Below are 90,262 nucleotides of genomic sequence, written 5' to 3'. Positions count from 1 at the left end.
CGACAGGGCTCGCAACGTCGGTCGAAAACCTCAGTTCAGGTCGACCAGGGCGACCTTCGCCGCGCCCACGGACTCGGCGATGACCTTTCGTACGTCGGCCGGGACGTCCTTGTTGACGCGCAGCATGACCGTCGCACCCTCCTGGTCGACGTCCTGGCTCAGCTGGGCGGCCTGGATGTCGATCTCGGCCTCGCCCAGCTTGGTGCCGATCTTGCCCAGGGCGCCGGGGCGATCGTCGTAATTGAGGACGGCCAGGTTGAGGCCCTCGGCGCGCATGTCGTAGTTGCGGCCGTTGATGTTGACGATCTTCTGGACCTGCTGCGGCTCGGTCAGGGCGCCGGAGACGTTGAGGGTGCGGCCGTCGCCGAAGACGGCGCGCAGGTCGACCAGGCTGCGGTGCGAGGGGCTCTCCGACACCGTGGTGACGGTGGCCTCGATGCCGCGGTCCTTGGCCAGCGCGGGCGCGTTGACGAAGGTGACCGGATCCTCGATGAGCGCGGAGAAGATGCCGCGCAACGCCGAAAGCTCCAGCACCGCAACGTCTTCCGAGGACAGCTCGCCGCGCACCTGCACCTCCAGGCTGACCGGCAGCTCATCGGCCAGCGCGCCCAGCAGCACGCCCTGCTTACGCACGATCTCGAGCCACGGCGCGACCTCCTCGCCCACCGCGCCACCGGTCACGTTCACCGCACCCGGCACGAATTCCCCTGCCAGCGCGAGCAATACGGACTTGGCTACATCGGTGCCCGCGCGGTCCTGCGCCTCGGCGGTGGATGCGCCCAGATGCGGGGTCACCACGACCTGCGGCAGCTCGAACAGCGGGCTGTCGGTGCACGGCTCGGTCTCGAACACGTCGATACCGGCGGCCCGCACATGCCCGGACTTGATGGCCTCGGCGAGCGCGCCCTCGTCGATCAGCCCGCCGCGCGCGGCGTTGACGATGATGACACCCTTCTTGGTGAGCGCCAGCTTCTCCTTGCTCAGCAGCCCCTTGGTCTCCGGCGTCTTGGGCAGATGCACCGAGATCAGATCCGCCCGCTGCAACAGCTCGTCCAGCGACAGCAGCTCGATACCCAACTGCGCGGCGCGCGCGGGCGAGACGTAGGGGTCGTAGGCGACGATCTTGGTCTCGAACGCGGCCAGCCGCGCCGCGAACAACTGACCGATCCGGCCCAGGCCGATCACGCCGACGGTCTTGCCGAAGATCTCCACACCATTGAACTTGCTGCGCGCCCAGGTGTGTTCGCGCAGGGTGGCGTCGGCGGCCGGAATCTGGCGCGCCGCCGCCAGCAGCAGCGTCACCGCGTGCTCGGCGGCGGTGTGGATATTGGAGGTCGGCGCGTTGACGACCATGACGCCGCGCTCGGTGGCCGCGGGCACATCGACATTGTCGAGGCCGACGCCGGCACGGGCGACGATCTTGAGGTTCTTACCCGCCTCGAGCACCTCGGCGTCGACGGTGGTCGCCGACCGCACCAGCAGCGCGTCCGCCTCGGGCACCGCGGCCAGCAGCTCGGGTCGATTGGGGCCGTCGACCCAGCGAACCTCGACACCGTCACCGAGCGCGTCGACGGTCGACTGGGCGAGCTTGTCGGCGATCAGAACAACAGGACGGCCATGGGGGCTCACGGTAGGGCACTCCTGGGGAAGGGTCGGCAATTACCGCCGCCAGCTTAATGGGCGGGTTTCCCGCGGTCCCTACCCCCTGGTAGTCGCCCGCCATCAGTACGAACGACCAATTCCGGATGGAAGTCTCGCACCGCGGGCCGAGCCCTCGCGAGACAACGAACCCATTGCGGTCCCGTGAACGGAATGAACCCGGTTCGTCCGCTTCGTGCCGATCCGGCGAAGGCTTGGCAAAAACCACCGTTATGCCTGGCCAGGGCCGATTTTCACGGTCACCTTGGGAGCATGGCCATCACCCGGCGCACCTGTTCGGCAATGTTGGCGACCGGCCTGCTCGCATTCGTCGTCGACGCCCACCTGCCGCGCGCCCGCGCGACCGAGCCCGGCTCGAACAAGGTGGCCGTGATCGGTATCGACGGCTGTCTCCACAGCGAGTTGCTCGCCGCCGCGACTCCGAACCTGCAGCGGCTCGCCGCCCAGGGCACACTGAGCCGCTATTCGATCGCCCCGCACACCACGGTCTCGTGCCCGTCCTGGTCGGCGGTGCTGACCGGCGTCTGGGACACCCGCACCGGCATCTGCGACAACGACGCCACCTGCTCGCCGGAGCACCTGAGTCGCTACCCCACGGTCTTCAACCGCATCAAACGCGCCGCGCCGCAACGAAAGACGGCCTCGATCGCCACCTGGGACACCATCGGCCGCATCGCCGGGACGGGCGAGCCGCACGCCGATGTGATCGTCACCGCGGGCTCGAACCCGTACGGCACCTACGGTTGTGAGGCCGATATCGATATCGGCACCGCCCACGCGACGGTCGCCGCCATCGCCGAGGGCACCGACTTCGTCTTCACCCATTTCGATCAGGTCGACATCGCCGGGCACCGCCTGCGGGCGAGCAATCCGCAGGCCTATCGCGACGCCATCAGCCGGGTCGACATCCTGGTCGGCCGGATCGTCGCCGCGATCGAACAGCGCACCCGCGCGCACCCGGACGAACGCTGGACGATCCTGGTGACCACCGATCACGGTCACAAGCCCGAGGGCGGCCACGGCGGCCAAAGCGCTTACGAGGTAGCCAGTTTCGTCATCGCGCGGGGTCCGGACTTCGCCGTGGGTCGGACCTACAACGGCTACTCCCTGATCGATATCACCCCGACGGTCCTCGACCTCCTCGGCCTGCCGACCGTGCCCGATCTGGACGGAAAGTCCTTGCGCGCGGGCGGGTCCGGCGATCCGGCCGCTGTTCCGCCGCACACGCCGGTCGTCGGACGTCCGCTGAATCCGGCAACGACCCGCCTTGCGGCCCTCCCGTTTCCCTACGACGCGGGGTGCCGGGTGAACGTCGGTCCGCAGGGCGACTGATCAGCCCGCCGCCTGGGCCCGATCGTCGGTCGCGCGCATCGCATACACCCGCTCCAGGAAATCGCTGTGCGCGCGCAGCGTCGAATCCAGCAGCTCACGCCAGGTTCGCCGGTCGATGCGGGAGTCGCTGTCCAGCGAGGACCGCGACGCCGGGCGCAGCTTATCGATGTGATCGACGATGAAGGTCAGCCGTCGGCGCGGGAACTGCGCGCCGAGGCGCGGATTCTCGGTGAGGAAGGTATCCAGCGCGTAGAGATAGTTGATCGCGCGGTTGTACTCCTCGTCGGTGAGGTGGTAGTCCATCCGCTTGATCTCCACGATCCACAGTTCCCCGGAGTCGTGCAGCAGCACGAAGTCCGGCTCGCGCTTCTCGCTGCCGATCGACGTGGTGACCAGGGTGATGCCGTATTTCTGCGCGTACCAGCGTTCGAAGCTCGCGCGCACGCGTTTGAGCGATTCGTTCATCCCCAGCGGCGTCCACTCCGGGGCGAGCAGCCAGGGTGCGCGCTCGATCAGTTCCTGGAACGGGCGCTCCAGCGAGCGCCGGTCATCGATGAGCCTGCGCAGCCGGTCCACCACGGCCACCCGCTCGCTGGCGATCTGCCCCAGCGAGTAGATCTCGGCCACCCGCGCCCGCTCGAACAGCGCGACCACCACATCGAGATGCGGATCGTTCTCCTCGGCGATCTCCTTCAGCGTCTCCAGCAGACTGCGCTGCGGACCGAGCGAGAGAGCAAGCCGCACAATGCTTTCCACGTGTCCCGGATCGTCCAGTGCGGCACGGTCCTTGTTGGCCACCAGGATTCGGGCGGCGTCGACGACGGAGTCGCGGAACATCCTGTCCCCCGGCGCGATGGCCTCGAGGGCCGCATAGATGTGCGACTTCTCGACGAACTCCTCCCACACCCGGCGCCGGATCGACCGCTCCCCCATGCGCCCGATCTCCTTGATCAGATCGCGACCCCACACCGCCAGCGCCTCCCCGCGCGCGGAATTCCACATGATGTCCTGGCGGTCCGAGCGCACCAGATCCTCGTCGCCGTCGAGCCAGTCCACATGGATCGCACCGACCAGGTACGAGCGCAGCTTGTACTCGCCGGTGAATCCGGAGGGAATGCCGAAATCCCGGGTCTGCGCGACGATCTTGCCGCGCGCGTAGATGCGCACCCCGGCCATCGCCTCGTCGCGATAGGGCTGCTTGGAGTAGGCGACCCAGCCCGAGACCGGCAGGAAGCCCCGGCCCACCCGAACCGGCCGGTGCGCCACATCGATACGGGTCTCCTCCATCACGTCGATGGGCAGATCACTGAGGGTGAAGCTCTCGTCGGTGGCCGCGCCGTTGCGGACCTCGACCCGCCAGTCCGGCCGCTCGATGCCGAACCGCGCCGCGAGTTGGCGATTCAGCTCCGGTCCGGAGTTCACCCGCTTGCGGAAGAAGTCCCGCAGGATCACCGTGGTGCCGCGCTCGGCGCTGAACGTGCCGTCGCGCGCGCCGACCTTCGGGTAGTAGTCGCTCTCGGTATCGGACACCATGTCGTCGAGATCCATGACGATATGCGAGACCGGCCAGCCCCGCGGCGTGCGATCGCCGGTGCCGCTGCCCGCGGTGATCACCTCGATGGTCCGGCAGATGCCGAAGGCGGCCAGCTTCCCGATTCCCTTGCGGCCCATGACCGGTCGGCGGCGCTCGCGCGACAGATCCGAGCCGGTGCGCAACCGGCGATCCGATCCGACCATCAGATAGTGCTCGTTCACCTCCGCGGCGGTCATGCCGTGGCCGTTGTCGGTGACGATGATTCGATGCGGTGACCGTTCGGCGGCGCGGACGGTGCCGCCCAGCGTCACGCCCCAGGGCAGTGCCACCTCCACCACGGTGGCGTCGGCGTCGTAGGAATTGGCGATGAGTTCGGCCAGTACGGCCGAGACGCGGTCGTAGAGTTTGATGCCCAGCTTGTCGATCGCCAGGCGGCTGATCCGCATCGTGTACTTGTGATCGGACTGCACGTCGCCGTCCATAGCGGGCCTCCCACTCGCCCGTCGGGTAGCCGTCGGTCAGCTACCACTGATCTCATCCTTCGCCGGATCGTTGACCAGCGGTTGAACGAGGAAACACCAGGTGGTCACGACCCGGTTCCGGATTTGCTCCACGTCTCGAGTCGATTACCGACCGGTCCGAAATTCGGATGCCCGGTACCCGTCCGGCTCGCTACCCTCGGCCGATGAGCCTGCGCGCGATCCCGGATTCGATGGACCCCACGGTGGTGGGTTCGATTGACGCCGAGCTCGATCGGATCGCGCGCGAGCATCGGGTGCGGATCGAGCTGGCCGTCGAAAGCGGCAGCCGCGCTTGGGGTTTCCCATCGCCGGACTCCGATTACGACTGCCGGTTCGTCTACGTGGCGAGTCTGGACGGCTATCTGTCGCCGTGGCAGGCACGCGATGTGATCGAGACGCCGCTGTCGGCCTGCTCGATGTGAACGGGTGGGACCTGGGCAAGGCGCTGCGGCTGCTGGTGGGCGGCAATGCCGTGCTCATCGAGTGGCTCATGTCGCCGATCGTCTACCGCGGCGACGAGGAGTTCCGTACCGCACTGCGGGCATTGGCCGAGCAGGTGGCCGACCGCGATCGGGTGGCGCGGCACTATCTGCATCTGGGCATGCGGCAGTGGCGGCTGTTCGGCGACAGCGGGTCGCTGAAGAAGGTGTTCTATTCGCTGCGCCCGGCGATGGCGCTGCGGTGGTTGCGGGAGCATCCGCGGGCGGCGGTCGCGCCGATGCATCTGCCGACGCTGCTGGGGCAGTGTGAGCTGCCCGCCGAGCTGGTATCGGCCGTGCGCGAGCTGACCGAGCTGAAGTCGCGGACGCGGGAGATGGGCAGCGGCGTGATGCCCGCGCCGATCGCGACGTTCGTCACCGCGGAGTTCGAGTATGCGGCGCGGGCCCATGCGAAGGGCTCGGGCCGCGATCTCGCGCGGGCGCGGGAGCTGACTGCAAAGTTCTTTCAGGAACGGGTCCTGACCGCCGCTCAGCTGGCGTAACCAGGCATTTGCGGGGACGTGCCCACATATTCTCGGGCAGCCCAGAGCGTTGGCACGTGATTATACCGTAATAGGTGAATCGCCCCCGCGATCGGGGCTTGCCGCATCCTCGGCGGTATTCGTCACCCAGAAATGGATCGGCCCCGGACAGTTACCGTCCGGGGCCGATCCAGGGGTCGATTACACGACCATCACTGCAGCTCAGCGGCCGAAGGAGCCGGTCCACAGGGTGTCAACGAGACCGTGCAGAGCGGCGCCCAGGGTGTTGAACAGACCGTTCAGAGCGGCGCTACCGGTGTCGATGATAACGGGGATCATAAATACCTCTCCTTTGTGCAATCCCAGTTGAACTGGCTGACGATCTGCATATCGAGAGGCCATCTCCAGGCGTTAGCAGAAAGTTTCAACGAGTGACTCGGCCAACACGGAAGTTGATCTTGTGCGCCGGATCACTCCGGAAGAACGCGCACGTCCCGGGCCTCCGGACCGGCCTTCGCGCGGCGAATGTCGAACTCCACCCGCTGCCCCTCGGTCAATGACCGGAAGCCCTCACCCTCGACCTCGGTGTAATCCACGAAGACGTCGGGTCCGCCGCCGTCCTCGGTGATGAAGCCGAAGCCCTTCTTGCTGTCGAACCATTTCACGGTGCCCCGTGCCATCTACTGTCCTCACCCATCCGAGCCGTCGATCCAACCGGTCCCGATCCGCCTGCTCATACACCGCGCGTAGCCGCGGCGAGGGCGACGGAGGACCACCGCGTTCGGGGCCTGTGGAGGAAGCGCGCATGCGCAACCGCTCGATGGTCGGCCGATGCCGCAGGCCCCGGCTGCCCAAGTGTGCCATCACCAGCGCGAGGGGGATGGTTCGAGGCGGTCGGCCGCGTCCGGAGAGGCTTCGCGATCCGTTCGGCGAGGTTGCTCGCGGTCACTCGGGGCGACGCTGGCCGACCTCCGGTGGCGGTAGGCGCGTTGCCGACAGGTCTGCGAGCAATACGACCGCGGCCTGCCGCGAGCCGATGTAGTCAGCGGGTTACCGCACGAGGCGCAGTTTCTGCCGTCGATTTCGTCACCCCGAGGCGCGATTTCGTCACGCCCCAGCGGGGTGTGGGCGATGAGTTCGGCGTCGAGGTGCGGGCATTGCGCCATATCGTCGTCGGTGCAGCAGAGCAGGTGGAGCAGATACGCGCGGGCCGCCTGCCGCTGGGCGATCTGCTCGTCGAGCCGGTCGATCTGCTCGGTCACGCTGCGCTGCCACTGGTCGATTCGTGCCGTGCCGGTCGTGACGATCGCGGCGCTGGACAGCGACATTCGGCCGGTGACGCAGCACAGATAGGCCAGGCCGATGCGGCGCAGGTCGGCTTCGTCGTAGCAGCGGCGGCCGCCGCGCCGCCGCGGCGGTGGAATCACCCCCTGCCGCTCCCACCAACGCAGCGTGGCCGGAGTGAGGTCCGTACAGCGCCGCCGCGGCCCGATCGGCAGCGCATGACGTGATGTCGACTTCAGCATCCAGCATTAGGCAAGCCAGCGCAGCGGTGGGCAGGGCCGTTCGCGACTGTTACGACTTCGATGGTCGCACCAGCGTGGTCGACGTCGGCGGCGGAGACGGTACTCTGCTCATTGCCATCGCGCAGCGCCACCCTCAGCTGCGCGGAATCGTCTTCGACAATCCCCAGGGCGCGCACCGGGCAGCCGAGAACATTCGTGCCGCCGGGCTTTCCGACCGTTGCACCGTCACCTTCGGCGACTTCTTCGACGCCGTCCCCGCCGGAGCGGACCTGTATCTGCTCAAATGGATCCTGCACGACTGGGACGACGAACGCGCCGCCCGCATCCTCCACCGATGTCGCACCGCCATGCCCGCCCACGGCAGACTGCTGCTGATCGAGCAACTTCTCCCCGATCCGGCGACCCTGGACGAGACGTACTTCCACGATCTCACCATGCTGGTCATCTACGGCGGCCGCGAACGAAGCCGTGCCGACTTCGAACGGCTCTGCGCCACAGCCGGACTCACGATCACCGGCACGACCGCCATCCCCGATACACCCTCCTCGAGGCGAGGCCCGGCGCGGACCGTCCCGAGCGCGGTCAGGATTGCAGGTAGCGGACCTGGGCCGGCTTGGTCGCGTCGTAGGCCGGGCGGCCGGAAAGGTGTTCGGGCACACCCACCTCCCACCAGGCACCGGACTCGGTCCAGGCGGAGGGCTGGGTGCGGATGATCACCACAGCCGGGCGGGACTGCTGGATCGCGGCGGCGCGGGCATGGGCGTAGGCATTGCGGAAGCCGGGGATGTCGGCGGCCGTGAAGACCGCGCAGCCAAGGGCGTGAGCGTGGGCGGCGAAATCGACTCGAGGCGGGCGGATGTGGTTGGTACGGCAATCCGGGTAGAAGTTGTTGAAGGCGCTGCCGCCCTGGTTCTCCTGCAGGCGCGCGATGACGGCGTAACCGTCGTTGTCGCAGACGACCGCGACCAGCGGGTGACCCGCGAATGCCGCCGAGAACAGCTCGGAGTTCAGCATCAGATAGGACCCGTCGCCGAGCAGGGTGGTGACCAGGCCGCGACGGTGCGCCATGGCCGCGCCCCACGCACCCGCGAGTTCGTAACCCATACAGGAGAAGCCGTATTCGACATCCATCGTCGGCTCACCGCCGTGCGCGCGCCAGCCGCCGATCAGCTCACCGGGCAGGCCACCGGATGCGGTCATCACATAATCGTTGGGCTCGCTGAGATCGTTGACCGCGCCGACGATCTGGGCATAACTGGGAATGCCCGCGGCGGGCGCGCGCAGCTTATCGATATAGGTGTCCCACTCGGCGCGGACCGCCGCGGCTCGCTCGGACCAGGAGCGGTCGACCTGCCAGCCGCTCAGGGCTCTGACCAGATCGCCCAGTGCCGCACCGACATCGCCCACGACCGCGAGGGCGCCATGCTTGACCGCGTCGAAACGCGCGGCGTTGATGCTGACCAACCGGACATCCGGGGCGAATATCGTCCAGGACGCGGTCGTGAAGTCCTGCAGCCGGGTGCCCAGCGCCAGCACCAGATCCGCCTCGGCCGCAAGGGTATTCGCCGAAGACGACCCGGTGATACCCAGCGGGCCCGCGTAGAGCGGATGGTCGTGCCGCACCAGCGTGCGCCCAGCGGTGGTCTCGGTGATCGGAATGCCGTGGCGCTCGGCGAATTCCACCGCGCCGCGCCCCGCCCCGGAGTAGCGGACGCCACCGCCGAGTACCAGCAGCGGCCGCGAGGATTCCCGCAGCGCGTGCGCCGCCGCGGCCACCAGTCGGTGGTCCGGACGCGGTCGAACAAGGGGGTGCACCACCGGCTCGAACAGCGCCGAGGGGAAGTCGAAGGTCTCGGCCTGCACATCCTGCGGCAGCGCCAAGGTCACCGGCCCCGCATCCGCGGCATCGGTGAGGACGCGCGCCACCTGCGGCAGGGTGGCGATCAGTTGCTCGGGCCGAGTGATGCGGTCGAAATAGCGGCTCACCGCCCGGAACGCGTCGTTGACCGTGGCGGTCGCATCGTCGAAGTGCTCCACCTGCTGCAGCACCGGATCGGGGGCGCGACCGACGAAGGTGTCACCCGGAAGCAGCAGCAGCGGTAGCCGATTCGCGTGCGCGACCCCGGCCGCGGTCACCATGTTCAGCGCCCCCGGTCCGATGGAGGAGGTCGCCACCCCGACCTGGCGGCGATGCGTCGCCTTGGCCAGGCCGACTGCGGCCAGGGCCATTCCCTGTTCGGTGTGGCCGCGCCACACCGGCATCACATCGCGCCGCTCCTCCAGCGCGGTGCCGAGCCCGAGCACGTTGCCGTGCCCGAAGATCGCGAAAACCGCAGGGAACAAGGGCACTTCCCGGCCGTCCAGGGTCTCGGAGTGCTGGGCGATCAGCCACGCCACGAGTGCTTGCGCGGTGGTCAGTTTCATGGGAATCGCACCTCGTTCATGCAGTAGTTCGCCCGCGGTGATCGGTCACCGGGCACCGGGGATCGGGCGGTACGCCGTTCCAGCTGTCGCGCACCCACCCGTGGGCCGGGTCGTCGCAGAAGGCCATCGACCGGTCCGGCGCGGGCCCGGCGAGAATGTTGAGGTAGTACATCGGATATCCGGGCGCCGCGATACACGGCCCGTGGTATCCGCGCGGCACGAGAAAGACATCGCCGTCGCGCACCGCCACGTTCTCGTCGAGCGAGCCGTCGGCGGTATAGGTGCGGTGCATGCCGAAACCCTCGCGCGACGGCGTGATCCCGTCCCGCCCGGCGATACGGAAGTAATAGATCTCCTCGTTGACCACCTCGCACTCGCTCGCCTGGTCGTGTTTGTGGGGCGGATACGACGACCAGTTCCCGTCCGGTGTGATGAGCTCACAGGCATTGAGCTTGTCGGCGTGCTCCCACACCCCCGGCACCCCGAAGTTGCTGACCTGTCTGGTCGCCTGCCCCGCCCCGCGCACCTCGACCGGAACGTTGTCCGCCGCACCGTATTTCGGCTCCAGCCGCCGGGTACACCGCGCCATGGGCAGCGCGATCTCGGCGTCCCGCTCTGCCGACAGCTCCACCTCGGCATCGCGCGGGACATAGGCGAAGTCGGTCACCCGCGTGAACACCGACTCCCGACCTTGCAGTTCGAACACCGCGCCGTCCACCCGCACCACACACGAACCGGCCAGTGGCAGCACGAATGCCTCGTATGCTCCGGTGCGCACGACCCGCGATCGCCCCGCGGCCAGGCGCAGCACCCGCAGGCCCGTATAGCTCCACCCCGCCCGCTCCGCGGTCAGCAGTACCGGATCGCCGCGGCCTTCCGGCTCGGAATCCCCGGCGTCCCACAGGGTCGGGGCCGGATGATGCAACGTGCTCATGAGACCTCCTCGCGGGCTCGGCGAGCGCCCGGTAACTCGATCACTGCGCCTCCTTCAGGACCCGGGCGGCCGCCTCCACCGCTCCGGCGACGTCACCGTCGGGCGGGTAGAGCAGGCTGCGGCCGACGACCAGCCCGCGCGCCACATCGTGTCCCAGGGCGCTGCCCCATGACGCCAGGTCGGCGTCGACATCCCCAGAGGGCACGCCACCCAGCACCACCACCGGCAGCGTGGTGGCATCCAGAACCGAAAGATCCTGCGGCGCGGGAATCTTCAACCAGGTATGCGCGGAGGTGACGCCGAGTCCGGAGGCGATGGTGATCGCCCGCTGCAGCGAGGCCGTGTCCTTGTGCATGACCAGCGATCCGGTCGAATCCCGGTGATACGGCAGCGGTTCCACCATTGCCGTCAATCCGTGCACGGCCAGTTCGGAGACCGCCCGCGCGCAGGCGTGCAGGGTCGGTATCGTTCCGGGATCCGAATCCACCAGCCGCAGGAGCATCTTCCCGCCGTCGAGGCGGAAGTTGACCAGCGATTCGGCGTCGTATCCGGTGAACCGGTCGTCGATCTCCCAGTCCGCGCCAGCCAGCCCGCCCCGGTTCATCGAGCCGATGACGACCTTGTCGTGCAGGGCGTCGAGCAGCAGCAGCTCCTCCACGATATCCGGGGAGCCCAGCACCCCGTCGACCGCCGGATTGTCCAGTGCGATCAGCAAGCGCTCCAACAGCATTCGGCGATCCGCCATGGCGGTTCGATCCGATCCCACGCCCAGTGCCCCGCGCGCCGGATGATCGGCCGCCACCAGGAACAGCGTGCCCTGCGCCGAGAGCAGCGATGTCCGGCGTCGCCGATCCGCGTACGCCCGCGCGATCGCGGCCGGATCCGCGGCCCGCACCCGCAGCAGCTCGTGCCAGCGCCGGTCGGTCAGATACACGACATCTCCCCCCTTCCGTCCACGGACACCGGCGACCACCCGATATTCACCACGCTCATCGATGCCGCCTCCGTCCCTGGGGCCGCCACCTCGTCATCGGCACAACATCTCCTCGATCTCCGCCGCGGTGGGCATGGCATCCGCGCACGCCAACCGCGAGGCCACCAGCGCCCCCGCCGCATTCGCATAGGCCGCGATGCGCTGCGGCTCCCATCCGGCCAGCAACCCGTGCACCAGCGCTCCCCCGAACCCGTCCCCCGCCCCGAGCCCGCACACCACCTCGACCCGGCACGGCGGCACGGTCCACCGCTGCTGCGGGGTCGCCACCAGCACGCCCTCCGCGCCACGCTTGATCACCGCGAGTCCCACCCCGCGGGCCAGCAGGCGGTCGGCGGCCTCGTCGGGATCGGCGCTGCCGACCGCCACCTCGACCTCGGTCCGGTTGCCGACGACCGTGTTCACGTGATCGAGCATCCAGTCGATCTCCCGCCGCGCGGTCGCCGCATCCGGCCAGAACATCGGCCGGTAGTCCAGATCCAGCACGGTGTGCCCGAATCTGCCGCGCCGCCGCAGGATTCGTCGCTGGGTCGAGCGCGCCGGTTCGGCGCTGACCCCCGTTCCGGTCACCCACAGCAGCGGCACCGATTCCACCACCTCCCACGGCACATCGTCGTCGGTGAGGGTGAGATCCGGCGCGATCGGCGCCCGATAGAACAGCAGCGGCGGATCGGCGGGCGGGTTGAGCTCGCAGAACACCACCGGCGTCTGCAGCTCCGCCGCGGTGGCCACGTAGCGCGCCGAGACCCCGAACCCCGCCAGCGCGCCGCGCACATAGTCCCCGAATCCGTCGGGCCCCACCTTGGTCAGCACCGCGGTGCGCCGCCCCAGCCGTGCCGCGGCCACCGCCACATTGGTCGCGGTACCGCCCAGGGACTTCGCGAACGAGGTCACCTCGGCCAGGCGCACCCCGCTCTGCTGCGGATACAGATCCACTCCGACCCGCCCGATCGTCAACGCCTCGAGATCGTTCACGGCACCACCCGCTCGAGTTCGTGCTGCAGCGCGTCCAGCTCGGCGCCACCGGCCATCTGCCGCGTCAGCTCGGGCAGGTCGATTTCGGACTTCTCATAGGAGCCGAGCATCGTGCCGCGCTTGAGCAGCAGGAACCGGTCACCGACCGGATAGGCATGGTGCGGATTATGGGTGATCAGCACGACACCCAGGCCGCGGTCGCGGGCCTGCACGACGTAACGCAGCACCACCCCGGCCTGCTTGACGCCCAGCGCCGCGGTCGGCTCGTCCAGGATCAGCACCTTGGCCCCGTAGTGCACCGCCCGCGCGATCGCGATGCACTGACGCTGACCGCCGGACAGCGTCCCGACCGGCTGTTCCATGTCACGCAGCTCGATCCCCATGTCCGACAGCGCCTTCCGGGTGATCTCGTGCCCCTTGCGCCGATCCAGCAACCGCAGCGGTCCGACGCCGAAGGTGGGCTCGGAGCCGAGCACGAAATTGCGCCACACGCTCATCAGCGGCACCACCGCCAGATCCTGGTACACGGTGGCGATACCGCGATCCAGCGATTCGCGGGGCGAGGCGAACCGCGTCGGCTGCCCGTCGATCCTCAGCTCGCCCGCATCGTGCCGATGCACGCCGGCCAGGATCTTGATCAACGTCGACTTGCCCGCGCCGTTGTCGCCAAGCACGCAGGTCACCTCGCCGGGGTTGACGACCGTGGACACGTCCCGCAGTGCGACCACACCGCCGTAACTCTTTCCGATACCGATGGTTTCGATCAGCGGAGCCGTCATCGGCGTACCCTTTCCGCGCGCTTCTTGAATGCGTTGTTCACCAGCACCGCCGACAGCAGCAGCACGCCCAGGAAAAGCATGAACCAGTCGCTGTCCCACCGCGCGAACACGATGCCCTGGCGCGCCATGCCGAAGATCAGCGCACCGATCGCCGCGCCGATCACCGAGCCGAAACCGCCGGTCAGCAGGCAACCGCCGACGACCGCCGCGATGATGTACTGAAACTCCAGCCCGACACCCTGATTGGCCTGCACGCTGGCGAACCGCAGGATGTTGCAGGAGCCGACCACCCATCCGGCGAAGGCGGTCGTCATGAACAGCAGGATCTTGGTGCGCACCGCCGGCACGCCGACGGCGCGGGCGCTGACCAGCGAGCCGCCCACCGCGAAGATCCAGTTGCCGAACCGGGTCCGCACGAGCACCAGCGCCGCGACGGCGGTCAGCACGATCCACCACACCACCGACGCCTGGATGCGAGCGTCGCCGATATTGGTGGTCGAGGCGAAAACCCAGCCCGCCGAGGAGTACCCGGATGCCGATCGGATTCCCGACACCTGGACCGTGCCGGTGATCAGCCGCGTGACGCCGAGATTGAGCCCCTGCAGCGCCAGGAAGGTACCCAGCGTGACGATGAAACTGGGCAGGCCGGTGCGCATCACGACCCAGCCGTTGAGCGCGCCCACACCCAACGCGAAGAGCAGCGAAACCAGCAGCGCGAACCACACATTCCACCCGGCGTGCACGGCCAGCAGCGCGGTCACCAGCGCCGTGGACGCGGTCATCACGCCCGCGGACAGATCGAATTCGCCACCGATCATCAACATCGCCACCGCGACGGCCATGATGCCGAGAGTCGAGGCGTCGTCGAGCCAGGTGGCCACGCCGAGCGGGCTCAGAAACCGGTCGGTAATGATCGAGAAGAACAGGAACACCGCCAGCGCGCCGAGCGCCGCGCCGATCTCGGGCCGCACGATCATCCGGTTCAACAGCGACGCACCGGGCTCGGGTCGACTGGGGCTCGGCTGGGAAATCGTTGTGGCAACACTCATCTCATCCACTCCTGTCCTCAGCGGGTGCCCTGCGATACGAGCTCGGCGATGGCGTCGACATTGGCCTCGTCGACGAAGGCCGGACCGGTCTGCACCGGCGCGCCGCCGCCGACCGTATTCAAATTCGTCCGGTAGGCCCGCAGCAGCACCACCGGCAGATAGCCCTGCTCGTACTGCTGCTGGTCCACCGCGAACAGCAGCTTGCCCGCCCGGATGGCGTCCACCACATCGGAATTGAGATCGAAGGTGGCCACCGCGGCCGTGGCGTGTGCCTCGCCCACCGCCGACACCGCCCGCGCTGCGATCTGTGAATTGAGCGTCAGCACCGCATCGATGGCGTGATCCGCCTCGAGCGCGCCCTTGATGCGCGACTGGGCGTCGGTGGGGTTGTTGATGTCGACCTGCAGCGTGCTCGCATTGCCGAAGCCCTCGGTCGCGCCCGCGCAGCGCTCGTTGGCGCCGATATTGCCCGCCTCGTGGATGACGCAGAGCATCTTGGACTTTCCGGCGTCCTTCAGCCGCTTGCCCGCGGCCAGCCCGGCCGAGCGCTCACTCTGCCCGACATGGCCGATCGCGCCGAACTTCACGCTCTCGGCCTCGCCGGAGTTGATGGTCACCACCGGGATTCCGGCGGCGACGGCGCGTTCGACCGACGGGCGCAGCGCCTCCGGATTCGCCATCGACACCACCAGCCCGTCGACCCGCTGGGCCACGGCGTTATCGACGAGCTTGGCCTGCTGGCCGGGATCGCCCGCGGAGTTGTACTCCACGCGCACGCCGAGGTCCTTACCCGCGGCCTCGGCCCCGTTCTTGACCACATTCCAGAAGGCGTCGCCGGGCGTGCCGTGGGTGACCACGGCGACCGAGTTCAGGGTGCCCGCCGCGACCGGCGTCCGGCTCTGGTCGCCCGGTGCGTCGGCGCCGGGTCCGCTGCACGCGGCCAGCACCGCACCGACGGCCAACCACGGCAGGATGCGCCGCCTGCGGCGCGCTGTCGACATCGTTGTCATGAGGTTTTTCCTACTAGATCCGAGCCGATTCGCATGCGGCGCCGACCTCCGCCAGATAGCGCAGGCTGCGTGCGGTGTCGCGGCTGGGGCCGTCGGCCGGATCACCCGGAGCCAGCGCCGTATCCTGTTCGATCACATACCAGCCCTGATATCCCGCCGTGTGCACGCACCGGACCAGGGACTCGATATCGACATCCCCCTCCCCCAGCGGGGCGTACAGTCCCCGCCGCACGGCCTGGCTGTATTCCATTCTCCCGCCGCGAATCTCGTCGGCGAGGGCGTTTCGCACATCCTTGAGGTGAATGTGGCCGATCCGGTCGGCGTGGCGGCGCGCCAGCGCGACCGGATCGCTCCCGCCGATCAGCAGATGGCCGGTGTCCAGGCAGATGTCGAGATCGGAATCGGCCAGCAGGCGTTCCACGTCGGTCTCGGTCTCGACATGCGTGCCGACGTGCGGATGCAGCACCGCGCGCAGCCCGTGTTCGGTGGCGATATCGCGGATGGTGGCGGCCGTATCGATCAGGGTGCGCCATTCGTGCTCGCTCAGCACCGGCCGCGAGTCGTAGCCGTCCAATCCGGTCGCGGCGGCCAGGACGAGCACCTCCGCGCCCGTGGCGGCGAACAGCGCCGCGCTGCGCCGGGCCGCGGCCAGGGCGGCGCCCGGCGCGGTGTGCAGGGGTAATGCCAGGAACCCGCCGATCGGAGCAATCCCGTAGGGGCTCAACAACTCCCGTAACTCCCGAGGTTCGGCGGGCAGGTAGCCGGGCGGGCCGAATTCGGTCGCGTTGAGTCCGAGTGCGGTCATCTCGGACAGGACGGTGCGCGCCTCGAGCACATGCCCCCAGCCGGGGACCTCGCAGACTCCCCAGGAGATCGGTGCGGCGGCGACGCGCAGCGGATGCAACGGTACGGACATCGGGATCACTCCGACCTGTCGATGCGTAGTGGTGGCTCCGGAATCGTTGGAGCGCTCCAACTATGTAACCTGGATCACGAAGGTGTCAAGCGCCGACCTCCGCTCACAACAGGCGCTCTACCTCGGAAAACCCTCGCATCCTGGCCCTATTCGACATCCCGCGGCATGGATCACTGTCCGGTTGGAGCGCTCTATTGATTGCGTCACCGCAACGCTGTAACGTCCGACACACTCGATCACCGTCGCAGTAGCTCGAAGGATTCACGATGACCCGACCCACCATGGAAGACGTCGCCGCACGGGCAGGCGTCTCCCGCGCGCTGGTCTCGCTGGTCATGCGTGGGTCGCCGAAGGTGAGCGAGCATCGCAGGCGCGCGGTCCTGGCCGCCGCCAAGGAGCTCGGCTACCAGCCGCACGCGATGGCCCGCTCGCTGGCCAGTCGCACCTCCAACATCGTCGGCGTGATGGTCTCGGACCTGCGCAATACGTTCTTCGCCGATGTGGTCGCGGGCATGGACGCCGCCGCGCAGGAGGCCGGGCTGGAGCTGATCCTGAACACCGGCCACCGCAACGCCGCTCGCGAGCGGGCCGCCCTGGAGAGCCTGCTGGCCTTCCGCCCCGGCGGCATCATCCTGCTGTCGCCGGTGCTGCCCGCCTCGGCCATTCGCCAGGCGGCGCAGCAGTGCCCGCTGGTGATGGTGTCTCGCAGTTCGACGATGAGCAATATCGACACCGTCAACGACGACGGCGTTCGGGGCGTCGCCATGGCCGTCGATCACCTCGTGGCCCAGGGTCATCAGCGGATCGTGCACTTCGACGGCGGTGCCGCGTTCTCCGCGGGGCCGCGCCGCCGGGGCTATCTGACCGCCATGGAGCGGCACGGCCTGGAACCGATGGTCGTCCCCAGCGAGCACACCGACGGTGCGGGCCTGGCGGCCGCGAACAAACTGCTGCGGCTGTTCTCCCGCGACAACTTTCCCACCGCACTGGTCTGCGGCAACGACTTCAATGCCATCGGCGCGATGTCCGCGCTGGAGGACGCGGGGCTGCGCGTCCCGCACGACGTCTCGGTCGTCGGCTACGACAATTCGTCGCTGGCCTCGCTGCGGCACATCTCGCTGACCACCATCGACCAGCCCCGCCTCATCATGGGCCGGCTGGCCGTCGAGGCGCTGGTCGAACGGCTGCGCGACGGCCGCACCGAACCGGTGCGCCACCGGGTGGCCCCGATCCTGATCATCCGATCGACGGACGCGCCGCCCGCAGGCAAACCATTCCACACCGACAGGAGCTTCAGATGACCATCAGGTTGGGCCTCGCAGGCACGGGTCGCATCGGCACCTCGCACGCGGAGACGCTCAAGGCGCTGCCCGGCGTCGCGAGCGTGGTGGTCGCCGACGCCGACCGCGAGCGGGCCCGCACCACGGCCACCAAGCTCGGCGTCGAATTCGCCCCGGACATCGAGACCCTGCTGGCCGCCGATATCGCGGGGCTGGTGATCGCCACCGCCACCGATTCGCATCCGGAACTGATCACCAAGGCCGTCGATCGCGGCATACCGGTGTTCTGTGAGAAGCCGGTGGCCGCCGATATCGCGGGCACTCTCGAGGTCATCCGGCACGTCGAGAACGGTTCGGTGCCGGTGCAGATCGGTTTCCAGCGCCGCTTCGACATCGGCTACGCCGCGGCTCGGGCCGCGGTGGCGGCGGGCGAGCTGGGCTGGCTGCACACCCTGCGGGCGACCACCCTCGACCCCGCCCCGCCGCCCGCCGAATACATTCCGCGGTCGGGCGGGTTGTTCCGCGATTGCGGCGTCCACGATTTCGACATCATCCGCTGGGTCACCGGGCGGGAGGTGGCCGAGGTGTTCGTCCTGGGCGGCAACCGCGGCGAGCGGTTCTTCGCAGACGCCGGGGATGTGGACACCGCCGCAGTGGTCATGCGGATGGACGACGGGGCGCTGGCGACGGTGTCGCTCGGCCGCTACAACGGCGCGGGCTACGACGTGCGCCTGGAGGTGCTCGGCTCCCGGGGCAATGCCGTTGTGGGACTGGATGATCGGTCACCGCTGCGGTCGGTCGAACCGGACTATCCGGCGTCGCCGTATCCGGCGTATCCGGGCTTCATGGAACGCTTCCGCCGCGCCTACACCGAGGAGCTGAGGATCTTCCTCTCGGTCGTCACCGGCGAAACCGAGAATCCGTGCGAACCGATCGATGCGCTCGAGGCCTTCTACATCGCCGAGGCGTGCGAGCTCTCGCGGCGCGAGCGGAGGCCGGTGGCCGTCGAGGAGGTGCGGATCTGAGGCCGGATCACAACCACCCGATATCGAGGTCGGCGACGACGCCGTAGTGGTCGCTGGCCTGCACGCCGTCGACGGGCCTGTCGAAGGCGACTGCGGCACCGCGGATCCGGGCATAGGACCGGGGATGTGCGTAGGGCCCGGCGACGAAGATGTAATCGATCCGACGGCGATGGCCCGGCTGCCGGACCAGCTGCTCGATATCGGTTGCGGCGTTCGGATTATCGGCCGACCAGGTGTGCCCCGGTCCGTCCCCGGCCACCTCCCACACATCGTGGTAGTAGCCACTGCGCCCCGACAGCGATTGCCGTCCGGTGAGGTATCGAATGCTCGCGGTGTCCGGGTCGGCATTGAAGTCGCCCGCCATGATCGTCGGGAGTTCGGTGCGGTGGCGGGCGTCGAGGTCGGTCAATGCCAGGGCCTGCCGCTCCCGTTCGACCTCCGCGTCGAGCCGGAACGACGTGGCGGTGCCGACGAACAAGATCTCGCCCAGTCCCGGCAGCGGCACCAGCGCGGCCAGGGTGAGGTAGGCGAGATCGGTGGCCCCGGCGCCGCGCAGATCCAGGGCCTCCACGATGCGAGGCGGCCAGCGGCTGGCCACCAGCGTGCCACCGGTCTCCGCCGCGCGCGGTGAAACGGTCGCCCCCGTCTGGGCCTGGTGGACGGCGTGCAGATCGGTTCCCACGACCAGCGTGCTCACCTGCTCGGGCAAAACCTCCTGTAGTGCAAGGAGATCGGGTGCCAGCCGCCGCAGTTCGGCATTGATGACCGCCGGTCGCGCCGCCGCATCGCCCTCGTCGTTCCAGATGTTCAGTGTCACGACTCGGAGACGCATAACGGCCGGGTTGCCGCGGGACGGCAGCCCAAACCGCGACGGCGCGACCGGCGGTCGGCCCGTTACTTCTCGATGTTCTCGAAGTCGAACAGACCGTTCCAGGTCAGCGGCGCCTTCTTCACCTTCTCCGAGTGTCCCGCCTCGGCCATGTAGTCGAGCACCGGGATATCCGCCATATCTCGCAGCAGCAGGGTCTGCGCCTGCGCGACCACCTTGTAGGACTCCTCCGGTGTCGGTGCGGCCTGCGCCTGCGCGATCAGCCGGTCGAATTCCGGATTCTTGTAGTCGACGTCGTTGGTCTCCGAACTCGACAGGTACTGCGAGGTCAGGAACTGGAACATCGAGGGGTAATCGCCCTGCCAGCCGTAGCGGAAGGCCTTACCGATCGTGCGGGAGCTGACCAGATCCCGGATCTGCTTGAAGGTCGGATACGGGGTGGCGACGGCATCGATGCCGAGGGTGTTCTTGATGCTGTTGGCGACCGCCTCGATCCAGTCCTGATGACCGCCGTCGGAGTTGTAGGCGATCTCGAAGCGGCCCGACCACGGCGAGAGGGCATTGGCCTGCGCCCAGAGCTTCTTGGCCTCCTCGGGGTTGTACTGGAGAAACTCCACCCCGGGCAGATCACCACGGAAGCCGGGCAGGGTCGCCGCGGTGAAGTCCCGCGCCGGGATCTTGGTTCCCTTCCAGATGGTGTCGCAGATCTGCTGCCGGTTGATCGCCATCGAAATCGCCCTGCGGCGCAGCACACCCTCTTCACCACCGAAGTGCGGCGTACTCGGCTGGATGCCGACATGCTGGTTCTGCGCGGTGGGCTTGCCGATCGCCCGGTCACCCAGATCCTGTTTGAACGACGACAGCGCGCTTGTCGGAATGGTGTCCAGGGCGTCGAGGTTACCGGCCAGCAGGTCGGCGTACGCGGTGTCGAAGGACTGGTACATCACGAACCGCAGGCCCTTGTTCTTGGGCTTGCGACCGCCGGGATAGTCCGGGTTGGGCACCAGGTCGATCTGCACATTGTGCTGCCACGCACCGGAATTGGCGAACTTGTAGGGGCCGTTGCCGATCGGGTTCTCGCCGAAGGCCTTCATATCCTTGAACGCCACGTCCGGCATGGGGTAGAACGCCGCGAATCCGAGCGAGAGTTCGAAGTCGATCGACGGCTGCTTCAGATCGACGGTGAAGGTCTTGTCGTCGATCACCTTCAGACCCGACAGCGTCTGCGCCGTAGGCGGATTCGACGACACCTGGTCGAAGCCCGCGATCGACGAGTACGCCCAGTTCAGGTTCTGACCGTTGGTGCCGAGCGCACCGTAGTTCCAGGCATCCACGAAGGACTTGGCCGTCACCGGCGTGCCGTCGATGAACTTCCAGTCCTTGAGCGTGATCTTGTAATGCTGCCGGTCGGTGGTCTCGATAGCCTGCGCTACCTCGTTGTAGGCCTTGCCGTCCGCGTCGTAGTACTTGAGTCCGGCGAACAACCGGTCGAGGACACGGCCGCCCATGTTCTCGTTGGTGTTGGTGGGCACCAGCGGGTTCTGCGGCTCACCGGCATTCACCGTCACGATGTCGCCGCTACCGCCGTCGCCCGAGGTACATCCGGCCACGGTCAGCCCGGTCGCCACCACGGCGGCGGCGACCAGCGCACCAAATCTTGTGAATCTCAACGCGCTCTCCGTTCTCGAGATGGTCGAGGTCTGCCCCGACAGCCCCGAATTGATCTCGGACAGTAGCCATTTGAAGGAAGGTTGTCATGCATATCGGAGAGAAAAGACCAGTCGTTCGCTCAGTTTTTCACAGGTGAGCCGCGTCACCCTTCCGCGACATATAGAGCGCATGTTCCAATTCAATATGGAACAAGCACTCTAGAAAGGTGACTGTCATGGGTGTGGTCAACATCCACGAACGGCGCTTACCCGGCACCGAGGCAGCGGTCGGCGCGCTGATCGATAGTCTTGCCAGCGAGGACGATCGGCTGTGGCCGGTGGACCGCTGGACCGGCCCGCGGTTCGACCGACCGTTGCGAGTGGGCGCGGTCGGCGGCCACGGACCCATCCGCTACTGGGTGGAGGAGTATCAGCCCGGGCACTGGATCCGCTTCCGCTTCACCGGCCCACGCGGCTTCGAGGGTTTTCACGAGTTCACGGTCCACGCCGACGGCGACCATGCGGTCACGCTGCGCCACCTGATCGCCATGCACGTCCACGGACTCACCCGGCTCACCTGGCCGCTGGCCATTCGTTGGCTGCACGACGCCTGCCTCGAGGATCTGCTCGACCGCGCCGAGCGGCAGCTCACCGGATCGGTGCGCCGCCCGGCGCGGTGGAGCCCGGTGGTGCGCGGGCTGCGCGCGCTCACCCGAATGCTGGGGGTGCCGGAATGACAGTCGGATTCATCGCCTTTCACTATCCCGCGCCCGAACAGCTCGAGCGGTTTGTCGACCGCGTCCATCGGGTGCGCGACGTGCTGTGCACGACAGCGGGCTGCGTCTCGGTCGACTGCTGGGTGACCGAAGACGGCAAAGCCGTTGTCTCGGCGGCTCATTGGGAAAGCGAACGGGAGTATGCCGAGGCGTTCGCGACCCTTCCGACCGCGGAGGTCGACATTGCCTTCGACGAGCGGGAAATCCGACCACGGGAGATCTTCACGCTGTACTCGTGTTGAACGCCCGACGACCGGACCGGCGTTAGGGGCCGGGTAAATAACCCCTATTACGAATCCGCTTTCGTTCTGCCCGAAGGTTTTTGGGGTTTGTGATAGGGGTCGCACCGCTAGCATGGGGTGGCATTGGCCGGGTCGCCCGGCCCGGCTGATCTGCACCTACTCTCCGCACTTCCTCCGAAGCGAGGCCGCCGTGAAACGTCAACGCCTACTACCCGTGGTCATCGCCACCCTTGCCCTGTCGCTGGGGCCGGGCTCGCTGGCGGTGGCCGAACCCACCCCGGCCGCTCCGGCCACCGAGCTCCAGGCCCAGCCCTATTGTTACGACGAACCCTCCAATCCCACAGCCGATTTGAGCGACCTGAAGGCCAGGTTCAATCGCTCGAACTGGATGAAGACCCTCCAGGAGATGTACAAGCGACGCTGGCCCAGCGGTGAGAAGCTGGCCATCGCGCAGGCCAAGGACCCGCACTGGAATCAGTTCGTGGAGACCCGCAGTTTCGAGGCATTCGCCGAATCGATGATGGTCGCGATCCACGAGGAGACCCACATGTGGGACCTGGACGCGGCGCGCACCGAGTGGGACAACTACACCGCGTCCTGGATCAACGCCTCGCAGCAGCTGCTGAAAATCCCGCTGCACGACGGCTTTCCGCGCCGCGAGATCCTGCCCTTGATCAAGGACAACCTCAGCAAGGATATGGACGACATCTACCTGCGCGACCGTCAGCAGGGCGACTACCACTTCCAGGGCGTGACCGCCGAGCTCAACGCCGGCCTCATGGGCCTGCCCGCGGCGACCGTCGTACAGGATTACATCAAGGGCATCGGCGCCTCCAATTCCCGCGACATCGCCGCCACCAACCTGCGCTACCTGTTGCTCTACCTGCGCGTGGCCAAGGACAAGCACCCCGCCTTCTGGAACAAGATCAAGAACGAGCAGAAGGTCCGCGACCTGGTCCTGATCCAGTTCCTGCGCACCGCCTACTGGTTGGAGAAGTCCGCACCCTACGGCAGCAAACTGGGTAGCCCCGCGGCCGACAAGATCACCCAGCAGAACTACTCGAAGGAGAACATCGCCATCCTCGAGGAGTTCACCGGCCGCAAGGTCCGCACCGACACCCAGAAGAACTGCACCGCTTCCTGAATCCCGCTCGGCGCCACCATCGCCCTGGGGTGTGGAGACCCATCGTCACCACACCGGCGCGCCGACCGGCCGGAGCCCGGAATGCGCCGGACGCATTCCGGGCTCTGTCGGATACGTGTGGAGCGCTGCGAGCTACCTACCCGCGATCTCCCGCCGCGGGGCCTTCGGAAAGTTCTGCTCGTCGAACAGCACCCATTGCTCGACAGCGATCTCGTACATTCGCGAGGCTCCCTCCGGCATGGCCCCGAGCACCCCTGCCGCCCGCGGCCAGCGGTTCACGAACGCCGCGATCTCGGCTTCGATGCCCTCGCCCGGCAACTGTCGCACGCGCCCGGTGAACGAGACCCCGCGGGCCGTCAGCCCCAGTTCCTCGGGCGGATTGTCCAGAATCGCCCCGGCGACGGCCGGATCGCATCGAATGTTCCCCGGATGCAGCCGATCCCGGCGGGAGACGAAGCGCAACCGGTCGGGCCGGAGTTCCGGCACGTACCAGACGGTGCAGACACTTGGAGCGCCACTCGCGGATACGGTCGCCAGCTGCAGCAAGCGGGCACGGGCGACATATTCCTCCAACAGTTCCCGTTCGTCCATGGGCTCATCTCTACTTCACGATGTTCTCGAAATCGAAAAGCCCGCTCCAGGTGAGGGGTGCCTGCCGCACGGCAGGTGCGCGGCCCGCCGCGGCGACGAAGTCCAGGACCGGAATGTCGGCCATATCACGGAACAGGACCGCCTGCGCGCGGGCGACCAGTTCATGGGATTCACCGGGAGTCGGGGCGGCTTGCGCCGCGTCGATGAGGCGGTCGAATTCCGGGTTGCCGTAGCCGATGTCGTTGGATCCGGAGGTGCTGTAGTAGTTCGCCGTGAGAACTTCCAGCATCGACGGGTAATGTCCCTGCCAGCCGTGCCGGTATGCCTTACCGATGGTGCGCCCGGTGATCGCCGCGCGGAAGTTGCTGAAGGTCGGATACGGCACACTGATCGCGTCGATGCCGAGGGTGTTCTTGATACTGTTCACCACGGCGTCGATCCAGCTCTGGTGATTGCCGTCGGCGTTGTAGGCCAGTTCGAGGCGGCCGGACCACGGGGCTATCGAGTTCGCCTGCTGCCACAGCTTTTTCGCCTCCCCCGGCTCGTATCGCAGCACCTCCGATCCGGGTGTGGCAGGATCGAATCCGGGCAGCGTCGCGACCGTGAACCCCTTTGCCGGAATCCGGGCACCCCGGAAGATGTTGTCACAGAGCTGTTCCCGATTTATCGCCATCGACAGCGCCTTGCGTCGCAGTATCCCCTCGGCCCCCGTGAAGTGCGGCACGTTGTTCTGAATCCCGATCAGATCGTTCTGCGACATCGGCTTGGTCATGGCTCGATCCCCCAGATCCGCGCGATAGGTCGACAGCGCCGAATCCGGAATCCGGTCCAGCGCATCGAGATTCCCCGCCTGCAGATCGGCATAGGCGGTATCGAAGGACTGGTACATCACGAACCGCAACCCCTTGTTGCGCGCCGGCCGCCCCCCGCGATAGTCCGGATTGGCTCGCACCTCGATGGCCACATTGTGCCGCCACTCCTCGAACCGATACGGCCCATTCCCCACCGGCCGCTCCCCGAACGCCTTCATATCCCGGAACGCCACCTCCGGCAACGGATAGAACGACGCATGGCCCAACCCCAACTCGAAGTCGATCGACGGCCGCTTCAACTCGACGGTAAAGGTCCTGTCATCCACCACCTTCAACCCCGACATGGTCTGCGCCCGAGGCGGTTTCGCCGCCACCTCGTCATACCCCGCAATCGGCGTGAAGATCCAATTCTGCACCTGGGCATTGCTCCCGAGCGCCCCGAAATTCCACGCATCCACGAACGACTTCGCCGTCACCGCCGACCCATCGGTGAACTTCCAGTCCTTGATGGTGATCCGATAGTGCCGCCTGTCACTGGTCTCGATCGACTCCGCCACCTCGTTGTGCGCATTCCCCTCGGCGTCGTAGTACTTCAGCCCGGCGAACAGCCGCTCGACGACCCGGCTACCGAAGTTGTCGTTGACGGCGGTGGGGATCAGGGGGTTCTGGGGTTCGGCGCCGTTGACCGTGACGAGGTCGTCCGAGGCGGCCGGTGACGAACAGCCCACCGCCCCCACACCCGCCACCACCAGAATCGCGACAACGGCCGCGCCGACTCGCTGGACTCCCATAGCGCTCCCTGACATCGAGACCAACCGACCCGACCCGCGGTACACCCACATCGCCAGCGACGCCATCGGACCGACTCGAATCTCCACGGACACTAACGATCCCGTGCGGAAGTGTCGGCGATTCGCCGCGATCGCCGATGGTCGGACGATGTCTCGACCTCGAGCATGGTCGGGGTTTGGCACGATCCGCACGCAGCCGTCCTTGACCTCAACCCTGGTTTGCGTTCTACCGTCCGGCCATGACCTTCACCGAAGCCGAACGCGGCTACCTCGCCACCCAGCGCCTGGCCCGCCTCGCAACCGTCAGTCCCTCCGGCAAGCCGCAGATCGTTCCCGTCGGTTTTCGGTTGAATTCCGATCACACGATCGACATCGGCGGGCCGACGCCGACCGCGGCTCGGTATCGGAATGTGCGGGCCAATCCCAATGTGAGCATCGTGATCGACGATATGACGCCCGATGATCCGAGTGCGGTCAAGCCCGGATGGGGGCGAGGGATGGAGATTCGGGGGGTTGCGGAGGTGGTGACGGTCGAGGTTGCGCCGGTGGCGCCGGAGTGGTTCTGCGACGAGATAATTCGGATTCGGCCGCGGCGGGTGCGGAGTTGGCACATCGACCCGCGAAATCCACAGGGGGGTGTGCGAGGCGTGGGGTGATTCCGGTCCGGGAGGTCCCCGAGGGGGCTCATACTCGAGGATGAAATCGACCCGGAGGTCGGGCTGGCACCCGTGACGGGGGCGGGGGTGTGAGCGAGAGTGGTTGGAGCGGAACCACGTTGGGAGGTTGTCTTGAGCTCGAATATCAGGCGCGCGGCGGCTCGGGTGGCGGTTGCCGGGGCTCTTGTGGTCGCTCCTGTTGGGACTCTTGCGGTTTCGGCTCAGGCCGAGGCGGTGAGGGCGCCGGTTGCCGCCGAGATCGGGCACGACTACTGGAGTAATCCGTGGGACCGGTTCCTGCCGTGGGACCGGAACCGCAACGACCGCCGGGACGACTGCGATCCCTACGATCGCCGCCACCACCATCCGGGTCAGGGGTGGCATCGGGTTGTCCCGCCGGGCTGGTTCGGCAGTAGCTGACCGGCCACCCCAACGGCCCGGCGCCCCGAGCAGGAGCCGGGCCGTTGGTCTGCGGGGCGCTCACTTGAAGGTCGCGTTGATTTCCTTGATCAAACCCCCGGGTACCTCGAAGCTCTCGGTCACCTCGGCGGTCTTCAGCTTCACGCCGAACAGGCCGGTGTCCAGCCGATAGTGCGTGTCCACGTGGTCGCCGTTGGTGGTGACCGTCAGGTCGTAGATGGCGGTGATGATCCGATACTGCGGGCCGTATTCCAGCTGGAACTTCAGGTCGGCGCCGGAGAAGCCGGTGGGGACGCCGTTCTCGACGCGGTGCGCGTCGGGGGCGAGGGGGACGTTCGAGGCGTTGTGCGAGAGCAGGGCGGCGATGTAGGCGCGAGCCGCGGATTCGGCGGGCGAAACCGGCTCGGCATGGGCGGTCGCGGGCACGGCGACGAGCCCGGCCAGCGCCGCGATTGCGAGGGATTTGCGGATCATCCGCGTAGTTTAGACAAGCGACCACTTCAGCGCGCATCGGTGATCCTACGGAATGAGACGAATCACGTCGGTACGCGCAACGGCCCGGCACCGTGGCGGTGTCGGGCCGTTGTAGGTTGAACGTCGTTGTGACGCAGGTCCTTACGCGGTTTCGGTGATCGGGCGATCCACCCAGCTCATCAGGCCGCGCAGCTTCTTGCCGGTGACCTCGATGGGGTGTTCGGCGTTCTGCTTGCGCAGGGACTCGAGTTCCTTGTTGCCGCCCTCGACGTTGGCGACCAAGCGCTTGACGAAGGTGCCGTCCTGGATGTCGCGCAGGATCTCCTTCATGCGCTCCTTGGTGCCCGCGTCGATGACGCGCGGACCCGACAGGTAGCCGCCGAATTCGGCGGTGTCGGAGACCGAGTAGTTCATGCGGGCGATGCCGCCCTCGTACATGAGGTCGACGATCAGCTTGAGCTCGTGCAGGACCTCGAAGTACGCCATCTCGGGGGCGTAGCCCGCCTCGACCATGACCTCGAAACCGGTCTTGACCAGTTCCTCGGTGCCACCGCAGAGGACGGCCTGCTCACCGAACAGGTCGGTCTCGGTCTCCTCCTTGAAGGTGGTCTTGATGACGCCCGCGCGGGTGCCGCCGATGCCCTTGGCGTAGGACAGCGCCAGGGCCTGCCCCTCACCCTTCGGGTCCTGCTCGACGGCGATCAGGGCCGGAACGCCCTTGCCGTCGACGAACTGGCGGCGGACCAGGTGACCCGGGCCCTTCGGGGCGACCATGCCGATAGTCACGTTGGCCGGGGGCTTGATCAGGCCGAAGTGGATGTTCAGGCCGTGGCCGAAGAACAGCGCGTCGCCGTCCTTCAGATTGGGCTCGATGTCGCTCGAGAAGATCGATGCCTGCGCGGTGTCGGGGGCGAGCAGCATGATGACGTCGGCCCACTCCGCGACCTCGGCGGGGGTGCCGACGGTGAGTCCGGCCTCCTCGGCCTTCTCCCGCGACTTCGAACCCTCCTTGAGGCCCACGCGGACCTCGACGCCGGAGTCACGCAGGCTCAGCGAGTGCGCGTGCCCCTGGGAGCCGTAGCCGATGACGGCGACCTTGCGACCCTGGATGATCGACAGGTCGGCATCGTCGTCGTAGAACATCTCGACTGCCACTGTGGTTGTGTCCCTTCTAATTTCGAGTGTCGAAGAATTAACGCGTCGCCGTGATGGACTTGGGGCCGCGGCCCACGGCCACCACACCCGACTGCACGATCTCCCGGATCCCGTACGGCTCCAGCATTCTCAATAACGCGTCGAGCTTGGACCGGGTGCCGGTCGCCTCGATGGTGAGCGCGTCGGGCGAGACGTCGATGACCTTGGCGCGGAACAGGTTCACCGACTCGATCACCTGGGTGCGCACGCTGGCGTCGGCGCGCACCTTCACCAGGATCAGCTCGCGGGCCACCGACGCCTCGGGGTCCTGCTCCACGATCTTGATGACGTTGACCAGCTTGTTGAGCTGCTTGGTGACCTGCTCGAGCGGCAGGTCGTCGACCGTCACGACGATGGTCATCCGCGAGATCTCCTTGACCTCGGTGCCGCCGACCGCGAGCGATTCGATATTGAAGCCGCGCCGGGAGAACAGGCTCGCCACGCGGGCGAGCACGCCGGGCTTGTCCTCCACCAGCACGCTCAGCGTGTGTGTCGTGCTCATTGCTGGGCCCCCTTCTGGGTGCGGTCGTGCGACATGGCCTCGTGGATGACGGCGGGCTCGGCGGCCGACTCGTCGTCGTCGAACAGCGGGCGGATGCCGCGGGCGGCCATGATCTCGTCGTTGGAGGTTCCGGCGGCGACCATCGGCCACACCTGGGCATCCTTGCCGACGATGAAGTCGATCACCACGGGGCGGTCGTTGATCGCCTGCGCCTCGCGGATCGCGGCCTCCACATCCTCTTCCTTCTCGACCCGGATGCCGTGGCAGCCCAGCGCCTCGGCCAGCTTCACGAAGTCGGGGATGCGCAGGGTGTGGGTGCCCAGATCGGTGTTGGAGTAGCGCTCCTCGTAGAACAGGGTCTGCCACTGGCGGACCATGCCGAGGTTGCCGTTGTTGATCAGCGCGACCTTGATCGGCACGCCCTCGACGGCACATGTGGCCAGCTCCTGATTGGTCATCTGGAAGCAGCCGTCGCCGTCGATGGCCCACACCTCCGTGTCGGGTGCGCCCATCTTGGCGCCCATGGCCGCCGGAACGGCGTAACCCATGGTGCCCAGACCGCCGGAATTCAGCCAGGTGCGCGGCTTTTCGTACTTGATGAACTGCGCGGCCCACATCTGGTGCTGGCCCACGCCCGCGCAGTAGATCGCGTCCGGACCGGCCAGCTGACCCAGCTTCTCGATGACGAACTCCGGCGAGAGCGAGCCGTCGCTGGGCGGGGTGTAGCCCAGCGGATAGCGGTCGCGGGCGTTGTTCAGGTAGCGCCACCAGTCCGAAAGGTCCAGCAGCGGAGTGCCGTTCGCGGCCGGATCGGCCTTCAACGTCTCGATCAGCTCGATGATCACCTCGCGGCAGTCGCCCACGATCGGCACATCGGCGTGGCGGTTCTTGCCGATCTCGGCCGGATCGATGTCGGCGTGGATCACCCGGGCGTTCGGGGCGAACGACTCCAGCTTGCCGGTGACGCGATCGTCGAAGCGAGCGCCGAGGGTGATCAGCAGATCCGAACGCTGCAGCGCCGCAACGGCTCCCACGGTGCCGTGCATGCCGGGCATGCCCATGTTCAGGGTGTGGCTGTCGGGGAACGCGCCGCGCGCCATCAGGGTGGTGACGACCGGAATGCCGGTCAGCTCGGCCAGTTCCAGCAGTTCCTTGGACGCCTCGGCCTTGATCACACCGCCGCCGACGTACAGCACCGGGGCCTTGGCCTCCAGGATCATGCGGGCGGCCTCGCGGACCTGCTTACCGTGCGGCTTGGTCACCGGGCGGTAGCCGGGCAGTCGCATTTCCGGCGGCCAGCTGAAGGTGGTCTGGGCCTGCAGCACATCCTTGGGGATGTCGACCAGGACCGCGCCGGGACGTCCGGTCGCGGCGAGGTAGAACGCCTCGGCAATCGTGCGCGGGATGTCGATCGCGTCGTTGACCAGGAAGTTGTGCTTGGTGATCGGCATCGTGATGCCGGAGATGTCGGCCTCCTGGAAGGCGTCGGTGCCGATCAGGCCGCGGCCGACCTGGCCGGTGATGGCCACCAGCGGCACCGAGTCCATCTGGGCGTCGGCGATCGGGGTCACCAGATTGGTCGCGCCCGGGCCGGAGGTGGCCATGCACACCCCGACCTTGCCGGTTGCCTGCGCGTAGCCGGTCGCGGCGTGACCCGCGCCCTGCTCGTGCCGGACGAGGACGTGACGCACCTTGGTGGAATCGAAGAGCGGGTCGTAGACCGGAAGAATCGCACCGCCCGGAATGCCGAAGACCGTGTCGACGCCGAGTTCCTCGAGGGACCGGACGACCGACTGCGCGCCGGTGACCCGCTCCGGCGGGACCGGGCGGCGGTTGGCGGACGCGGCGGCAGCCGGCGATGCCGGCTGATTGGCCGAGGGCGCAGGCCTGCGGGCCGATGGCCCGGGGCGGGCGGTAGGTGCGCTCACCGTCTTTTCCTTACTGCTTGTCGTTCCAGTACAGAACTTGCCTGAACACAAAAAAGCCCCCGACAGCCAGTGGCTGATCGAGGGTGGCGCGTCGCAGCTGCGAGCTCGAGTCGTGGACCGGACTCAGCGCTGGACGCGCCGGCCGATTACGAGAAGCTCGATTCGATTCACGCGGACGACGGTAAGTGCGCGAGAACCGATCCGTCAAATATTTTGACATTTGGGTCCCATCATGTGAGACGGGGCGGTTTCATGGGTATGTCTACCGTGATGCGAGGATGGATGTATGCCATCGCCGCATCGGTCCGTGCCACCTGCTCGATCGTCCCATACGCCCGACACCGGATCGGATACGGGTCGGGTGATCAGGATCCCCCGGCTGGTTCATCTCGGGGTGTTCGTCCTGCTGTTCTGTGTCGCCTTCCCCTTCTTCGGGTGGCCACAGGTGCTGTGGGTGCTGTTCGTGATTCCGATCGCGGCGGCGGTGTGGGTCGAGCGGACGCGGACCACGGTGTCGGAGTCGGGTTTGGAGCTGCGGAGCATGTTCGGTTCGCGGCGGGTGGACTGGGAGCAGATCAAGGGCTTCCGCATTCCCAAACGCGGGTTCGTCCGGGCGCATCTGGTCGACGACTCCGAGGTGGCGCTGCCGGCGGTGAGCTACGACCGGCTGCGCGCGCTGATCGAGGCGTCGAACGGGCGGATTCCGGATCTGTTCGGCGCGGCCGAGCGGGCGGAGGAGGAGAAGGCCGCCGCCGAGCGGGCCGAAGCGGAGCAGGCCACGGGCGAACAAGCCGAGGCGGAGCGGGCGGCCGCCGAGCGGGCCGGGTCAGAGCAGGCCGAGGCGGAGCGGGCGGCCGCCGAGCAGGCCGAGGCGGAGCCGAACGTTGCCGAGCAGACGCAGGCGACGAAGTCTCGGACCGCCGAGGGCGAGACCACGTAGCCGCACCCGTTGCGGTCGCACCCTTTCCCGCGCTTCGCACCCGCTGTGGGCGGCTGGACGGGGTGCGAAGTGCGGGAAAAGGTGCGACGGCGGTGTTCTGCGGACCGGTAGGCTGGGGGTACGGGCAGCCGCCGGGAACAATTGCGGCGGTTGCGGCGCTTACCTCGTTACCGCGAGTCCACTCCCCGCCCGGCGGGCCGCCTACCGGCGCATTCACCGCCGCCCAGCGGGAGTAACGTTGAGTAGCCATCGAAATCTTGTTGCGCACGGTCGCCGACCAGCCCCGATGACGTGCCGCCGAGCCGACGGCCCAGCCGACCACACGAGGACCCATACCAATGCCACCGCTTCGTTCACGCACCACGACCGCCGGACGCAACGCCGCGGGCGCGCGCGCCCTCTGGCGTGCGACCGGTCTCACCGACTCCGATTTCGGTAAGCCGATCGTCGCCATCGCGAATTCCTATACGCAGTTCGTGCCCGGTCATGTGCACCTCAAGAACGTCGGTGAGATCGTGGCCGAGGCCGTGCGCGCCGCCGGTGGGGTGCCGCGCGAGTTCCACACCATCGCCGTCGACGACGGCATCGCCATGGGCCACGGCGGCATGCTCTATTCGCTGCCCAGCCGCGAGATCATCGCCGACTCGGTGGAGTACATGGCCAACGCGCACACCGCCGACGCGCTGGTGTGCATCTCCAACTGCGACAAGATCACCCCCGGCATGCTGAACGCCGCCATGCGGCTCAACATCCCGGCCGTGTTCGTCTCCGGCGGTCCGATGGAGGCCGGCAAGGCGGTCGTGGTCGGCGGTGTGGCGCAGGCGCCGACCGATCTGATCACCGCCATCTCGGCCAGCGCGTCGAGCCAGGTGACCGACGAGGGACTGACCGAGGTCGAGCGCAGCGCATGTCCGACCTGCGGCTCCTGTTCGGGCATGTTCACCGCCAACTCGATGAACTGCCTCACCGAGGCGCTGGGCCTGGCACTGCCGGGCAACGGTTCGACGTTGGCGACCCACGCCGCGCGCCGGGCGCTGTTCGAGCGGGCGGGCACCACGATCGTGGAGATCGCCAACCGCTGGTACCGCGAGGACGACGCCTCGGTGCTGCCGCGCAATATCGCCAACGAGAAGGCCTTCCGCAATGCGATGGCGCTGGACGTGGCGATGGGCGGTTCCACCAACACCGTGCTGCACACGCTGGCCGCCGCGCAGGAAGGTGAGATCGACTTCACCCTCGACACCATCGACGAGATCTCGCGCCGGGTGCCGTGTCTGTCGAAGGTGTCGCCCAACTCCGACTACCACATGGAGGATGTGCACCGCGCCGGTGGCATTCCGGCCATCCTCGGCGAGCTGCGCCGCGCCGGTCTGCTGGAGACCGACGTGTCCACCGTGCACACCCGCTCCTTCGACGAGTGGCTCGATACCTGGGACATCCGCTCCGGCAAGGCCTCCGACGAGGCGATCGAGCTGTTCCACGCCGCGCCGGGCGGGGTGCGCACGACCGAGCCGTTCTCCACGAACAATCGGTGGTCCTCGCTGGACACCGACGCCGAGCAGGGCTGCATTCGCGATCTCGAACACGCCTACACCGTCGAGGGTGGGCTGTGCGTGCTGCGCGGGAACATCGCTCCGGACGGGGCGATCCTCAAGACCGCGGGCATCGACGAGGACCTGTTCACCTTCGAGGGCCCGGCCGTGGTGGTCGAGTCGCAGGAGGAGGCGGTGTCGAAGATCCTCGGCAAGCAGATCAAGCCGGGCGATGTGATCGTGGTCCGCTACGAGGGTCCCTCGGGCGGACCGGGCATGCAGGAGATGTTGCACCCCACCGCATTCCTGAAGGGCGCGGGACTGGGCAAGGTGTGCGCGCTGATCACCGACGGGCGCTTCTCCGGTGGGACCTCGGGCCTGTCGATCGGCCACATCTCCCCCGAGGCGGCCAGTGGCGGCACCATCGGCCTGATCGAGGACGGCGACCGCATCCGGGTGGACGTGCACACGCGCGCGCTCGAATTGCTGGTCTCCGATGAGGTTCTCGCCGAGCGTCGGGCGAAAATGGAAGCGTCCGAACGTCCTTGGCAGCCCGCGCATCGGGATCGCCCGATTACCACGGCATTGCGGGCGTATGCGGCGCTGGCCACTTCCGCGGACAAAGGCGCGGTCCGCCGCGTGCCGTAGACCCGGAAGCTCGAAAGGCCGGAATCCCAAGGGGTTCCGGCCTTCGTCGTATCGCGCCTCCGGTCGATCGCCTCGAGGTGCTGGATGGGCGAAATCGCCCGGGGGCAACAGGCCTTTCAGCCGATGAAGCCGTCGAACGGATTACCGCCGTGCAGGTAGATCCACGATCCCGCGGCCGCGAGCAGCGCGAGGACCAGAACCAGGAACGACCCCCACGCGGGCCGCACCGCCCAGCCGCGATTGCGATCGAAGGACAATCGCCCCGGTCCGGTCAGGATGAGCGTGCCCGCGAGCGCCACCAGGATGGACTCCAATTCGACCGTCTTGTACTGGAAGTCGGGGGCCATGCCCTGCTTCCAGAGCCAGGCGTCGGTGATCGAGGCCAGTACCGCACCGGCGGCCAGCGGGGTGGCCAGGCCGAGCAGGATCAGCACGCCGCCGCCGACCTCGGCGACGGTGAGCATGGCCGCCGACAGCTCGCCGTGCTTCCAGCCGCCCTGTTCGAGCATCGTGCGGGTGCCGTCCAGGCCCGGACCGTGGAACCATCCGGTCAGCTTCTGCAGGCCGTGGTAGAGAAAGGTGAGACCGAGCACCAGACGTAAGGCAAGCAGGCCCAGATCCGTTGTGCCCCGGTGGTATTCGGGCCGGCGGCGCAGCCGTGCGGTATCGCCGGACGCGCTGGGCGCGGGCGGAATGGACGCGAAGGCGTAGGTGGGCGCGGCCTCGGTGCTCGGCTCGCCCACGGCGGGCACCTCCGGTTCGAGGCCGAGTTCGTCGTCGGTGCGCGGCACCCGACCGCCCGCGGTGGGCCGCACGATCGGTAGCTCGCCGGTGGGGTTGTCGTAGGGGCTGGTGGCCGTCTGACCGGAGGACGCGGGAGGCTGCGTCCGTGGCGATTCCGGTATTTCGTTCGGCTTGTCGGTCACGGGGTCAGAGTATGACGCGGCGGGCCGGTTCGCGCCCGTGCGGCGGCGGCGTGTCCCGTCGAGCCGAGACGGTAACGTCTGAGCCATGAGTTGGGTTGTCGCCGGCCGGGTCGCATCGGTCGTGGCCGTCACCGCCGGTCTGGCGGTCGGCTGCGCGCGCTTCGACGAATCCGCGTCCAAACCGTTCACCCCCGCGCCGACCGTGCACCCCGAGGGTATGGGTCCGACCAATGCGCCCAAGACTCCCCCGTCGGCGGCGCCGCGACCCACCGGGCCGTGCATCGATCCGGATCCGCTCGTCATCGGGACCTGCCTGGACACCACCGGCGGGGTCGCGCCGCTGCCGGACGGTCAGCAGGGGCTGGTGACCGAGCGGGTCAGCGGCCGGATTCTGAAGGTCACCGTCGTCACGCCGGATCAGCCGCAGCCGCAGCCGGTCGAGGTGGCCCGGCTGGATGTGGACGCCGCCGGTGACGGCGGGCTGACCGATGTCGCGCTGTCCCCGACCTACAGCGAGGACGGGCTGATCTACGCCTATGTCACCACCCCGTCGGACAATCGGGTGGTGCGCATCGGCGCGGGTGGCTCGGTGAAGCCGATTCTGACCGGAATTCCGAAGGGCTCCACCGGAAATCGCGGTGCGATCGATTTCCTCGACGACAAGATGCTGGTGTTGACCGGGGATGGCGGGAATCCGGGTGCGGCGGCGGATCGCGGATCGCTGGCGGGCAAGCTGCTGCGCATCGACGATCCCGCGCCGGGCGGCTCCAATCCGCAGGTGCTCGCCTCCGGGGTGGGCGTGGCCGGTGGGGTGTGCCCGGATCACAAGGACAGCATCTGGTTCACCGATCGCACCGCCGCCGCGGATCGGCTGCAGCGGGTGGCGGCCGACGGGACCGTGAGCACGGCCTGGACCTGGCCGGATCATCCGGGGGTCGCCGGATGCGCGGCCGCCGTAGACGGGGTGGCGATCGCCATGACCGATGCCAAGGCCCTGGCCTTCGCCGACGCCGATCCCAAGACCCACGCCGTCACCACCGCGCCCGCGATGGCCGCGCAGGACAAGTACGGCGCGCTCAACGGGGCGGCCCTCGCCCCGGACGGGTTCGTCTGGGTCGGCACCATCAACAAGCAGGGCAAACCCGGACCGTTCGACGATCGGGTGGTACGCATTCCGCCGCCGAAGGGCGGTGCGGGTGGCGGGCCGGACTGATCCGGCCGGGCCGTCGGCCGGAACTCGACGAAAGGAGCTGAGCTTGTCCACCAACACAGATTCAGGTCCTCGACCGGAGCAGTTCCAGGAGCTCATCGCGCGCTTCGATCCGCGGGTCGGCGAATTCGCGGTCGAGGCGCGCGCGCTGATCCTCGATGTCATGCCGCGGGCGGTGGAGCTGGTCTGGCCGAATCAGGGCACGGCCAGCTACGGCACCGGGCCGAGGAAGATGTCCGAGCACTTCTGCTACCTGTCGCTGTTCCCCCGCTACCTCCGCCTCGGCTTCTACTACGGCACCGAACTCCCCGACCCCGAGCACCTGCTGATCGACGGCGGCGGCAAACTCATGCGCTCGATGAAGATCACCAACACCGACCAACTGCACCGCCCCGCCGTGCGCACCTTGATCGAGCTCGCCACCACCCATCGCGTCCCGCCGTTGCCGCGAGGTTGAAGCCCGCAGCAAAAAGCGCTGCGGGGCAACGAGAGGAGCCACGCTGCGGGGCAACGAGACGGGCCACGCTGCGGGGCAACGAGACGGGCCGCGCTGCGGGGCAACGAGAGGAGCCACGCTGCGGGGCAACGAGACGGGCCACGCTGCGGGGCAACGAGAGGAGCCACGCTGCGGGGCAACGAGAGGAGCCACGCTGCGGGCCATAGGTAGGCGAACGGCACCTCGGGCCGGGGCTCGAGGTGCCGTTGCGGGGGAGGTCAGGCGGCGCCGCAGGCGGCGAGGACGAGTTCGCGGACGCGGGCGGCGTCGGCTTGGCCTCGGGTGGCCTTCATGACGTCGCCTACGATCTTGCCCGCGGCCTGGATCTTGCCGAGGCGGATCTTGTCGGCGATGTCGGGGTTGGCGGCGAGGGCCTTGTCGACCTCGACCTGCAGGGCGGAGTCGTCGGAGACCATGCCGAGGCCCTTGGACTCGACGATCCGGTTCGGGTCGCCCTCGCCCGCGAGGACGAAATCGACGACCTGGCGGGCCACCTTGCTGTTGATGGTCTTGGCGTCGACCAGGGCCACGACCTCGGCGACCTGGGCGGGGGTGATGGGCAGCTCGTCGAGGGAGACCTCGCGCTCCTTGGCCTTCTCGGTGAGGTAGTTGACCCACCAGGAGCGGGCGGCGTCGACCGAGGCGCCCGCGTCGACGGTCGCGATGATCAGATCGAGGGCCCCGGCGTTGATCAGGTCGCGGAAGACCTCGTCCGACAGGCCCCACTCGGCCTGGATGCGCGCACGGCGCAGCCACGGATACTCCGGAATCGTGGCGCGCAGTTCCTCGACCCAGGCCGGATCGGGCGCGATCGGCTCGAGATCGGGCTCCGGGAAGTAGCGGTAGTCCTCGGCGGTCTCCTTGAGGCGGCCGGGCGAGGTGGTGCCGTCGGTCTCGTGGAAGTGGCGGGTCTCCATCACCACGGTGCCGCCGGTCGCGAGGACCGCGGCCTGGCGGCGCATCTCGTAGCGCACCGCGACCTCGATACTGCGCAGCGAGTTGACGTTCTTGGTCTCGGTGCGGGTGCCGAATTCCTTGGCGCCCTTGGGCATCAGCGAGACATTGGCGTCACAGCGCAGCGAGCCCTGTTCCATCTTCACATCGGAGACCCCGAGCGACTTCAGCAGATCGCGCAGCGCGGTGACATACGCGCGGGCCACCTCGGGCGCGCGCTCGCCCGCGCCGGTGATCGGCTTGGTGACGATCTCGATGAGCGGCACGCCCGCGCGGTTGTAGTCGAGCAGCGAGTGACTGGCGCCGTGGATGCGACCGGTCGACCCACCCACGTGGGTGGACTTACCGGTGTCCTCCTCCATGTGGGCGCGCTCGATCTCGACCCGGAAGGTGCTGCCGTCGTCGAGCAGCACGTCGAGGTGACCGTCGTGGGCGATCGGCTCGTCGTACTGGCTGATCTGGTAGTTCTTCGGCTGGTCCGGATAGAAGTAGTTCTTGCGCGCGAACCGGCCCCACGGGGTGATCTCGCAGTTGAGCGCCAGCCCGATGCGGATCGCCGCCTCCACGCCCTGCTGGTTCACCACCGGCAGCGAACCGGGCAGGCCCAGGCAGACCGGGCACACCTGGGTATTGGGCTCGGCGCCGAACGTGGTCGGGCAGCCGCAGAACATCTTGGTCCGCGTGCCGAGTTCGACATGCACCTCCAGGCCGAGTACCGGCTCGTAGGTGTCGATCACATCGGCGTAGTCCATCAAATCCACGGTGGGCGCGCTCATGCCCGTACCTCGCTGGCGCTCTGCGCGGTCATGACCGCGCCTGCGGCTGTGTTGATGATTCGCTCGCTGCGCTCGCTCATAACGCACAGTTTATGAGTCGCCGATCAATCGACGGCGATCGCCTCGACGATGGGCATGCGGGCCGCGCGCAGCGCCGGTGGGATCGAGCCCAGCAGGGCCAGGATGAGCGCGGCCACGGCGTAGACCAGCAGCATCGGTCCGGCCTGATAGGTGACATCGATACTGGTGGCGTTGCCCAGCGCGATGGTCGCGAGATAGTGGACGGCCGCGCCGATACCCAGCCCCAGCGCCGCGCCGACCACGCCGATCCCCGCGGCCTCGGCGAGCACCGTGCGCAACAGGAATCGTCGGCTGGTGCCCATGGCCCGCAGGACACCGAGTTCGCGGCGGCGTTCGAGCACCGACAGCATCAGCGTATTCAGCAGGGCCACGGTCGATACCAGCACCACGATCCACAGGATGGCACCGCTGAGCGAGGTCCCCTGTCGCACTCCCGCCGAGATCGCGGCCACGGCATCGCGCCCGAGATCCACGTGCAGCTCGGGTGGTACGACCGCGCGGATGGCCGCCGTCACCGCGACCGGATCGGCGTCCCGGGTGAAGTCCACGGCGAGGATGGTCTCGCCCGGCCGCTGATACCACTGCCGCATGACGTCGATATTGAGCACCACCACCCCGGCGATCGCGGAGAAGTACGGAATGACCTGCAGCACTTCGGTTTTCTTGACTCCGGTGGGTGTCGGCAGGTCCAGCGTCGAGCCCTCCCGCACGCCGCGGTCCTTGGCCACATCGCGCGAGATCACCACTCCCTCGCCGCGCACCAGCCGCTCGCGCACCCGCTGCTCCAGCGGCACCGGATAGGCCTTGTCGACGTCCGGATAGCCCTGCAGCATCACCCGGCCGCCGCCCAGGGTCGCGAAGGCCATCTGCGCACTGCCCACCCGGCCCACCCCCGGCACGGCGGCGACCCGGTCGCGCAGCTCGGCGGGCAGGATCGGCCCGGTCGGGAACTCCGCCCACGAGGTCGGGCTGATGTAGACGTCCGAGTGGCTCAGGCTCTCGAAACTCGTCCCGGCCGAATCCGCCAGATTCTTCGACGCGCTGCCCATGGCGACGACGGCGGTGATGCCGATCATCACCGTCATGGCCGTCGCCCACACCCGCCGCGGCGCGCGCTCCACGGTGGTGGCGCCCAGGGCGCCCGGCGCACCGAACACCCGGGCCACCGCGGCGACCGCGCGTACGATCGGCGTGGTGAACGCATAGCAGAGCAGGACCGCGCCGGTGATGGAGATCGAGATCGAGGCGATCGAATAGCGCCCGATATCGGCCCGAGCCAACGCGATCGCCGCGCCGATCAGCGCCACGCCCCCGGCGACCGCGGCCCACCGCAGTAGCGGATTCACCGCGTCCGAACGCGACACCCCCACCGGCGCCAGCGCCTCGATGGGCGCCACCTTGTAGACCTGCCGAGCCGCGATCCCCGCGGCGGCCACGCTCGCCACGATGCACGCCGCCACCGCCACCGGTATCGCGTAGGCCGGGACCAGATACTCGGGCCGGGCATCGACCGACTGCACGATCGCCGACGGCAGGCTGCCGATCGCCTTGCGCCCCAGCACCATTCCGATCAGCGCCCCGACCAGGCCACCGACCAGCCCCAGCAGACCCGCCTCGACGATGAGATCGCGCACCATGGCCCGCCTTCGCCCGCCGATCGCGCGCAGCAGCGACAGCACCGGACGGCGCTGCGCCACGGCCATACTCATCGCGTTGTAGATGAGAAAGCCCGAAACGATCAGCGCGGCGGCCGAAGCCGCGATGGTGGAATACCGCACCAGCACCACCGCGCCCCCGGCCTGTGCCGTGCGCAGGGATGGATCGGCCACCACCGCCCGCCCGGCCACGACCTCGGTGAGCGCCGAACGCAACTCGGCCACATCGGCATTCGCGACGGGTACGATCTCGATCGAGTCCAGTTGCCCGGTGCGGCCGATCAGCTGCTGCGCCAGCGGCAGCGTCGTGATCACGATATGACCCTGGTTGAGCCGCTTGGAAACGGCGTCGTCGAGCACGCCCGCGACGGTCACCGTCTGGGACCCGATCCGGAACTGCTCGCCCTCCCGGTGTCCCATTGCCGCACCGACCAGCACGCCGCGCGGCACCGACAGCAGCCGGACGGCCCAATCGCGCAGTGAGGCATCCAGATCGCCGCCCAGCTGCGTCACGCTCGCGTCCGCGCCCACCAGCAGCGCCCGATCCGCGTCCGATCCGATCCGGGCCCGCAGCATCGGCACCGCCGCGCCCACCCCCGGCACCTCCCGGATCTGTTGCAGCAGTTGCTGATCGAATCCCGCGTCGGTGACGCCGGTGATCTCGAGCTGCGCCTTGCCGCCGAGGCCGCGGGTCAGCCGGTCCACCGACCCGGTGACCGATTCGGAGATGCTCAACGTGGCCACCAGCAGTCCCGCCGAGACCGCCATCACGACCAGCGACAGCAGGGTGCGGCCGCGGTGGGCCAGCAGCTCGCCGATATTGAACAGCCGCAACCGATCCCAGGCGGCGATCACCCGCGCACCGCAGCCTGGTCGCGGCGGGCGCCGGCGTGTTCGCCGGGGGCGATCGAGCCGATTCGCCCGTCTCGCAGGGTAACCACCCGGTCGCAGTAGTGCGCCGCGCCCATGTCATGGGTCACCATCACCACCGAATTCCCGGCGCTGGTGATGTCGCCGAGCAGCGCTAAGATCGCCGCGCCCGTCTTGGAATCCAGATTGCCCGTGGGCTCGTCGGCCAGGATCAGCGGCGGATCCATGATCAGCGCCCGCGCCACGGCGACGCGCTGCATCTGCCCGCCGGACAGCTCCGCGGGCCGGTGCTCGGCGCGATCCCCGAGCCCGACCAGCCGCAGCAGCTCCAGGGCCCGCGGCTTGGCCTTACGTAATCCATTGCCGTCCAGCAGTTTCGGAATCGCCACGTTCTCCCAGGCCGACAGCGTCGGCAGCAGATTGAAGAACTGGAACACGAAACCCACCCGGTGCCGCCGAAATTCGGACTGACGATCGTCGTCCAGATCGCCGATCTCCTCCCCCTGAAAGGTGATGGAGCCCGAATCCGGCGAATCCAGCGCGCCCAGCAGATGCAGCAGCGTGCTCTTGCCGGAGCCGGACGGTCCGATGATCGAGGTGAACTCCCCCGCCTCGATGCGCAGATCGATCCCATCCAGCGCGCGGACCCGCTGGCCGCCCACTCGATACTCCTTGACGACGTTCGTCAGTTCCAACACGGTGTCCCACCCTCTCTTGTCGTGTGATCAGCAGGCCGGTACACGGTCGGCCTGCCAGCGGCGCGCGTCCTGGTAATCGAGCACCGCGCGCAGCACCGGCTGCTCGGCCGCCAGTTCCAGATACGCCTCGGCCGCCGACTGGCCCTGCGACAGCGCCTGATCGAGTTTGGCGCGTAGATGGTTGTCCCACCGGTACCGCAGTGCCGCCAGCACCCCCTCCGGTCCCCCGAACAGCCGCTCGCTGTCCGGAAGATCGTGCAGCAGCGCCGGATTGGCCGGATCGACGGCCGCGCGAGCGAGTACCGCGTGCAGGATTTCGGTACGAGCGTGCAGATCGGTCCACGACATCGCATCCACCTCCTCCCCTCGGGTGCCCGCAATGGCTCGGCGGGCACTGTGGCACACACGTTACGGACCCGCACGGCCGGATTCTTCGTGCCGGAGACGAGACTCGGGCTCCTACCGGGGTAGGACACCGGGCCCGCTCCGGGAACGATGAGCGCGCCCGGTCCGTCCGGCTAGCCTGGGACGATGGAGGTGACCAGCGCCGCCGCGGCGACCAGGCCGCCGCGCATCCGCGACCGGATCGTGGAGTTCCTGCGCGATCCGGTCGAGACGTTCCGCCGTACCGCGGAAGCGCAGGGCTACGACTATCCGCCGTCGGTCATCCTCGTCGCGGATATCTGCGTGGCGCTCACGGCAGTCGCGGCGGCGGCCCTTCGGCACGATTACTTTTCGACGGGACTGCCGTTTCTGGCGACCTTGATCCTGATCCTGGTCTTCCCGGTGTTCTTCCTGTTCGACGTGAAGCCGAAGCCGGTGGTCTACGCCGTCACGGCGCTGGTGGCCACCGGGTTGTTCCTCGCCCAGCCGGTCTACCCCGACTGCGCCTCGCTGGTGCTGACCGTCGCGGCGGGCGAGTTGGCCGCCATCATTCCGCGCAAGTCGATCAGCTTCGCCTTCACCGTGGTCGCGGTCGGTGAGGTGCTGGTGTTCTACTCGATCGACCATGTCGACCGCGGCCTGCCGATGTATGCCACCGGCATCGTGCTCGGCTGGATGGTCGGCCTGATGTTGCAGTTGCAGCGCCGGTCGCTCTATCAGGAACGGGAGAATCAGGAGATCCGCGCGACCCAGGCGGCCAACGAGGAGCGTCGGCGCATCGCGCGCGAGGTCCACGATGTGATCGCGCACTCGCTCAGCATCACCCTGCTGCACCTCACGGCCGCGCGCCACGCCCTGCAGACCGACCGCGACGTCGACGAGGCCGTCGACGCGCTCACCGATGCCGAGCGGCTCGGGCGCCAGGCGATGACCGATATCCGGCGCACCGTCGGGCTGCTGGATCAGGCGCCCACCAATCTGCGCCCGGAACCCGGTCTCGACGACATCGCGGATCTGGTGGACGATTTCGTGCGCGCGGGCCTGGACCTCGACTATCGGCTCACCGGCGAGGTCGGGCTGGTCTCCGCGGCAACGGGTTTGACGCTGTTCCGGATCTGCCAGGAGTCGCTGGCCAATGTGGCCAAGCACGCACCCGGCGCGCGGGTCACGCTGCGCATCGAGGTCACGGCCGCGGCCGCGGCCGCCTCGATCGCCAATACGCTGCCCGACGGACCGCCCGCGCGCCGCGGCCGGGGTATGGGCATCTCCGGAATGACGCAGCGCGCGACGCTCGTCGGAGGCACGCTGAGCGCCGGGCCGAAGGACGACCGCTGGGTCGTGCACGCCCAGCTCCCGGTGGACACGCCCAAATCCGGTCTCATGTGCCTGCTCACCGGGCAGGACGATCCGCTGCGAGTGGTGCGCGAGGCCATCACATCGGTAACTCGAAAGTTGCAGGAGGGTATGTGATCCCGTCATCGACCCAGGCCACCGAGGAGGACACCGTCGCCGTACTGGTCGTCGACGATCAGGAGCTGGTGCGCGGCGGCCTGCGCCGGATCCTGCGCCGCCGGGATGGATTCGTGGTGAGCGAATGCGCGGACGGCGACGAGGTGCCCGCCGCGATCGCCGCCCAGCGGCCGGATGTGGTGCTGATGGATCTGCGGATGAAGCGGATCGGCGGGATCGACGCCACCCGGGCGCTGCGCGCTCGCGAGGACGCGCCGCCGGTGCTGGTGCTCACCACCTTCGACGACGATCAGCTGCTGTCCGGGGCGCTGCGCGCGGGGGCGGCGGGGTTCATCCTGAAGGATTCGCCCGCCGAGGATCTCATCCGCGCCGTCCGCACCGTCGCCACCGGTGGTTCGTGGCTCGACCCCTCGGTAACCGGCCGGGTGCTGTCGGCCTATCGGTCGGTCCGACCGGCTTCGGCCAATGCCCGATCGCGGCTGGACGAATTGACCGCGCGCGAGTTCGAGGTGCTGAAGCTGATCGGTCGCGGGCGCGTCAACGGAGAAATCGCCGCGGAACTCGGAATCTCGGAAGTGACGGTAAAGAGCCACGTAGGACACATTTTCGGCAAGCTCGGGCTGCGCGATCGGGCCGCGGCGATCGTCTTCGCGTTTGACCACGGCGTGGTCGCACCCGGAGAATCGGCACCCTAGAGGGGCAGGCAACCCCGGTGCGACACCGGGCACGGGTTTCGCACCCTGCCCAGGGATGTGGAGGTTTCACCGGTGGACGCACCGAGGTCCCGGGTCGGGAGCAGGTTCGGCCCCTACGAGTTGCGCTCGCTGCTCGGTCGGGGCGGCATGGGCGAGGTCTACGAGGCCTACGACAGCCGGCGTGATCGGCTGGTCGCGCTGAAGTTGCTGCCCGAGCAATCAACGCCGGATCCGAACTATCGGGAGCGGTTCCGCCGGGAGGCGCGGGCGGCCGCCGGCCTGTCCGATCCACACCTGGTCTCGGTGCACGAGGCGGGCGAGATCGACGGCGTGCTCTACCTCGACATGCAGCTGGTGCGCGGGCAGAACCTGCGGGCGCTACTGCGCGAGGAGGGACCGATGGCCCCCGAGCGCGCCGTGTCGATCGTGTCGCAGGTGGCCTCGGCGCTGGACGTCGCGCATGCCGCCGGACTCGTCCATCGCGATGTGAAGCCCGCGAACATCCTCGTCACCGCCGCGGATTTCGCCTATCTCGCCGACTTCGGCCTCGCTCGCAGCGAGGGCGATACCGCGATCACCCTGGCGGGCACGGCCATCGGCTCCTACATCTACATGGCGCCCGAGCGGTTCGACGACGGGCCGGTCAGCGGCCGCGCCGACATCTACTCGCTGGCCTGTGTCCTGCACGAATGCCTCACCGGAGCAACGCCCTTCCCGGCGCAGAGCGTGAGCGTGCTGATCCGCTCACATCTGTCCGAGCCGCCGCCGCGGCCGAGCCTGCGGCGCTCCGACGTTCCCGAGGCCCTCGACGCCGTCATCGCCCACGCCATGGCCAAATCCCCCGCCGACCGCTTCGCGACCGCGAGCGAGTTCGCCGATGCGGCCGCCGCGGCCCTGGGCATCGCGGTGCCTCCCACCCCGCCCACCCCCGACGCACCGCCCGCTCCCGACAAGCTGTTCATGTTCGGCGAGCCGCTGCAGGCCGCTCCCGGCATCCCGGGCGCACCCGCCGCGGCCCGACCGGTCCGCTCCCTGCTCGGCACCCCACCGAAGACGCCTCCGGTCTCCGGCCCGGGAGCCCGGCCGGAAACCGGCGCGGAGCCCGGCCCGGGCCAACCGCCCCGACCGGATGAGCCCGCCCACCCGGGCCACGCGTTCCCCGCGGACAACCCCGCACGCGCGGACGCTCCCGCCCGACCGGGCCACGTGCTCCCGACCGACAACTCCGCACGCGCCGATGCCCCTGCCCGCCCGGGCCACGTCTTCCCCGCGGACAACCCCTCGCAGGCGGGCGTTCACGCCCGGCCGGGCCCGGTGCCCGACGGTATGTCTCGATCGGCGGCGGAACCGCCCGGCCCGAGGCCGGGCGAGACCGATGCGACGGCCACCGCCTACCTCCCGGCCGGTCCCGGCCCGGGGCGTATTCCGTCCGAGCCCACCACCTTCCAGCCGTTCGGGCCGGAGGGGCCGACCATTCCGGCGCAGATGCGCCCGCGCGATCCCGCGGGGCCCTCGGATACCACTCGGGTCTATCCCGCCAGCGTGCCGCCGGCGCAGGCCCCCGACGGCACGGGCCGAGCTCCGGCCGCGCAGGGGTATCCGATCGACGAGTCGGAGGAGCCGACGGTCGCGCAGCGGCGGGAACCGCCCGCGCCGGAGGCGGCCGCGCCGCCGGGTGGGTCGCCGACGATGGTCATGCGGACCGGGGCCGGGACGGGGCAGCCGTCGACGGCGGATTCGGCCACCACCTTCCTGAACCGCGAGGATCTGCCCGGGGCGGATGCGGCGGCGCCGGAGGCGGTTACGCGGACCTACGAGACCACCGGGACCCTGCGGATCATTCCGCCGACCGATCCCGAGGCGGACCAGGACGGCACCGGCGATCTGCCGGTGATCCACCCGGCCGATCCGACCCTGGTGCGGCCCGAGGAATTCCAGTTCGTCCCGCTCCCGCCGCAGGCGCAGGCACGCCCGCCCGCACCGTGGGAACTGCCGCCGCGACACGACTTTCCGCCCCGCGGTGAGTACGCCGGACCCGACGACGGCGGGTACGACGACTATGACTACGACTACGATCCGGCCGAGCCGCGCCGCCAGGAGCGCAGGCGGTCCATCGCGGTGCCGATCGTGCTGGGCGTCTGCGGTGTCGTGCTGGCGGCGATCGCCGGCGCGGTCGGCTGGCATGTGATGAACAAACCCGACGACAACCGCCCCGCGGTCGCGACCGGACCGGCCGCCCCGACGGTGACCCCGGGCCGCACCACCGCCACCACCGCCGCGCCGAACCCCACCACGACCGCCCCGCCGACGACGACCGGGGCCGCCACCCCGCCGGTGGGTGCCACCGCCTGCCCGCCCGCCACTACGACGACGGGACGATTCGCCAAGTCCGCCACCGGCTCCACGGTCACGACCTGCGGCTTCGCCGAGGAGGTCCGCAAGGCCTACGCCAAGGCGGTGGAGCCGCAGTCCTCGAACACCCAGGCCGCGGGCGCGACCGGCCCCACCTCGGTGGTGGCGACCAGCCCCGCGACCGGCCGCTCGTACACCATGAGCTGTACCGCCGCCGGACAACTGGTCACCTGCACGGGCGGCGACAACGCGGTGGTGTATGTCTATTGACGTGAGACCGGTTCGACGCAGGGCTTTTCGACGATCGTTGCTGCTGGTGGCGCTGCTCGCCGCGGCGGGATGTACGGCCCACGCCGGAGTGCCGACACCGGATCGGGCCGCGGTCCAGCCCCCGCTGACGACGCTCAAACCGGCCGCGGGCACCCTGTCCGCCTCGGCCTCGCTGGCCGCCGATTTCGCGCAGCTGCAGAACGACCTGCACGGCAGCGTGGGGCTCGCGGTCATGCCGGTCGGCGCCGATCGCGCTCTCACCCTGGGCAACTGGAGCACCGGCATCGCCTGGTCCACCATCAAGGTGCCGTTGGCGCTGGCGGCGCTGCGCCGCGATCCGGTCGGCATGGCCGCGACCGCCTCGGCCGCGATCACCTCCTCGGACAACGATGCTGCACAGGAATTGTGGGACGCCCTCGGCGGCGGCGAAAAGGCGGCGCGCGCCGTGGAGGGCGTACTGCGTGAAAGCGGCGACACCACAACCGATATCGCCGATCGACACAACCCGCAGGCCCGGGAATCGGTCGACGATCCGCTGGCCTTCGGCGCGACCCAGTGGACGCTGCTCAACCAGGTCCGCTTCGCCTCGCGGCTGCCCTGCCTGCGCTATTCCGGGCGGGTGATCAAGCTGATGAGCCAGATAACCCCCAGCCAGAGTTGGGGTTTGGGCGCGTTCGTCGGCGCGCAGTTCAAGGGCGGCTGGGGGCCCGACGACGAGACCGGCGCCTATCTGGTGCGCCAATTCGGCCTCGTGCCAACCTGGTCCGGACAGCTCGCGGTGGCCGTTGCCGCACAACCGGATTCGGGCGCCTTCGAGGACGCCACGGCCATGCTGGACAAATTGGCCGCGCTGCTGGCCAGACACGTCCACGAGCTGGGCGGCGGATTGTGCAAGCGCTGACACCGATTTCGTCGCATATGTGACACCTTCGGTCACGGTATTTGACCCGACGCCGGTCACCGCGAAGAATGCCTCGACTAGTGGGTGGCGCGGATACGCGCCGGCCCCTGAATGTTGGAGGTGAGCGGGTGGATACACCGCGAAGACGGCCGAAGGGCCGGTGGGCCGGGAACTTTCGCGCGCGAGCCGCAGCCGCGCTGTGTGGCGTCGCGTTGGCGGCCGGGACCACGGCCTGTTCCTCGGCCTCCGACAGCGGCCCGATCGAGACGACCACCCGCCCGTCCACCCTGGCCACCGGTGCGGTCGTCGCGCTGCCCGGTTCCCTGGCCGCCGATTTCGCCGAACTGCGACCTGCCCTCGGCGGCCGGGTCGGCCTGGCGATCGCCGCGGTCGGCGGTGATCAGATCTCGGAGATGGGCGACTGGACCGGCGGTCCGGCCTGGTCCACGATGAAGGTGCCGCTGACCCTGGCCGTGCTGCGCGCCAACGGAAATACCAGCACCTATCAGATGTCCGCGGCCATCACCGAATCCGACAACTACGCCGCCGAGGTGCTCTGGCAGGCGCTGGGCACCCCCGATGTCGCCGCCCACGCCGTCGAGAGCGTGCTGCGCGAGGGCGGTGACGGCGCCACCAAGGTTCCCGCCAGCCGCGTCCGGCCGGACTACTCGTCGTTCGGTCAGGCCGACTGGTCGCTGTCGGATCAGGTGCGATTCGCCTCGCGACTGCCCTGTCTGCCCGAGGCCGATTCCGTCACCGAGCTGATGAGCCGGGTGGTGTGGGGGCAGCAGTGGGGGCTGGGGCGGCTGGACAATGCCGAATTCAAGGGCGGCTGGGGCCCCGATGCCGACGGCAACTATCTGGTCCGCCAGTTCGGCGTGGTGAAGGCCCCGAACGGGCAGGTGGCGATCGCGCTTGCGGCACAGGCCAGTTCGGGCGCCTTCGCCGAGGGCACCCAGATCCTCGACAAATTGGCGGCGCTGGTGGACGAGCATCTCGGTGAGCTGCCGACCGGGCACTGCCGCTGATCGCGCCCGGTTACCGAAGGTTCACATGGGGGCGGGGCTGCGTTCTCGGCCCGCGCCCGGCAAGATAGCCGGTATGCGCATCGGAGTCTTGACCGGAGGCGGGGACTGCCCAGGCTTGAACGCGGTCATCCGGGCGGTCGTTCGCACCGCGAACGGCCGCTACGGCGACGCGATCGTGGGTTTTCAGGACGGCTGGCGCGGCCTACTCGAGGATCGCAAGATCCACATCCACAACGACGATCGCACGGACCGGCTGCTCACCAAGGGCGGCACCATGCTCGGCACCGCGCGCACCAATCCGGAGGTGCTGCGCGCCGGGCTCGGCCGGATCAAGCAGACCCTGGACGACAACGGCATCGATGCGCTCATCCCGATCGGCGGCGAGGGCACCCTCACGGCGGCGAGCTGGCTGGCCGACGAGGGCGTCCCGGTGGTCGGCGTGCCCAAGACCATCGATAACGACATCGACCTCACCGACACCACATTCGGCCACGACACCGCGGTCAGCATCGCCACCGACGCCATCGATCGGCTGCACACCACCGCCGAATCGCATCAGCGGGTAATGCTGGTGGAGGTCATGGGCCGCCACGCCGGGTGGATCGCGATCAACTGCGGCATCGCCTCGGGCGCGCATCTCACGCTGGTTCCGGAGGAGCCGTTCGACGTGGACGAGGTGTGCACCATGATCAAACGGCGCTTCCAGCGCGGTGATTCGCATTTCATCTGCGTGGTGGCCGAGGGCGCCAAGCCCGCGCCGGGTTCGTTCACGCTGCGCGAGGGCGGTGTCGACGAATACGGGCACGAGCGGTTCACCGGTGTCGCCCACCAGCTCGGGGTGGAGATCGAGCGGCGCATCGGCAAGGAGGTGCGCACCACGGTGCTCGGTCATGTGCAGCGCGGCGGCAAGCCCACCGCCTACGACCGGGTGCTGGCCACGCGATTCGGCGTCCACGCGGCGGAGGCGGTGCACGACGGGCAATTCGGGCAGATGGTCGCGCTGCACGGTACCGAGATCGATCTCGTGCCGCTGTCGGAGGCGACCAAACAGCTCAAGCTGGTGCCCTCGGATCGCTACGGCGAGGCGGCGGCCTTCTTCGGGTGAGGCGCGCCGCGCCGAGCCGACACGCATGAGCACCATTTCGCAATCCCGGCGTAGTCGGAGATTCTCCTGATCCCGGCACGTTCTTCGCCGGGATCTCGATACGCTTTTCAACGTTGGTTCTTGCACGTCATGGCTCGCGAAGAACGCTGGTTGTCACGATGATGTCCATCTTCGACTGCACTCTCGACCCCGGTCCGCTGACGCCCGAACAGGCCCACGAGGCGATGCAGATCCATATGTGCTGCACCGTGGACGACTGCCGGGTGCGAAGACGGGCCCGCCACATCCTGGTGGAGGGCGGGCATATGGTGCTCGACGAACGCGCCGCGCCGTGATGGATGCGATACGGCGGGCACGGTAGCCCACGGCGGCAGCGGGTCCGGGCAAGGGCGGTGAACACGGACCACCACACCGGGATTACGCGCGCGCCGATGCCCGGGCCTCAGCCGGTGGCGGCCAGCGCGATCACGACAACAACCAGCACGACGGCCACGACGACCGCGGCGGCGACGATCCAGCCGAGCGGCGGGCCGGAGCGGCGTGTGTTCGACAGCGCGGCGGTGGGAGCGGGCGGATAGCCCGGCGCATAGCCGGGTGGTGGTGGGGCCGATGTCAGGATCGGCGCGGCCGAATACGCCTGGGGAGTGAGGTGATTGGGCACCGGGGGCGAGCCGATCGCCACCGTCGACTCCAGCGGGGGCGGCGGTGCCGGGGAAAACGCCTGCGCGCCCGGCGAATACCCGGCGACCACCGGCGGCGCGACCGGTAACCGCGGAGCCGGAGCGGTCAGCGCCCGCTTGGCCGCGGCGGCGAAATCCGCGCAGGTGGCGAAGCGTTCGATCGGGCGCTTGGCCATCGCCCGCGCGATCACCGCGTCCACGGCCGGGGACAGGCCGGGCCGCCGCGCGCTGGCCGAGGGCACCGGCAACTGCAGATGGCCGCGAATGACCTCGTCGGGATTGTCGGAATCGAAGGCGCCGGTCCCGGTCAGCATCCAATACAGCGCGCACGCCAGCGAGTACTGATCGGAGCGCTGATCCAGCACCGCCCCGGTCATCTGCTCCGGCGAGGCGTAGGCCAGGGTGGCGGTGAACATCCCGGCCTGGGTCAGATGGGTGGAATCCTCACGCAACCGGGCGATTCCGAAGTCGGTCAGGAATACCCGCTCCCCCTTGCCCGCGCCGGAGCGGGCCAGCAGGATATTGGCCGGTTTCACGTCCCGGTGCAGCACGCCGTTGCCGTGCGCGTAATCCAGTGCGGCGGCGACGCCCTCGATGATCTGCACCGCGCGCTCGGGCGGCATGCTGTAGGGGTTCACCGTGGCCGCGTCCACGCCGTCGACGTACTGCATGCTGATCCACAGCTGCTCGTCCTCGACGCCGCGGTCGTAGACGGCCACGATATTGGGATGGTCGAGCTGGGCGGCCAGATCGGCCTCGCGATCGAAGCGGGCACGAATCTCGGCGTCGGTGAACAGCTCTCGGTTCAGCAGCTTCAATGCCGTGAGCCGGGGCAGTCGCGGGTGGCGCGCCAGGTACACCGAGCCCATGCCACCCTGGCCGAGCAGCCGCTCGATGGTGAAGCCGGCGAACACGTCACCGGTGCTCAACACCCTGCGTTCCCCTTCCGTCGACGGCAGAGACCGCGATCCTACCGGAGCAGACCGATCATCCCGGGGTGACCAGCCCGGATTCGTAGGCCAGCACCACCGCCTGCGCCCGATCACGCAGGTTCAGCTTCGAAAATACCTTGGAGACATGGGTTTTCACCGTCTGCTCGGCGACGAACAGCGCCTCGGCGATCTCGGTGTTGGACATGCCCTTGGCGATCAGCTCGAGCACCTCGCGCTCGCGCGGGGTCAACGCGTCCAGGGCCGGGGTCGCTCTGGGACGCGTCCGGCGGCGCATGACGTCGGCGATGAGCCGCCGGGTGACGGTCGGGGCCAGCAGTGCCTGCCCCTCGGCGACCACCCGCACCGCGCGCACCAGTTCGTCGGCGGGCGCGTCCTTGAGCAGGAAACCGCTGGCCCCCAGGCTCAACGCCTCGTAGACGTAGTCGTCGATGTCGAAGGTGGTGAGCATGAGCACCCGCACCGGCGGATCGAATCCGGCGGCCAGGATCGCCCGGGCGGCGTCCAGGCCGTTCATCTCCGGCATGCGCACATCCATCAGCACCACATCCGGGCGCAGCCGTTTGGCCTCGGCGACGGCGATCTTCCCGTTCGCCGCGTCTCCGACGACGCTGATATCCGACTGGGCGGCGAGCAGGGCCCCGAAACCCTGACGCACCATCGCCTGATCATCGGCGATCAACACGGTGATTGGCACGAATTGTCCTTACGCGAACCGGACGATCGAAACAAGTCCGGCGATCAGGCAGTACACCGCGAACGGCAGCAGGGTGCGGGTCTGGAAGAACCGTTCCAGGAAGCGCACCGCCAGCCATGCCGACACCCCCGCCACGATCGCGCCCACCAGCGCCTGGCCGTGGATCTGCGCGCCCTGCGGACCGAACAGCTCCGGAATCTTCAGCACCCCCGCCGCGAGGATGACCGGCGTCGCCAGCAGGAAGGCGAACTTCGCGGTGTCCTCGTGATCGAGTCCGCGCAGCAGGCCGCCGACCATGGTCAGGCCCGAGCGGCTGAATCCGGCCAGCAGCGCACCGGATTGGGCCAGGCCGATGCCCAGGGCATCCTTGACGCTCAGCGCGGCGAGGCGCCGCTCGGATTCCAGCCGGGTGTCGTCCTCGATCAGCACGCCGCGCGCCCGCGCCCGATCGCGCTCCTCCTGTTCGGCGAAGCGGCGGCCGTAGTCGGCCAGGGTGGGGCCGTTGCGGCGCTTCAGACCCTCACCGACGATCAGCACGATGCCGTTGAGGGCGAGGAAGACGCTCGCGAAGACGGGGGTGGCGAACATCGCGCGCAGCGGATGCTCGAGCACCAGGCCGAGGACGCCGACCGGAATCGTGGCGAGCACGATCAGCCACGCCAGCCGCTGCGCGGACGTCTCGATGCGACGGGTGCGCAGCGTGGTGGCGAATCCGGTGATGATCTCGATCCAGTCGCGCCGGTAGTAGCCGATCAGCGCCAGCGCGGTGGCCACGTGCAGGGCGACCACGAAGGCCAGATACGGGGTGCCGTGATCGGAATCGCCGTCGGTGACCAGCCTTTCCCAGGAGCCGCCGATCCAGGCCGGAACCAGTACCGAATGTCCGAGACTGGAGATGGGGAACAGTTCGGTGACGCCTTGGAGCGCGCCGATGACGATGGCTTGGACGTAGGTGAGCATCGCCGACGAGTCTCCCACGGGTGCGCGGCGCGCGCCGCACCCGTGCCGGGGCCATACCTACGTCCTCCCCAGCCCGATGGCCGCGGGATCGATCGATACGAGCGCGCCGTCGTCGACTGCCAGCGGCAGGCGCGCCCGCACCTCGAAGCCGCCGTCGGCGCGCGGGCCCGCGGCGAGCGTGCCGCCGATGGCCTCGGCCCGGGCCCGCATCCCGGCGATACCGGTGCCCGGTGTGCCCTTCGGCGCGACCTCGCCGGCACCGTTGCCGACCACCAGCTCGACCGCGTCCGATCCGACCGCGAGATGCACCCGCACCTCGGCGCGCGGTGCGTGTCGGGTGGCATTCGACAGCGACTCCTGCACGATCCGATACAGCGCCAGCCCCGCGGTGTCCGGAATCGCCGCCAGCGCACCGTCGATCGTCCATTCCACCGCCACACCGGCCCGCCGCGCCCCGTCCAGCAGCGCGAGCACATCCGCGGCCGCGGGCTGCGGGGCGTGTTCGGGTAGCTGACCGTCGCTGCGCAGCACGCCGAGCATGGTGCGGATCTCGTTGAGCGCCTCGCGCGCCGAAGCCCCGATGGACTCGAATTCAGCCCGCGCGGCCGGGGAGACATCGGCCACCCGATACGGCGCGGTCTGGGCCTGGACCACCACCATCGACATGTGATGGGCCACGACATCGTGCAGGTCGCGGGCGATGCGGGCCTTCTCCTCGAGGATCGCCCGGCGCGCGCGCTCGAGCTCGTTCTCCTCGGCCTGCCGGGTCAGGGCCTTGCGGGAGAGCACCAGCCAGCGCACCAGCAGGCCGAAGGCGACCAGGCCGGTCATGGCGATGGGCCAGCCGAACGCGGCCTCGGCGAACGAATCTCCGGCATCGGCCATGGTGGTGGCCATCAGCAGGGCGGTCGCGGCCCAGGCCACCAGCACGATCTGGATCTGCGCGCGCACGGCGACGGCGAACAGCAGCGCGAACAGCGCCAGGATGTGGACCACCTGGAACGGGATGTGGTTGTCCGGCTGATTCGGGATGGCCAGCGCGATCAGCAGCGCGGATCCGGCCGAGATGGCCCAGCCCAGGGCGGGATTCAGGCGCACCAGCACCACCGGCAGGGCGGCCAGCCCCGCGATGAACGGCTGCGCCGCCGCGGGCACCTGATGGGTCAGGTGCAGCGTGGGCCAGGCCACGACGAAGAAGACCCCGCCCAGCAGAACCGTGAACATGTCGAACCACAGCAGCAGCCGACCCGGTTTCCGCGAACTCCGGGCCACCTGCCGCGCGGTCTGCGCAATCCGAGCCATGGTTACGACCCTAGGAACCCCGCCCGCGCACGTCCTCATACCTCCGGGTGAATTGGCACCCCCTACCCCGGTACGAGAGCCGCCCGCGCCTCACCCGGCGCACCGGTCCGGGATTCGATCCGCGGGTTGAGGCGGCTTTCGAGGCTCGATTCCTAGCTTTTCATGGCATGAACGAAACACCGCGACAGACCGAGGGCAGGCCGATCACCACCGGGCGGGGCGCGCTGCGCCGGATCGCCGGAGCCACGGCGGTGGCGGCCCTGCTCACCGGTAGCGCGATGGCGTTCGGCCCCGCGGGTTCGGCCGTGGCGGCGGGAACGGGGGCCGTGGAGAACGCCGACGCGCGGCGGGCGGTCGCCGAGCTCGCGGGGGCGCGGCCGTGGTCCGCGCCGATTCCAGCGGATTTCGCCGCGTCGGCCGGTTATCGGCCCACCGTCAGCCAGGGGCTGCTGGTGGCGCCGAACGGGGATTGCTCCGCGCCGATACCGCTGCCGGACGAGTTCGAAACCGCCTGCAAGGCACACGATCTCGGATACGACCTGCTGCGCTATGCCGCGCGCGGCGGGCATCCGCTGGGGCCGTGGGCGCGTCAGCGCATCGATGCCGCCCTCGAACAGCACATGCATTCGGCCTGCCAGGGGCGCGCGGATTCCTTCGCGCGGGCCGAATGCCATGTCCTGGCGACCGTCGCCAGTACCGCGGTCGACCTCAACTCCCGCCGCCAGGACTATGCCGCTCCGATGCCCGAATACCTGTTCGGAACGGAGCTTTCCGGGCCGGCGCTCGGTACCCAGCTGCTGCGCGTGCTCGGTCCGGGGGCGCTGGCGCTGCTCGTGCTCGCCGCCGTGGTGGCGTTCGTGCGACGGCGTACCGCTGGGCCGCACCGTCTTTCGTGAACACGCCTTCCGTACAGGAGCTCGAAGTGATCCTCTCGACCGATACCGACCGCACGGAGACGACTCCCGAAGCCGGGCGAGCGCCGCGGCTGTCGCCGCCGCGCATCGGAACCACCGCCGCGGTCACGATCGGCCTGACCGCCGCGCTTGCTCCCGGACTGCTGCCCCGCACGGCCGAGGCGCAGGCGGTGCTGAGCGGGCTGCTGGTCGCGGCCTGCCTGGCGGCGGCCGGGCTGGCCCGAATGCTGGTGCGACGCTGGGGTTTCGATATCAATCGCGAGTGGGCGCGGTATCGGTTGCCCGCCGCGCTGGTCGGAGTGATCGTGGTCGCCGGTGCGCTCGTGCACGCCTGGCTGTGGCAGAACCGGCTGCGCGCGGCCATGGCGTTCGCGCCGATCGGACCGGGGTACTGGGTGCGCTGCGCGCTGGTGACCACGGTGGTCGCCGGGCTGCTGATCGGGCTCGGGCGCGGGGTGCGCTGGGTGGTCCGGCGGCTGGGGGCGGCCCGCAGCGCCGGGCTGGCGGTCGTGGCGGTGCTGGCGACGCAGTTCGCGCTGCTACCCGCCGCGGTGGATTGGCGTCGGTCGGCCTATGCCGCCGCCAACGCCCAGCTGGACCCGACCGTCGTGCGGCCGATCGCCCACAACCGTTCCGGGAGTGCGGATTCGGTGGTGAGCTGGCCGTCGCTGGGTGCGGAGGGGCGGAAATTCGTTGCCGGACAACCCGCTCGAGGGGTGCGGGTGTATGTCGGCATGGAATCAGCCCCCGACCTGGATTCCCGGGTGGGGTTGGCCATTCGCGAACTGGAGCGCTCGGGTGGGCTGCAGCGCGCGAATCTGGTCGTGGTGATACCCACCGGTTCCGGCTGGATCGACGCCCGCGCCGCCGCCGGTCTGGACGAGCGTTTCGGCGGCGACGTCACCCTCGTCGGCCTGCAGTACTCCGAGGCGCCCAGCTGGGCCACCTTCCTGTTCGGCCGCACCGCCGCCGAACAGTCCGCCCGCGCCCTGTTCACCGCCGTAGAACACCGCCTGTCGACCATGCCCGACCGCCCCCGCCTGTTCATCTACGGCCAAAGCCTCGGCGCCACTGCGGGCAGTGCCATCTTCACCGATGACAGCGACCAGCGAAACCGCGTTTGCGCCGCCCTCTGGGCAGGCCCCCCGGCCATCCGCGTCCACCACGCCGCCGCCACCGTCCTCGCCAACTCCTCCGATCCGGTGGTCCAGTGGTCCCCCCAATTACTCTGGCACGCCCCCGATCTCACCCACACCCGCCCCGACGCCCCCCACCCCCAATGGATCCCGCTGATCAGCTTCCTCCAGACCACCACCGACCTGCTCTCCGCCCTGGCCCCCGGCCCAGGCCACGGCCACCGCTACGGCCCCGAGCAGGGCACCGCGATGGGCACCTGCTGAACAAAGAGTTCGCCGACCGACTCCGCCGCTAGGCGAGGGTGCGTTCGAATGTGATCGGCCGAGCCTGCGTCTGGTGCAGATCGAAGACCACGATGCGATTCGCACCCCTGCGGAGCCAGGGGGCCGGGCAGTAGAGCCGCTGCTGCGGGCCGATCTGCCAGTACCTGCCGAGGTTGTGGCCGTTGACGTAGACGAAGCCCTTGGTCCAACCGGACATGTCCAGATAGGTGTCGGCGACGGCGGTCAGGGTGAGGTTCGCCTCGAAGAACACACCGGGCCGGGCCGGATCGGCCAGGCGGGGCTTCAGGGCGGCCACATAGGCCTCGTCCATCGGCAGCCCGAAGACCTGCCAGCCGGTGAGATCTCCGGTCAGCGGACCTGCGTCGCGAAGCGACACCGTGCGCAGGATCCCCTTCCGGTCGACGAGGGCGTGTCCGTAGTTCGTGCGGCCCATCCCCTCCACCAGTATGTCGAGCACGGGCTCGGCGCCGACGACGGCCGAATTCGGGAGATCGAGCGGCGCATTGTTGGTGACATGCAGCGCCTTCGAGACGGCGTCCGGAACCGCGGGCCGGGAGATGCCGCCCGCATACGTGTTGTTCAGAAACACCGTCGCATAGTCGTGGACCCACCGGATGTCCAGCTTGCCGCCGGTGTAACCGCGCAGCGGCCTGCGGTAGAGCGCGAAACCGAAGTTCTGGCCGTACATCTCGAAAGGCGCCGGATCCACCGTCCGCTCCGGCGGGAACGGGGCGGGCAGGTTGTCCCAGACCGAGGTGAACGCGGTCGGGGTGAACCGCACCCCGGCGAGCGTCGGCACCGGCGCGGGTATGTCGGGCAGGGATGTGGCGAGATAGCCGCCGAGCAGCGCCCGGTAGGCGTGATAGCGCCGGGTCGCCGCTCCCTGCTCGGTGATCGGCGCGGAGTAGTCGTAGCTGGTGATATCGGGTTGATAGTGGCCGGACCGGTTGTCCGCGTTGGCACCGGCGTAGAACCCGAAGTTGGTGCCGCCGTGGATCACATAGATGTTGAACGAAAGCCCCTGATCCATGAAGGCCTTCAGGTCCGCGGAGATATCGACGTCACCACCCTGGAAGGCCGGATCGCCCCAGTGGGTCAACCAGCCCGGATAGACCTCACCGGCCATGGTGGGAACGTCCGGAAACTCCTTGCGCGCCTGCGCGATCGCCGCCGCGTTCCCGCCGCTGAGCGCGATCGCGCCGCCCGGAACGATGGTGCGATTGGTCCGTACCTGATCGAGGCCGTCCTCGGTGTAGAAGGGGCCGGTGATGCCGCCGTCGATCCACAACTGCCGCAGCTGCGTCAGATACTGAGCGTCGTTGCCGTAGGAGCCGTATTCGTTCTCGATCTGGATCATCAGAATGGGGCCGCCGTTGCCGATCAGCAGCGGTTCGACGCGAGGGATGAGCCGATCGATGTAGCGGCGCACCGCGGACATGTAGCGCGGGTCGCGAAAGGCGTTGACCCGCAATTGGATATCCGGGTTGCTCAGCAGGTAGGCGGGTAGTCCGCCCAGGTCCCACTCGCCGCACACGTAGGGGCCCGGCCGCAACAGCACCCACATGTCCTCCGCCTGGCACAGCCGCACGAACGCCTCGATGTCGCGGCGATCGGTGGTGAAGTCGAAGACCCCGGGGCGCTCCTCGACGTAGTTCCACATGACATACAGCGCGATCGTGTTCATCCCCATCGCCTTGGCCATGCGGATTCGATGCCGCCAGTACCGCACGGGAATACGCGCGGGATGCATCTCGCCGCTGCGGATCTGGAAGGGCTTTCCGTCGAGGAGGAAGGCGCTGCCGTCGGGGGCGAATCCGAACGAGCGCCCCGCGGCGGCACTCGCCGGCGAACTCGACGCGGTCCCGGTGAGGGCCATGGCGGCGATCGGGCTCAGGGCACCGACCTTCAGAAAACGGCGTCGCTCCATGACTTCTCCTCATCCGGTGCGCCTGCCCTTGTCAGGGTAGGCACTTCCGGATGAAAACATGGCGGAACGACAGTCGGATTTCGCCGAAATACGTTGTGTAACTGGCTATTCCGCGAGGACGACCCCTACCGTGGGGGTGTGCGCACCGCCGCCGCCGGCGGATCCGGCGGCGGCGGTGCCTTCGTCTCGCTACGCGATCGGGCCGCGCGCGGCCTCGTATGCCGCGCCCACACGGTAGAGCCGATCGTCGGCCAGCGCCGGGGCCATGATCTGCAGGCCGACCGGCAGGCCGTCCTCGTTGCTCAGGCCCGAGGGGACCGACATGCCGCAGTAGCCCGCCAGGTTGGTCGGGAGGGTGCACAGGTCCGACAGGTACATCGCCAGCGGATCGTCGACCTTCTCGCCGAGCCGCCAGGCGGTGAACGGACTGGTCGGGGAGACCAGGACGTCGACCTGCTCGTAGGCCCGGTCGAAGTCCTGCGCGATGAGGGTGCGGACCTTGAGGGCCTGGCCGTAGTAGGCGTCGTAGTAGCCCGCCGACAGGGCGTAGGTGCCGATCATGATGCGGCGCTTGACCTCCGGGCCCAGGCCCGCCTCCCGGGTGGCGGCCATGACCTGCTCCGCGCTGCGGGTGCCGTCGTCACCGACGCGCAGGCCGTAGCGCATGGCATCGAAGCGGGCCAGGTTGGACGACACCTCGCTGGGCAGGATCAGGTAGTAGGCCGGCAGCGCATGTTCGAAGTTCGGGCACGACACCTCGACCACATCCGCGCCCAGATCCTTCAGCACGGCCACGGCCGCGTCGAAGGAGGCGATGACGCCCGGCTGGTAGCTGTCGGAGTGCAGCTCTTTGACCACACCGACTTTCACGCCGCGCAGATCGGCCTGCGCACCCTGGCGGGCCGCCTCGACCACCGGCGCGACCGGCACGTTGCGCGAGGTCGAATCCCGCGGGTCGTATCCGGCGATGACCTCGTGCAGCAGCGCCGTGTCGAGGACGGTGCGCCCGCACGGGCCGCCCTGATCCAGCGAGGAGGCGCAGGCGACCAGGCCGTAGCGCGAGACCGTGCCGTAGGTGGGCTTGGTGCCGACGGTGCCGGTCATCGCGGCGGGTTGGCGGATCGAGCCGCCGGTGTCGGTGCCGATCGCGAGCGGGGCCTGGCCGGAGGCCAGCGCGGCCGACGAGCCGCCGCCCGAACCGCCCGGAATGCGCTCGGTATCCCAGGGATTGCGCGTCGGACCGTACGCGGAGTTCTCCGTCGACGAGCCCATCGCGAACTCGTCCATATTGGTCTTGCCGAGGATCGGGATGCCCGCCTCGCGCAGCTTGGTCGTCACCGTCGCGTCGTACGGCGAGATCCAGCCCTCGAGGATCTTCGAGCCGCAGGTGGTCGGCATATCGGTGGTGGTGAAAACGTCCTTGAGCGCCAACGGGACACCCGCCAGCGGCGAGGCCACCGTGCCCGCGGCGATGGCGGCGTCCACCTCGGCGGCGGTTGCCAGCGCCTGCTCACCCGCGACGTGCAGATAGGCGTTGATCTCGCCGTCCACCTCGCCGATGCGGCGCAGATATGCCTCGGTGACCTCCACCGAGGACAGCTCGCGGCCGTGGATCTTCTCCGCCAGCTCGGCAGCCGGCAGCTTGGTCAGGTCGGTCATTCGCCCTCTCCCAGAATCTGCGGAACCACGAACCGCTGGTCCTCCACCGCCGGTGCGCCCGACAGCGCCTGCTCGGGCGTCAGGCATTCGGTGACCTCGTCCGGACGAGTGACGTTGGTGGTCGGATTCGGCGAGGCGGTGGCCGGAACATCGGCGGCGACCTCCGAGATGACCCGCACGTGGCTCAGGATCGAATCCAGCTGCCCGGCGTAGCGGTCGAGTTCTTCCTCGGTCAGGGCGAGCCGGGACAACCGGGCGAGGTGTGCGACCTCGTCGCGGGAGATGGCGGGCACCGCGGGGACCCCTTTCGGCAGGATCGAGCTGACGATTCGCCCGGGGCGCCGGGCGAGACGGATAACAGCCTATCCCGGCGAAAAACGTGCCGGGAACAAGGGGGATGGTGGCCGGGAACATGGAGGATGGTGGCCAGGAACAAGGGGGAACGCGGCCGCGACAACGGAGATCAGCGGGCCGCGACAACGGGGAACAGCGGGCCGCGACAACGGGGAACAGCGGCCGGGAGGAGGGGGATGGTGGCCGCATATTAAGTTGACAGGTCAATGTCCGCTGGCTTCCACTGGCACTTCGCCGCCGGTTCGTCGGACAATGGCCTGTGGTCGTCGCGGGCGTTCCGGTCGATGGCGGCGAGCGTGGGTGTAAGTATTGCGAGACTCGGGTATCCGTCCGAGAGTCTCGGTCGCACAGGAAAGAAAAGAAAGGAAGGCACGTGTCATTTCTGCTTCGCGTGCAACTTCCGGATCGCCCAGGAAGTCTCGGTTCACTGGCTCTCGCGCTGGGCTCCGTCGGCGCCGACATCCTCTCGCTGGATGTGGTCGAACGCGGCGTCGGATATGCGATCGATGACCTGGTGGTGGAGGTCCCGCCGGGTGCGCTGCCGGACACACTCATCACCGCGGCCGAATCGCTGGCCGATGTGCGGGTGGATTCGCTGCGGCCCTATTCGGGCATGCTCGACACCCACCGCGAACTCGAGCTGATCGACCAGGTCGCCAGTGCGCGTGACGACCGATTACAGGTGCTCGTCGACGGCGTGCCCCGGGTGCTGCGCGTCGGATGGAGCACCATCATCGATACCGGCCCGCAGGGCGCCTATCGCGTGGTGGGCAGCCCGAGTGCGCCTGAGACACAAGCGGGTTCGGCCCCGTGGATGCCGCTCGAGAAGCCCTCGACCCTCGATCCGGAGGCCGACTGGGTCCCGCAGATCTGGAAGGATATGGACACCAAGCTGGCCGCCGCCCCGCTCGGCAACACCGGTAAGGTGCTCCTGCTCGGCCGCCCGGGCGGCCCCGAGTTCCGACCGTCGGAGGTCGCGCGGCTGGGCTATCTGGCGGGCATCGTCGCCACGGTGCTCATCTGAGCGCCAGCCGCATCACCGTCATCAGCGAACTGCCCGGCCGCGCGGCCCAATCCCGTTCCGGCACATGGACGAAGCCGAACCGGTCGTAGATCCGCCGCGCATCCACCATGGGCGCCATGGTGGTCAGCACGACCGCCGCGAAGCCCTCCCGACGGGCGGTATCGATCACCGTGCGCACCAACGCCGTTCCCACACCGAGCCCCCTGGCCTGCTTCGCCACGGCGAGCATGCGGAATTCGAGCTCGCCCGCGCGGGCGATGTCCGCATACGGCGTCGCCGGTCGGGCCATCGTCAGTGAGCCGAGCACGACTCCCTCGCGCACGGCGACCAGCACATCGGCGGCCCGCGCGCGGGCCTCGGCATCGGAAAGCTCTGCCACATAAGGGCTTTGCGGATCGATGTAGCCCTCGCCGACATACACGTCCATGGTGAGCGACCCGACGGCCCCGTACTCCTCGGACCGCACGGGCCGGATCTCGAATGCGGCCTTCGGCGATATGATCATCATTCCGTACTACTCGACGGGAGAGGTCCCGTCACTCCTCCAGGGCCGCGGGGCCGCCGGCGAGCAGCTTGCGGAAGCCGTCCTCGTCCAGAATCGGCACGCCCAGCTCCTCGGCCTTGGCCGCCTTCGATCCGGGGGCATCGCCGATCACCACATACGCCGTCTTCTTCGACACCGAACCCGCGGCCTTACCACCGCGCATCAGGATGGCCTCCTTGGCCTCGTCGCGCGAAAAGCCCTGCAGCGAACCGGTGACCACGATCGACAGACCCTCGAGGTTGCGCTCGATCGACTCGTCGCGCTCGTCGACCATGCGCACTCCGGCCACGCGCCACTTGTCGACGATGGCGCGGTGCCAGTCGACGGCGAACCATTCCTTCACCGCGGCCGCGATGGTCGGGCCGACGCCGTCGACCGCGGCCAGCTCCTCCCCCGAGGCGCTCTCGATCCGCGCCATATCGCCGAACTCCGCCGCCAGCGCGCGGGCCGCCGTCGGGCCGACGTGGCGGATCGACAGCGCGACCAGCACCCGCCACAGCGGCCGGTCCTTGGCGGCCGCCAGATTGTCCAGCAGCCGCCGCCCGTTGGCCGACAGGCTGCCGTTCTTGTTCGCGAACAGCGTCGTGGTGAGCAGCTTGTCCTCGGTGAGGTCGAACAGATCGCCCTCGTCGTGGATCGCGCCCGACTTCAGCAGGTCGATCGCGGCCTCGTAGCCCAGCGCCTCGATATCGAAGGCCCCGCGCCCGGCCACGTGGAAGACCCGCTCCCGCAACTGCGCCGGGCAGCTGCGCTGATTCGGGCAGCGAATATCGGCGTCGCCCTCCTTCTCGAAGGCCAGCTCGGTGCCGCATTCCGGGCAGTGCGTCGGCATCACGAATTCCCGCTCGCTGCCGTCGCGCACATCCACCACCGGCCCGAGCACCTCGGGAATGACGTCACCGGCCTTGCGGATGGTGACCGTATCGCCGATCAACACCCCCTTGCGCTTGACCTCCGACGCGTTGTGCAGGGTGGCCATCGCGACGGTCGACCCCGCGACGGTGACCGGCGCCATCACCGCGAACGGCGTGACCCGCCCGGTGCGCCCGACATTGACCTGAATGTCGAGCAGCTTGGTGGTCGCCTCCTCCGGCGGGTACTTGTAGGCGATCGCCCAGCGCGGCGCGCGCGAGGTCGAGCCGAGGCGACGCTGCAGCGACATCTCGTCGACCTTGACGACCTGGCCGTCGATCTCGTGCTCGATATCGTGGCGATGCTCACCCCAGTACCGAATCCGCTCGAGCACCTCGTCGATGCCCCGCACCCGCACGGTGTGGTCGGACACCGGCAGCCCCCAGGCCGCCAGCGCGCGATACGCCTCGTACTGCGAGTCGGGCGTGAAGCCCTCCATCCGGCCGAAGCCGTGACAGATCATCCGCAGCCGCCGCCGCGCCGTGACCGACGGATCCTTCTGCCGCAGCGAACCGGCCGCGGTATTGCGCGGATTCGCGTACGGCGCCTTACCTTCCGCGACGATGGCGGCATTGAGGTTCTCGAAGTCCTCGAGCCGGAAGTACACCTCGCCGCGCACCTCGAGCAGCTTGGGGATCGGGAATTCGTCGGCGGCGGTCAGGCGCTCGGGCACATCCTCGATGCCGCGGGCGTTGAGCGTGACGTCCTCACCCGTACGGCCGTCACCCCGGGTGGCGGCGCGCACCAGCCGTCCGTCCTCGTAGACCAGGTTCAGCGCCACGCCGTCGATCTTCACCTCGCACACGTAGTGCAGGTCGGGACCGGTCTCGGCCTCCACCCGGCTCGCCCAGGCGCGCATCTCCTCCTCGTTGAACACATTGTCCAGCGAGAGCATCCGCTCGAGGTGGTCGACGGGGGCGAATTCGGTCGCGAACCCGCCGCCGACCTGCTGGGTCGGCGAATCGGGCGTGCGCAGGTCCGGATGCGCCTCCTCCAGCGCCAGCAGCCGCTGGAACAGCTTGTCGAACTCGCCGTCGGAGATGATCGGCGCGTCGCGCACGTAATAGCGGAACTGATGCTCGCGCACCTCTTCCGCCAGACGCTGCCACTCCGTCCGCTCGTCGGCCGTAGCCGGGTCCATCTCGATTCCGGGTTCGTTCACGTGACGCACATTAGCCGAGCCCACCGACAACCCCGAGACCCAATTCCGCACGTCGCCCCGGTTTCGCGACGGGGAACACCCCACCCGGGCGCTTGGTTGGATCGGACATGGAACTCGATGCCGCGCTCGACTTCGCCCGCGCCCAACAGCGCTCGGTGCTGACCACGATCCGTAAGAACGGCCGCCCGCAGCTGTCCAATGTGACCCACTGGATCGCCGAGGACGACGTGATCCGTATATCCATCACCGCCGACCGCGCCAAGTACTTCAACCTGCGCCGCGAGCCGTGGGCGTCCCTGCACGTCACCCGCGACGACTTCTGGGCCTATGTGGTGCTCGAGGGCGACGTCGAATTGTCCCCCGTCGCCGCCGCCCCGGACGATCCGACCGTCGAGGAGCTGATCGCCTACTACCGCACCCTCAGCGGCGAACACCCCGACTGGGACGACTACCGGCGCGCCATGGTCGCCGACCGCCGCGTCGTGGCGCGCATCCGCCCCACTCGTGCCTACGGCATGCTGAATTAGTTTGCGGCACAGCGTTTCCCATCACACCGCCAGCGGCGGGGCGGCCGGGGCGGGCAGTTCCGGTGGCTCGTAGGTCCGCCACGCCCGCGCCAATCGGCGCACCGCCTCGCGCAGTTCGTCCCGCGCCGCGACGAAACTGATCCGAACCCGGTCCACGTTCCCGCCGGAGGCGTCCAAACCGGCCCCCGGCAGAATCGCCACCCCGTGACGCAGGGCGCGCTGCGCGAAGGAGGTGCCGTCGCCGTGCGGCAGCCGGATCCACAGCGTCTGGCCGCCGCTCACCCGGGGCACCTCCCACTCCGGCAGCCGCGCGGCCAGCTCGGCCACCATCGTGTCGTGACAGTCCTTGCGCTGCCGCACGATTCGCTCGCGCAGCCGATCCAGCTCCGGGAGCAGTACGGCGGCCGCCAGCTGAGCCGGGACATTGCCGCCCAGATCGTGCACCGCCCGCAATCGGGCCAGCCGGGCGACGACCGCGGCCGGTCCCCGCACCCAGCCGACCCGCAGCCCGCCCCACAGGATCTTGCTGAGCGAGCCGATCGAGATCACGCCGTCGCCGAACGCGGCCAGCGGCGGGGGCGGCGGATCGGTTCCGGGAAAGCCCAGATCGGCGAGCACCTCGTCGTCGACCAGCGGAATCCCCTCCCGCGCGGCCGATTCCACCAGCGCCCGGCGGGCCAGCGTGGAAAGCACGGCGCCCGTAGGGTTTTGGCAGGTCGAGATCACGTACGCCAGCGCCGCGGATCGCACCTGTCCCAATCCGATCGGGCAGGCCCGCGGCACCGCGGCGACCTCGCGGAACGCCTCCAGCGCACCGGGATAGGTGGGCGCCTCGACCAGCACCCGATCGCCGGGCCCGAGCAGGGCGCGAGCGATGAGCGACAGCGCCTGCTGCCCACCGCCGGTGACGAGGATCTGTTCGGGCGCGGTCGGCACGCCGCGCGCCCGGTACCGGTCGGCGATCGCCGTGCGCAACACCGGAATTCCGAGCGGGTGGTAGCCGATGTCACCATCGAGTCCGGCCAGGTCGGGCAGCACGCGCCGATACGCCTCGACGACCTCCGGCGGCGGCGTGCGCGGCGCGGCGCAGGCCAGGGCGATCACATCCGCGTCCGGCTCCAGCAGTTGCAGGAACGCGGGCGAATGCGTGGTGTCGGGCCGGACGGCCGCGGCCGCCCCGGCTACCCGGGTGCCGCTGCCCTGCCGCCGCACCACCCGCCCCTCGGCGCTGAGCAGATCGTAGGCGGCCACCACCGTGGTGCGTCCGACCGCGAGGACCTTGGCCAGCGTCCGGTCGGGCGGCAGCGGTGCGCCCGCGGGCAGTTCGCCGTCGTCGATGAGCGTGCGCAGCCGCCCGGCCAGCAGGAGATACAGCGGTCCGCGCCCGGCGGACCAGCGGCCGAGGCGATCGGCGAGTTCGATTGGCTCCATTTGCAAACCAATTGTGCCCGATTGGCCCTGGGCGGACACCCCCGACCGCTCGAGGATGGAAGCCATGAGCAAGATCTCCATTTCCGACGTCCTCGCCGAACTGACCGGACCGTGGCAGCCGCGCGATCTCGCGGTGGCCAACGACACCATCGTGCGGGTGGCCCGGTTCCACGGCGCCTTCCCCTGGCATCATCACGACGAGGACGAGCTGTTCCTGTGCTGGGACGGCACCTTCCGGCTGGAACTGGCCGATCGCGCACCGGTCACCCTGCGACCCGGTGAGATCTTCGTGGTGCCCAAGGGGGTCGAGCACCGTCCGGTCGCCGACGAGCCCGCGCACGGCCTCATGATCGAGCGTCCCGAGACCAAGCAGTACGGGAACTGATCCGGTGACGACCCCGACCGCCCGAATAGGGGTTCGGCGCCCCCGCACCGAGTCCTCCGGCCACCGGTCCGGTACCGATCGGGCGGCGGGGTCATAACCCGAAACTGGTTGGTTCGACCAGTTTTCCGCACTATTCACCCAAGTCGGCTGACATGTCAACCTAGATCGCATGCGTCCGCGACGCAATGATCCACTCTCTGAACCATTGATTCGAAACCGTTGCAGCACAGTGAGATCGAGTAACGCCACCGTTAACGGCGATGTCGCCCATGTGATTTCATGCACAAGCATTTCAGCGTCGTGCTTCCATCTAAAACTATGGATCACAGAAAACGAGCGGCGCGTTACGCCGCGCTAACGGTAATCACCTTGGCCACAACGATATTCGCCTCGACGACCGGGGCCTACGGGCAGCCGCCCACACCCACCCCCGGTTCGGATCTGACGACCGTTCCCAAGGAGGTTCTGAAGGACCCCGAGGGCACGATCCGCCAGGTGGTTCCGCAGCAGCCGGTGCCGGTCCCCTCCGGAACCCCACGGGAGGCGCCCTCGGCCGCGCAGGCCCATGCCCCCGGCGTGGCGAAGACGTTCACCGGCGCACCGGTCGGCGCGCTCGTGGTCGACCAGGTGTTGCCGGTGGGCGAGGGCTCCACGGTGCGGCTGCGCCAGGAGATCGACTCGGTGCCGGTGTTCGGCGCCTCGGTCTCGCAGCTGCTGGCCAAGGACGGATCGCTCGTCTCGGCGACCGGGTCGCTGACCCAGCAGTCACAGGGCAGGTTCACGACCACCACCGCCACGCAGGCCGTGTCGGCGACCGCGGTGAAGGCGGTCGCGGAGCAGACCAAGACCCCCGCGGACAAGCTGGCCACGGGTGCGGTCAAGGCCTACTGGTACGACGCGAAGCTGGCGTCGGCACCGGACGGCAAGAGCGTGGCGGTGCCGGCGTTCAAGGTGACGGTTACCGGCGACGGCAAGGACAAGAACAAGCCCAGCGAGTTCATCGTCTTCGTCGACGCCAACGACAACGCCAAGGTGCTCGACAGCTGGGATGCGGCCGCGCATCTCAACCGCGTCGTCTGCGATGCCGCGAACAAGCGGGTCGATCTGAACAGCCCCGTCGATCCCACCGAATGCGGGACCGCGAACGGCTTCAAGGCCACCCGCGTCGAGGGTCGGGGGCCGGTCGGCATCGCGGATGTCGACAACGTCTTCGGCTACTTCGGCAACACCGAGGGGTTCTATGCCAAGAACACCCAGCTGCCCGGGAATCTGACCAGCTATATCGGCAAGGACACCGGGGACGGGCACGGCACGGCCCTGCGCGGCACCGTCCGGATCTGCGATGTCTCGGAGTGCCCGTACGCCAACGCGTTCTGGTACAACGGCCACATGGCCTACGGCTCGGGCGTGACCACCGAGGACATCACCGGCCACGAACTCACCCACGGCGTGACCGAGCGCGTCAACGGTCTGCAGTACCGCTACGAGTCCGGTGCGATCAACGAGTCGATGTCGGACATCTTCGGCGAGTTCGTCTTCCTCGCCGATACCGCCAACCCCTGCAACACCGCCGCCAACCGGTGGAAGCTCGGCGCGTGCAGCTCCCTGGGCGTGATTCGGGATATGAAGAACCCCAAGGCGTATCGCCAGCCCGATACCTACAAGGGGACCTACTGGTACACCGGCAGTGGTGACAACGGCGGCGTCCACACCAACAGCGGCGTCGGCAACAAGGCCGCGCAGCTACTGGTCGACGGCGGCAGCCACAACGGCGTCAACGTCACCGCGATCGGCCTGGAGAAGACCGCGGCGCTGTACTGGACCACGCAGACCCTGCTGACGTCCAACGCGACCTACCGCACCCTGGGCAGCGCGCTGAACAACGCCTGCAAGGCCAATGTGCAGAACAAGGTCAAGGGCACCACCGCGGCCGACTGCACGCAGGTCGCCAACGCGGTCAAGGCGGTCAAGATGCCGACCCTGAACGTCGCGAGCTAGTCAACCGAAGTACCGCGCCGGACGCCTCGCTGCCCTGGGCGAGGCGTCCGGCGCTCGTTCGGCCCCTGGGCACTTCGGGTTCCGGGCGGCTCGGGTTACGGATGCCATAATCGCGGGATGCAGCGCTCGGCGGCGGATCACGCGGCGGCCACGGTCGGCGCGGTCCTGGACGACCCCGCCGCCCGGTTCGCGCTCATGCGACGGCTGTACGAGGACGTGCCGCGGCAGGAGGGCGTGCATCTGCCCTATCGCCGGGCGGCGCTGGCCTTCATGGCCTGGCAGCTGCGCCGCGGACTGCTGAACCCTGCCGATGCCCAACGGCCGGGCAGCCCGTGGTGGCGGGCGATCAACGAGCGGCTGCTGCGCGATATCTGCGAGGCGCGGGCGATTCACCTCGGACACAACGGAATTCCCTCCAACCGGAGCGTGCTGTACACCCTGGATTTCGTCCGCCGGCCCACCGCGCGCTCCTGGTATCGGGCCCACAACAGCAGTGTCGTCGCCGCCTATCTCGAGCACGAGCGGCTGGCCCGCGCCGAGGGACGGGTGGAGCGCTTCTTCATCAACCTCGTGCTGATCCGGGTCCTCTACGCACATGCCCTGGTCGCCGCGCCCCGCCTGGCCCTCGGCTGGCTCTCCCCCGTCGCACCGCTGCTCGGTGATCCGCGGCTGGGGATGACCGGGATCTTCCTGTCTTTGTCGCGGGTGCTTCCCGCCCGGTATCCCCTCGACGCGGACGTGGAGACCTACGTCCGTCTCGAACACGGCTTCGGCCATCTCCTCGACGTCGGGGTGATCGTGCCACGCATCGAGCGGCTCTACGCGTGGTCCGCCGATACGCTGGAACGCCCCGAGCTGCGCGGGCTCCTCGATCGCGACGTACCCGTATACGCCTGGGACGCAACCGATCACGAGCCCTGGCACCCGGCGCCGTCGGCGCTGGCCCGATGGGCGCGCCGGGCAGTGCCGCCCGGCGGTCGGCGCCCGGGCGGCACATCGGCCTGAACAGGGGCCCTCAGGCGTTTTCCGGCGTCTTCGGCTCCGGCAGCACCTCGCCGGTCTCCAGCAGGGTCTTGAGGTTGGCGAGGATTCCCGGCCAGCCCTCGCTGATGCCCGCCAGTACCCCGCTGCCCGGTCCGAAGCCGTCGTGCACCACGGTGAGTTTCACGATCTCGCCCTGCGGCTCGAGTTCGAAGGTCACCTTCGAGCGCGGTTCGGCCGCCCAGGCCGCCACGTCGTCGGGGTTCATCCCCATGGCGTCGGCGAAGGCCGAGTCGAAGGTGTGCCAGGTGTAGGAGAGTTTGCGGGGCGGATCGGATTCCAGGACCACCTGCTCGCGGTCCCCGCTGGACCAATCCCCTTGGTGCCAGACCATTTCCGAGCCGGGCCGCCAATCGGTGTCGAAGGTCGCACCCCAGTAGCGGTCGGTGAAGGCGGGGTCGGTCAGGGCCTGCCACAGCTGTTCGGGGGTGGTCTTGATGTAGGTGGTGTAGACGAATTCGTTGGTCATGGTCGCGCTCTCCAATGCGGTTTTGAGGTCGGCGAGGGCGTGGATGCGGCCGCGGTCGTAGCGGTTGATCCAGCGGTCGGAGATGGCATTGATGGGCTCGGCGTTGAGGTAGTGCAGTTTCTCGCGGCCGCGGCGGCGGGTGGTCACCAGATTCGCGGCTTCCAGAATCGCCAGGTGCTTGCTGACGGCCTGGCGGGTCATGGCCAGGCCCTCGCACAGTTGGCGCAGGGTCTGACCGTTGCGTGCGTTGAGGCCGTCCAGCAGCAGTCGGCGGCTGGGGTCGGCCAGGGCCTTGAACACCTCGTCCACGGGACCATCCTCCATATGCAACCTTTTGGGTGCATAAAGCAACAATAGGCATCCGTTTGGTTGCATGTCAAGGGTGATGTCGCGCGATACCGGCGCGGACGGCAGGATGGCACGGGTGCTGCGCAGTTTTCAGGTGACCAATCACAGATCGCTGGCCGAATCGCAGGAACTGCGGTTGACCGGGAGCCGGGGCGGATCCCTGCCCGCGCCCGTGACCGCGGTGCACGGCACGGCCGCCAGCGGTAAGTCCAGCCTGATCGACGCGCTGGGGCAGATGCGCGACGCGGTGCTGAACTCGGTCACCGGTTGGGATCCCTATGCCGGCCCGGTGCGCACGCCGCATCTCGGATTCGCCGACCACCCTTCGGAATTCGTGGCCACCTTCGTCGCCGAGGGCATCCCGTACAGCTACGGCTTCCGGCTCGACAACGCCGATGTGACCGCCGAATGGCTGCACAGTCACCCGCACAACCGCAAGCGCATCGTGTTCGAACGCGAGGGCGATCAGGTGCGGATCGGCCCGATGTTCGAGCCGGTGCGCTACGGCATCGGGGCGCTGGTGCCGCTGGTGCGCCCGAACGCCCTGCTGCTCAGCCTGTCCGGGCAGATGTATGCCGAGGCGTTGGTCCCGGCCTACCGCTGGTTCGCCACCCAGCTGGAAGTGCTACGCGGACAACCCGATGCGCACGACATCGCGCACCGGCTCGGCGGCCACCTGTCCCGCTCGGCCGACAACGCCGCCCGGCTGCTGCTGTTGCTGCGCTCGGCCGAACTGGGCATCGACGATCTGCTGATCGCCGATCCCGACCCCATGTACGCGGACTATCTGCGCGATCTGGACGGCGAAATCGCCGCCATGACAAAGGAACTCGACGCCGCGATCGCCTCGCCCGCGCATGCCGAGCGGCTCGAGCACGAGCACGGACTGACCCCGCTCACCCTGGAGCGGGAGCTGGCCAATCTGCGCACCGCCCGCGACACCCTCTACTCCCGCATGGTCGCCCGCCGCGGCGTCGGCCTCGGACTGGTGCACGAGGGCATCGCGGCGCCCTTCGACATCGCCGACGAGTCCACCGCGACGCTGGCGCTGCTGCGCCTGCTGCCCGCGGTGCTCGACGCCCTGGACACCGGCCGCGTCCTGGCCGTCGACGATATCGACACCCATCTCACCGGCGATACCGCCGACCGCCTCATCCAGCTGTTCCAGAATCCCGAAACCAATTCCCGCGGCGCCCAACTCGTCTTCACCACCCGCCAGCGCACGCTCGTCGACCGCGGCAACGGCCGCTCGCAATCGCGCCGCACCATGGTCTGGCAGCTGCGCCGCACGCCCCACGGCACCAGCGAGCTGACGGCGACCTAGTCCGGCCACCGCATAGCATGGGGGCATGCTGGAGTTCGCGTTCATCGTCATGGTCACCGGAGCCCTCGTCGCGCTGTTCGCGATGTACCGCCGGGGCCGGGGCGGGAAGACGCTCGTCCAACCCGAGACCGGCACCCTGCGCGTCACCGGCGTCAGCCCCCGCCCGGCGGCACAGGGCGAGCAGTACGTGACCATCACCGGCACCATCACCGGCCCGACCGTCCCCGGCGAAACCGTCTACGGCCGCTTCGCCTGGGACGTCAACCAGTGGCCCTCCCCCGGCGAGGACATCACGGTCGTCTACCCCATGGGCAAACCCCAGCACTGGCAGATCGGCCACCCGGGCGCCCGGCCCTATCTGGGATCCTGAGCGCCGCGCTCAGTCGAAGGTCAGGGTTTCCGGTTCCTCGGCGAAGGCGCGGGCCACCTCGGTGGCCAGGGTGAGGGTGCGGCGGGCTCGAGGCAGGGGGATGCCCGCGAGGCCGCAGGTGGGGGTTATGAGGATTCGGTCGGTCAGGGTGGAGCGGGGGAAGCCGAGGCGGTCGATCAGGCGGACCGCGGGTTCGGCGATCGTGCGCCAGGTGGGTGGGGTGGCGGGGGGTGTGGTGGGGAGCAGGCCCAGGGCCAGGAGTTTTCCGGTGTCGAGGAGTTCGCCGATCGGGTCCAGGTCGGGGGTGGTGATGGTGGTGAGGTCGAAACCGATGGCGGCCGCGGCGCTTCGGCGCAGGAAGCCGAGGGCGGGGGATTTCGCGCAGGTGTGCACGAGCACGGGGGCGGGCTGGCCGGTGATCACCGTGTCGAGGATGTGCAGGGCCTCGGGGGCCGGGAGAGCGGGCACGGTGTCGAGGACGCTGGTGCCGCGCAGGGAACCGTTCAGGACGTCGGTGAGCGACGGTTCGTCCAGTTGGACAACGACATTCGCGTCCAACCGCCGGCCGACCTCGGCGACGTGGCGAGCCAGGCCCTCGGCCAGCGATTCCGAAAGATCGCGCACCGCACCGGAATCGGTGAGGATGCGGTGGCCACCGGCGAGCTCGACCTGCGCGGCCAGGGTGAGCGGACCGGCCGCCTGCACCTTGATCATCCGCCGGGAACCGCCGAGACCCGCGGTCTCCCAAGCCTCTTCGAGTGCGTCGAGATCGGTGCGCAGCAGATCGTGGGCGCGGCGCGAGACCGAACCGGGACGCGGGGCGAGCCGATATCCCCGGGTGGTGGTGTCGAATCGCAGATCCACCAACAGCGCGGAGGCGCGCCCGATCATGTCCGAACCCGTTCCGCGCCCGGGCAATTCGACCAAATGCGGAAGATCGCCGAGTTCGCCGACGATCGTCGCGGCGGCCTCCCGGGGATCGGCGCCGGGCCAGGAACCGACGCCGGTGGCAATGCCGCCGCGCAAGCGCGGCGGCTCGACCGGCACGATGTTCCCGGCCTGCTCCGGAACGCGGTGCAGGGTGCCGTCACTACCGGACAATATGGGTCACCTCTCCGATGCGATCCGCGCTCACCGGGCGCTGTCGGGCACCAGCTCGCCCGCGAGATCCACCCGCTCACCGCTGGTGCCGCTGATGGTGCCGCTGCCGATCACCCTGTCCCCCAACGGATCCGGTCGATAGAGCACCACGGCCTGCCCGCGCGCCACACCGGTCAGCGGCTCGCGCAGCCGGACCACCAGGCCGCCGTCGACCGCCTCCGCGACCGCGGCCGCGGTGCCACCGTGCGCGCGCACCTGGGCGACGCACTCGAGGGGACCGCTGGGCGTGACGCCGGAGGTCCAGATCGCCCGGTCGGCGAGCACCGTCCACACGTCCAGTTCCTCGGCCGGTCCCACCCGCACCGTGCCCGAATCGGGATCGATGCCGGTCACATAGCGCGGTCGCCCGTCGGGTGCGGGTCCGGGCAGGCCCAGGCCCTTGCGCTGGCCGATCGTGAATCCGTGCACGCCCTCGTGTTCGGCGAGTTTGCGCCCGTCGGTGTCGACGATCGCGCCCGGCCGGATGCCGATCTTCGCGCCCAGGAAGGCGCGGGTGTCGCCCGAGGGAATGAAGCAGATGTCATGGGAGTCCGGCTTGTTCGCCACCGCGAGTCCGCGTTCGGCGGCCTCGGCGCGAATCCGCGGCTTCGGGGTATCGCCCACCGGGAACATCGCCCGGCTCAGCTGCTCGGCGGTCAGCACGGCCAGTACGTAGGACTGATCCTTGTCCGCGTCGACGGCCCGGCGCAGCACGCCGTCCTCGAGGCGCGCGTAGTGGCCGGTGACCACGGCGTCGAAGCCCAGCGCCAGCGCGCGATCGGCCAGGGCCGAGAACTTGATCTTCTCGTTGCAGCGCAGGCACGGATTGGGTGTCTGCCCGGCCGCATAGGACGCGACGAAGTCGTCGATCACGTCCTCCTTGAAGCGATCGGCGAAATCCCAGACGTAGAACGGGATCCCGAGCACGTCGGCGGCGCGGCGAGCGTCGCCCGCGTCCTCCTTGGAACAGCAGCCACGCGAGCCGGTCCGCAGCGTTCCCGGTGTCGCCGACAGCGCCAGATGCACCCCGACCACCTCGTGCCCGGCATCGACCGCCCGCGCGGCGGCCACGGCGGAATCGACTCCGCCGCTCATCGCGGCGAGCACTCTCATCGCGTACCTCCCTTCGCACCGGCCAGTCCCGCGGCCTTGGCCCGCTCGACCACCGCGGGCAGCGTGTCCAGCAACGTCTCGACATCGGCCCGAGTCGAGGTGTGCCCCAGCGAGAAGCGCAGCGAACCGCGCGCCCGACGGGCATCGGACCCCATGGCCAGCAACACATGACTGGGGGCGGCCACCCCGGCGTTACAGGCCGACCCCGTGGAACATTCGATTCCCGCCGCATCGAGCAGCATCAGCAGCGAATCGCCCTCGCAGCCTGGGAAGGTGAAGTGCACATTGCCGGGCAGCCGCCGCTCACCGGTGGGCCCGTTGAGCACCGCATCGGGTACGGCGGCCCGCACGCCCGCGATCATCTCTTCCCGCAGCCGCGTCAATTCCGCTGTGCGCGTCGGCATTTCCTCGACGGTCTGGCGCAGCGCGGCGGCCAGTCCCACCGCCCCCGGCACGTCCGAGGTGCCCGAACGCAGGTCTCGCTCGTGCCCGCCGCCGTGCAGCAGCGGCACACAGGGCACCTGTCGCCCCAGCAGCAGCACACCCACACCGTGCGGTCCGCCGACCTTGTGACCGGTGAAACTGGCCGCGGCCAGACCGCTTCCGGCGAAGTCGATGGGCAGCTGGGCGCCGGCCTGCACCGCATCACTGTGCATGGGAATATCGAATTCCTGTGCGACGGCGGCCAATTCGCCGATCGGCTCGATGGTGCCGACCTCGTTGTTGGCCCACATCACCGTGACCAGCGCGGTCTCGTCGGCATACTCGGCCAGCGCCGCCCGCAGCGTCCGCGGCGACAGCACACCCTCGGCGTCCACCTCGAGCAGCGTCACCCGGGCGCCCTCGTACCGCTCCAGCCACTCGACGGTGTCGAGCACCGCGTGATGTTCGATCGCACCGACCAGAATCCGGGTCCGCCGCGGATCGGCGTCCCGCCGCGCCCGGTAGATCCCCTTGACCGCGAGATTGTCGCTCTCGGTCCCACCGGAGGTGAAGATCACCTCCGAGGGCCGCGCCCCCAGATCGGCCGCGATCGACTCCCGCGCCTCCTCCAACAGCCGCCGCGCCGCCCGCCCCGATCCGTGCAACGACGAGGCATTCCCCGCCGTCCCCAGGACAGCGGTCATCGCCTCGACAGCGGACGGGAACATGGGTGTCGTGGCCGCGTGATCGAGGTAGACCGTCTTGGGCACCGCACCGACCGGACCCGGGAAAGCCGACTTCATGACCAACACAGCCTATCCGATCGTTGACCTGGGCTTCCTTGGGGTCCGCCCCTGCCGTCCTGCGAGATTTTCAGAAACCACCCGGCAGTCGTAACCCGTCGACGGCGGTCTCGTATTCCCAGCGTCGGTCAACGTCGACGTGGCGATACCGGTCACCGACCGATATCGCCACGTGCGGGCGCGATGCTGCCCAACCTACGGATATCTACGCCACGGTCCCCAGTGGCCGTTTCCCGGATCCGTGCTCTGCCAGGCGTCGCCGTTGCTGATCCGGACCACGACGGTGCGGGTTCTCCGGTCGCTGTGGGCGATGGCCTTCACCACTTCGTCGGCGCGACCGTTGTGCGGCATCTCACGCCAGCCGCCGCTACCGGGCCAGGCGTGCCAGATGGTGCGGTCGGGTGCGATGCCGAAACTTTCCAGTCGCCCGGTGTTCCACCAGTTCGTGCTCCTGATCTTGCTACAGGGATGCTTGAAATATCCGACGTAGCCGTACTTCTCGCAGCGAAATCCCGACGATGTGGCTTCCTCGTCCTGTGCGCTGGAAATCCCCGCCGCACCACCGAAGATCGCCGCGGCCGCCATAGCGACGGTAAGAGCTTTTCTCATTGTTTTCCCCTGACGGAAGTCAGCGCCCGATCTCACGGACGAGGGTTGGACATGAAGAAGGTCCACATCCGGTTCCTGATGTCGTCGTCCAGCGCGCCCTGCGGCCAGGCGTGGCCCGCGTCGTAGACGCGCCACAGCACTCGGGTGCCCGCGGCGCATTCGAAGCGCTGGGCGACCAGGACGCCGGCGGGGTGGGGTTCGTTGGCCGGTTGGGCGGGGCATGCGTTGCGTTTGCGCCACAGGTCGCGGTGGTCGCGGGTGGCCACGTGCGCGTCGCTCTTTTCCTGGCTGCCCGCGAAGAATGCGAACGAGGCCGGACGGCCCGCCGGGCAGTTATTGGGATCGATCGGGTATTGGCCGTCGTAGACGCCGAACGACGCGAACATGTTCCGCGCCGCGCACGCCATTCGCCCGGTCATCATCCCGCCCATCGAATGACCCTCGACGTACACCCGCTTGGGGTTGACGCACCAGGTCGCGGCGACGTCGCGGACCACGCTGCGGATCAGTTCGATCTCCAGCGCGCCCGGTTGCGAGAACCAGAGCCAGCCGCCGGTGGGCGACGGCACCCGCGCCCGGGGGTAGGCGACGATGAACTTCTTTTGTTTGGCGAAGCCCGACCACCCGGTCATATTCTCGTGCGAGACCGGACTTCCCCCGCCGCCGTGCAGCGCCACCAGCAGCGGCGCCGCGCCCGACAGGCCGGGCGGGACGTACAGCCGGTAGAAGCCGCCGCCGGGCAGGTCGCGCCCGACGGACGCATCGCCCCCGGTCGGCCGGGTCGAGCAGGCGGCCGCGGGTTCACCCAACGCCTGATCCGCCGCATCCGGCTGGCCCGTATCGGGCAGGCTGGGATCGATCGGCGCGTTGTTCTCCCCCGGAACCGGCCCGGATGGAGGCGGGGCGTCGTCGGGTTGTGCGTGCGCCACCACCCCGGAGAGGGCGACGGTCACCGCCGCACAGACCGCCACGACCACTCTTGCCAGAGTCGAAGATTTTCTCATACCCATTCCCTCCCAGGAGGTTTCGGGAGAACGGTAACGCCGTTGCGGGCCCGGGCACATCGCCCCGCGGTCAGCTTCCGGCTTCCCTCGGCCGTGCACCGCCGCCTACGACACCGGTTGACGCGGCCGCGCCCCTACCGAACCGGTTTCGTCGAGGACACCACTTGCGTGCGATGTCCCGGGGATCCGAAGTCCGTAATTTGACAAGGTCCGGGCTGTCCCACTGGCGGATAGGGGGATTCGCGGGTTCGGACTGGCAATGACAGGAAGGCGGTCGGATGGGGGACGGCAACAGGGTCGTGGATCTGTTGCGAGAGGCGCGAGCACTCGGGCTCGAGGTCGACTCGAAAGCCGCCGAGCGGCGTGCGGACGCGTGTGAGACGGCGATCGTGGAACTGCGGCGGCTGCTGAAGGAGGCGGAGGGGCTGCACTTCGCCCCGCGCGGATTCGGGCCGCTGCCGTCCGGGCGGAAGCTGGCGGCGCGGTTCAACGAAAAGCGTACGGAACTGCGCCGAATGCTCGAGTGGAACATCCGCGCGCTGGCGGAGATGCGGGACACCTTCCGCGAGGCGGGCCGCATCTACCGTGCCGCCGAGGCCCGATCGACCGAGGCGTTCGACCGCATCCTGTCCAGCGCGCCCGCCGGCGGCGACCGGGCGGATGTCCGGCTGCACAACGGCACCACGGTGGAGGCCACCGGAATACGTACGTGGACAAGAAGAGCCGTCGACCCCTCGACCGGTCAGTCCAGAGAACTTCCGTCCTCGCCGTCGAAATACACTGTGAGACACAATATCTACGCCGCTCCGACAGTGGCGGCCGGTGTCCGCACGGATCCTCCGCTACCCGTGGAGGCCGGGGTCGGCCCGGAACAGGTCGAGGGCCTGGCGCACACGATCGACGTCACCGGCGCCGTCGAGGTCGCGGCCCGCTGGTCGAGATTGTCACGGGCCTTGTCGACCGCCTTCACGGAGATGTCCAGCGGAATTCAGCATCGGTCCGACTGGCACAGTGCCGGGGCGGACGCGGCGCGCAAGGCGGCCCGGGAACTCGAGCGGCAGTCCCGCGTCCTGGCGGCCGGGATCACGGACATGAGCGAGAATCTCGAGTACGCGGCGAAGGTCATGTACCAGACCCGGGACTTCATGAACGCCTGCCTGCCGGTGAATCCGCACGAGATCACCCAGGGGCATCCGCTCGATCGCTGGCGGCTGGCCCAGGAGAATCTGAAGGAGGCCAACGAGCTTTTCCGGCGGGTGTATGTCGCGGGCGTCACCGGCGTCTCGGATCAGATGCCGGTCTTGGATGCCGCGGTGCCCCGGATTCCCGGCGCGCCCGGACCGGCAGCGCCACCGGACGCCGGGCCCGGTCCCGGCGGAGGTTCCGGTGGCAAATCCGGAGGGAAACGCGGCCCCGGCCCGGGCGGCAAATCCGGGCCGCGGCGCAAATACCGTCTCCGTAAGGAACCCCAACGCGACCGTGAACGCAAACCCGGCGGCCAGGGACGAAACCGGGTCGCACCCAAACAGCCCCCTGCCAAGCAGCAGCCTCCCGAGCCCTCGCAACCGCGTCAGCAGGACGGGATGCAGCTGGCGCAGGCGCTGCAGCGGGCGTTGCAGGATGGCGGAAAAGCGTTCGACGGAGCCGCCAAGGCGGCATCGCAGGGCTCCGCGATGCCGGGATCCGGCGGTATCGATCCGAAGTCGGGGCGATCGGCGTTGGGCGGCAAGGGCGATGCCGGTTCCGGAGCCGGCGGCGGTTCCGGAGCGGGTCTCGGCAGCGCGGGCCTCGGCTCGAAACCCGAACCGCGCCCGCCGAATCCGCAGTCCCAGCTGTTCCCCCGCGCGTCGGTGACGGGAGCGCCGCCGCCGTCCGCTCCGCAGGCCGGTCCGGCTCCGATGGCGATGCCCGGCGCGCCGGGCGCCGCGGGTGCCGCCGGGCGAGGCGCCCAGCAGGGACAGGACGGCGAGCACAAGCGGCTCGAGGCCCTCACCCATAAGGACAATGCCGAGGAACTGGTCGGGCCGCCCACGACCGTCGTACCTCCCGTCCTGGGGCAATGAACAGCCAACGGTGTCTGAGCGAGGTGGAACTCGTCGCACTGTGGGAGGGCCTGCGGGAAGGAGCACTGCCCGCGCCCCTGATGGCGCTCCCCGCGATCGCGTCCCATGACGGCTGGGAGCGGGCCAAACGCGAGGCTCGCGCCCGGCTCGGCGCCGAGGCGCACAACGGCGTCGGCGATATCGTCCGCACCATGGCCGAGCCGGACATCCGGATCGAGGCCTTCGGCTGGAACGACCGCGCTCCGAAGAACTCCGAGGCGCCGATCCGCCTGCTGGGGGTGCGCAAGGACGCGCACGGGTTCCTGGTGGAACAGCTCCCCGGCGAAAGCGTTTGGCACAGTGGAGGTTTCGCCATCGCCGAATGTACCGCGGTCGAGTTGGCCCGAGCCCTGGCCCAGCACCTGCCGAAGGTCGGGCCGGGTCGCCTCGGCGACGTCGTCCTCACCGGAGACGGCGAATGCGACGATGCCGCCTACGATTACCGGCAATCGGTCGTCGCCGAGCAGACGGTTCACCGTCGCTGCGCGGCCTTCCTGAGCGCGCCGACCTGCGGTCGGGGCGTCGTCGACATCGTGCAGGGCCGATCCCTGTTCGGCCCGCGCGGAATCACCCGGCACCGGCTGGAATGGCGCGATGTCATCGATGACGGTCGCTACGTGATCACGAGGGACAGCGGCCCGTCGATCGCCACCCCGGTCGGCGCCGAGCGGTTCATCGCGATGATCAATTCCAAAGTCGCGGCGGTGGTTCGGGCGATCAAGGACGAACGCGGTGAGCCGCCGAGCTGGTAGGTCAGCGCACTCGCACCGGATCGGGCCGGGCGCCGCGATCAGGATGATGCGCCCGCACCATCTCGACCGACGGCTGCCGCGTGAGCGTCGGTGTTGCCCGATCGGCGCGGCCGCCCGATTCCCGGCGGGGTGTGACGAGGCCGGATTCGTAGGCGACGACGACGGCCTGGGCCCGACTGCCGACCCCGAGCTTGGCCATGACGTGGTGGAGATGCGTTTTGACGGTGCTCGCGCTGACCGACAGGCGGCTCGCGATCTCGGTGTTGGACATGCCGACGCCGACCAGCCGCAGCACCTCGGTCTCCCGGGTGGTCAGCCCTTCCAGCTTCGGAGACGGCCGGATATCCGCGTCGCCCCGCTCGCCGGAGGTCTCGACCCAGCGGCGAGTCACCGGCGGCGCGATCACCATGCAGCCGGTGGCGACGGCCCGTATCGCGGTCAGCACCTGTTGGGGCGAGGCCTCTTTCAGCAGCAACCCCGACACCCCGACCCGCACGGCCGCGCAGACGTACTCGTCGGGTCCGACCGTCGTCAGCAACAGCACGCGCGGCGGGCATACGGTCGCGGCGGCGCGAATCCGCCGCGTCGCGCCGATTCCGTCCAGCACGGGCAGGTGGGTGTCGATCAGGATCACATCCGGCCGCCGAGCGGCCGCCAGCGCGACCGCCTCGTCCTCGGTACCGGCCTCGCCCGCGACGGCGCAGTCCGCACTGGCGGCGATCAGGGCGGCGACGCCACCGCGCACGAGATGGTGGGCACCGACGATCAGTACGCCGATCATCGAGGCCATCCGGACCGACTGCCTGCTTTCGCCGCCCTCATGCCGATACCGATGCGGCACAGCCGAATCCGGGCCCCTCGACAGCGTGCGTCCGCGCGTCCCGCGCGATCGACCGGATGTCTGCCATGACGGTGTACTCCCGAGAGTTCGAAGGATGCCGCGGCGCGGACCCAGCGCCGCATACCGACCATGACTTGGGAGTGCGACGGGGGAAACCGTCCCACCGCGCTTTGGGACAGGTTGGGACATCCCACGTCAGTGACCTGCGGCGATTCCCGGGCGCGACACGGCGCGCCGGTCAGCGCCAGCCGGTGCAGTACTGCGGGGTGCCGACACCGCCCTCGGCCAGACACACCCGGAAGTACGCCCGCTCCACTTGCGTGAACGAAACGCTCACGGGCACCTCGACATTCGGCTCGCAGGCCGTGCCGAGGGTTTGTTCGCGACCGTCGAACCACGCGTGCGCGGTGGCGCAGAGCGCGTGGGGTCGGCGCAATCGCACCGTACCGTGCATGCCGCCGTCGTACGGGCCGTCGCCATGCCAGCTTCGCGTGGCCTCGAACACCCCGCTGTGGGCCGTATCGGTGGTGTACAGGATGTCGGTGAAGGCCATGACCGACATCGGATCCCGCAGCCCCGACGACTTTCCGGGCGCGCTCCGGTCGGCGGACGCCAGTAGCGCACCGGCCACGACGACCGGGACGGTCAGCGCGGCGACGATCCACCACCGGCGGGACCGATGCGTGGCGGTGCCCGCACCGGGCGCGGCCCGGTCGACCGGCTCGCCCTCGGGCACATCACCGGGCGGCGCCGCCGTCGAGTCCGAGTGCTCCACGGCCTCGTCCCAGAGTCGCAGCAGCGGAGCCGGATCCGCGTCACATGCCTGCGCGATGGCCTGGACCGCATCGCGCGGGGGGAGGAGATTTCCCTGCACATAACGCTGCAGGGACGACTTGCTGTACGGAATCCGGCTCTGCAGGGCCGAATAGCTGAGATCCGCGGCGTCCTTGACCCGTCTCAGCTCCGTCGCCAGACGCCGGGCGGCCGCAAGCCGTGGATCCACACCGTTGTCTTCGACCGCCATTTCCCGCCGTTCCACCTGCTGTCGAATTCAGTCTAGTGCGTGGCGGAACCGCTGCGCCGGTTCATGATCGCGGAGTTGGCTACCCGGCCGCCGTCGTCCAGGCGACCGGCACCGCCGCGCGTTTCGATGCGGGCCAGTTGCTGGCCCAGGCACCGGTGGATGCCGTGGCCGAAGGACAGCTGGCCGCGGGCCGTGCGACGCAGGTCCAGGGCGTCGGGATCGTCGAAGCGCGTCAGGCGGCGGCGTGCCGAATGACGATGTTGCCGAAGGCATTACGAGCGAACACCTGCACGACGTCCGTGTCCTCCGTCGGCAGATCGGCCGGTGCCAGCCGATTGTGCGCGGTGCCGTGCTGGGTGGTGGTTTCCACCCGGGCCGCGCTACCCGGGCGGATGCCGACCTCCAACTCCCCCGTGGAGGTTTCCAGTCGCAGCACCCCGCGCGCCGCGTCGCCGATGCGGATATCGCCCTGGGCGGTCTTCGCGGTCACCGAATCACCCGGGTGTTCGATGACGATGTCGCCCAGCGACATTCGCAGATCGCACCGGCCGAGTTCGCCGCTGCCGAACAACCGGCCCACCCCGACGGTCGCCGCGAGCGGGGAGCCGGTGGGCACCTCGACGACCACCTCGATCGACGGATTGCCGCCGAACGGAGCGTGGGTGCGCCACCCTTTCGGCGTCCGCACCGTCAGGGTCCCGGCGCTGAACTCGACCAGCGTCCGCTGGGCCGCGCGTACATCGGCCCTGCGGGATTCGTCGGCCGGTCGGACGTCGACGATGGTGTCGGTGCGGTCGGAGGCGATCACCGTGACGTTCCCGGCGAGCACGTCGACGGTGAGGACGATCGGTTCCGGGGTCGGGAATGCGGGCATGGCGGTACTCCTTCGCCAGGGGAACGGATTCGGTGTGAGTTCTGCTCACGGGACTACGGTCGCGGGTCCGGCTGATACGGACCTGACGCCGACCTGATACCCCCGCTGACGCCGCGATCGGCCACGGCAGAATGGTCCGGGTGCAGATCGGGATGCTGGGACCGCTCGAGATCCGGGGAGACGACGGCGGGTCGATAGAGGTGCCGGGCGCTCGACTGCGGGCGCTGCTGATCGCCCTTGCGCTCGAACCCGGTCGCGCGGTCTCGAAAGCCACACTGGTGGATTGGATCTGGGGTGAGCGGCCCCCGGCCGATGCGGCAAACGCCCTGCAGGCCCTGGTATCCCGCTTGCGACGGGCGCTGCCGGATGGATCGATCGATGTGGGTTCGGGCGGCTACCGGCTGGCGGTGGCGCCCGACGCGGTGGACGCCGTGCGCTTCGAACGGTTGCTCGACCAGGCCCGCGGCGGCGACGACGCGACACAGTCCCGGTTGCTGCGCGAGGCCCTCGAACTGTGGCGCGGTGCGCCGCTGCGGGATGTCGGCGGCCAGGACAGCGAGGCGTTCGACGCGGTGATCGCCCGGTTCGAGGCGCTGCGGCTGGCCGCCCTGGAGGATCGCTTCGAGGCCGAGATCCGCCTCGGCCGGGGTCCGGAGCTGATCGGCGAGCTGAGCGAGGTGGTGGCGCGATACCCGGTGCGGGAACGGCTGATCGCCGCGTCGATGCGGGCACTGGGCGCGGCGGGCCGGGGCGCCGAGGCGCTGATCGTGTATCAGAACGCGCGCGAAACCCTCGCCGACGAACTGGGCGTGGATCCGTCGCCGGAGCTGTCCGCACTGCATGTCGCGCTGCTGCGCGGCGAGGTGGGTGCGCGGCAGGAGGACCGCCGGACGAACCTGCGGGCCGAGTTGACCCGATATCTCGGCAAACAAGCCGATATCGCCGCCGTGCGCGAACTGCTCGCCGACCATCGGCTCACCACGCTGACCGGTCCCGGCGGCTCGGGAAAGACCAGGCTGGCCCTGGAAACCGCGCACACCCTGCTCGACGACCTACCCGACGGGGCCTGGCTGGTGGAGTTGGCCTCGCTGGGCCCGAGCGGTGATGTGGCCCAGGCGGCGCTCGCCGCGCTCGGGCTGCGGGATGCGCTGCTCGGCGGCGCACCGCACGCGCAACCACTGGACCGGCTCGTCGCGGCGCTCCGCGAGCGCGAGACGCTGCTGATCCTGGACAACTGTGAGCACGTGATCGAGGCCGCGGCGGCATTCGCCCACCGGGTGCTCGGGGAGTGCCGGCGGCTGCGAATCCTCGCCACGAGCAGGGAGCCGCTCGGCATCACGGGTGAGGCGCTGTGGCGGGTCGAACCGCTGGCGCTGCCCGCCGAGGACGCGGACCCCGGTGCGATCGCCTCCGCCGCGGCCGTCGCGCTGCTGCGGGATCGGGCCGGTGCGGTGCGCAAGGATCTCGGAAGCGATGCCGCCACGCTGTCGACCATGGCACGGGTCTGCCGGGCGCTCGACGGAATACCGCTGGCGATCGAGCTGGCCGCCGCCCGGTTGCGCACCATGTCGCTGGATCAGCTCGCCAGCCGCCTCGACGATCGGTTCCGCCTGCTGACCGGCGGCAGCCGCACCGCGCTGCCACAGCATCGAACGTTGCGCGCGGTGGTCGACTGGAGTTGGGAGCTGCTCTCCGATGCCGAGCGGATGGTGCTGTGCAGGCTCGCGGTATTCGCGGGCGGGGCGAGCCTGGAGGCCGCCGAGCAGGTCTGCGCGGGCGACGGGGTCGAGCGCGGAGAGGTGCTCGAGGTGCTGACCGCGCTGACCGAGAAATCCCTGCTGGTCCCGGTGGTCGGGGACAGCGGGCCGCGCTACCGGCTGCTCGACACCATCCGGCAGTACGCCCGGGATCGGCTCGCGGAGTCGGGGGATGCGGACTCGGCGCGCCGCGCGCATCTGGCGTACTTCACCGGCCTCGCCGAGACCGCCGAGCCGCGGTTGCGGCGCGCCGAGCAACTGGAGTGGCTCGCCACGCTCGCGGTCGAACACGACAACATCGCCGTCGCGATGCGCGGCGCGCTCGCGGCCGGGGACACCGGTGGGGCGATGCGGCTCGCGGCGGCCGCGGGCTGGTACTGGTGGCTCAGCGGCCACAAGAGCGAGGGGCTGGAGCTGATCACCGCGGCCGCCGACCTGCCCGGCGCGGTGGACGACGATATCCGAGCCATGGTGTACGGGCTGGTCGTGCACTACCTCACCTCGGGACCGAGTGACGAGCAGCGGGTGCGGGAATGGATTCACGAGGCCTACCGGCTCAGCGGGCACAGCCGGGTCCGCTACCCGCTGCTGGGTCTGGTCGGCGCGCTGGAGCGGATGCTGCGGGGACCGGACGCGATGCCGACCGCATTCGAACCGCTGCTCACCGATCCCGATCCTTGGGTGCGTGCGCTGGCCCGGCTGCAGATGGGCAAGATGCGAATCGTGCTCGGGCAACCCGGACGGGAGGCGGACGCGTATCTCTCCCAGGCCCTGGCCGAATTCGAGGAGCTGGGCGAGCGCTGGGGGATTTCGTTCGGGCTGCGCGAGCTGGCGGATCGACTCGCCACGCGCGGCGAATTCGCCACTGCCTGTGCACTTTTCGATCGGGCGATCGCGGTGGTCGTCGAGGTGGGCGCGATCGACGATGCCGTGCGGATGCGGGCGCGGCAGGCCCAGCTGTACTGGCTGTCGGGCGCGGCGGAGGCAAGTTCGGCCGCCATGGCCGAGGCGCAGCGGTACGCCGAACAGTCCGCCTGGCCCCACGCACTGGCCGAACTGGCCATGGCGCGGGCCGAGCTGGCCCGGTGGCGCGGCGACGCCGAACAGGCACGCCACCAGATCGGCATCGCCACAACCACATTGGGCAGCGACGCCGAACAACCGCATATCCGCGCGACGATACACAGCCTGCTCGGCTACCTCACGCCCGGCCTCGCGGAAGCCCGCGCCCACCACACCATGGCCTTCCGGGCGGCAGTCGAGGCGGGACAGCCACAGGTCCTCGCCCAGATCCTGGTCGGGATCGCGGATCTGGCGCTGCGCGGCGAGCATCCGGAGCGGGCCGCGCGGCTGCTCGCGGCCAGCGCCGCGGTACGCGGGCTGCGCGATCGTTCCCAACCGGACGAGGACCGGATCGAGCGGACCGCCCGCGACAGCCTCGGCGATGAGCGCTTCGCCGCGGCGACGCGGCTGGGAGCGCGGACGAACTGGCAGGAACTGGCCGCGACCGCGCTCGCCGGATGAGGCACCGCCCTAGGATCGGGGCAGGAGGAAGACGGCATGGGATTCGAGCAACAGCGTGGGCCGGGCGGCGCGGCGCGTGCGAGCGGCGTCGCGATCTGGGCGGTGGCGTTGTGGGGCGCGCTCGCGGCGGTGCTCACCGCGCCCGTGGCCGCGGGGCTGATGGCGAGCGTCTACCGGTTCCCCATTCCGTTCGGCGATTATGCGCGGGGTTTCGGGGACGCGCTGAACGCGGCGGCGGCCGCGGTCTTCTATCTGATCGTCGGGGGCGGGGTGGTGCTGGCGGCGCTGGGTGGAGTCGCCGGTGCGCTCGTCGCGCGCCGCGGTGGCGGACTGATCCGCTCGCTGGCGCTCACGGTGGCGGCCGGTTTCGGCCTGGCGCTGGTGGGGGCGCTCGGGCTGGCGGTGCTGGAGCGGTTCATCGGCCCCTGGTGACGATAGGGGTTTCTATCCGGAAGGGTTCGGCAATAGTGTCGTCCGTGAGCCCAGCCGCCGATATTCGCCATCCAGCGATGATGCGTCCCGAAAAGGTTGTGCAGGACTACATTTCGCCATGAAGATCGCACTTCTGCTGGTCGGTGGCAACAGTACCGGGAACGGGTGGACGCAATGAGGTAGACCCTGCCTCATCGATCTTTCACGGTCGTGAAAGATCTTGTCGCAGAACGTAGATCGGTTTGGTCACCGTGACAAATGTTTTGCGACAGCAAGTTTCGGTCCCGATGCGTCGCTGTGCATGTTTCCATCGCGAGTATGAAACGCATGCACAAGAGGGCGGCACGCTACACCGCCCTCACGGTAATCGCCCTATGTTCAACGGTTTTCGCCGGTACCGAGGCGCTCGGCCAGCCGCCCGCGCCGAGTGGGCCGGATCTGTCCTCGGTCCCCAAGCAGATCCTGAAGGATCCGCGGGGGGAGGTCCTGCTGGCCGTGCCCGAGCAGCCGCTGCCGATCACACCCGGCATCCCGTCGGCGGCCGGGACCGCCGCACAGGCGCATGCGGACGGCATCCGGAAGGTCTTCGGTCAGGTCGGCACCCTGGTGGTGGATTCCACCTTCGCGGTGGGTGAGGGGTCCACGGTCCGGCTGCGTCAGGAGATCGACTCGGTGCCGGTGTTCGGCGCCTCGGTGTCGCAGGCGCTCAGCGGCAGGGGCGCGCTGCTGTCGGCGACCGGCGCGCTGACCCAGAAGGCCGAGGGCAAGTACCGGTCCAAGACGCCGTCGGACAAGGTCGGCGCGACCGCGGTGAAGGCGGTCGCGGATCAGTTCGAGGCGCCGGCCGACAAACTGACCGCGGCCGAGACCAAGGCCTACTGGTACGACGCCAAACTCGCCGCCAAGGACGAGGCCAAGAGTGTGGCCGTACCGGCGTACAAGGTCGAGGTCAAAGGTGACGGCAAGGATATGCCGGGGCTGTGGACCGTCTTCGTCGGCGCCAACGATCTGAAGGTGCTCGACAGCTGGGACGAGGCCAAGCACGTCAACCGGGTCGTCTGCGATGCCAACAGCAAGCGGGTGAACCTCAACAGCCCCTACGACCCGACGGCGTGCGGCACCCGCACCGGGTTCCAGTCACGCCGGTCCGAGGGCCAGGGTCCGGTCGGTATCGCCGATGTCGACAACATCTACAACTACTTCGGCAATACCGAATCCTTCTACGCCCGCTACACCCGACTGGGCAGCCTGACCAACCTCATCGGCTCCGACACCGGTGACGGCAAGGGCAAGGCCCTGCGCGGCACCGTCCGCCTCTGCACCACCACCGAATGTCCGTACCGCAACGCCTTCTGGACCGGCGATCACATGGCCTTCGGCAGCGGTCTGGCCACCGAGGACATCGCCGCGCACGAGCTCACCCACGGTGTCACCCAGCACACCAGCGGACTGGTCTACCGCAACGAGCCCGGCGCGATCAACGAGTCCATGTCCGACGTGTTCGGCGAGCTCACCTTCCTGGTCGACACCGCCAACCCGTGCAACACCGCGGCCAACCGGTGGCAGCTCGGCGCCTGCAGCGCCATCGGGGTGATCCGGGATATGAAGAACCCCAACAGGTTCCAGGATCCCGACACCTACCGCGGACCGTACTGGTACACCGGCACCGGCGACAACGGCGGCGTGCACATCAACAGCGGCGTGAACAACCGGGCGGCCAGCCTCATGGTCGACGGCGGCACCCTCAACGGAGTGACCGTCACCGGCATCGGCATCGAGAAGGCCGCGGCGGTGTACTGGACCACGCAGACGATGCTGACGTCCAACTCCGGCTACGCCCGGCTGGGCACCGCCCTGGCGGCGGCGTGTGACGCCAATGTGCAGAACAAGGTGGCGGGCACCACGGCCGCCGACTGCACGCAGGTGCGCAACGCCGTGAAGGCGACCAAGATGCCGGTTCCGGCAACCGCGTCCTGATCATCCGTTCCCACTCGTTGGCCCTGGCGCCTCACCGGCTCGTCGCCGGTGAGGCGTTCGACGTCGCGGGAACGAAAATGCCGTCGCGCGAAGCGATCCGACGCGGCTATGGTCGCGCACATGGTGGTGGCGAGACAGGCGGTCGTGGCGGATGCGGCGGAATTGGTGCGGCTGCGGGCGGTGATGCTCGAGGCGCTGGACGGGCCGGTCGACGATACGGTGGACTGGCGCGCGCGAAGTGCGGAGATGCTGCGCAAGGACCTCGACGATCCGCATGGGCCGGTGGCGGCGTTCGTGGTCGATCGCCCGGACGAACCCGGCACGATCGCGGCCTGCGCCATCGGCGTGATCCACCAGTTCCTGCCCTCGCCGAACAACCCCGCGGGCACCAGCGGCTATGTCTACAGCGTCGCGACCGAGGACGCGTATCGGCGGCGCGGCTACTCGCGGGCCTGCATGCTCGCCCTGCTGGACTGGTTTCGCCGCCGAGAGATATCGTTCGTCGATCTGAATGCCTCCGAGTTCGGCGAACCGCTGTATGCCGCACTCGGTTTCGTTCGCCACTCCGACCCGTACATGCGCCTACGCCTGCGGTAACCCGAAGCGCCGCACTCTTTCCACGACTTCGCACCCGCTGTGGCCGCCCGCAATCGGTGCGAGAGGCGAGAAGGGGTGCGGATCAGGCGGTGGTGGCGGAAATCGGGTCGGGCACGATGTCGCGGGTGGGGCCGGTGCCGACGGCCGTGGCATGGGCGTCGACGTTGAGGTTCTCCTCGCCGCGCATGGCCGCCTCGCAGCGGCGCGCCAGATCGTGGCGATCGGTTCCCGCCTCCTCCAGCGGCAACAGAACAAGTTCGGCGACAACGCCTTTGGACCGCAGCACCCGGCGAGCCGAATCGAGGAAGGTGTCCACGCCGACGAAACCGGGCACGGTCGACAGCTCACCGTCGCGGTCGAGGTAGCGCAGCCGGATCGGCTGGACCGGGCTGCCGGAGTCGACCGCGGCCTGGAACAGCGCCGGACGCGGGCGACCGTGCGCGCGGCCGCACCAGGTGGTGCCCTCGGGGAACATGGCGATCCGCTCCCCCGCCGCCAGCCGCGCCGACATCGCCGCGATCACCTCCGGTAGCTGCCGCAGCCGTTCGCGCTCGATCGGGATGACCCGCATGAACCGCGCCAGCCCGCCGAGCAGCGGCCAGTCGATCAGATCGGCCCGGGCCACGAAACCCATGGGACGCACGGCCGCCAAGGCCAGCACATCGGTCCAGCCGACATGCCCGGCGACCACGAGCAGGCCGCGAGCGTCGTCGTCGGACCGGGACGTACGCTCATCGATCACCCGCAGCCGAATCCCGCAGCAGCGCAACATCGTACGGGCGTAACGCCGGTGCAGCCGGGAACGGCGGCGCTTCGGCGTGACGAGATTGATTGCCGGAAAGGAGAACAGCAGGCCGACGACGCCGAGCACGCGCGCCCCCGTGCGGACGATTCCGGCGGCATCGGCGATGTCGACGCAGCTCGGCCCGCACGGGCTCGACGGCATCCACGCGTGCACGGGTGCGGCCGGTGGACA

General features: G+C 69.0%; 79 protein-coding genes and 3 pseudogenes (1 of these 82 cut by a window edge). 36 read left to right on the top strand and 46 right to left on the bottom strand.

What is annotated here, in order from left to right; translation table 11 throughout:
* Nucleotides 1-30 precede the first annotated feature (30 nt).
* Nucleotides 31-1,629, bottom strand: coding sequence for a phosphoglycerate dehydrogenase (gene serA / locus NDR87_RS21900; RefSeq protein WP_251914882.1), 1,599 nt, complete (start codon nucleotides 1,627-1,629; stop codon nucleotides 31-33).
* Nucleotides 1,630-1,911: 282 nt separating this feature from the next.
* On the opposite strand from serA, the gene NDR87_RS21895 reads away from it, so the two are divergent.
* Complete coding sequence (locus NDR87_RS21895; RefSeq protein WP_251914881.1) at nucleotides 1,912-2,991, top strand: alkaline phosphatase family protein; 1,080 nt, start codon at nucleotides 1,912-1,914, stop codon at nucleotides 2,989-2,991.
* Here the strand turns inward: NDR87_RS21895 and NDR87_RS21890 are convergent, their stop codons facing one another.
* Nucleotides 2,992-5,007, bottom strand: coding sequence for an ATP-binding protein (locus NDR87_RS21890; RefSeq protein ID WP_251914880.1), 2,016 nt, complete (start codon nucleotides 5,005-5,007; stop codon nucleotides 2,992-2,994).
* A gap of 167 nt (nucleotides 5,008-5,174) precedes the next feature.
* Between NDR87_RS21890 and NDR87_RS21880 the strand changes: the two are divergent.
* A pseudogene (locus NDR87_RS21880) lies at nucleotides 5,175-6,028 on the top strand (DNA polymerase beta superfamily protein).
* A 449-nt stretch (nucleotides 6,029-6,477) separates the two neighbouring features.
* On the opposite strand, the gene NDR87_RS21875 reads toward NDR87_RS21880, so the two are convergent.
* Both NDR87_RS21875 and NDR87_RS21870 read right to left on the bottom strand, forming a co-directional pair.
* A complete protein-coding gene (locus NDR87_RS21875) occupies nucleotides 6,478-6,687 on the bottom strand; it encodes a cold-shock protein (protein ID WP_251914877.1) in 210 nt (69 codons plus the stop codon).
* A 183-nt stretch (nucleotides 6,688-6,870) separates the two neighbouring features.
* On the bottom strand, nucleotides 6,871-7,533 hold the full coding sequence (locus tag NDR87_RS21870) for a MerR family transcriptional regulator (protein WP_251914876.1): 663 nt from the start codon (nucleotides 7,531-7,533) through the stop codon (nucleotides 6,871-6,873).
* On the opposite strand from NDR87_RS21870, the pseudogene NDR87_RS37925 reads away from it, so the two are divergent.
* Nucleotides 7,518-7,979, top strand: a pseudogene (locus NDR87_RS37925) (methyltransferase); the annotation flags it as partial. The gene NDR87_RS21870 and the pseudogene NDR87_RS37925 sit on opposite strands and share 16 nt — an antisense overlap.
* Nucleotides 7,980-8,115: 136 nt before the next feature.
* Here the strand turns inward: NDR87_RS37925 and iolD are convergent.
* From iolD to NDR87_RS21825, 8 genes are all read right to left on the bottom strand, one after another.
* Nucleotides 8,116-9,957 carry a 3D-(3,5/4)-trihydroxycyclohexane-1,2-dione acylhydrolase (decyclizing) gene (gene iolD / locus NDR87_RS21860; RefSeq protein ID WP_251914874.1) on the bottom strand — a complete coding sequence of 614 codons (1,842 nt, stop codon included), beginning with the start codon at nucleotides 9,955-9,957 and terminating at the stop codon, nucleotides 8,116-8,118.
* Between the two features lie 16 nt (nucleotides 9,958-9,973).
* Nucleotides 9,974-10,891 carry a 5-deoxy-glucuronate isomerase gene (iolB, locus tag NDR87_RS21855; RefSeq protein WP_251914873.1) on the bottom strand — a complete coding sequence of 306 codons (918 nt, stop codon included), beginning with the start codon at nucleotides 10,889-10,891 and terminating at the stop codon, nucleotides 9,974-9,976.
* A 40-nt stretch (nucleotides 10,892-10,931) separates the two neighbouring features.
* On the bottom strand, nucleotides 10,932-11,825 hold the full coding sequence (locus tag NDR87_RS21850; RefSeq protein ID WP_251914872.1) for an aldolase: 894 nt from the start codon (nucleotides 11,823-11,825) through the stop codon (nucleotides 10,932-10,934).
* A 93-nt stretch (nucleotides 11,826-11,918) separates the two neighbouring features.
* On the bottom strand, nucleotides 11,919-12,857 hold the full coding sequence (gene iolC, locus NDR87_RS21845; RefSeq protein WP_251914871.1) for a 5-dehydro-2-deoxygluconokinase: 939 nt from the start codon (nucleotides 12,855-12,857) through the stop codon (nucleotides 11,919-11,921).
* Nucleotides 12,854-13,636: an ATP-binding cassette domain-containing protein gene (locus NDR87_RS21840; protein WP_251914870.1), complete on the bottom strand. Its 783-nt coding sequence runs from the start codon at nucleotides 13,634-13,636 to the stop codon at nucleotides 12,854-12,856. The genes iolC and NDR87_RS21840 overlap by 4 nt, the downstream gene beginning before the upstream one ends.
* Nucleotides 13,633-14,685, bottom strand: coding sequence for an ABC transporter permease (locus NDR87_RS21835; RefSeq protein ID WP_251914869.1), 1,053 nt, complete (start codon nucleotides 14,683-14,685; stop codon nucleotides 13,633-13,635). Before NDR87_RS21835 ends, NDR87_RS21840 begins: the two co-directional genes overlap by 4 nt.
* A gap of 17 nt (nucleotides 14,686-14,702) precedes the next feature.
* Nucleotides 14,703-15,695: a sugar ABC transporter substrate-binding protein gene (locus tag NDR87_RS21830; RefSeq protein ID WP_251914868.1), complete on the bottom strand. Its 993-nt coding sequence runs from the start codon at nucleotides 15,693-15,695 to the stop codon at nucleotides 14,703-14,705.
* A gap of 13 nt (nucleotides 15,696-15,708) precedes the next feature.
* On the bottom strand, nucleotides 15,709-16,611 hold the full coding sequence (locus tag NDR87_RS21825; RefSeq protein ID WP_251914867.1) for a TIM barrel protein: 903 nt from the start codon (nucleotides 16,609-16,611) through the stop codon (nucleotides 15,709-15,711).
* A 266-nt stretch (nucleotides 16,612-16,877) separates the two neighbouring features.
* Here NDR87_RS21825 and NDR87_RS21820 point away from each other — a divergent pair, with 266 nt between their 5' ends.
* Complete coding sequence (locus tag NDR87_RS21820) at nucleotides 16,878-17,912, top strand: LacI family DNA-binding transcriptional regulator (RefSeq protein WP_251914866.1); 1,035 nt, start codon at nucleotides 16,878-16,880, stop codon at nucleotides 17,910-17,912.
* Nucleotides 17,909-18,916: a Gfo/Idh/MocA family oxidoreductase gene (locus NDR87_RS21815; protein ID WP_251914865.1), complete on the top strand. Its 1,008-nt coding sequence runs from the start codon at nucleotides 17,909-17,911 to the stop codon at nucleotides 18,914-18,916. The genes NDR87_RS21820 and NDR87_RS21815 overlap by 4 nt, the downstream gene beginning before the upstream one ends.
* 7 nt (nucleotides 18,917-18,923) lie before the next feature.
* On the opposite strand, the gene NDR87_RS21810 is transcribed toward NDR87_RS21815, so the two are convergent.
* Both NDR87_RS21810 and NDR87_RS21805 read right to left on the bottom strand, forming a co-directional pair.
* Nucleotides 18,924-19,733, bottom strand: coding sequence for an endonuclease/exonuclease/phosphatase family protein (locus NDR87_RS21810; RefSeq protein ID WP_251914864.1), 810 nt, complete (start codon nucleotides 19,731-19,733; stop codon nucleotides 18,924-18,926).
* Between the two features lie 77 nt (nucleotides 19,734-19,810).
* Entirely contained in the window at nucleotides 19,811-21,415 is a 1,605-nt protein-coding gene (locus NDR87_RS21805) for an ABC transporter substrate-binding protein (protein WP_251914863.1), read from the bottom strand.
* A gap of 215 nt (nucleotides 21,416-21,630) precedes the next feature.
* On the opposite strand from NDR87_RS21805, the gene NDR87_RS21800 reads away from it, so the two are divergent.
* From NDR87_RS21800 to NDR87_RS21790, 3 genes are all read left to right on the top strand, one after another.
* On the top strand, nucleotides 21,631-22,131 hold the full coding sequence (locus tag NDR87_RS21800; protein ID WP_251914862.1) for an SRPBCC family protein: 501 nt from the start codon (nucleotides 21,631-21,633) through the stop codon (nucleotides 22,129-22,131).
* Entirely contained in the window at nucleotides 22,128-22,412 is a 285-nt protein-coding gene (locus NDR87_RS21795; protein WP_251914861.1) for an antibiotic biosynthesis monooxygenase, read from the top strand. The genes NDR87_RS21800 and NDR87_RS21795 overlap by 4 nt, the downstream gene beginning before the upstream one ends.
* Before the next feature lie 190 nt (nucleotides 22,413-22,602).
* Nucleotides 22,603-23,556, top strand: coding sequence for a hypothetical protein (locus tag NDR87_RS21790; RefSeq protein WP_251914860.1), 954 nt, complete (start codon nucleotides 22,603-22,605; stop codon nucleotides 23,554-23,556).
* Between the two features lie 132 nt (nucleotides 23,557-23,688).
* On the opposite strand, the gene NDR87_RS21785 is transcribed toward NDR87_RS21790, so the two are convergent.
* Both NDR87_RS21785 and NDR87_RS21780 read right to left on the bottom strand, forming a co-directional pair.
* A complete protein-coding gene (locus NDR87_RS21785) occupies nucleotides 23,689-24,147 on the bottom strand; it encodes a pyridoxamine 5'-phosphate oxidase family protein (RefSeq protein ID WP_251914859.1) in 459 nt (152 codons plus the stop codon).
* A 10-nt stretch (nucleotides 24,148-24,157) separates the two neighbouring features.
* A complete protein-coding gene (locus tag NDR87_RS21780; RefSeq protein ID WP_251914858.1) occupies nucleotides 24,158-25,750 on the bottom strand; it encodes an ABC transporter substrate-binding protein in 1,593 nt (530 codons plus the stop codon).
* Nucleotides 25,751-25,989: 239 nt separating this feature from the next.
* On the opposite strand from NDR87_RS21780, the gene NDR87_RS21775 reads away from it, so the two are divergent.
* Both NDR87_RS21775 and NDR87_RS21770 read left to right on the top strand, forming a co-directional pair.
* A complete protein-coding gene (locus tag NDR87_RS21775; RefSeq protein ID WP_251914857.1) occupies nucleotides 25,990-26,406 on the top strand; it encodes a PPOX class F420-dependent oxidoreductase in 417 nt (138 codons plus the stop codon).
* Nucleotides 26,407-26,640: 234 nt separating this feature from the next.
* Nucleotides 26,641-26,826, top strand: coding sequence for a hypothetical protein (locus NDR87_RS21770; protein WP_251914856.1), 186 nt, complete (start codon nucleotides 26,641-26,643; stop codon nucleotides 26,824-26,826).
* A gap of 60 nt (nucleotides 26,827-26,886) precedes the next feature.
* Here NDR87_RS21770 and NDR87_RS21765 read toward each other — a convergent pair whose 3' ends face one another.
* The 4 genes from NDR87_RS21765 to NDR87_RS21750 form a co-directional block, all read right to left on the bottom strand.
* Entirely contained in the window at nucleotides 26,887-27,300 is a 414-nt protein-coding gene (locus tag NDR87_RS21765) for an alanine and proline-rich secreted protein Apa (RefSeq protein ID WP_251914855.1), read from the bottom strand.
* Between the two features lie 141 nt (nucleotides 27,301-27,441).
* The gene (gene ilvC, locus NDR87_RS21760; RefSeq protein ID WP_251914912.1) at nucleotides 27,442-28,443 is read right to left on the bottom strand and encodes a ketol-acid reductoisomerase; all 1,002 of its coding nucleotides are present in this window, start codon (nucleotides 28,441-28,443) and stop codon (nucleotides 27,442-27,444) included.
* A 49-nt stretch (nucleotides 28,444-28,492) separates the two neighbouring features.
* Nucleotides 28,493-28,996, bottom strand: coding sequence for an acetolactate synthase small subunit (gene ilvN, locus NDR87_RS21755; protein WP_251914854.1), 504 nt, complete (start codon nucleotides 28,994-28,996; stop codon nucleotides 28,493-28,495).
* Entirely contained in the window at nucleotides 28,993-30,924 is a 1,932-nt protein-coding gene (locus NDR87_RS21750; RefSeq protein WP_251914853.1) for an acetolactate synthase large subunit, read from the bottom strand. The genes ilvN and NDR87_RS21750 overlap by 4 nt, the downstream gene beginning before the upstream one ends.
* 361 nt (nucleotides 30,925-31,285) lie before the next feature.
* On the opposite strand from NDR87_RS21750, the gene NDR87_RS21745 reads away from it, so the two are divergent.
* Nucleotides 31,286-31,864, top strand: a complete 579-nt coding sequence (locus tag NDR87_RS21745) for a PH domain-containing protein (protein WP_251914852.1) — start codon at nucleotides 31,286-31,288, stop codon at nucleotides 31,862-31,864.
* 338 nt (nucleotides 31,865-32,202) lie between these two features.
* Nucleotides 32,203-34,044, top strand: coding sequence for a dihydroxy-acid dehydratase (gene ilvD / locus NDR87_RS21740; protein ID WP_251914851.1), 1,842 nt, complete (start codon nucleotides 32,203-32,205; stop codon nucleotides 34,042-34,044).
* Between the two features lie 116 nt (nucleotides 34,045-34,160).
* On the opposite strand, the gene NDR87_RS21735 is transcribed toward ilvD, so the two are convergent.
* Nucleotides 34,161-34,970, bottom strand: a complete 810-nt coding sequence (locus NDR87_RS21735; RefSeq protein WP_251914850.1) for a DoxX family protein — start codon at nucleotides 34,968-34,970, stop codon at nucleotides 34,161-34,163.
* A gap of 85 nt (nucleotides 34,971-35,055) precedes the next feature.
* Here NDR87_RS21735 and NDR87_RS21730 point away from each other — a divergent pair, with 85 nt between their 5' ends.
* Nucleotides 35,056-36,183: a PQQ-dependent sugar dehydrogenase gene (locus NDR87_RS21730; RefSeq protein ID WP_251914849.1), complete on the top strand. Its 1,128-nt coding sequence runs from the start codon at nucleotides 35,056-35,058 to the stop codon at nucleotides 36,181-36,183.
* Between the two features lie 43 nt (nucleotides 36,184-36,226).
* On the top strand, nucleotides 36,227-36,637 hold the full coding sequence (locus tag NDR87_RS21725; RefSeq protein WP_251914848.1) for a DUF1801 domain-containing protein: 411 nt from the start codon (nucleotides 36,227-36,229) through the stop codon (nucleotides 36,635-36,637).
* Nucleotides 36,638-36,894: 257 nt separating this feature from the next.
* Here the strand turns inward: NDR87_RS21725 and gatB are convergent, their stop codons facing one another.
* From gatB to NDR87_RS21705, 4 genes are all read right to left on the bottom strand, one after another.
* Complete coding sequence (gene gatB, locus NDR87_RS21720) at nucleotides 36,895-38,406, bottom strand: Asp-tRNA(Asn)/Glu-tRNA(Gln) amidotransferase subunit GatB (protein ID WP_251914847.1); 1,512 nt, start codon at nucleotides 38,404-38,406, stop codon at nucleotides 36,895-36,897.
* 104 nt (nucleotides 38,407-38,510) lie between these two features.
* A complete protein-coding gene (locus tag NDR87_RS21715; protein ID WP_251914846.1) occupies nucleotides 38,511-40,997 on the bottom strand; it encodes an FtsX-like permease family protein in 2,487 nt (828 codons plus the stop codon).
* On the bottom strand, nucleotides 40,994-41,710 hold the full coding sequence (locus tag NDR87_RS21710) for an ABC transporter ATP-binding protein (protein WP_251914845.1): 717 nt from the start codon (nucleotides 41,708-41,710) through the stop codon (nucleotides 40,994-40,996). The genes NDR87_RS21715 and NDR87_RS21710 overlap by 4 nt, the downstream gene beginning before the upstream one ends.
* 27 nt (nucleotides 41,711-41,737) lie before the next feature.
* Nucleotides 41,738-42,058, bottom strand: coding sequence for a hypothetical protein (locus NDR87_RS21705; protein WP_251914844.1), 321 nt, complete (start codon nucleotides 42,056-42,058; stop codon nucleotides 41,738-41,740).
* Between the two features lie 183 nt (nucleotides 42,059-42,241).
* Between NDR87_RS21705 and NDR87_RS21700 the strand changes: the two genes are divergently transcribed.
* The 7 genes from NDR87_RS21700 (at nucleotide 42,242) to NDR87_RS21670 (ending at nucleotide 50,250) form a co-directional block, all read left to right on the top strand.
* Entirely contained in the window at nucleotides 42,242-43,564 is a 1,323-nt protein-coding gene (locus NDR87_RS21700) for a sensor histidine kinase (RefSeq protein WP_251914843.1), read from the top strand.
* On the top strand, nucleotides 43,564-44,259 hold the full coding sequence (locus tag NDR87_RS21695) for a response regulator transcription factor (RefSeq protein ID WP_251914911.1): 696 nt from the start codon (nucleotides 43,564-43,566) through the stop codon (nucleotides 44,257-44,259). The genes NDR87_RS21700 and NDR87_RS21695 overlap by 1 nt, the downstream gene beginning before the upstream one ends.
* A 72-nt stretch (nucleotides 44,260-44,331) precedes the next feature.
* Nucleotides 44,332-46,881: a protein kinase gene (locus NDR87_RS21690; RefSeq protein ID WP_251914842.1), complete on the top strand. Its 2,550-nt coding sequence runs from the start codon at nucleotides 44,332-44,334 to the stop codon at nucleotides 46,879-46,881.
* A gap of 46 nt (nucleotides 46,882-46,927) precedes the next feature.
* Nucleotides 46,928-47,782 (top strand): hypothetical protein, encoded by an 855-nt coding sequence (locus tag NDR87_RS21685; RefSeq protein ID WP_251914841.1) that lies wholly within the window; start codon nucleotides 46,928-46,930, stop codon nucleotides 47,780-47,782.
* A 128-nt stretch (nucleotides 47,783-47,910) separates the two neighbouring features.
* A complete protein-coding gene (locus NDR87_RS21680) occupies nucleotides 47,911-48,810 on the top strand; it encodes a class A beta-lactamase-related serine hydrolase (protein ID WP_251914840.1) in 900 nt (299 codons plus the stop codon).
* A gap of 73 nt (nucleotides 48,811-48,883) precedes the next feature.
* The gene (locus NDR87_RS21675) at nucleotides 48,884-49,915 is read left to right on the top strand and encodes an ATP-dependent 6-phosphofructokinase (RefSeq protein ID WP_251914839.1); all 1,032 of its coding nucleotides are present in this window, start codon (nucleotides 48,884-48,886) and stop codon (nucleotides 49,913-49,915) included.
* 158 nt (nucleotides 49,916-50,073) lie between these two features.
* A complete protein-coding gene (locus NDR87_RS21670; protein WP_251914838.1) occupies nucleotides 50,074-50,250 on the top strand; it encodes a hypothetical protein in 177 nt (58 codons plus the stop codon).
* Between the two features lie 107 nt (nucleotides 50,251-50,357).
* Here the strand turns inward: NDR87_RS21670 and NDR87_RS21665 are convergent, their stop codons facing one another.
* The 4 genes from NDR87_RS21665 to NDR87_RS21650 are packed head-to-tail and all read right to left on the bottom strand — an operon-like array spanning nucleotide 50,358 to nucleotide 54,504.
* Nucleotides 50,358-51,527 (bottom strand): serine/threonine-protein kinase, encoded by a 1,170-nt coding sequence (locus NDR87_RS21665; RefSeq protein WP_308212128.1) that lies wholly within the window; start codon nucleotides 51,525-51,527, stop codon nucleotides 50,358-50,360.
* Nucleotides 51,528-51,582: 55 nt separating this feature from the next.
* The gene (locus NDR87_RS21660; RefSeq protein WP_251914837.1) at nucleotides 51,583-52,242 is read right to left on the bottom strand and encodes a response regulator transcription factor; all 660 of its coding nucleotides are present in this window, start codon (nucleotides 52,240-52,242) and stop codon (nucleotides 51,583-51,585) included.
* 9 nt (nucleotides 52,243-52,251) lie between these two features.
* Nucleotides 52,252-53,202, bottom strand: coding sequence for an undecaprenyl-diphosphate phosphatase (locus tag NDR87_RS21655; RefSeq protein WP_251914836.1), 951 nt, complete (start codon nucleotides 53,200-53,202; stop codon nucleotides 52,252-52,254).
* Nucleotides 53,203-53,259: 57 nt separating this feature from the next.
* A complete protein-coding gene (locus NDR87_RS21650; protein WP_251914835.1) occupies nucleotides 53,260-54,504 on the bottom strand; it encodes a sensor histidine kinase in 1,245 nt (414 codons plus the stop codon).
* A gap of 167 nt (nucleotides 54,505-54,671) precedes the next feature.
* Here NDR87_RS21650 and NDR87_RS21645 point away from each other — a divergent pair, with 167 nt between their 5' ends.
* Together NDR87_RS21645 and NDR87_RS21640 are read left to right on the top strand one after the other, a co-directional pair.
* Entirely contained in the window at nucleotides 54,672-55,400 is a 729-nt protein-coding gene (locus NDR87_RS21645) for a hypothetical protein (RefSeq protein ID WP_251914834.1), read from the top strand.
* Between the two features lie 29 nt (nucleotides 55,401-55,429).
* Nucleotides 55,430-56,818: an alpha/beta-hydrolase family protein gene (locus NDR87_RS21640; protein ID WP_251914910.1), complete on the top strand. Its 1,389-nt coding sequence runs from the start codon at nucleotides 55,430-55,432 to the stop codon at nucleotides 56,816-56,818.
* A 28-nt stretch (nucleotides 56,819-56,846) separates the two neighbouring features.
* On the opposite strand, the gene NDR87_RS21635 is transcribed toward NDR87_RS21640, so the two are convergent.
* From NDR87_RS21635 to gatC, 3 genes are all read right to left on the bottom strand, one after another.
* A complete protein-coding gene (locus tag NDR87_RS21635; protein ID WP_251914833.1) occupies nucleotides 56,847-58,766 on the bottom strand; it encodes a beta-galactosidase in 1,920 nt (639 codons plus the stop codon).
* A gap of 189 nt (nucleotides 58,767-58,955) precedes the next feature.
* Entirely contained in the window at nucleotides 58,956-60,425 is a 1,470-nt protein-coding gene (gene gatA, locus NDR87_RS21630; RefSeq protein ID WP_251914832.1) for an Asp-tRNA(Asn)/Glu-tRNA(Gln) amidotransferase subunit GatA, read from the bottom strand.
* Nucleotides 60,422-60,718 carry an Asp-tRNA(Asn)/Glu-tRNA(Gln) amidotransferase subunit GatC gene (gene gatC, locus NDR87_RS21625; protein ID WP_251914831.1) on the bottom strand — a complete coding sequence of 99 codons (297 nt, stop codon included), beginning with the start codon at nucleotides 60,716-60,718 and terminating at the stop codon, nucleotides 60,422-60,424. The genes gatA and gatC overlap by 4 nt, the downstream gene beginning before the upstream one ends.
* Before the next feature lie 434 nt (nucleotides 60,719-61,152).
* Between gatC and NDR87_RS21620 the strand changes: the two genes are divergently transcribed.
* Nucleotides 61,153-61,803, top strand: coding sequence for an amino acid-binding protein (locus NDR87_RS21620; RefSeq protein ID WP_251914830.1), 651 nt, complete (start codon nucleotides 61,153-61,155; stop codon nucleotides 61,801-61,803).
* Here NDR87_RS21620 and NDR87_RS21615 read toward each other — a convergent pair.
* Both NDR87_RS21615 and ligA read right to left on the bottom strand, forming a co-directional pair.
* A complete protein-coding gene (locus NDR87_RS21615) occupies nucleotides 61,796-62,311 on the bottom strand; it encodes a GNAT family N-acetyltransferase (RefSeq protein WP_251914829.1) in 516 nt (171 codons plus the stop codon). The genes NDR87_RS21620 and NDR87_RS21615 overlap by 8 nt on opposite strands.
* 28 nt (nucleotides 62,312-62,339) lie before the next feature.
* Nucleotides 62,340-64,400 (bottom strand): NAD-dependent DNA ligase LigA, encoded by a 2,061-nt coding sequence (ligA, locus tag NDR87_RS21610; protein ID WP_251914909.1) that lies wholly within the window; start codon nucleotides 64,398-64,400, stop codon nucleotides 62,340-62,342.
* Nucleotides 64,401-64,528: 128 nt separating this feature from the next.
* Between ligA and NDR87_RS21605 the strand changes: the two genes are divergently transcribed.
* Nucleotides 64,529-64,948, top strand: a complete 420-nt coding sequence (locus NDR87_RS21605) for a PPOX class F420-dependent oxidoreductase (protein WP_251914828.1) — start codon at nucleotides 64,529-64,531, stop codon at nucleotides 64,946-64,948.
* 21 nt (nucleotides 64,949-64,969) lie between these two features.
* On the opposite strand, the gene NDR87_RS21600 is transcribed toward NDR87_RS21605, so the two are convergent.
* Nucleotides 64,970-66,379 (bottom strand): PLP-dependent aminotransferase family protein, encoded by a 1,410-nt coding sequence (locus NDR87_RS21600; protein ID WP_251914827.1) that lies wholly within the window; start codon nucleotides 66,377-66,379, stop codon nucleotides 64,970-64,972.
* 64 nt (nucleotides 66,380-66,443) lie between these two features.
* On the opposite strand from NDR87_RS21600, the gene NDR87_RS21595 reads away from it, so the two are divergent.
* From NDR87_RS21595 to NDR87_RS21585, 3 genes are all read left to right on the top strand, one after another.
* Nucleotides 66,444-66,764: a cupin domain-containing protein gene (locus NDR87_RS21595; RefSeq protein WP_251914826.1), complete on the top strand. Its 321-nt coding sequence runs from the start codon at nucleotides 66,444-66,446 to the stop codon at nucleotides 66,762-66,764.
* Between the two features lie 369 nt (nucleotides 66,765-67,133).
* Entirely contained in the window at nucleotides 67,134-68,762 is a 1,629-nt protein-coding gene (locus NDR87_RS21590) for a M4 family metallopeptidase (RefSeq protein ID WP_251914825.1), read from the top strand.
* A 117-nt stretch (nucleotides 68,763-68,879) separates the two neighbouring features.
* Nucleotides 68,880-69,767 (top strand): hypothetical protein, encoded by an 888-nt coding sequence (locus tag NDR87_RS21585; protein WP_251914824.1) that lies wholly within the window; start codon nucleotides 68,880-68,882, stop codon nucleotides 69,765-69,767.
* 10 nt (nucleotides 69,768-69,777) lie between these two features.
* Here the strand turns inward: NDR87_RS21585 and NDR87_RS21580 are convergent, their stop codons facing one another.
* Nucleotides 69,778-70,581 carry a metalloregulator ArsR/SmtB family transcription factor gene (locus tag NDR87_RS21580; protein WP_251914823.1) on the bottom strand — a complete coding sequence of 268 codons (804 nt, stop codon included), beginning with the start codon at nucleotides 70,579-70,581 and terminating at the stop codon, nucleotides 69,778-69,780.
* Nucleotides 70,582-70,645: 64 nt separating this feature from the next.
* On the opposite strand from NDR87_RS21580, the gene NDR87_RS21575 reads away from it, so the two are divergent.
* Together NDR87_RS21575 and NDR87_RS21570 are read left to right on the top strand one after the other, a co-directional pair.
* Complete coding sequence (locus NDR87_RS21575) at nucleotides 70,646-71,944, top strand: ATP/GTP-binding protein (protein ID WP_251914822.1); 1,299 nt, start codon at nucleotides 70,646-70,648, stop codon at nucleotides 71,942-71,944.
* A gap of 25 nt (nucleotides 71,945-71,969) precedes the next feature.
* Complete coding sequence (locus tag NDR87_RS21570) at nucleotides 71,970-72,314, top strand: hypothetical protein (protein WP_251914821.1); 345 nt, start codon at nucleotides 71,970-71,972, stop codon at nucleotides 72,312-72,314.
* 9 nt (nucleotides 72,315-72,323) lie between these two features.
* On the opposite strand, the gene NDR87_RS21565 is transcribed toward NDR87_RS21570, so the two are convergent.
* The 5 genes from NDR87_RS21565 to NDR87_RS21545 form a co-directional block, all read right to left on the bottom strand.
* A complete protein-coding gene (locus NDR87_RS21565; protein WP_308212131.1) occupies nucleotides 72,324-73,361 on the bottom strand; it encodes a methionine synthase in 1,038 nt (345 codons plus the stop codon).
* 84 nt (nucleotides 73,362-73,445) lie between these two features.
* Nucleotides 73,446-74,567: a tRNA 2-thiouridine(34) synthase MnmA gene (gene mnmA, locus NDR87_RS21560; protein WP_251914820.1), complete on the bottom strand. Its 1,122-nt coding sequence runs from the start codon at nucleotides 74,565-74,567 to the stop codon at nucleotides 73,446-73,448.
* The gene (locus NDR87_RS21555; RefSeq protein ID WP_251914819.1) at nucleotides 74,564-75,793 is read right to left on the bottom strand and encodes a cysteine desulfurase family protein; all 1,230 of its coding nucleotides are present in this window, start codon (nucleotides 75,791-75,793) and stop codon (nucleotides 74,564-74,566) included. The genes mnmA and NDR87_RS21555 overlap by 4 nt, the downstream gene beginning before the upstream one ends.
* Nucleotides 75,794-75,988: 195 nt before the next feature.
* Nucleotides 75,989-76,402, bottom strand: a complete 414-nt coding sequence (locus tag NDR87_RS21550) for a hypothetical protein (RefSeq protein WP_251914818.1) — start codon at nucleotides 76,400-76,402, stop codon at nucleotides 75,989-75,991.
* Nucleotides 76,403-76,434: 32 nt separating this feature from the next.
* Nucleotides 76,435-77,406, bottom strand: a complete 972-nt coding sequence (locus NDR87_RS21545; RefSeq protein ID WP_251914817.1) for a PHB depolymerase family esterase — start codon at nucleotides 77,404-77,406, stop codon at nucleotides 76,435-76,437.
* A gap of 278 nt (nucleotides 77,407-77,684) precedes the next feature.
* Between NDR87_RS21545 and NDR87_RS21540 the strand changes: the two genes are divergently transcribed.
* Nucleotides 77,685-79,469 carry a hypothetical protein gene (locus tag NDR87_RS21540; protein ID WP_251914816.1) on the top strand — a complete coding sequence of 595 codons (1,785 nt, stop codon included), beginning with the start codon at nucleotides 77,685-77,687 and terminating at the stop codon, nucleotides 79,467-79,469.
* On the top strand, nucleotides 79,466-80,260 hold the full coding sequence (locus NDR87_RS21535; protein WP_251914815.1) for an ESX secretion-associated protein EspG: 795 nt from the start codon (nucleotides 79,466-79,468) through the stop codon (nucleotides 80,258-80,260). The genes NDR87_RS21540 and NDR87_RS21535 overlap by 4 nt, the downstream gene beginning before the upstream one ends.
* 1 nt (nucleotide 80,261) lies before the next feature.
* Here NDR87_RS21535 and NDR87_RS21530 read toward each other — a convergent pair whose 3' ends face one another.
* The 4 genes and pseudogenes from NDR87_RS21530 to NDR87_RS21515 all read right to left on the bottom strand — a co-directional run bounded on the left by NDR87_RS21530 (nucleotide 80,262) and on the right by NDR87_RS21515 (nucleotide 82,999).
* Nucleotides 80,262-81,050: a response regulator transcription factor gene (locus tag NDR87_RS21530; RefSeq protein ID WP_251914814.1), complete on the bottom strand. Its 789-nt coding sequence runs from the start codon at nucleotides 81,048-81,050 to the stop codon at nucleotides 80,262-80,264.
* Nucleotides 81,051-81,339: 289 nt separating this feature from the next.
* Nucleotides 81,340-82,125, bottom strand: a complete 786-nt coding sequence (locus tag NDR87_RS21525; protein ID WP_251914813.1) for a helix-turn-helix transcriptional regulator — start codon at nucleotides 82,123-82,125, stop codon at nucleotides 81,340-81,342.
* Nucleotides 82,126-82,235: 110 nt separating this feature from the next.
* Nucleotides 82,236-82,367 (bottom strand): annotated as a pseudogene (locus NDR87_RS21520) (cytochrome P450); the annotation flags it as partial.
* Nucleotides 82,358-82,999 (bottom strand): hypothetical protein, encoded by a 642-nt coding sequence (locus tag NDR87_RS21515; protein ID WP_251914812.1) that lies wholly within the window; start codon nucleotides 82,997-82,999, stop codon nucleotides 82,358-82,360. The gene NDR87_RS21515 and the pseudogene NDR87_RS21520, both read right to left, overlap by 10 nt.
* Nucleotides 83,000-83,130: 131 nt before the next feature.
* On the opposite strand from NDR87_RS21515, the gene NDR87_RS21510 reads away from it, so the two are divergent.
* The 4 genes from NDR87_RS21510 to NDR87_RS21495 all read left to right on the top strand — a co-directional run bounded on the left by NDR87_RS21510 (nucleotide 83,131) and on the right by NDR87_RS21495 (nucleotide 89,286).
* Nucleotides 83,131-86,280, top strand: a complete 3,150-nt coding sequence (locus tag NDR87_RS21510; RefSeq protein ID WP_251914811.1) for a BTAD domain-containing putative transcriptional regulator — start codon at nucleotides 83,131-83,133, stop codon at nucleotides 86,278-86,280.
* Nucleotides 86,281-86,316: 36 nt separating this feature from the next.
* Nucleotides 86,317-86,712, top strand: a complete 396-nt coding sequence (locus NDR87_RS21505; protein WP_251914810.1) for a hypothetical protein — start codon at nucleotides 86,317-86,319, stop codon at nucleotides 86,710-86,712.
* 318 nt (nucleotides 86,713-87,030) lie between these two features.
* Entirely contained in the window at nucleotides 87,031-88,689 is a 1,659-nt protein-coding gene (locus tag NDR87_RS21500; protein ID WP_251941196.1) for a M4 family metallopeptidase, read from the top strand.
* 120 nt (nucleotides 88,690-88,809) lie between these two features.
* Entirely contained in the window at nucleotides 88,810-89,286 is a 477-nt protein-coding gene (locus NDR87_RS21495; protein ID WP_251914808.1) for a GNAT family N-acetyltransferase, read from the top strand.
* Nucleotides 89,287-89,368: 82 nt separating this feature from the next.
* Here NDR87_RS21495 and NDR87_RS21490 read toward each other — a convergent pair whose 3' ends face one another.
* On the bottom strand, nucleotides 89,369-90,262 hold the 3' portion of the coding sequence (locus NDR87_RS21490; RefSeq protein ID WP_251914807.1) for a 1-acyl-sn-glycerol-3-phosphate acyltransferase. The gene runs 42 nt beyond the window's last position; only the last 894 of its 936 coding nucleotides appear in the window; its start codon lies beyond the right edge, outside the window; the stop codon is at nucleotides 89,369-89,371.

It is taken from the genome of Nocardia sp. CDC159, assembly GCF_023740735.1.
In the GTDB taxonomy this organism is placed as follows: domain Bacteria; phylum Actinomycetota; class Actinomycetes; order Mycobacteriales; family Mycobacteriaceae; genus Nocardia; species Nocardia pulmonis.
Note: the sequence above shows the minus strand (reverse complement) of the source record. Positions and strands in the feature narration are given on the sequence as shown.

Coding starts and splice junctions, on each gene's coding strand:
- NDR87_RS21895 (WP_251914881.1), top strand. CDS start 1,912: ATGGCCATCACCCGGCGCACCTGTTCGGCAATGTTGGCGACCGGCCTG.
- NDR87_RS21890 (WP_251914880.1), bottom strand. CDS start 5,007: ATGGACGGCGACGTGCAGTCCGATCACAAGTACACGATGCGGATCAGC.
- NDR87_RS21875 (WP_251914877.1), bottom strand. CDS start 6,687: ATGGCACGGGGCACCGTGAAATGGTTCGACAGCAAGAAGGGCTTCGGC.
- NDR87_RS21870 (WP_251914876.1), bottom strand. CDS start 7,533: ATGCTGAAGTCGACATCACGTCATGCGCTGCCGATCGGGCCGCGGCGG.
- iolD (WP_251914874.1), bottom strand. CDS start 9,957: ATGAAACTGACCACCGCGCAAGCACTCGTGGCGTGGCTGATCGCCCAG.
- iolB (WP_251914873.1), bottom strand. CDS start 10,891: ATGAGCACGTTGCATCATCCGGCCCCGACCCTGTGGGACGCCGGGGAT.
- NDR87_RS21840 (WP_251914870.1), bottom strand. CDS start 13,636: ATGACGGCTCCGCTGATCGAAACCATCGGTATCGGAAAGAGTTACGGC.
- NDR87_RS21835 (WP_251914869.1), bottom strand. CDS start 14,685: ATGAGTGTTGCCACAACGATTTCCCAGCCGAGCCCCAGTCGACCCGAG.
- NDR87_RS21830 (WP_251914868.1), bottom strand. CDS start 15,695: ATGACAACGATGTCGACAGCGCGCCGCAGGCGGCGCATCCTGCCGTGG.
- NDR87_RS21825 (WP_251914867.1), bottom strand. CDS start 16,611: ATGTCCGTACCGTTGCATCCGCTGCGCGTCGCCGCCGCACCGATCTCC.
- NDR87_RS21820 (WP_251914866.1), top strand. CDS start 16,878: ATGACCCGACCCACCATGGAAGACGTCGCCGCACGGGCAGGCGTCTCC.
- NDR87_RS21815 (WP_251914865.1), top strand. CDS start 17,909: ATGACCATCAGGTTGGGCCTCGCAGGCACGGGTCGCATCGGCACCTCG.
- NDR87_RS21800 (WP_251914862.1), top strand. CDS start 21,631: ATGGGTGTGGTCAACATCCACGAACGGCGCTTACCCGGCACCGAGGCA.
- NDR87_RS21795 (WP_251914861.1), top strand. CDS start 22,128: ATGACAGTCGGATTCATCGCCTTTCACTATCCCGCGCCCGAACAGCTC.
- NDR87_RS21785 (WP_251914859.1), bottom strand. CDS start 24,147: ATGGACGAACGGGAACTGTTGGAGGAATATGTCGCCCGTGCCCGCTTG.
- NDR87_RS21780 (WP_251914858.1), bottom strand. CDS start 25,750: ATGGGAGTCCAGCGAGTCGGCGCGGCCGTTGTCGCGATTCTGGTGGTG.
- NDR87_RS21775 (WP_251914857.1), top strand. CDS start 25,990: ATGACCTTCACCGAAGCCGAACGCGGCTACCTCGCCACCCAGCGCCTG.
- NDR87_RS21765 (WP_251914855.1), bottom strand. CDS start 27,300: ATGATCCGCAAATCCCTCGCAATCGCGGCGCTGGCCGGGCTCGTCGCC.
- ilvC (WP_251914912.1), bottom strand. CDS start 28,443: ATGTTCTACGACGACGATGCCGACCTGTCGATCATCCAGGGTCGCAAG.
- ilvN (WP_251914854.1), bottom strand. CDS start 28,996: ATGAGCACGACACACACGCTGAGCGTGCTGGTGGAGGACAAGCCCGGC.
- ilvD (WP_251914851.1), top strand. CDS start 32,203: ATGCCACCGCTTCGTTCACGCACCACGACCGCCGGACGCAACGCCGCG.
- NDR87_RS21730 (WP_251914849.1), top strand. CDS start 35,056: ATGAGTTGGGTTGTCGCCGGCCGGGTCGCATCGGTCGTGGCCGTCACC.
- gatB (WP_251914847.1), bottom strand. CDS start 38,406: ATGAGCGCGCCCACCGTGGATTTGATGGACTACGCCGATGTGATCGAC.
- NDR87_RS21705 (WP_251914844.1), bottom strand. CDS start 42,058: ATGTCGTGGACCGATCTGCACGCTCGTACCGAAATCCTGCACGCGGTA.
- NDR87_RS21700 (WP_251914843.1), top strand. CDS start 42,242: ATGGAGGTGACCAGCGCCGCCGCGGCGACCAGGCCGCCGCGCATCCGC.
- NDR87_RS21675 (WP_251914839.1), top strand. CDS start 48,884: ATGCGCATCGGAGTCTTGACCGGAGGCGGGGACTGCCCAGGCTTGAAC.
- NDR87_RS21670 (WP_251914838.1), top strand. CDS start 50,074: ATGATGTCCATCTTCGACTGCACTCTCGACCCCGGTCCGCTGACGCCC.
- NDR87_RS21655 (WP_251914836.1), bottom strand. CDS start 53,202: ATGCTCACCTACGTCCAAGCCATCGTCATCGGCGCGCTCCAAGGCGTC.
- NDR87_RS21650 (WP_251914835.1), bottom strand. CDS start 54,504: ATGGCTCGGATTGCGCAGACCGCGCGGCAGGTGGCCCGGAGTTCGCGG.
- NDR87_RS21645 (WP_251914834.1), top strand. CDS start 54,672: ATGAACGAAACACCGCGACAGACCGAGGGCAGGCCGATCACCACCGGG.
- NDR87_RS21635 (WP_251914833.1), bottom strand. CDS start 58,766: ATGGAGCGACGCCGTTTTCTGAAGGTCGGTGCCCTGAGCCCGATCGCC.
- gatA (WP_251914832.1), bottom strand. CDS start 60,425: ATGACCGACCTGACCAAGCTGCCGGCTGCCGAGCTGGCGGAGAAGATC.
- NDR87_RS21615 (WP_251914829.1), bottom strand. CDS start 62,311: ATGATGATCATATCGCCGAAGGCCGCATTCGAGATCCGGCCCGTGCGG.
- ligA (WP_251914909.1), bottom strand. CDS start 64,400: ATGGACCCGGCTACGGCCGACGAGCGGACGGAGTGGCAGCGTCTGGCG.
- NDR87_RS21605 (WP_251914828.1), top strand. CDS start 64,529: ATGGAACTCGATGCCGCGCTCGACTTCGCCCGCGCCCAACAGCGCTCG.
- NDR87_RS21600 (WP_251914827.1), bottom strand. CDS start 66,379: ATGGAGCCAATCGAACTCGCCGATCGCCTCGGCCGCTGGTCCGCCGGG.
- NDR87_RS21595 (WP_251914826.1), top strand. CDS start 66,444: ATGAGCAAGATCTCCATTTCCGACGTCCTCGCCGAACTGACCGGACCG.
- NDR87_RS21585 (WP_251914824.1), top strand. CDS start 68,880: ATGCAGCGCTCGGCGGCGGATCACGCGGCGGCCACGGTCGGCGCGGTC.
- NDR87_RS21575 (WP_251914822.1), top strand. CDS start 70,646: ATGTCAAGGGTGATGTCGCGCGATACCGGCGCGGACGGCAGGATGGCA.
- NDR87_RS21570 (WP_251914821.1), top strand. CDS start 71,970: ATGCTGGAGTTCGCGTTCATCGTCATGGTCACCGGAGCCCTCGTCGCG.
- mnmA (WP_251914820.1), bottom strand. CDS start 74,567: ATGAGAGTGCTCGCCGCGATGAGCGGCGGAGTCGATTCCGCCGTGGCC.
- NDR87_RS21555 (WP_251914819.1), bottom strand. CDS start 75,793: ATGAAGTCGGCTTTCCCGGGTCCGGTCGGTGCGGTGCCCAAGACGGTC.
- NDR87_RS21550 (WP_251914818.1), bottom strand. CDS start 76,402: ATGAGAAAAGCTCTTACCGTCGCTATGGCGGCCGCGGCGATCTTCGGT.
- NDR87_RS21545 (WP_251914817.1), bottom strand. CDS start 77,406: ATGAGAAAATCTTCGACTCTGGCAAGAGTGGTCGTGGCGGTCTGTGCG.
- NDR87_RS21540 (WP_251914816.1), top strand. CDS start 77,685: ATGGGGGACGGCAACAGGGTCGTGGATCTGTTGCGAGAGGCGCGAGCA.
- NDR87_RS21535 (WP_251914815.1), top strand. CDS start 79,466: ATGAACAGCCAACGGTGTCTGAGCGAGGTGGAACTCGTCGCACTGTGG.
- NDR87_RS21530 (WP_251914814.1), bottom strand. CDS start 81,050: ATGGCCTCGATGATCGGCGTACTGATCGTCGGTGCCCACCATCTCGTG.
- NDR87_RS21525 (WP_251914813.1), bottom strand. CDS start 82,125: ATGGCGGTCGAAGACAACGGTGTGGATCCACGGCTTGCGGCCGCCCGG.
- NDR87_RS21515 (WP_251914812.1), bottom strand. CDS start 82,999: ATGCCCGCATTCCCGACCCCGGAACCGATCGTCCTCACCGTCGACGTG.
- NDR87_RS21510 (WP_251914811.1), top strand. CDS start 83,131: ATGGTCCGGGTGCAGATCGGGATGCTGGGACCGCTCGAGATCCGGGGA.
- NDR87_RS21505 (WP_251914810.1), top strand. CDS start 86,317: ATGGGATTCGAGCAACAGCGTGGGCCGGGCGGCGCGGCGCGTGCGAGC.
- NDR87_RS21500 (WP_251941196.1), top strand. CDS start 87,031: ATGAAACGCATGCACAAGAGGGCGGCACGCTACACCGCCCTCACGGTA.
- NDR87_RS21495 (WP_251914808.1), top strand. CDS start 88,810: ATGGTGGTGGCGAGACAGGCGGTCGTGGCGGATGCGGCGGAATTGGTG.